Genomic DNA, 115,343 nt, shown 5'->3' with positions numbered 1-115,343 from the left:
TACGTTCATAAAGCGATTGATATGGTTGGAATGCCTGAGATAAAAAATCAGTTTTAATCGTTTTGCAATGCCATCGAGTGCCCGCTAATACGTTCTGTTCTGGCAAAAAACTTGCTGCAGCAATTACCACCAAAATAAGTAAACCAATTAGTCGCAAAAGTAACTCCTCTTCTTCATATACTGAGCAAAGGAATCAAAAGACGACTCTACATTGAAAACCGAAGCACTATAATTCAGAGCCTCACCATCTTTCCTTTGAATCAACATGTATAACGCGTCATCTTCGGGTTGGTCGACTGATGGGTAAATACGGACAAAGACATCAACGTTACAGTTGCTCGGTATCACCGCTGTAAGCTTTTGAGTGACCGCAGGCAACGAATAGGAGTCATTATGAGCAATATGGAAGAAGTAGTGGTTGGTATTGTCGGTGTAACGGTCACGATATTCCGCTTTATCAATAAAATAAGGTAGGGGCGTATAGTAGGTTTGGAAAAGGTTGAACGCCGTTACTGCGACACAAACCAAAGCGAGTAAATAACCGGCTTTAGCGAGGTGTCTATTAGACACAACATTTGCCTGTTCTTGCTTAACTGCACTCTGATCTAGGTGTGACTCACTAGGTAGCTCGGAAGAAACAACTTTCGCAGAATCTGCATCAATCAATGCTTCATTTATTGTTAACGGGTCTTGAGATATTTCTTGGGGCATTTCTTGGGACAAAGGTACGTTTTGCTTCAACGTAGATTCGGCAAGCGAGACACCGAGTTCGCAGACTTCTTTACTCGCTTGAGAAGGCACCTCTTCAGTTACTGTGGACCGGCTCAACTCGTCGATTTCAAGAGAATACCCTGTCTTACTAACGGTACGAATCGTCGCGCAACCACAAGTTACCCTAGACAGTGTTTTTCGAATCTTTGAGATAACGTTAGTCAGCGCTTGCTCTGAAACAATTACATTACCCCAACACCTATCAAATATCAGACCTCGCTCGATGCACTCACCAGCATTTTCAAGCAAGAATAGAAACACCTTACCTTCTAACGGCGCGATAGTTTCTACGTGGCCATCTTCACGCACAAACTGCCTAAGCAAGGGATCATAACGAGCATCACATATTTGGTAGATTTGTTGTTTCACTATCGTCTTCTAGGTTTGAATTCGGTCGCATATGATATTGAATAGTTTACAAATGACCAGTAAATTTTCCAATTTTCACGCAATTATTTCGCGACGAGAAATAACACTTTTATTTGTGTGGACAACCTTCTAAATGATCATTAACCATACCTGTCGCTTGCATGAACGCGTAACAGATTGTTTCTCCTACAAACTTAAAGCCTCTCTTCTTTAAAAACTTACTCATCGCTTTAGATTGCTCGGTAGAAGCGGGAACTTGAGACATCTCAGTCCATTGGTTCACGATCACTTCATTATCGACAAATTGCCATAAGGCATTAGAAAGAGAGCCGAACTCTTTCTGTAATTCAAGCGTTGCTCGCACATTGTTGTATACCGAAGCAATCTTGCCCTTGTGTTTAACCACATCGAAGTTTTCAATGATGTACGGCACGTTGTCTTCATTCAACTCAGCTAGCTTGTTTAGATCGTAATTATCAAATGCAGCACGATAGCCTTCACGCTTTTTAAGGATCGTAATCCAACTCAGGCCCGCCTGAGCGCCTTCTAAAGTAATGAACTCAAACAGAACTTGGTCATCATAAACAGGCACGCCCCACTCTGCGTCGTGGTACTCCCTTTCAAGCTCATGTTTAAGCGCCCATGCACACGTTCTATCCACTGTATTCGCTTCCATTTCGATAGTCTCTTTTAGTAATCGTACATAAAAATAATGCCCCAAATAGGGGCATTATTTCAAAGGTTAGTTGACGTTAAGCCACTTCAATTTTATGGAATAAACGATACAGCACAGGTACTACGATTAGCGTGAGTACAGTCGCAAAGCCTAAACCAAACATAATGGTTACTGCCATCGGCTTGAAGAAGATATCAGGTAGTAACGGGATCATACCTAGAATCGTTGTAATCGCTGCCATACATACTGGGCGAACACGACTCAATGCTGCATCAACTACCGCAACATAAGGGTCTTTACCTGATTTCATTTCAATCTCAATTTGATCAAGCAGTACGATACCATTCTTCAGAAGCATCCCAGATAGACTCAAGAAGCCCAACAGCGCCATAAAGCCGAATGGTGTATTCAAAGCTAACAAGCCTGTCGTAACCCCGATTAGCGCTAATGGAACCGTTAGCCAAACAATCAGCGGTTCTTTGACCGAGTTGAACAAGAACACGGTAATCAAGAACATGAACAGGTAACCCATCGGCATAGTGGTAAACAGTGACGCTTGTGCATCAGCAGATGACTCATATTCCCCCCCCCACTCCAACGAATAACCCGGTGGCATCTCAATCGCTTCGATTTGTGGCTGTAAGCGTTTCTGTAACGTCGAAGCCGTTTCTTCACCCAATAGGTCGTTGTCGGCCATTACCGTCAGCATACGCTTACGGTTCTTACGGATGATAAGTGGATCTTCCCATTCCAATTCGTAGCCAAGCGTCACTTGCTGCAACGGAATGTATTCGCTTAATGCCGGGCTCCAAATCTTCATACCTTCGATGTTGCGAATATCAATTCGCTCATCTTCAGGTAAACGAGCCACAATAGGCATCAACGTAGTACCATCACGATACACACCTATCGACTTACCAGAGAAAGACATCGCTAGGAAATCATCAACGTCAGACTTGGTAATACCATAACGACGCGCTTGGCTTTCATTGAACTGAGGCTCTAATACCTTAGTTCTTTCACGCCAATCATGACGAACGTTAAACGCTCCGTCATCGGCACGCATGATGTCCATAACTTGAGCTGCGATTGAACGTAGCACGGTTGGGTCTGAACCGACGATTCGAGCCTCAATTTTCGCACCGCCACCAGGGCCTAATTCAATTTGCTTAAGTTTGTAATCAATTTCAGGGAACTGGCTGTCAACGTGTTCACGGAAGCGACGCATCAGCCCCTCAAGGACCTGATAATCTTTCACACGAACCGTGATTTCGCCATACGCGCTATAACTCTTCTCGGGTGAGTAGGTCAACATGAAACGCTGCAGACCTTTACCGGCCGTGGTCGTGATATGTTCAACTTCACTTTGTTCCGACAACCAACTCTCAAGCACTCTCAACTTGGTATTAGTTGCTCGAATATCCGTACCTTCTGGCATCCAAACATCCACTTGGAACATCGGAGTAGTTGAAGATGGGAAGAATGCTTGTTTCACAAAGCCAAAACCGTACACACTAGCACCTAAACCAATCACCAGAACGATCATGGTTAGCCACGCGCGTTTCATACAGAACTCAAGGAAGTTTTTATAGATAACAAAAACCATCCCGTTGTATGGGTCTTTGCCTTCGTTATCGGGATCAACCTTCTGTCCTCTGAAGAAGATATCGGCAAAAAACGGCGTGATCGAGATGGCAGTAAACCAACTCAGCATCAATGAAATCAATAGCACCGTGAACAAAGTGCCACAGTATTCGCCCGTTGAATCTTCAGACAAACCAATTGGAGCAAACGCGGTGACCGCAATCACCGTTGCACCAAGCAGTGGCCATTTGGTTTGGGTCACGATATCAGTGGCGGCCTGCATCCGAGTTCGCCCCTTCTGCGTGCCGATCAATATCCCCTCCACCACCACAATGGCATTATCCACCAGCATCCCCAAGGCAATAACCAACGCGCCCAGTGAAATACGTTGAAGGTCGATTTTGAAGTACTGCATGAAAATAAAGGTGCCGAATACGGTCAATAGCAGTATCAAACCAATCAACAGACCCGATCGTACTCCCATGAAGAACAGTAACACCACGATTACGATCGCAACCGCCTGCCCTAAACTCACCACAAATCCGCTTACCGACTTGTTCACCTCTTTAGGTTGGTTATAAACCTCGGAGATGTCGATACCGACGGGTTGTTGATATTTAAGCTCGGCGAGTCTTCGATCAAAGTCTTCACCCACTGCGACCACGTTCACGCCTTGCGCAAAAGAGACACCCAGGTTAAGCGCGAGTTCGCCGTTATAACCAATGATGTTACTCGGTACCTCAACGTAACCACGAGTTACATTCGCCACATCTTTTAGATAGATAAGCCCTTGAGCGCCACCTTCCGTAAGAATCAAATCTCCAAGCTGTTCAACGTTTTGGAACTCACCCGTTGGATGGATTCGAATATATTCATCACCAATCCTTACCGCTCCTGCACTTGATACAATATTTTGAGTCGATAAAAGGTTAAATACCGTGCTTGGAGACAGACCCAGAGAGCTTATCCGTTTCATCGATATCTCAATAAACACTTGCTCTTGTTGTTGGCCGGAAACGGAGACTTTACTGACCCCATCAACCAACTCTAGCTCTCGCCTTAGGTAATCAATGTAATCCAGCAACTCTTTGTAGCTATAGCCATCCCCCGTCACCGCCAGCAAAATACCGTAAACATCACCGAAGTCATCGATGACTTGAGGATCATTGACGCCGGGTGGCAGTTCAACCTTGAGATCATTCACTTTTCGGCGAAGTTCATCCCATATTTGCGGAAGATCATCTGGTCCGTAGTTGTTCTTCATCGTCACCGTTACCTGTGATAGGCCGCGGCTAGAGATAGAGTTCACTTCGTCCACATAGGTAAGTTGTTGAATCGCTTTTTCTAATGGGTAAGTAACTTCTTCTTCAACTTGTTGAGGTGTGGCCCCTGGGTAAGAGGTCACAACCATCGCATCTTTGATAGTAAAGGCAGGATCTTCTAAACGACCCAAGCCGAAAAAGGCAGAGACACCACCAATAAGAAAGATCAGAGATAGCATCCAGCTAATGACTTTGTTACGTATAAAGTAAGAAGCAACACCTGTGATCTGATCATCACCCTGTTGATCGTCATTTTGGGGCTTGTTATTTACTTCACTCATTGTTCGTCTCCTGAGACAATACTTCCACTGTCATCCCATCTCGCAATCGCGATACGCCTGCAACAACGACATGCTGCCCCATTTCTAATCCTTTCATGATCTGCAATGTTTTCTGATTGGCTTTTCCTATTACGACTTGCTGTTTCGAGACGGTACTGTCGTCATTGAGCACCCATACATAAGAGTTTTGGCGCGTTAAATCATCGCCATCCGCATTAAACACAGCTTCGATTGGGATAAGTACCCCAGCTTTTAACTCCAAGCCGATATCTCGTCCATTTGACGTCACCTCAACGGCCATACCATCCAGAATTAAATCATCTTCCGGCATAGGTAGAGCAAGCGTCACCGTGAACGTGCCTGTGCTTGGGTCAGGTTCAGTGGTGAACTCCTTAATAGCCGCCGTGTATTCATTGCCACTGGGTACTCTTACCACAGCCTCAACATTCGATAACAGCTGTTCGCTAGGCTGATTCACGTAAATCTGGTCAGGCAGTTGGATAACAACCTCAACATCTTCGACACTGTGAATGTTCACCACCTGCTGGCCTACCTGAATATTTTCATATTGATCGACACTGACACGAGAAATGATCCCATCAACAGGGGCACGAAGCTTAGTGAACGACAAGCGCAGTTTTGCGAGTTCCAGCTCGGCATAAGCGATCTGGCGTTGAGCAGCAATTTCATCAAACTGTGACTTCGCCAATAAACCTTTCTTCACTAGCGGACTTGAACGTCTGTATTGACTGTTAATTACCGTGTAACGCGCCTGAGCATTGTCGACATCCAGTTGATAATCGGTAGGGTCAAGCTCTGCAATGATGTCTCCTTGTGAAACACGCTCACCTTCTTTCACATCAAGCTTATTGATTTCACCAGCGACTCGAAAGCTGAGATGAGCCTTCTCGGCAGCGTTTGCAACCGCAGGGAAATAGAGTTTGTCGCTAAAGTCGATGACTGAAATCTCGATAGCTTTAACCAAGGGCGTGTTATTCATTTCTACAACTTGTTTATCTTCACAAGCCGTAAGTAAAGCCAAACACGACAGTCCAGCGGCCACTTTAAGTGTTTTCATGTTATAGCCCCCTTTCCTTGATCCACTCTCGAACTTTAACGCCCGGTTCAAGACCATTAACACCAGAAGTTACGATGCGATCACCATCGTTCAACCCTGAAACAATATGGCGTTTTTCATCGATGATGATTGCGACATTTTCAACAATACCGTCGCTATTCACGCGCCACACAGAGACATCATCGCCATCAGTCATCATTGCTGATGTGGGAATTTTTGTGGCGGCCGCTAACGCTGAAACTAAATGAACTGTGCCTGACATACCCGGCAAAATACCAACATCGGTGGGTCTTTCCATTACCATGGTGACTTTGTACGACCCGGTTTTGGGATCCGCTTCAGTATCAACTTCTTGGAATGCTAAAGCGTAGGAGCTACCAGGGAAAGCATCAAAAACCATAGTTGCATCCGTCTCAAACCCTGAAGAAAAGCGCGTGATAAGTTGGTCGGGTAATAAGAATACGACTTTGAGGATTTGATTCGTTTGAATATTCATCACGCCTTGTTTGGCAGCGATATATTCATGGTTTTCAGCAGGAATGATGGAGATCGTACCATCGTAAGGCGCAACCAAAGTGGTATAACGTAGGTTGGCTTTTGCTTGGTTAAGCACCGCTTTAGCAGAATTATGATTAGCTTTCGCTTGGTCGAAGTCTTGCTCAGATACGACGCGATCTTTGCGCAACTTAATGGAACGTTGGTATTGAACATCGGCAAGCTTAAAGTTGGCTCTCGCTTGCTTCTCTAACAACTGATATTCGTCAGGATTAAGCGTTGCAAGCCCATCACCTTTGGTAACCTGTTGACCAGATGTGACATCGATAGTCTGAAGTAGCCCTGGAACACGAAATGCAAGTACTGCTTTGTCACCGGCTTCTGTAGTGGCAGGAAAGCTACGTTCAAAGGCATTACTACCGACGGAGACAGTGAAGAGTTTGGCGGGTCTAGAATCAGGTTCAGGTACGGGAGGAAGCTCCTTACCACACCCAGACAACCCAGCTAGGGCTGTCAATAGGACAACGGAGGCTCTATACATTAGTGATCATCCATAACTATAAATATTTTTATAACATAGATTAATCACATGTAACTTACCAGTTATCGTAAGATTTATTTAGACAAAATTATTAAAAAAAATAACGGCTTGGAATAAATTTTCCTAAACCGTTATCTAATGTTTTTCAGGTTTACCACTACATGTTCTTAAATGCGCGATCGACTTTGAAAGTATCCGAAGTCACATAAGCTTCCATATTGCGGACACTGGTCTCTAACTTCTGGAAATCACCCTCTAAAGTGCCCAGTAACGACTCTGCCGTTTGCCCTTTTTCCCAAGGTTTTTGCTTGAGCGTGTGCTCTTGTTTGGCCTTCATCTGATCGACATACTGAGGTGGTTGTTTTTCAAGCATAAATGTCAAAGCTACATACGCTAATAACACCAAAAAGCTACCACCAAGCAGTGCCGCCGAGATAACCAAGATGCGAACCAACCACATTTCAAGGCCAAAGTAGTTTGCTAACCCTGCGCACACTCCAGATAACTTACCGTTAATTGGGTCGCGATACAGTTCTCTACTCATAGTTTCGTCTCCAGCTTGGCGACTCCGCATCCAGTATTTTTTCCAGTGTTTTCACACGATCTTGCATGGATTCAGCTTGTGCAGAAAGCTTATGCAGACGATCAAGATCCGTTTCTGAAAGACCATTACTGGATTTCTTCTTGCTACGGTAATGTAAGAACAACCATAGCGGTGCCACAAAGATTAAAAAGACAATCAGTGGACCTGCAATTAGAAATGTTGACATAGACAACTCCTAAAATTATTTATCGCGGTTTTCAACTTGTTGCTTCAGTTTCGCCAGCTCTTTTTCAATTTCATCTTGAGCTTGTAGATCTGCAAATTCTTGGTCTAACGATTTTGCGTTACCTGTTTTGGCGTAAACATCTGCTTCAGCTTCTAATTCATCCACTTTACGCGAGAATTGCTCAAACTTCGCCATTGCTTCGTGGGTTTTGCTTGAATGCAGATGCTTTTGAACATCACGACGATTGCTTGCCGCATTATTACGAATCATTAATGCTTGCTGCTTCGCACGTGTTTCTGCGATTTTGGTTTCAAGCTTGCCAATCTCACTGGTCAGCTTTTCGATGGTTTCGTGAACCAAGGTTTGCTCTGTGTGAAGGCTTTTGATTATATCTTCAAGTTTTTGCTTTTCGATTAGCGCCGCTCTAGCTAAGTCTTCACGTTGTTTAGTCAGTGCTAGTGTCGCTTTGTTTTGCCAATCTAGAATCTGAGTTTCGATAGCTTCAACTTTACGTGCTAACTCTTTTTTATCTGCGATAGCTTTAGCGGAGTTAGTGCGAACCTCAACCAGCGTATCTTCCATTTCTTGGATAATCAGGCGAATCATCTTTTCAGGATCTTCAGCCTTGTCTAAAAGTGCACTGATGTTCGAATTTACAATGTCTGCAAAGCGAGAAAAAATACCCATGAGGAACTCCTTAATTACAATGATGGCAAATGTGCTTTAAAGCGTTATTCGATTTCTCAATCCACTTGCTCAAAAATTTACGTTTGTTGTTAAACCTACCATAAGTAATCCAAGTAGCGTGCCAACTTTTAAGCCATTTATTATCAGACACTTACAATAAAATGGTGATTAACCCGAACCATGCTATGATGAATTTAGCCAAGTATTGGTATTTTTCACCACTACGACTCTTATACTTAAGCTATTTACATGACGTGACTTAAATAAAGCTCTCTAAATCACATCCATCGGCGCTCAAATCGCACAAGGACCCGCTATGCAGCAGAACCTCATTGGTGAATCACCTAGCTTTCTCTCTGTTTTAGATAAAGTATCCCAACTCGCACCAATCGAAAGACCGATTCTGATCATTGGAGAGCGTGGAACGGGTAAAGAGCTCATAGCTCAAAGGCTGCATTACCTTTCAAGGCGATGGGATCAGCCGTTGATCTCACTTAATTGCTCAACGCTCAGTGAAGGTTTGATTGATTCAGAACTGTTTGGTCATGAATCGGGGTCCTTTACGGGTTCAAAAGGTCGTCATCAGGGTCGATTTGAAAGAGCGGAAGGTGGAACACTGTTTCTTGATGAGCTCGCGACCACGCCCCTAGCCGTTCAAGAGAAGCTATTGCGCGTTATTGAATACGGGCAGTATGAACGTGTCGGCGGACAAAAAGCTTTAAGTGCCAATGTAAGACTGGTTTGCGCGACCAACGCTGACTTGCCAGACATGGCATTAAGGGGCGAATTCAGAGCCGACTTATTGGACAGGCTCGCGTTTGACGTGATTACTATCCCCCCTCTTCGAGAGCGAAAAGAAGACATAACGCTGCTGGCAGAATACTACGCCATTAAGATGTGCCGTGAATTAGAATTGGAGTTGTTTGTTGGCTTTGCTCCGTCTGCCGTTGAGGCGCTGCTGGATTATTCATGGCCAGGGAATGTGCGAGAACTCAAGAACGTTATTGAGCGCGCAGTCTACCAGCATGGTAAAGACCCATATCCTATTGAATCTTTGGTGTTTAACCCATTCAAACCCGCATGGAAAATAGATCAAGATTCCACGCATGAAATTGGCAATGCGCCGTCCAACAGCCATACTTCATCAGAGAGCTCGTTTTCTTTGCCACTTGATTACAAAGCATGGCAAGAACAACAAGACATCAAGCTGCTCAATCAAGCCCTAAAACAGAGCAAGTACAACCAGAAACAAGCAGCAGAATTACTTGGATTAACCTACAACCAATTACGTGGAATGGTGAGGAAGTACGCGATTGTCGGACAAGCTAACGATAAATAGCTGTCAGCACTTGATTATTATTTGGAGCCGAATAAATAAAATGTTAAATTATCCGGATCTTGAGGCTCCTCTAACGCCTCGTTTCGAAAAGTATTTCTTTTTATGAAAGCACTAATAAGACTATCACTGAGCATCTGCACGCTGAGCTTTTTAGCTGGATGTGGTGAGAGTGTGAATCACGAGCAAATCCGTGAAAAAGGCTTTATTTATTGCGGCCAAGGTAATCCTAGTACTTTCAACCCACAACTGGTTGATAGTGGCATTACCTCAGAATCGCTGAGCCCTCAAATTTTCGATACACTGCTCACTCTTGATCCAATGACTTATCGACCAAAACAGAATTTGGCAACAAGCTGGTCTGTCGATAAATCGGGTACAGAGTACACTTTCAAACTGCGCCCTAATGTTGCGTTTCAAACCACAGATTGGTTTACCCCAACTCGCAGTATGAATGCACAAGATGTGGTCTTTAGTTTTGAGCGAATCATTGACAGTTCAAACCCATTTCATTATGTGGGCGGCGGCCTATACCCATGGTTTGCCGGTATCGACTTCCAAAACCTGATCATTAATATCACTGCGGTTGATGACCTGACGGTGAAATTCCAATTAAGTCGCCCAGACAATTCATTCCTCAACAATATCGCCACCAGCTATGCGGTCATTCATTCTAAAGAATATGCCAATAAACTCATTGCTACGGATGAAAAGAATGAAATAGACTCCAAGCCCGTTGGCACAGGTCCTTTCTACTTGGATGAATACCAAATCAATGATCTAGTTCGCTTGAAAAAGAACAAGCACTATTGGAAGGGTGACGTAGAAATGGACCAAGTTGTGTTTGATACTTCACAACGTGGGACAGGGACTCTTGCCAAGCTACTTCGTAGTGAGTGTGATGTATTGAACTCACCGATTTCTAGTCAGATTCCTATTATTCAAGCTCATGAAGAGTTGAAGATTTCCGCCACGCCTGCGGTTAATGTCTCTTTCATCGCCCTGAACACCGAGCACCCTGCACTGCGTGACTCACGAGTGCGCAAAGCGCTGAACTTGGCTATCAATCGTCAGAACATTCTTGATTCTGTTTATTACGGTACGGGCACGAAAGCCTACACTCTCTTGCCACCGACCTCTTGGGCTTACCAAAAAGACAGCGTTCAAGTTCGCTATGACCGCAACTACGCAGTTGCGCTTCTTAAAGAAGCCGGGGTAGAACCTGGGCTAGAACTTTCAATGTGGGTGCCATTAGAGCCAAGAGCCTACAACCCAAGCCCAAGGAAAACGGCAGAATTAATCCAAGCAAATCTAGCTGATATTGGTATCGAACTTAAGCTCTATACCGACGACCGATTTGATCGTACACAGCTATCATCCATTTCCTCAACAGACTTGTTGCTCACAGGTTGGATCGGCAATACGGGCGACCCAGACAACTTCTTGCGTCCGCTTCTTTCATGTAGCTCAGAGCGCGCAGGATTAAACGTCTCTATGTGGTGTAACTCTGACTTTGATTTCCTTCTCGACTTAGCATTAGAGATCAATCAACAAAGGCACCGAGTGAACTTGTATCGACAAGCCCAAAACATTCTCAATGAAGAAGTTCCTGTGATTCCTCTCGCTCATGGCGTGCAATTCCGCGTGCACGATCGTTCGCTAAGTGGCTTTAAGCAGAGCCCGTTCAATGCTCAACCTTTTGATCAAGTCAGAAGAGAGGTGCAGTGATGTTTTGGTATACATTAAGACGTGTAAACTTATTCATTATCACACTGGGGATCCTGACGTTAGTGGGGTTCGCTCTGCTTCGACTAGACCAAACCTCACCTTGGGCGATTCAAGACTTTTGGCCCGGTTGGCTTAGCTATATCACAGAATTATCGACACTGAACTTTGGCTTGAGCAAGCACGGAGCGCCTATCATCGATGAGCTTGTCGTGGTATTCCCTGCAACGTTAGAACTGTGTTTCTTTGCTTTTGTGCTTGCGCTGTTTATCGGCATCCCTTTCGGCACTATTGCTGGCATGAGACAGGGCAAGTTTGTCGATACCACCATATCGTTTACTTCAATGGCCGGTTACTCTGCACCTATATTTTGGGTCGCACTACTGATGATCATGGTGTTTTCGTTGCACTTTGAGATGTTCCCAGTTGGTGGGCGATACGACCTGCTTTACGAAATCGAACACGTCACTGGCTTCGCTATAATTGATGCCTTTTTTGCTGAGGGTCGTTATCGAGCACACGCACTGCAAAGTGTTATCGAACATATGGCGTTACCTTGTCTTGTATTGGCACTCGCCCCAACGACTCAGGTAATTCGACTGATGAGAGCGTCAGTGGCTGAAGTGATGACTCAAAACTACATCCGCGCCGCACGAATTAAAGGGCTTTCAACAAGAGAGATCGTCACGCAGCACGTGTTAAGAAATGCGATACCACCGATTATTCCTAAGGTCGGCGTTCAACTATCAAGTATGTTAACGCTCGCTATTATTACCGAGTCTATCTTTAACTGGCCGGGTATTGGCCGCTGGTTATTGGATGCTTTATCTAATCAAGATTACGTTTCAATTCAAGCTGGCGTAATAGTGGTAGCAACCTTGGTTTTGACCGCAAACATTCTGTCCGATCTATTGGGCGCGATGGTCAATCCACTGGTAAGGAAGGAATGGTATGCTAACAAATAACGTCTACCAAGAAGAGCAGATTCCAACCCAGTTCGAGCGTTTCTGGCGCAGCTTCCGTGGCAATAATCTCGCTATGTTTGGACTGTGGTGTTTGGCCTTGATCATTCTAATCACCGTCACTTCACCATGGCTAGCTCCGCATGATGCTCAAGAACAAACGGGACATCTGTTAACCCCACCCTCTTGGGATCCCTCAGGAACTGTTGAGTATTTCTTAGGTACCGATGACTTAGGCCGAGATATTCTTTCTCGTCTGATTATCGGCTCTCAGCTGACGTTTGGTGCCGCGGTTGTGATTACCTTTATCGCAGCAGTCATTGGTTGCCTGATTGGCGTACTTGCGGGGATGACTCGTGGATTACTATCAAGCACGCTAAACCACCTGCTTGATACCGTTATGTCGATTCCGTCTCTGTTACTAGCAATTATCTTCGTGGCATTTCTTGGTTTTGGCGAGTTTAATATATTGCTTGCCTTATGTTTAGCATTGATTCCACGCTTTATTCGTTCGGTATATATTGCCGTGCACGCTGAAGTAGAAAAAGACTATATTTTGGCTTCTCGCCTCGATGGTGCGAACGACTTCTACCTGTTATGGAATTCAATACTTCCTAATATTCTTACCGTGGTGGCACTTGAAATTACGCTGGCATTGTCAGTCGCCATTCTTGATATCACGGCTTTGGGTTTCTTAGGGCTTGGCGCTCAAGCACCAAGTACCGAATGGGGCTCAATCTTGGGTGACTCTGTAGAGCTGATTTACCTCGCACCATGGACAGTAACCCTACCCGGTTTAGCCATTATGTTTACAGTGATCGTGATTAATCTCGTCGGTGAAGGTGTTCGCCAAGCGCTAAATGCAGGAATCGAATAATGCCTTTACTTGATATTCGACATCTAACCATCGAGATTGAGACCCCTCAAGGGATGGTTAAAGCCGTTGATAGAATGAGTCTTACCCTCAATGAAGGGGAAATTCGCGGCTTAGTAGGTGAGTCAGGCTCAGGCAAGAGCTTAGTTGCAAAAGCGATCGTCGGAGTATGTAAAGAAAACTGGAAGGTTTCTGCAGACCGAATGCGCCTTGGCAACATCGACCTCCTGCAACTGACACCCAAAGAACGACGCCGAGTTATTGCTCGTGATATCGCGATGATCTTTCAAGAGCCATCCTCCTGCCTTGATCCATCGGAAAAAGTGGGCCATCAGCTGATTGAAGCGATTCCTTCCTATTCGTTTGAAGGTCGGTGGTGGCAGAGATTCAAATGGCGTAAGAAGCAGGCCATCGCTCTACTGCACAAAGTCGGTATTAAAGATCACTCTCGTCTTATGGACAGTTACTCTTATGAGTTGACTGATGGTGAGTGTCAAAAAGTTATGATCGCCATGGCGATCGCAGCCAAACCAAAAATCTTGATCGCTGATGAACCAACCAACGATCTAGATCCGATTACACAGTCTCAAATATTGCGTCTGTTGAGTCGTATGAATCAGATCAATAACACGACCATCGTGCTGATCGGCCATGACTTAACCACCATTACCCAATGGGCAACTCGCATTACCGTTATGTACTGTGGTCAGTCTGTGGAATCAGCGGATACGCAGAAGCTGTTAGATGCACCTAAACACCCATATACCGTCGCTCTACTGAAAGCGATGCCTGACTTTAACGACTGGATTCCTCATAAAGAGAAGCTACAGTCTTTGCCAGGTTCAATCCCTCCGTTGCAGCACCTTCCTATTGGTTGTCGACTAGGACCACGTTGCCCGTATGCGCAAAGGCAATGTGTTGAGATTCCTTATACCAAACGAATCAAAAACCATAAGTTCAATTGTCACTTCCCTCTTAATATGGAGAAGAAAAAGAAATCATGAGTGCATTATTAGAAGTCATTGATTTATCTAAAGACTTTACGACTCGCTCTGGTCTTTTCCGTAAAAAGATTCATCAGGCAGTGAAACCAGTAAGCTTTTCGCTTGAGGCAGGACAGACGATTGGTTTTATCGGTCAGAATGGTTCAGGAAAGTCGACATTAGCAAGAATGCTAGCGGGCATGGTAGAGCCAACTGCGGGCGAGATTCTTGTGAACGGTGAAAAGCTAGAGCACAAGGATTACTCGACTCGCTGTAAGCTGATTCGAATGATCTTCCAAGATCCGAACACCTCGCTTAACCCGCGTATTCAGATTGGTCGAATTCTTGAAGGTCCATTAAAGCGAAACACCAATATGCCACCAGAAGCCCGTATGCGTCGTGTGAAAGACACCCTGTTGCGTGTGGGCCTTCTACCGGAACATGCTTACTTCTACCCGCAGATGCTGGCTGCAGGCCAAAAACAAAGGGTTTGTTTGGCTCGTGCGTTAATCCTTCAACCATCAATCATTGTTGCAGACGAAGCGTTGAATGGTTTGGACATGGCAATGCGCTCGCAAATCATCAACCTGTTCTTAGAGTTACAAGAAGAGATGGGCGTATCGTTCGTTTATGTATCTCAACACCTCGGTATTGTTAAACACATTACCGACAAAATCATCGTCATGCACGAAGGCAATGTGGTTGAGAGTGGGGAAACAGATCAAGTGTTAACCAATCCAACTCACCAAATCACCCAAAGATTGGTTGAGAGCCATTTCTCCAAAGCGCCGAACCACTAATCTCGAATCACGCTACGTTCAACAAAGGGGAAAGGTATGTTTTTAAGAGCTTCAATGCTTCCCCTTTTGTTGGCGCTGTTTTCCTTTAACGCAGCAAGCACACCCCTCACCTGGCTAGATAGAAGCTTCGTCGAAACTGCCTTTTATAACGTCGCACTTCAACACGAATATTCCCAAGGCAACAAGCCACTCGCTAAATGGAAACAACCGATCAAGATATGGGTTGATCATCGAGTGGGCGATGAAGAATTGCATCAAGAGCTCACAGAGCTTCATATCCGACACTTATCCGAAGTCACTCAGCACCCGATAACAATCGTCAACAAAGAGTCTGAAGCGAACGTAAAATGGATATACACGAGGCAAAGTCAGTGGGTATCTGAGTCGAAATCAGTACTCAAACTCAAATCAACTGAGCATTTAAACAACGCTATTTGCACGGCGGGTTATCGAACAAATTCTAAAGGTGAGATTGTTTACGCTGGGATTGTTATTCCCATTGATCAAGCAAGATCGCGAGGTAAGCTCGTCGCCTGTATCGTGGAAGAAATCACACAGGTTTTAGGCCTGCCGAATGATTCAGATAAAGCCTACCCTTCTATTTTTAATGACCATACGCCAGAAGACTTATTGTCACCCTTAGATGTGGTGCTACTAAAGCTACTGTATGAGCCAGAATTGAAAGCTGGAATGACAAAATCTGAAGTAAAACCTATTGTTCGAAAGATACTAAAGCAATACAGCGAAACTGGCGTGCTCCAACAAGCTTCAAAAGCCGCGCAGCAAGCACCGTTGTATCAGTTAATTGGGTACTAATGGAATAACTGACTGCACACAGAAATATTGAATACTAACGGAATGATCGAGTACTAACGGAATAACTAACCACGAACAGGAATATTGAGGGCTAACGGAAGAATTGAGTACTAGCGGAAATAGGCAGGGACGTTACTTCGTTTTTCTGAACAGCTTAGATGGGAAAATAGAATGATAGCGCTGCCTAAGAAAAGACAACGCTGACTTACCATGTAACGATATAACACTGTTACGAAAGCACTAGCGCTTAGCAGCTTGCTTTTTCAATTCGAAGTCGAATTCATCCGGGAACAAGATAACACCTTCTTCCTGTTCGTTCGGGAACACAACCACTGCAAGCTCGTCGTCTTCTAGACCGTTAGTCCAACGGCTGTGCCATTTGTTCAACGAGATAGACTCAGCTTTACACTCAGACCAATCACCCGTAGCCCAAGATTCAGCAAACTCTTGATTTGGCCATACTGGAACACAGTCTTCATCTTCTGTGTTAAGCATTACACAACCGTGTTCATCGGTTAAGATCCATACTTCACGGTTCGCTACGATTTCTTTCACACAGTACTTTAGGCGTTGCTCGCCCGTATACTTATTGATTTCAGCGATTTTTTTATCGTCTAGCTGTGTAGTCATCTTAATTTCCTACTTTAGTCAGTAACTTTGCTCTTAAAGCTATTTTATGCCGAGAGCTTTTAACTTCAAACATTTTCGATGAAGAAGAAAATCTACTTCAAAGAAAAACGCCTGCTAAATTAGCAGGCGTTTATAATTAAGCGACTTGATTAAACAAGCTCACCCTGTAACCAAGGCCAGCCTTGCTTCTTACGGCTTAATGTATTTTCCATCATTAATACGCCGTCTTTCTCGTGCTTAACCAGTTTATCAGCCCACTCGCCTTTGTATAGAAGGTGAGTTTGCGCAGTAGTGATGTCTGTTAGCATTACCGCAGCAAATGCTAGACCGTCCTTCTCACAACGTTCTTCAAGATCCGCTTCTAGCGCTTCAATCATGCCATCTACTTGCTCAAGAGTCGCAAGCTCAACTTGACCAACAACAACATCACGACCGTTGAATGGGTAGCCTTTAAGGTCTTTTTCTACTAGTTGTGCAGCAGATAGGCCTTCGATGTTTGTCTTAGCGATTAGAAGCGCTTTGATGAATGCATCAATGTCAGTCACGCCAGCGATTTCAGCAAGCTCAGCAACCGCGTCTTTGTCTTTTTGAGTACATGTTGGAGAAGCAAAACCAACTGTGTCTGAAAGAATTGCAGACATCATCAGTTTAGCGATTTGTTGAGAGATAGAGTGACCTTCAATCTTGAACATGTTGAAAAGTACAGTATTTGTACAACCAACAGGCCAGATCCAAGCTTCCATAGGGTTAACTGTCATCGCGTCACCTAAACGGTGGTGATCGACAATACCTACGATCTCAGCTTCAGCAACATCGTCCGGTGCTTGTGCTAGATCTGAGTAATCTACTAGCCAGATTTTTTCACCAGCAACAGAAGTACGAAGTTCTGGTTTTTCAGCACCAGCAACTTCTAGAATGTGTTGAGTTTCGCGGTTGATCTCGCCTTGGCGAATTGGTGTCGCTTCCTCGCCACGAGCTTTAAGAAGCTCTGTTGCAACTAACGCACTACAAATACTGTCACTATCAGGGTTTTTGTGACCAACAACTAAAATCATGTTTCTTCCTATTACACTAACAATTATGACTCTACCTTTAGAGCCTCTCTTTATTAGCCATACTTTACCTCATTTTTTCAGGTTGGTCATGTTTCGTAGGTTTAGCCAATGGTAACAATAGATAAAAAAACAACAAATGCAATTGATAATTATTATCATTCGTATATATTTATCTTAAGCCACTAATTTTGAGTAACACCTATGGATCGACTAATCTCTTTTTTGCCAAGCAGTAGCGCTGCGAAAACAACTCAGTTTTCACTGTCATTTAAGCGCCTGCTTTTACCTATCTCACTTGCAGCTTTAGTTATGGCGCCTGCCACGCGAGAATTGACGGTCACTACCTTGTCAGACGCCTTTTGGGCCGTGTCTTGTTATGTTGCTTTAACCTTAGCGATTTACCACGGGTTAAGCCTGTATATCAACAAAGATAATGTCTTCAACAAGCTCGTCCATCAATCCCGTTCAAACCAAGTTGTATTCGCTGCACTTATGGGGGCGCTACCCGGCTGTGGCGGTGCGATCGTGGTGACCACACAATTTATCTCGGGCAAGCTCGGATTCGGCGCAGTTGTTGCTGTGCTCGTCTCAACCATGGGTGATGCGGCCTTCCTGCTCATTGCAAGCGAACCCAAGACTGGTTTAGCCATGATGGCGATGGGCGTGATTGTCGGAACTGCGTCAGGTCGAATCATTAACTTGTTTCACGCAGACGACTTCTTGCGCCCAAAAAAATCAGAGAAAAATGAAGCGGTGAGCAGCTGTGCTTCTCAATCTCTAGACAAAGAAGCAGTATCGAAAAAAGCGATCAACCTGCAAGGCTATCTATGGTCTGTACTCATTATTCCAGGTGCTGCGGTTGCCCTACTTGGTTCTTTTCAAGTGGATGTGAATGAGTTGCTCGCTTTGCCCGAAATGTCGATGGAATGGGCAGGCACTATTTTGCTGATTAGCTCGATGTTTCTATGGGGTCTCACCCGTGAAATTGAAGATTACAAATCAGCCGTAAGTGAAGACGAGAAATGTGTAGGCTCTCATCCACTACAAAAAACGGCTCAAGATACTAACTTCGTTACTGCATGGGTGGTGGTTGCTTTTCTTTTCTTCGAATTTGGCTCTGTAATAGCAAATGTCGATTTTGCGACGCTATTCTCAAGCTGGGGCATGATGCTCCCCCTGGCGGGAGTGTTGATGGGCTTGCTACCGGGGTGTGGTCCGCAATTGCTGGTCACTAGCCTATACCTTTCTGGTGCACTGCCACTGTCAGCTCAGGTAGGTAACGCAATTTCTAATGACGGTGATGCGCTATTCCCCGCGATTGCGATGGCACCGAAAGCGGCTCTTGTCGCGACCTTATATTCCAGTGTGCCCGCTTTGATTTGTGCCTACGGTTATTGGTTTATGTTCGAACTTTAGGCTTACGTTCGAAGCTTAGGTTTATAATTGAAGCTTAGGTTTACAATTGAAACTTAAGTTTATATCCGAGGCTTAAGCTTTTATTCAAGGTTTTAGCTTTACTCCATAGGTTTCTATTAGGTCGGTACTTTGTATCGGCCTTTTTGTTTCCGTCTGCCTAAGCCCTTACAACAGGTTCTTTGTACATTCCCTTTATGCACATGCACATGCTTCTACAGCCTACCTCAAACAGCACGTTACAGCTGGTCTCAAAAACGCCCCTCTTGGCGCTATTACAATGCTTAGTTAGAAATCCCAACACGTACAATAGAAAAACAAAAAGCCCCTGTAAGAGTACTTACAGGGGCTTTAATTCAAGCTTTAGTCTTGGTTCTTAAGTACAAGACTTAAGAAACTTCGATTGGGCCGCCGAATGAAGTTACTGGAGGCAGTTTGCCTTGGAACTTCTCGAAGTTAACCAAACATGTGTTTGCTGACGTTGCTTGAGCAAGTTCAGACGTACCGATGTCTTGAGTGAGTGTGTTTGGATCGCCGTATGTATCTAGCGCACCCACTTTCTCGTTGATCGGGCCGTACCAAGCACCTTCTTCGATACGAACAACACCAGGAGCGTAGCTATCCATTAGAACAGCACCTGCTAGTAGTTGACCACGGTCGTTGAACACACGTACTACATCGCCATCTTTGATGCCTTTCTTCTTAGCATCGACTGGGTTGATGTAGATAGGCTCACGGCCTTGTACCGCGTAAGTCGCACGCCACTCTTCAGATTCACACATCTGAGAGTGAAGACGCTTGTCTGGGTGACAAGATTGTAGCCAGTACGGGTGTTTGTCAGAGCCTGGACCACCATGTGAACGTTCAGATTTCTCGAACCACATTGGGTGTTCTTGACAGTGCTCGTAACCCATGTTGCCAACAGTACGGCTTGTGATTTCGATGAAACCAGAAGGAGTACCTAGTGCGTTGATCTCTGGATCTTCACGGAATGAAGCGTGACGAGTCCAAGGCTTACCTTTACCGAAGTCTAGGAAACCTTTTTCCCAGAACTCAGCAAACTCAGGCATTTCGAACTTGCCTTCGTTTTCCGCGCGACATTCGTCATACAGAGATTTAACCCACTGCATTTCATCCATACCACGCGTGTAATCGTCGTAACGGCCCCAACGCTTAGTTAGGCTAGACATGATCTCGAAGTCAGTTTTAGACTGGAACAGAGGATCCACTAGTTTGTGCATCGCGATCAAACCACGGCCAGAGTACGCGCCGTAACCATCAATATCGTTACGCTCCCACTGAGTACATGCTGGAAGCACGATATCAGAGTGACGACAAGTTGCAGTCCAAGCGAAATCAACAGCCACTACAGTTTGTAGACTCTTGAATGCTTTACGCATCTTGTTGCGATCTTGGTGGTGGTGCCACGGGTTGTTACCACTAAATACCATCATCTTAATGTCTGGTAGCGTTACAGTAGAACCGTTCGCTTTGATCTTCTTACCTGGTTCAAGCAAGCTATCAACCCAACGAGCTACTGGAATTACGCGGCTGTAACCGTTGTAATCTGTATTCGTGTGTTTAGGTGATTGACCTTGGTCGATGTTCAACGGGAAAGAACCCGGAGCAGCGAAACCAGTTGAAGATACACCGATACCTGAGTAGTGGTGACCGTAAGAGATACCACCGCCCGGAAGACCAATTTGGCCAACCATTGCTGCGATAACTGCACACATCCAGTAAGGCTGTTCACCGTGCTCTTGACGTTGGATACTCCAACCAACAAGAATCTGCGTACGCCCGTTAACCAGCATCTTAGCGAATTCACGGATAGAGTCCGCGCTTGCGCCACAGATAGCCGAAGCCCACTCTGGTGTCTTCTCAACTTTATCTTTCGTTTCACCTTGAACGTACTTGATGAAGTCTTCAAAACCTAGACAGTAAGTTTCGATGAACTTCTTGTCGTATAGGCCTTCGTTGTAAAGAACGTGAGCAACACCAAGCATGAACGCCACATCAGTTTGTGGGTTGATGTACATCTGCTCGTTTTCTAGGTAACGGCCTGTTTTGTTTTGAACAGGGTCAACAGAAACAACGTTGATCTCTTTCTTAGCAACTTTCTCTTTCAGCTGTTCTAGGTATGCGAACGACTCGTGAGTCTCACATGTCCAACCTACTTGAAGGTTTTTAACTGGATCGTTACCCCAAAGAACAATGTTGTCACTGTTTTCTAGGATAAGTTCCCAAGATGTACCTTGTGCGTAAACTTCAGTTGAACCTAGCACGTAAGGCATGATCGTTTGACCAGCACCTGTTGAGTAGTCACCGATTTTCTTCACAGAGTAACCGTGAAGTGCCATTGCACGTTGCATGTGGTTAGTACAGCTGTGGAACTGACCCGTTTGTCTCCAACCAGTTTGACCCGTGTGAAGTGCCCATGGACCGTAATCTTTCTGTACGCGCTCTAGTTCGCGGTAAACAAGGTCTAGTGCCTCATCCCAAGTCACACGAATAAAGCGGTTGTTACCACGCGTGTCTGCGCTGTATTTATGCTTCTTCAACCAATCTAGGCGAACCATAGGGTAACGCACACGTGATGGGCTGTAGATAATACCTTTAATACCTTTCAACATCTCAGTTGGGTGTTGATCGATTTCTAGAGGTTTAATTTCTTGCACTTTACCCGCGTAAACGCGAGCTCGGAATGCACCCCAGTGAGAACCAGAGACTTTCCACGCGCCGTCTGTTTCTGCAGCAGACGCTGATGCCGACGCCAATAAGCTTGGACCGATAACCGATGCCGCACTTGTAGTAGCGACACCTTTCAGAAAACTTCTTCTTGTAATTGCCATTGTGTTACTCCAATTGACGTCTTATTAGTGATGGCCTTCAGAAAAATCTGATGAGTGCTTCTGTAGATACTTAAGAACAAGTGCTTCTGTATCTGTATCGAAGTTAACGAACGCAATCATACCATCTAGCATGCCTACCCAACCGTTAGCGCTGAAGTGAGCTTCATCTGGCTGTGAGTGACACGTTGAACAGTTAGATTGGTACGCTTGACCTGCTGCGTTCCAGATTGGATCGAAGTTATCAACCATAGACTCTTTCTTCATCCAAAGTGCTAGGTTAACTTCTTCCCATGGAAGGCCAGTAAGCTCATCTTCTTTCTTCTCACCAACAGTGATAACGTCACTTTGAGATACTTCTTTCGTCAAGATTGCAGTCGAGATGTTCATACCGAAGTCTTCTTGGATTACACGTCCGAAGCCTTTCGCTTTACGCCAACCGTCGATTTGAATCTTGATCATGTCGCCTTTTTCGTCGATAACCGCAACTTTACTTGCAGGGCTTAGTAGACCCGCTTCAACTGTTGCTGTTTCATCTGTGTACATTGGTAGGTGACGAATAGAGATCACGTCTGAACCATTTGCGTAAGATGTGCTGCTTGCTACATTTTCTAGCTCGCCAACAATACCGCTCGCTGATGCCATATCTAATGGAAGGTTGTGAGCAATACCTTTATGACAGTCAACACAGCTTTGATCACGTTCTGCTGCATTCTTCATCTGGATACGCGCTGTTGGGCGCATGTTTTCGAAATCCATTGAATCGTAGTTGTGACAGTTTTTACACTCTAGAGATTTGTTCGAAGAGAAACGATCCCATTCGTGTTTAGCCAGTTCGATACGACGAGCTTCGAATTTCTCAGGTGTATCTAGGTCACCAAATACTTGAGCGAATACTTCTTTAGATGCTTGCATCTTACGAGCAATTTTTGCTGTCCATTCATGTGGAACGTGACAGTCAGGACAAGTAGCACGTACACCAGAAGTGTTTTTCCAGTGAACCGTTTCTTGTAGTTCTACGTATACGTTGTCACGCATGGTGTGACAGCTTACACAGAACTCTTCTGTATTTGTATGTTCTAGCGCTGTATTAAAACCGCCCCAGAAAATAACACCGGCGATAAAGCCACCCATGGTTAGTACACCAAGACTGATGTGTACTGCTGGGCGAGTCATTGTGCGCCATAATTTAACTAAAAATGATTTCATGTTTAGCTCTCTTAAAAATTAGTTCTAATAAAAATGTGATAGCAAGAGGGCATTACATGCCGCCGTGTGCACCTGGAGGACCTAATACAAACACTTGCAGTGCCCAAACTAGAAAGCCGTAGCCTCCTACAAAAGCCACACTTAATATTGGAAAGAGAACCACTGCAATGAAGAGGAATGACTTCCACTCCAACGAGCGTTTTTCGCCAGTTTCAATTTTATTAACATCACTCATACATTTTGCCTATTTTGTATTTAGTAATTTCGAGTAGCTCATTCTAAGGAGCTAAAGTTCTTGAGTATCTAACAACAAATTTTAGACCATACACAAAGTAGGGTTCAATCAAATCTCTTGTTATAACCCTTGCTAATCAATACTTTTTTGAGGTCATCCAAACTTGTTTTCAGTTAAACAAACTTATTAAAAAGTATTAACAAATGTGAAGAATTAAGTATATTTCACAAATGTTAAAAACCAACACTAGCGCAACTATTTGACAACCGATTTTAACTTTTTACCTACTAAGTAGTAGCCAAAAAAGCCTCAAACAACCACTATTTTGTGTTTTGTTTGTTAAATAATTGATCGTTTTTCGAATCAATGACTTTGCAGTTGAAATGCATCATTTGGCACTTTCATATATGATAGAAGCCTTATTAAAAGGAAGCATTATGCAAGACGTTATTGATATATCTTGGTGGCAATTATTGTTTTTCAGTTCACTTCTCTTGCTGCCAATTGTAATCAACCACAAGCTAAAACTTGGCCTTGGCAAAGAGGCTTCTATCAGCATCATTCGCATGACTGTTCAGCTATTTCTGGTTGGCCTCTACCTAGAATACCTGTTCACTTTGAATAGCTTGTGGGTCAATTTACTGTGGTTATTTACGATGATTATCGTTGGGGCAAGCTCGATTGTTGAAAAATCCAAGTTACCGCGAAACCTCTTGTTAGTCCCTGTCGCTGTGAGCCTAGCGGTAACCTGTGTACCCATTGTCTTGTTTATCTGCTTATTCATCATTAAACCAACACCGGTTTTTAACGCGCAGTACTTAATCCCTATTGCAGGGATGCTGTTAGGTAATAGCTTAAGCAGTAACATCGTGGCATTACAGAACTTGTTCGGTGCTTTTGAAACGCAGAAATCAGAGTACGAAGCGGCTATCGCTTTAGGTGCCTCTCCTTCCTATGCTGCTGCGCCTTTTGTGCGTAATGCGATACAGAAAGCGATGTCTCCTATTATGGCCTCAATGGCAACCACAGGCTTGGTAACGCTACCAGGAATGATGACAGGACAAATCTTAGGGGGTGCTTCACCAATGATCGCGATTAAGTATCAACTGATGATCATGTTGGCTATTTTCGTGATGATGAGCTGCTCCTTAGCGCTTGCACTTCACCTATCGTTAAAGACTTCCTTGACCAAAGAAGGGCGAGTTCTCGCTCAAATACAGCCTTCAAAATAACCTCCCGACTCCTCTTAGATCTGGTTACTCACTGAATTTGATACGGGTTATCCACAGAAATTGTGGATAACCAAATCAATATAGATCCTTTTTTGTCCATTTCGGCTCGAGCAAAGATCATTGCCATTGATCCTTGGGTGATTTCAAAGACATATACACACGTGCAGAACTGCGTTGTTAAGCGTTCAGATGATAATTTAAGAAATCAACGAGTAAGTTTTCCACAAATAAAAAACGGCCTGCAATGCAGGCCGTCTTGTAAATGTCATAAGTCAGTTCAATGTTTTTACTGAGCTTTAACTCATCTTGTCACTGAGCTAGTCACACAAGCTTTGTTGATCCGCCATCTTTATTAATCGCGTAAATAAATCAACCAATACCACATGCCAACAAAGATACCGCCGCCGATGATGTTACCGATAGTAACGGGCAGCAAGTTGTTCATCAGAAAGTCCATCATGTTTAGGTCAACATAGTCTGCAGGATTAGCCCCTGTCATTGTCCAGAATTCAGCTGGAGCAAATGTTTTGATACCGATAGCTAAAGGAACTTGGAACATATTCGCAATACAGTGCTCAAAGCCCGATGATACAAACATCGCGACAGGTAAAATCAGTACTGCAATTTTGTCAGTCAGTGTTCGTCCACTAAACGTCATCCATACCGCGATACAAACCAATACGTTACACATGATGCCAAGCGCGATAGCTTGGATAAAACCATGGTGCATTTTGTGCTGAGAGATGGCCATGGCATTCAAACCCACTTGCCCATGGTCGAACATGTACTGTTTAGTCAGAAGCATGCATGCCACTAGCAATAAAGCACCAATAAGGTTACCGATATAAACGGTCGCCCAGTTCTTTACTAGGGTTCCCCAGCTAATCTTGCCACTTGCACGAGCAACAAGAGTGAGCACCGAACTGGTAAACAGTTCACCGCCAGTAACAACAACGAGGATTAGGCCCAAGCTAAATGCAAGGCCACCTAGGACGCGAGTAATACCCCAAGGTAAATCACCAGCGCCAGTGGTTACAATTGTGTAGAACACAAACGCAATACCGATATGTATGCCAGCAGAAATCGCTAGGAGAAAAGATTTGGTTGGATCTTTGGTTGCTTTACCTACGCCAATATCTGCAGCGCGCTCAGCCATTTGTGGCGGTAATAATGAGTCAAATTGGTTCAGATTCATGATGATTTACATTTTGAAACATGTTGTCGGGAGCGAGATAATCCTCTCTTTCATTTCTGAATTCAAGAGCTATTTGGGACTCAAAATACCTCCCACAACCTTGTGGAAAGGAAATAGCCCAAGTTATTCAAAATTCATACAACTTTAGTAGTAAAAAGAAAACTATGCTGAATGAAAGGTTATCAACTTAAAAAATGGCACACTTATAAATATCAATAAGTTACGAAAGAAAGCAAAGGAATAACGTACACTATAATGACTCACAGATCGCTATTGCCTCTAGATTTTGATATAGATCAACAGAACGTAAAAAAGCGCCCTTAGGCGCATTTAACTGAATCACAAATACAGAAATTAGTGATGCTAAACCGAAGATTCAATCACTTCTTCTGATGATTGTTCTAAAGCAGAGCCCTCTATATTCGACTCTGGACTCAAAGGGATTACATCAGAATCACTTTCATTGGCAACTTTACCACCTAGGTTTCTCAAGCTGTCCACTAGCTCTTCTAAACTCTTAATATGCGCATCACTCTTGGTAATCTGCTCATCTAGAAGATTGCTATGCTTAGTCGCCTCAGACAATTGTTGCGCCTGCTTCTGATTATCACTCTCTAGCTTAGCGAGTTGTTCAGTCAAAGTTTCAATTTCTGACTTTAATGACGCTGTCATATCTAAGCTTTTTAACGCTTTCACACTCGCTATAATCTTCTGAGATTGCTGACGCAACCCAACATCTCGGTAATCTTCATCATTAACCACTTGTGAAATGCTCAGCAACTGATTCTCTGCATTCAAAACCGATTGTTCGAACTTGTCGCCTTTTACACTCGCGAGCACTTTTACTTCATGAGCGACACTGCGCACGTGGTTCAACTCAAACTCCGCAGCGTGCACCGCATCTTCAATGATCGACTTTTCACGGGGACTGGCTTTGACTTGGCTTTCTGCCAAAGCAATTTGAGATGCTGCTTTAGCAAACGTCAGTGGAGCAACGTCATCAAAATCTTCATCTTCCAAGAACTCTAACTCGTCCTTCAATGGTTCGATGTATTTCTTATGTGCCACTTTAACTTCTAATAAGCGAGCATTATTAAGAAACTCCACCTGTGCTTCTTGAGCGTCTTCAAGCTCATCGACCAGCACATACTCAAACAACTCGCTGTATTCTGAATACAAGCGTTTGTAGCTAGAGGTAAACATGGTATCTGCGCCAAGGAACTTTAGGTAATCCATTTGCACAATCGAATCCGCTAGTACTCGGTCAGCCTTCGTCTTTAGTACTAATATCGAGTCATAGTTTGATTTGATCAACGCAACTTTTTCGTCAAAAGCTTCAGCGTAAGTCAGGCTAGAAAAAACTGAATAACTCTTGGTTAGCCGAGTTTCGTCTTTCAGCAAGTCCGCATAAATGCTTTCAGCGTCATCCCATGCGTCTAAGAGTTCATTGTAATTCTCTGGTGCATAGAGAGACAATTGGCCGTGGTCTTCAAGCTTAGCCTCCCATTCGGAGTAGACGCTTTGGACAGACTGGAAAGAACGGACCTCGATTGTAGATTCGTTATTGTTGTTTGTAATTTGGTTCGCGTCTGTCTGCTCTGAGGGTGTACTCTGACACCCTGCGATAGCAAATAGCATACTGATCATTAATGCTACTTTGTTCGCTCTCACTTATGCATATCCTTTTTATACAATATTCGCTCAATGCAAATTATTTCTAGTCACAATATATTACAACCACTTAGTAATAAACATCACTGATGATTTAAGTGGGCGCAAATCACCCAATATAACCAAAATAAACCCATCACTCGATGATTAATCAATCAATTTGGTATCACTTATCAATTCTCTTTATTTGCTATTGCCTGAGCCGTGAATGCGCACTAAGGTGAAGGTAGAGAACGTTATGAATATATAGGTTAATTATGAAGTACAACGCTGAAAACATTGCTGATTTAAACCTCCTTCTTCAATTTGATGTAAGTAGCGCCGCTACTGGAATTAAAGTTCATCAAGAGGCAGCTCAAGAAACTCAAGACGCTGTTAAGCGCCTATTCGAAAAGAACCTTTGTACTCAGCCAGACGGCGGTTACCTAACTGATGAAGGTATACAGATGGCAGAGCGCGCAGACAAACTACTTCGCGTACTAAACTAAAGCTCCATTGTTCTAGTAAAAACTCCACTCGCTTCGGCCGTGGAGTTTTTTCATTTTTGGGTAAAGGTTTGTTAGGCTTACTATAAATCCATAACTTGCAGTTGTGAGGAACACATGGCTTCTATATTTATTGTTGGTGCAGGCTGGGTTGGTGTGCCCTTATCTGAACATCTCGTCAAACATGGTAACCAGGTCGTCGTTACGAAGACCACCCAAGCGGGTGCAGACACCATTGGTAACACGCGTATCCCATGTGAAGTTTTCAGCTTTGACTCATCAGAGCCTGAACATACTATCGGCCAACTCTATTCGCTGTTACTCGAAAATAATGCAGAGATCGTCATTGGTAGCTTCCCTCCCGGCTTTAGAAAAGGTGCGGGACAAGAATATGCTGAATACTGGCAACAGCTAACCAATGCTTGTCAGAAAGCCAATGTCAAAAAGCTGATCATGGTTAGCTCGACTACGGTCTACCCGACCAAGCCAGGGATCTTATACGAGCAAGATGCCTCATTAGCGATTTCTACGTTAAGTGATGAACAGGCCAACTCATTTTCAGACAATGCACGAGTCATGCTACAAGCAGAACAGTGCATCATTGATTCCGGTATCGACTACACCATCCTTCGCTTCAGTGGGTTAATCGGCCCTAGCCGCCACCCCTCTAGGTTTGCAAGCAAATTGAAACAGGTCAGCACTCAAGCTCCTGCCAACATGCTTCATCTTGACGACGCGATTGGCGCGGTCAACTTCGCTATCAACCAACTGCACAACGAAGTGGTTAATGTTACGACCCCAAACACGGTGAGTAAGGCGGAATTTTATGCCGCTGCACTGAAAAGCGCCAACAGCAGTGAGCCGCTGCCCCTCGTGGTCGATACACCAGACAAGCTGATCTCTTCGAAAAAGATTCTCGACTTAGGTTACTCGTTTAAATTTGAATCCACGCTGGACGCTCTTTATGACTAAGCAATCCATAGCTAACCAACCCATAGCTAAGCAATCTATAACAAATAACTCAAGAATTAAGCTACATCGTTCGATCGACACCCTTTGGAACTTCATGTCTATGGGCCACAAGGTTACGCCTTCAGATTGCATCTTTGTGTTATGCAGTAACGACACTCGCGTTGCTGAATACGCAGCTGAGCTCTATCACCAAGGTGTGGCGCCTTATATCGTATTTTCTGGAGGTGTGGGACGCTTTACAGAAGGGAGCTTCGAACGTTCAGAAGCCGAAACATTCGCGGCTATTGCACGAGATGCTGGCGTGCCAGACTCTGACATTATCATAGAGAAACACGCAACAAACACTGGAGAAAATGTACGATTCACCCACGAATTGCTGACTGAGCGAGGGTTGTCACCGAAACGACTGACCTTAGTACAGAAACCCTTTATGGAGAAACGTACTTACGCCACGTTTAGTAAACAATGGCCTGAAGAGAGTGTAGAAATAACCGTGACTTCGCAATGGAAAAATTGGGATGATTACTTTAATGAAGAGTTACCGTTAGACATGGTGTTGAGCGCATTAATTGCTGATTATGAACGAATCAAATTCTACCCAGCCCAAGGATTTCAAATTGAGATGCCAATCCCCGATGACGTTGATCATGCCTATCAAGCATTGAAGCAGCTCGGCTTCGAATAAATCAAAAGCTTCATTTCGAATAAAGCAAAGGCGCGACTTGGAATAAAGCAAAAACACAGGCTCAATAAACAAAAACGGTGACACTTGGTCACCGTTTTTCGTTTTAGCAAGCTGAACTATGAGATCGGTTTATTTACCTAACGCTTCTTTATAGTGCAGACGGCAAGCAGAAACATACTGATCATTACCGCCAATAGCCACTTGGTCACCTTCAGCAATCGCCACACCGTGCTCGTCGGTACGGATTACCATATTAGCTTTACGGCCACAGTGACAAATGGTTTTAAGCTCAACCAGTTTATCTGCCCAAGATAATAAGTAACGGCTACCTTCAAACAGTTCACCCAAGAAATCGGTACGTAAACCGTAGCAAAGTACAGGGATATGCAGTTTATCGACCACTTCTGTTAACTGGTACACCTGCTCTTTCGACAAGAACTGACACTCATCAATCAAAACACAATGACGCTTTTCTTCTTCATTGAGTTTTTGGATTGCGTCAAACATATTGGTGTCATTTTTAAAAAGTTGAGCTTCAGATTGCAAACCAATTCGAGAGCTAACTTTACCGATACCATAACGATCATCCAATGCTGCCGTAAAGATCACTGGCGTCATGCCACGCTCTTGGTAGTTGAATGAAGACTGAAGAAGTGTTGTTGATTTACCCGCATTCATTGCCGAGTAATAAAAATACATCTGAGCCACAGAAATATTCCTGTTAATTAAAAGTTGAAGATAAAAAGGTGAAATTAGAGAATTTTTGCTAGAAAAAAGGGCTGAAAATCAGCCCTTTTTATAATATTTACTTACGACGCCAAGTCGTACCTTCTGGACCATCTTCCAGAACAATACCCAACTCGTTTAGCTTGTCACGTGCAAGATCGGCATTCGCCCAATCTTTCGAAGCACGAGAGTCGTTACGCAGTTTGATCAACGCTTCGATTTCAGCCACTTCGTCATCGTTGCCTGCCGCATCACCTTGCAAGAAAGCCTCGGGATCTTGATGAAGAATACCGATGATGTCTGCCAGTTCGCGCATCAATGCACCTAGTGCACTTGCTTTTTCGACGCTTTCAGTTTTGATGCGGTTGATTTCACGAGCCATTTCAAACAGTACTGAATAAGCTTCTGGAGTGTTGAAATCATCGTTCATCGCTGTAGAAAAACGAGTCACGTACTCTTCACCACCAGCCGGAGCTGCTGTAACGTCTAGGCCACGAAGTGATGTGTAGAGACGCTCAAGTGATGCACGAGCTTGGGTTAGGTTATCTTCGCTGTAGTTCAGTTGGCTACGGTAGTGACCAGACATTAGGAAGTAACGTACTGTTTCTGCATCGTAATGCTGAAGTACGTCACGGATAGTGAAGAAGTTACCCAGTGACTTAGACATTTTTTCTCTGTCTACCATCACCATGCCGCTGTGCATCCAAGTATTCACATACTGGGTGCCGTGTGCGCAGCAAGATTGTGCGATTTCGTTCTCGTGGTGCGGGAACTGTAGATCTGAACCGCCACCGTGGATATCGAAGTGATTGCCAAGAATAGAAGAGTTCATTGCTGAACACTCGATGTGCCAACCCGGACGACCTGGACCCCATGGTGATTCCCACGTAGGTTCACCTGGCTTAGACATCTTCCAAAGAACGAAATCTAACGGGCTGCGTTTTGCAGAATCAACATCAACACGAGCACCCGCTTGAAGCTGATCAAGGTCTTGCTTGGAAAGCTTGCCGTATTCGTCAAATTTCTTAACTTCGAACATCACGTCGCCATTGCTTGCAACATAAGCAAAACCACGCTCAATTAACTTTTCAACAAGCTCAACGATTTCAGTGATGAATTCAGTCGCACGAGGCTCAACATCAGGGCGCTTCATGTTCAATGCATCGAAGTCCGCGTGCATTTCCCCGATCAGGCGCTCAGTCAGAGAATCACAAGACTCACCGTTTTCATTAGCGCGCTTGATGATTTTATCATCGATATCAGTGATGTTACGAACGAAGTTCAAATCGTAACCAAGGTAACGAAGGTAACGAGTTACTACATCGAAAGAAACAAACGTGCGGCCATGACCAATGTGACAGAGATCGTATATGGTTACCCCACAGACATACATGCCGACTTTGCCAGCTGTAATTGGTTTGAATTCCTCTTTCTGTCTTGTGAGTGTGTTATAAATTTTCAGCATGATCTCTATCTATATTTGTGTATTAATCAAAATAAGAGGTCAAGTATATCAATTCATGCGTTATTAGGTAATCCCCCAAAGCAGTAATTACCTCAAACAACCAAGTTAAGTTAATGATTTGGTGATTTGAAAGTCCGCCAACATGCGCTAGAATTCGAACTTCATATTAAAAAGACAGTAAGGTAACAATCATGATCATCCTTCACACAAATTTTGGTGACATCAAAGTTCAACTTAACGAAGAAAAAGCACCAGAAACAAGCGCAAACTTCCTACAGTATTGCCGTGACGGTTTTTACGACAACACGCTATTCCACCGTGTTATCGATGGTTTCATGGTTCAAGGCGGCGGTATGACTTCTGGCCTTAAAGAAAAAACAACTCGTGCAACTATCAAGAACGAAGCAAACAACGGCCTAGCGAACAAAGTTGGTACGCTAGCAATGGCTCGTACTATGGAACCGCATTCAGCGAGCTCTCAGTTCTTCATCAACGTTAACGACAACTCTTTCCTAAACTTCCGTAGCGAAAGCCTAGACGGCTGGGGCTACTGTGTATTCGCAGAAGTTGTTGAAGGCATGGACATCGTAAACAAGATCAAAGGTGTTAGCACTGGTTCTATGGGTATGCACCAAGATGTACCTCTAGAAGAAGTGATCATCACTGGTACTACAATCGAAGCTTAATTCATCGCTTTCGGTTAGGGCGTATTGACCTTTTGAGCTGATTTTTGCAGCGAATTGCTGGGGATTTATACAAGGCAGAGGCTTTGATGTGTAGCTAGCCTACATGAGAAGCCGATAACGCAGTAAAAATGACCAGCAAACGCTGCCCAAAGGGTTCGGCTAAAAGCGTTTTACTCTTTGTTGAGGGAAATTTGCTTAGAGTGACTAGGCTGCTTATCCCTCGCCTCGATTAAAACGCTTTTATCTCGAACAAAATTTAACCGCCAAAGGTCAACACGCCCTAGTATTAATAATTGATGAGCCGATAAAATCAGGATATAGGGAGCGAATCGCTCCCTTTTTTTAGACCTATGAAAACATATTTTATATCAGACCTGCACCTTACTCCGTCACGACAAGATATCACTGACTGCTTCTTAACCTTTATGAAGAAAGAAGCCGTAGAAGCGGATGCACTTTACGTGTTAGGCGACCTTTTCGAGTTCTGGATTGGTGACGACGATAAGAGTGAGTTCGCGACTTCTATCCGCCAAGCGTTTATCGACTTAGTGAAAACGGGCGTACCTTGCTACTTCACACAAGGTAACCGCGACTTTTTAGTTGGTAAAAAATTTGCCAAGCAAACGGGCGTGCAACTTCTAGATGAAGTATCAACGATCGATATCTACGGACAAAAAGCGGTGGTGTTGCATGGTGATACCCTGTGTACCGAAGATGTAAAATATCTCGCCTTCCGCGAAAAAGTGCATCAACCATGGCTGCAATGGGTCTTCAACAGAATTCCATTTTTCATCAAGAAGAAAATTGTCTCGAAGGTTCAATCTGACATCAAAGATGACAAGCAGACCAAATCTCTCGACATCATGGATGTGACACAACAAGAAGTGGAAGATGTGATGGAACGAAACAGCGTCGAACTTATGATCCACGGCCATACTCATCGCCCTGACATCCACACTTTTAACGTCAATGATTGCACTAAAACTCGTATCGTATTGGGTGATTGGTATACGCAAGGTTCAGTGCTGGTGTTCACTCCGCAAAGTTTTGAACTACAGAATCGAGAGTTTAGCAACCGCTTTTAACATCACTATTAAACTTTCACTTTGATTATTATTATCGGTCAGACTTTCATAGAAAGTGTATGGTAATTTCTACTGAATTAGCTATTATCTCTCTACCAGAAATAAACAGAACACAGTACCAAGTTGAAATATTCATACGTAGCGCGTCAACCAATACTCGATACAGACAAGAAAACCATAGGTTACGAGTTGCTATTCAGGGATGGTCCTAAGAACACTTTCCCTGAAGTAGAGCCGGAGCTCGCTACTAGCCGTTTGCTTTCCGATCACTTTTTATCAACTCACTATAATACGTTGGGTGATAAATTGGGGTTCGTGAACTTCCCTTATGCAAGCCTAATCAACTTAGTCCCGACTCTGTTCCCCAAAGAAAGCCTCGTTGTTGAGGTTCTTGAAGACTGCGAACCAACAGACGAACTACTTGAAGCAATAAAAGCTATCTATGACGCGGGTTACACTATCGCGTTAGACGACTTTGTACCAAGCAAAGCATGGAAGCGCTTTTTACCGTACGTTTCAATTATCAAGTTTGATATCCGTTTGATCTCAATCGCGAAAGCTTCGATGTTCATGAACTCTCTCAAAGGGTTGGATATTAAGTTCCTCGCAGAAAAGGTCGAGACTTACGATGAATATCAAGAAGCAAATCGAGCAGGCTTCACCTACTTCCAAGGTTATTTCTTCAGCAAGCCGGAAATGATTCAAACTCGCGCTCTCAACCCTGCGTTTTTGACGATTGTTCAGCTGTTAAAAGAGATTGCGCACGACCCTATCGACTTTAGCGAAGTAGAACGTTTAATTACGCTAGATGTCACGCTGTCTTACAAGTTACTTGCCTACGTGAACTCCGCAGGCGGCTCAGCAACGACCATTCGTTCATTCCGCCAAGCACTTATTTTCCTTGGCGAACAAAAGCTGCGTAAGTTCGTTTCACTGGTAGCGATTGCCTCAGCGAAAGAAGATAAGCCGGACTCACTCTATGGTTTAGCCGTGTTACGAGCACGTGAGTGTGAACTCTTAGTAGAAAAAATGAATGTAAAGGTAGAGCCCGGACAAGCCTTTTTGACCGGTATGTTCTCTCTACTTGATTCACTCTTTGACCAACCGTTACAGCAAGTCTTGGACTCAGTACCAATCGATGAAGAGATCAAGCAAGCTCTGATTCAACGAAAAGGTGTGCTGGGTGCAATTTTGGCGATGGTTATCGCTTATGAGCAAGCTCGCTGGGACGAAGCAACGCGCATTCGTAAACTTCTCAAGCTAAGTGAAGCGGAACTCGGTCAAGCTTATGATGAAGCGACTACTTGGGCTCAAGAGCTGTTATCACCTTCGTTGAAATAGTTCACTTCACATTGCTGCTTCAATAGAAACTAAGCTTTGGTGAGCGATCGTTTCTTGGTAAACTCCAACGCATTCATATATGGCCTCTTAATAGAGGCCATTTTTACAGGATCTGACTATGTCTTTATGCCCATGCGGTAGCAAAAATACTTACCAACAATGTTGCGAATCAGCACACCTTAACCACAGTACAGTTGAAACACCCGAGCAATTAATGCGCTCACGTTATTCTGCACATGTACTTGGTTTGGTTGATTATGTGGTTGCTACTTATCATTCAAGCTGTAACGCAGAAGCGCAGAGAGAAGGTATTGCTGAATCCATAGATAGTGATTGGGCGGGTTTAGAAGTCATCGATACTGCCGCAGGTTCACATGAGAACGAAGGCTTTGTTGAGTTTAAAGCTTACTTCAACGACGCGACTGAGCAGTTCTGTATGCAAGAACGTTCGCGCTTTGTTCGTGAAGACGGTTTTTGGTATTACATTGATGGCACCTTCCCTGAGCAAGAAGATGAACAAGAAAAACGATCAGAGCCTGAGATTGACCCCCGTCTAAACCAAACGGTTGAAAGTTTTAAAATCGGCCGCAATGACCCATGTATCTGTGGTAGCGGAAAGAAATATAAGAAGTGCTGCGGGTAAGTCAAAAAATTAGAATGTTTGATTAAGTAAAGAGATTCCTGATGTCGCTTAGGCTCCTCGGAATGACGTAAAGTCAGAGTTTAGAAAAGTGACGTAGGGCTTAGAAATCTTGAAATCTTGAAAATTAAAAAGCTAAAAAGCCCCGTAAACATAATTGTTTACGGGGCTTTTATCTATCTGTTACGTGGTTTTATTCATCCAAAAAGAGCTTACTTATGGCGCTCTTTTAGTTTGTTCACCACATCGTTCATCGATAAGCCTTGGTCTTGTAAAAGAACCATCAAGTGATAAATCAAGTCTGCTGATTCACACACTAATTCCGCCTTATCGCCCGACGTCGCCGCAAGCGCGACTTCAACGCCTTCTTCGCCCACTTTTTGCGAAATACGCTTGGTGCCACGGGCATATAAACTGGCAGTATAAGAAGACTCAGGGTCTGCGTCCTTGCGGGCAGCCAGTAGCTGCTCAAGCTGATGAAGCCACACCATCTGTGTTTCTTCTTGCTTATCGCCATCCCAACACGTTGTTGTACCTGTGTGGCACGTTGGGCCAATGGGGTTAACCTTAACCAGCAAGGTGTCGTTGTCACAATCCAATGACATGTTTTGCAGTTGCAATACGTTACCCGACGTTTCACCTTTGGTCCAAAGGCGCTCTTTAGTGCGAGAGAAAAACGTCACTTGGCCAGTTTCACCTGTTTTCTCGAGCGCTGCTGGGTTCATGTATCCCATCATCAGCACTTGGCTCGATTGGTAATCTTGAACAATAGCCGGCACTAAACCATCTACTTTTTCCCAATCAATACGCTCTGACAATGCGCCTACTTCTGTTTTTGATAAGCTTACGGGTTCAAAACTCATAGTCGCACCTCTACATCTTGTTGTTTCAAATACTGTTTAAGTTCACCAATATTGATGACTTGCTTGTGGAATACCGAAGCCGCAAGTGCTCCGTCCACGTTGGTTTTTTTATAGGCTTCAGCAAAGTGCTCCATCGCACCTGCGCCACCTGATGCAATCAGGGGTACATTACACACTGAACGTACCATGTTTAATTGGTCGATATCATAGCCATTGCGAACGCCATCTTGGTTCATCATGTTCAACACAATCTCACCTGCACCACGTTTCTGTACTTCCTGCACCCAATCTTTGGTTTCCCACTTGGTTGCTTTGGTACGCGCTTCATCGCCTGTGAATTGGTAAACCTGATATTTACCCGTCTCTTTATCGAAGTATGAATCGATACCGACAACGATACACTGTACGCCGAACTTATCAGCTAGGTCAGTGATTAGCTGTGGGTTAGCCAATGCAGGCGAGTTGATGGATACTTTATCTGCACCAAACTCAAGAATGCGTGCTGCATCTTCCGCAGACTTAATACCACCAGCCACACAGAAAGGAATATCAATCACTTCTGCTACGCGTTTCACCCAGCTTTTATCGACCACACGGCCATCACTTGATGCGGTAATATCGTAAAATACTAATTCATCAGCGCCCTCTTCTGCGTAGCGTTGTGCTAGCGGAACGATGTCACCAATAATTTCGTGATTACGGAATTGAACGCCCTTAACCACTTGCCCATCACGGACATCCAAACAAGGGATTATTCGCTTTGCCAACATGCAAATGCCTCCTCTGCGGTGAACTTGCCATCAAGCAGTGCACGACCAACAATCACACCCGCAACGCCGCTGTCTTTCAGTGCTTCGATATCAGCTAGGCTGCCAATGCCACCCGATGATTGGAATTGCACCTGTGGGTACTGTTTACAGAGATCAACATAGAGCTCTACGTTTGACCCTTCTAGCGTGCCATCACGTGAAATATCTGTACACAGAACGTGTTTAAGGCCAACCGTGAGGTAATCTTCAATTAGCGCTTCAATGGTCACGCCTGAATCTTCTTGCCAACCTGAAATCGCCACTTTACGTGTGCCGCTTTCGTCAATGTTGATGTCCAGAGCCAGCACGATTTTTTCCGCGCCGCACTTCTCCATCCAACCTTTAACTAACTCTGGTTGCTTAACTGCTGTAGAACCAACCACAACGCGCTGTGCGCCAGCTTCTAGCAGGTCAACGACATCTTGTTCATTACGAACGCCACCACCAATCTGGATGTTCGCAGGCGTGCTAGCCAGTAGCTTAGCAATCAAGTCTAACTGACGAGCCGTTGTGTCTTTTGCGCCCGTTAAGTCAACAAGGTGCAGCCAACCAGCGCCAGCTTGGTGATACAGGTTGAACTGCTCTGCTGGATCGACTTTGTATTCTGTTACTTGCCCGTAGTCCCCTTGAAATAAGCGAACAACTTGGCCTTTAATTAAATCTAACGCGGGAATAATCATTTACATTCCTTATCTGGCAACGGTAGCCGCTGCCTAATCCTTATTACAATTCCAAGAAGTTCTGAATCAGCTTAGAGCCAGCTTTTGACGAACGTTCTGGGTGGAACTGAACACCATAATAGTTGCCACTTTGCACTGCCGCTGTAAACGGATTACCGTAATCACATTGTGCGATTGTGTAGTCACCCACTGGCATTGCGAAGCTGTGTACAAAGTAGAAGTACTCGCCCTCTTCAATATCTTTGAATAGAGGGTGGTTAGGTGTCGCGGTTACTGTGTTCCAACCCATGTGTGGTAATGGCAAATCACCCGTTTCAAGTAAACGAACTTCGCCATCACACAATCCTAGGCATTCAACTAACTCGTCAGCTTTTTGGCCTTTCTCTTGAGACAGTTTGCCTAACAGTTGCATACCTAAACAGATACCCAGCAGAGGCTTCTCTACTTGTTTCACAAGGCTAACAAGGTCACGCTCTTGCAAGTTCTTCATTGCCTCACTTGCTGTACCTACTCCTGGTAGGAACAGCTTGTCCGCAGCTAGAACAACTTTTGGTTCTTTCGAAATTTCAACTGCGTAGCCCAGACGTTCAATCGCAAACTTCACTGAGGAAACGTTGGCACAACCAGTATCAATAATAACGACTTTTTGATCTTTCATTGTTTTTCCTTGCTAACGTTAGCCTTACAGAACGCCTTTGCTGCTTGGTAACTCATTACCTTCAACTTTGATTGCTTGACGAAGAGTACGACCAAACGCTTTGAACAGGCTCTCAATAATGTGGTGATCATTATTACCAGCTGAAGAAAGGTGCAATGTACAAGCCAGTGTATCGGTTAAAGAACGGAAGAAGTGAACCACCATCTCCGTCGAAAGGTCACCCACTTGCTCGCGGCTAAACTTAGCATCAAATTTTAGGTACGGACGACCAGATAGGTCTAGAGCACACTGAGCTAAGCACTCATCCATAGGCAGGCTGAAACCGAAACGGCCGATACCACGTTTATCGCCTAATGCATCTTTAAGCGCTTGGCCTAAAGCGAGAGCGGTGTCTTCGATTGTGTGGTGATCATCAATGTGTAGGTCGCCCTTCACAGTCAGGTTCATTTGGAAACCGCCGTGTGTCGCGATTTGATCAAGCATGTGATCGAAGAAACCCATGCCAGTATCGATCTTGTTACCACCGGTTTCATCAAGGTTTACGGCTACCTTAATGTCAGTTTCTTTCGTTGTACGAACCACTTCAGCGACACGAGCATTAACCGTTAAATCTTTAACGATCTGTGGCCAGTTGAGTGTGCCTTCCGTTTCTGCATCCGGGCCATATTGAATGCCGCGGATTGCCATGTTTTCTGCAAGTTGAAGATCCGTCATTCGATCGCCAATGACAACAGAATGTTGGAAGTCGACTTTGCCGCCTTGTAGGTATTCTTTAACCATACCCAGTTTTGGTTTACGGCAAGAACAGTTGTCTTCATCAAAGTGAGGGCAAATAAGCACATCGTCAAACTTAACGCCTTGAGACTCAAAGAACTCCATCATCATATTGTGCGGAGCATCGAACTCTTCTTGTGGGTAGCTATCTGTGCCTAGACCATCTTGGTTAGTCACCATCACTAAACAGTAACCCGCATCTTGCAATGCCAGTAGGCTAGGGATCACTAGCGGTTCGAATTTTAGTTTGTCTAAACGGTCTACTTGAAAGTCGACTGGCGGCTCAACAATTAAGGTGCCATCACGGTCTATAAAAAGTATTTTCTGTTGTTTACTCACTTGAACTTCCTTTTAATTTTAAATCTGCTGGCCTAGCTAAAATCAAACGCTAACCCAAAATATTGGTTTCATTTACCAGTCTGTTTTTAATCAACTCAGACTGACAAATGTTATTAATGGTAAGCCTTTCGTTACTGAAAAAAGTTACGAATGAATCCAAGTGTCTTTTCGCACTCTTCGCGGTTACCAATACTAATACGAACACAGTCTTCAATTGGCGAATTACGCAAGATGATGCCAGTGTCCCATGCCGCTTTGAACAACTCATCGCCGTTCGGGAATTTAACCAGCAAGTAGTTACCCCAACCATCAAATACCGTCACTTGAGGCATACCCAACAAGCCAGCTTGCAAATACGCTCGGTTAGCACTTAAATCCAAAACTTGGAACTTCGCTCGCGCAAGCCCTTGTTCAGAAAGCGCTTGAACGGCAATGTCAGCAACTGGAATTGGAACTGGGTAAGGCGCAATCACTTTCAACAGTACATCGATAAGCGCTTTGTTCGCCAGCGTAAAGCCACAACGTAAACCCGCCAGAGCAAAAGCTTTCGACAAGGTACGCAGAATCGCAAGGTTCGGGTATTGCTCAAGCAAGTCGACCGTTGACGCTTCTGGACAGAAATCGATATACGCTTCATCCATCACCACAATCGCTTTGTCTTGCGTCATTTCAAGCAGTTTGATGATGTCTTTGCGATCAACCAAGTTACCCGTTGGGTTGTTTGGGCTACAAACAAACACTACTTTTACGTTGTCTAGTTGAGCTTCAATCGCGGGAAGATCCAATTGCCATTCAGCAGTTAAAGGCACAACCTTGCGCTCAACACCAATCGTCTCGGCACTGATGGCGTACATACCGTAAGTCGGAGGGCAGTACAGAATCGAATCTTCGTTCGGCTCACAGAAAGCTCGAATCAAAAGTTCGATACCTTCGTCAGCGCCACGAGTGGTCAGCGTTTGCTCTGATTTTACGCCTGCATATTGAGCGTAAGCATCGATCAGCTCTTTAGGCTGGCACTCGCTGTAGCGATTAAGACGAGACAAGTTTAGGTTGTACTCGTTATCAAACGGAGACTCGTTAGCGTTTAGCCACACATCTCCGCTGCCACCAATGCGTCTTGCAGACAAGTAAGGTGTAAGAGCCTGAACTTGTTTTCTTGCTAACTTTTCCATGCCCTACCCTTATTTCGCTTTATTTAGCTGTTCAAATCGATTTAATTTTTCAACTCGTATGGTCACAGCACGTTTGTGCGCATCCAAACCTTCGGCTTCCGCCATTGTGACTACCGTTGGCGCTAGGCCTTTCAAGCCATCAGCCGTTAACTCTTGTACCGTCATACGCTTAGAGAAATCAGCCAAACCTAAACTTGAATAGGTTTTGGTATAACCGTAAGTAGGAAGAACGTGATTTGTACCTGATGCGTAGTCACCTGCAGACTCTGGAGACCAGTCACCAAGGAAGATTGAACCTGCATTGTCTAGTAACGGCAGCAATTCACGTGGATTCTTGGTCTGAACAATCAAGTGCTCTGGGCCGTAGAAATTAGAAATCGCGATCGCTTGAGTGATCGATTCAGCAATGATGATTAGGCTTGAAGCCAATGCTTGCTGAGCGATGTTCGCACGAGACAGTTCTTTCAGTTGCTTCTGAACCGCATCGGTTACTTGGTCGGCAATAACTGGCGATGGTGTTACTAATACAACCTGTGAATCTGGGCCATGTTCAGCTTGGCTCAGTAGATCAGCAGCAATGAAGTCAGCATCTGCAGTTTCGTCTGCAATTACCATCACCTCCGATGGGCCTGCTGGCATATCAATAGCAGAGCCACGGAAGTCGTTACTCACTTGGCGCTTAGCTTCCGTTACGTACGCATTACCAGGACCGAAAATTTTATCTACTTTAGAGACACTCTCCGTACCATACGCCATGGCAGCAACGGCTTGACCACCACCTACATTGTAAACCTCATCGATTTTACAAAGATTAGCGACATACAAGATTTCATCCGCGATTGGCGGAGGTGAACAAAGCACAACCTTGCGGCAACCCGCGATTTGAGCGGGTACACCTAACATAAGAACCGTTGACGGAAGTGGCGCGCTGCCACCCGGAATATAAAGGCCAACAGTATTAATAGCGCGTGTCACTTGCTCACACACAACGCCTGGCTGTGTTTCAACCTTAATTGGCTGCGGCTTCTGAGCTTCGTGAAACTTAGCAATATTGCTATAAGCTTGCTCTAACGCTTGCTTCATTTCTGGTGTTAAACGAGCACATGCCTCTTCAATCTCAGTCGAGCTGACTCGAATGGATTCTGGAGTCACACGATCGAACTTTTCAGTCAGTTCTTTAAGTGCGGCATCGCCTTCATTTCGTACTTTTGCAATAACATCAGAAACAGTCGCTGTGATGTTTGCACCTTCAGTAATAGCTGGACGCTCTAGTACCGAGTCTTGCTGTGATTCACTTAAAGATTGCCAAACAACGGTTCTCATCGTCACTACCCCATCATTTTTTCGATTGGTAATACTAGAATCGAGCTTGCACCCAACTCTTTCAGCTGTTCCATAGTTTCCCAGAACAAGTTCTCGGTACTTACAAGGTGAACGGCAACTTTGTCTTTGTCTGTTGATAGTGGAAGAACAGTAGGATCTTCAGCGCCAGGCAATAATGCTTTGATTTGCTCTAGCTGAGATGTTGGCGCGTGAAGCATGATGTACTTCGACTCTTTCGCTTGTTGAACACCCTGCATACGAGTCAGTAGTTTTTCAATTAATGCTTCTTTGTCTGCATCAAATTCGCCAGTGCGTTGAATTAACGTTGCTTTAGATTGGAAGATAGCCTCTGCTTCTTTTAGGCCATTTGCTTCTAGCGTCGCACCTGTAGAAACTAAATCGGCGATAGCGTCTGCTAGGCCTGCGCGAGGCGCAACTTCAACCGAACCCGTTAGCATACAAGCGCTGAATTCAACACCCTGCTCGTCCATGTAGGCTTTCAGTAGTTGTGGGTAAGTTGTCGCAATACGTTTACCCGCTAGATCTTGTGGGCCGTTGTATTCTTCGTCTTTGTTAATCGCGATAGAAAGACGGCAACCACCGAAGTCTAAACGACGTAGTGTGCGAAACTCTGATGGCTCTTTTAAAGCAACACGGTCTAGGCGAACTTCTTCTAGTTCATTTTCACCGATGAAACCAAGGTCAACCACACCATCCATGATAAGACCTGGGATGTCGTCATCACGAACTAATAACAAGTCGATTGGCATATTTAGTGAATGAACAACTAAACGCTCACCCATGATGTTAAATTTAACACCACATTTTTTAAGTAGATCTTGGCACTCTTTACTTAAGCGACCTTTCTTTTGAATTGCGATTCTTAGGCGTTGTGTCTGCATTGCTGTATCCCTGTGCAAATATTTGAATTTATTGATTATTTAAAAGTGCTAAAACTAAAAAACCCTCGGAAGACTTTGTCGTCCCGAGGGTTTAAATCTAAATTCTTTGACTTAACCTCCGGGAGAATTCTTGCTCCCGGGTATACGTAAATCTCCCCGAAAGACTAGATAGGGTGATGATGGTGATGAATGTTCATTACTAATTTACGCATACTTATCAGCTCTTAGGTTGTTTGCTGTCTTGTCTCCACACTAACTAAGCTGACACCCTTTTTCAACCATTTATTCGAACTTTTTTCACGAAATTTAAAATTAAATTAACGAGCACAAAAAAAGGGAGGCAAACGCCTCCCTTTTCATTATTCAATCAAGTGATGATTAGCTTTTGCACGTCGACATTTTACAACGTGAGAAATAAGCCAATGCAAAACATACTGCCACAAACGTTAGAGACGCTGCGCCGAACGCGATGCCAGTTGATGATGTCATACCTAGAGTGATGAAGCCGATACACGATACGAACGCCACAGACAGCGCATAAGGAAGCTGAGTCGATACGTGGTCAATGTGGTTACAACGAGCACCGGTAGAAGACAGAATCGTTGTGTCAGAGATTGGAGAACAGTGGTCACCAAATACAGAACCAGCAAGAACCGCACTTAACATCGGTAGAATCAGCGCGATGTCAGAGGCTGCAGCCATGTCACCCGCGATAGGTAGCATGATACCGAACGTACCCCATGATGTACCTGTCGAGAACGCCATTAGGCCAGCAAGAAGGAACAAAATAACGGGTAGCCAGTGGTAATCAATATTGCCAGTTGCTAGAGATGATAGGTACGAACCTGTTTTCATGTCACCGATGACAGAACCGATAGTCCATGCAAACACAAGAATCAGGATCGCGCCAAACATAGAGCTAGCACCGATCCACATTGTTCTTGCGATATCAGACATTGGTAGCTTTTGCTTAAACACTGTCGCTAGCGCAACAAGCAGACCTAAAACACCACCGTAAACAAGAGACTTGCCTACATCTGTATTTTCGAACGCACCAAGCAGGTTGAATGCTTGACCGTCAGCAGCCAGCGCTTGGCCACCCGTGTAAAGCATAGCGGCAACTGTTGCTACGATTAACGATACGATTGGCATAACGAGATCAGAAACAGAACCGTTTTCGCTCTCTTGAATGTCTAGCTCTTCGTTTAGATCGTGAGCTTGCTTTTGATCGTTGTCGCCTTCAAAGCCACGGCCTTGAGATGCTTCGATCTCATGTTCACGCATCTTACCAACGTCTAGACCGAACCACGCAACGGCAAATACCATTAATAGTGCGAACACCGCGTAGAAGTTCATTGGGATAAGACGAACGTAAGCACCCAGTGCAGAATACTCTGTCACACCGTGTGTCACTAGGATGCCACCAATAATAGTGATGATGTAAGCACCCCAACTAGAAGCCGGCATAATCACACACATTGGAGCAGCGGTAGAATCTAGAATATAAGCTAACTTAGCGCGAGATACGTAGAAGCGGTCTGTTACAGGACGAGAGATAGCACCTACCGCTAAGCTGTTGAAGTAATCATCGACAAAGATGAATACGCCTAAGAAGGCAGCAAGTAGTTTTGAACCACGTTTGCTCTTCACACGAGACTGTGCCCACTCAGCGAATGCGCGAGTACCACCAGATAGTGTGAGTAATGCAGTTGTCATTCCGAGAATAATTAGGAATGCGATGATGCTCATGTTCCAAGTGTTAATGCCACCATCTTCGATGAAAACACCAGATGCTTTAGTGAACACGTAACTAGCTGCGTTACCTACTGAGTAGTCAGCAAGTAGAATCGCACCCATAAAGATACCAACACCTAAGGAAACCAATACACGGCGGGTAACAATTGCTAAAGTCAATGCAACCAAAGGAGGAAGCAGCGATAAAGGCGATGTTGCAAAATCTATTAAATTCATGATCTTCAAAAACCAGTTTTTTATTTGGCTAGAGATCTACTGCAGACAAACTTGATACGACTTATCAAGCTCATGTTGAACTAAGCGAAAGGGAAGTGAACACTTCACCCAACCCTACAGTAGCGCTCCATAGTTTAAAATTAAGACTATGGCAGTGTTGTACCTATTGAGCACAACCCCAGCAAATTGCTTAGATATACAATTTACTTCGGCAATTAGACCTTTCATTCCCGCTCATTGGCATCACCCCAACGAAAACTACTTTTTATAATTGCACCTCTACGTGCGATAACATTATTAACTGTGTAAACCAGAGTTTAACAACAAATTAACCAAAGCATCGCATCAGGTAGCCGCAATTGTACCCATCAAGAGCAACAATGCAACATATCATTCCGACAAAAATGTCTTTTTGTTAATGAACTAATCAATAAAAAATAGTCTACATATAACAATTACTCCACCAGTCACATATCGATTTTTAAGATAATCTTAATAATTATTATAAATTCATCAAAAGTGAGTCGTTTCTTTTTCAACTATTCATCTCACTTTTATATTTAAATAACCAATACAAGAAATACTATTTGTTTTATTCCTAGGCTCTGTTTATTATTAGGAGGATTATTTAGTTTACCTTGATGGGAAATATCATGTCTGAATTAACAAAAACACTATTAAATATCCGCAGCCTTCGTGCGTTCTCACGTGAATTAACTCTTGAGCAACTTGAAGAAGCGCTAGACAAGCTGACTATTGTTGTACAAGAGCGTCAAGAGTCTGAAGCTGAAGAACGTGCTGCTAAAGCAGAGCAAGAAGCTAAGCTTTCTGCTATTGCTGAACAAATTGCAAAAGACGGAATTGATGTTGCAGATCTTATTGCTGCACTTTCTGGTGAAGCAAAATCTAAAACAACTAAAGCTAAACGTGCTCCTCGCCCAGCGAAATACAAATACGTAGACGCAAACGGCGACGAGAAAACTTGGACAGGTCAAGGCCGTACGCCTTCAGCTATCCAAGAACAACTAGATGCTGGTAAATCTCTAGAAGAGTTTGCTCTTTAAGGCATCGTGTTTGCTAAGTGAATAATCAATAAAACACTAAGCAATAGAATTAATATTAAGTCGACTAAAGTATTATTTACGGCTTCAATATATTCAGAAACAAAAAAGGCTCCTTTCGGAGCCTTTTTTATATTTCACTATTAGAAATATAAATGAAAAAGATAAAAATATCTTATCTTTCCCAGTATGCTTCTTCTAGACTGTCTTCTCTTTCAGGAAGGCCACGAGACAAGCGAGGAGAGTGCTGAACCAACACTTCATAACTTGCACGGTTTGAATATTTACAAACTTGTGAAAAAGATGAATACGTTAAAAATGCATGTTGATGCTTGCTAGAGTTCGGCACATTTTCTTTATGATATTTATTTGCTGCCATATCATGTAATAAAGCCGACAACGCCGCATCCCCTGCACCATTGGTATTTTTGATCTTTTCTGGACCACCCATGTAAGGGGCAATATGCGAATAGATCTTCGTTGGGTTGTCACACAAGTCTTTATGCGCAGGACGGCTAAACTCATAGCGGTTAAATTCTGCAATCGAGCCTGGTAACAACGGCAATGAAGTTTCACGCTTCACCGCGTCTTCAGTATAACCCGCCATGAATAAGCCAACAGGGCCTGCCGTACATAGAACTAAGTCTACCCACTCTAGTGCTTTGTCTGAAGCAGCAAGCGGATCGCTTTCTCCTGTTAAGGCTTCAGCTTCGTCTTCATTCATCGCAACAACGGTGACGTGCTGTTCAAGGAAATCTTTCCAGAACTCGGGATCATCTTGAATAACGAACTTAGTACCAAGAGTTAAAACAACAGGCACATCGTATTTCTTCGCGTATTCGATAGCTTTCATTGTTGCTTCAGGCATAGGGTCACCTGGTTTACAACGAACTAAATACGCCGTTAACACTAAAGCAGAAGCACTTTTGAAAATTTTCTCAGGGATGCTTTCTGGTTTTAATTGGTTCATTTGTCCTTCGCTAATTGCGAAAGTACGTTCACCATCTTCTGTAATTAATGCAAAGCAGCGACCAATTGCGCCATCTACCCCTTGTAAATGGTTCAGATCCATTCTGCTTGATGTATTACATAAATAGCGGTAACCGTAGCTACCAATCTTAATATCTTGGCTCATTACACCCAATAGCGTTGAACGGTCATCCGCAAGTACTGAATAGTTGTGTAATGTATTACCAATTGTGCCACCAGCGTATTCATTGGTGATCAGGCACTGTTCTTTTAATTCTTGATACAAGGATTCAGCAGCTTCATCACCAATAACCAGTGAGTGTCCCTTACTTAGGCCATATTTTTCGATTAGCTCAGAACTCACTTTCGCTTCAATATCCACCAAAGTTTGGTCAATACCGATAATATGAGTACGTGACATTCTTTTGCTAGTTTGAGCTTGGCTTACTAAAGGATCACGAGCGTGAACCGGAAAATAGTGCTTTGATTTACGTTGTCCAGGGAATTTCATAAGGCTAGTCTAAGTCAAGGGGAAATAGGTGGCGGATTCTACCGCGCTATATTTAACGCGGCAATCTTTCAAACTATAGCAAACGTTTGCGAGGCTATTTTTTTATTCGCCTTCCATAAAGCTTAAGTCAGGTAGCATACCCAAATGCTCGGCGTAACGTTTTTGATTAAACTCAGCGCCGTTTTTCATTACATCAAATACTTCAATAGCCAGTGCACATGCCATAGCCGCAATCGCCTCTTCACGAGGAGTTCCTGTCATCATTAAACGCATCAGCGTCTCTTTCACTTTCACAGGTTGGCCATCTTCAAGTTGGTTTTCGATAATCTCGATCAACTGTTCTTCTTGCATAAACTCATTTTGTTCAGACATTTTTTATCTCAGGTCTTGGATTTCGAGCGACTATGCCACATATAGATCTGACATCCTAGCGAGTCTCCTCGCGTTCATGCGATTCTCTAACGAATTCAGCGCAATATTTGTGCAAATGAAACTGTGATTCCGGTCTCGGATCTGTCGCGGTGTTTCTCTTTCTGTTAGAATCTGCGACCAAGTAATAGTAACGGTGTTTAGACATGTCAGATATCAGCTCTGGAAACAGCGAAAAGAAAGTAATTGTCGGTATGTCCGGCGGTGTAGATTCGTCAGTATCGGCGTATCTTCTTCAGCAACAAGGCTATCAGGTAGAAGGCCTTTTCATGAAAAACTGGGAAGAAGACGATAACGAAGAATACTGCACGGCAGCTGAAGACCTTGCTGATGCTCAAGCGGTATGTGACAAACTAGGTATCCACCTTCACACTATCAACTTTGCAGCAGAGTACTGGGATAATGTATTCGAGTACTTTCTTGAAGAATACAAAGCGGGTCGTACACCGAACCCAGATATCCTTTGTAACAAAGAAATCAAATTCAAAGCATTCTTAGAGTTTGCGGATGAAGTATTAGACGCAGACTACATCGCGATGGGTCACTATGTTCGTCGTACTTTCCCAACACAAGAAGAGCTCGATGCTGGCGTAAAACCAGAAATGCTGCGTGGCTTAGACGGCAACAAAGACCAAAGCTATTTCCTATATACGCTAAGTTCAGATCAAGTGGCACGCAGCCTATTCCCAGTTGGTGAATTAGAGAAGCCTGAAGTGCGACGCATTGCTGAAGAGCAAGACTTGATCACTGCGAAGAAAAAAGACTCAACAGGTATCTGCTTTATTGGTGAGCGAAAGTTCACAGAATTCCTTGGCAAATATCTACCGGCTCAACCAGGTAACATCGAGACACCTGAAGGCCAAGTTATTGGTCAACACCAAGGTTTGATGTACCACACGCTAGGTCAACGTAAAGGCCTGCATATCGGTGGCACCAAAGGCGGCGGCGGTAATGAAGACCCATGGTTTGTTGGTGAAAAAGACCTTAAACGTAATGTTCTGATCGCGGTACAAGGTAAAGACCACCCTCTTTTAAAATCAGAAGGTTTGATCGCTTCTCAGCTTCATTGGGTAAATCGCACACCAATTACTGAAGTTATGACATGCACGGTAAAAACACGTTACCGTCAGACTGATATTCCTTGTACAATCATCCCAATTGACGATGATAACATTAAGGTTATCTTCGATGAACCGCAAATCGCTGTAACGCCAGGCCAGTCGGCTGTGTTCTACCAAGATGAAGTATGTCTTGGTGGTGGTATCATCGAAAAACGCATCTAATCTAATCGAACGAACAACAAACGATAGAAAACAACTAGGAGTTACTACGTGGCTAATACACTTTATGACCGTACTATTGCTTTCGCTGGAATTTGCCAAGCTGTGGCTTTGGTTCAACAAGTAGCGAAAGACGGCCGTTGTGATAAAGATGCCTTCGAAGCTTCACTCAATGCCATTTTAAATACTAACCCAGCGAACACTGTGGGTGTATTTGGCCGTGAGGCGAACCTAAAGCTAGGCCTTGAATGCTTAGTAAAAGGTATCGACAGTACTCCCGCTGGTAGCGACATTACTCGCTACATCATCAGCTTGATGGCGCTTGAACGCAAACTATCTGCTCGCAATGACTCTATGTCACAGCTTGGCGATCGTATTCAAACTGCAGAGCGTCAAACTGAGCACTTCGATCTGTTTGACGAGCAAATGATCAGCAACCTTGCGAGCATCTACTTAGATGTAGTGAGCCCTATTGGCCCTCGTATTCAGGTTTCTGGTACGCCAGCAGTACTTCAACAGACATCGAGCCAGCATAAGGTTCGTGCTCTGCTGCTATCAGGAATTCGAAGCGCTGTGTTATGGCGTCAAGTTGGCGGTAAACGTCGCCACCTTATCTTCGGTCGCAAGAAGATGATCGAGCAGGCTCAAATCCTGCTAGCTCGCATGTAATTTATTAGCTCGCGCCTCGTCGCGAGCTTGTTTTTTGTACCAACACAATTCTCACGCAAACGATTGCGCAATATGCGTGACAATTGAGATTGTTACTGGTATAAACCTCTCAAAATTTAGAAAACTCAATTCAGGAGAACACCATGGAACTGTCAGCATTGACTGCTGTTTCACCAGTAGACGGCCGTTACGGAAGCAAGACTGTTGCATTACGCAGCATCTTTAGTGAGTTTGGCCTACTAAAGTACCGCTCTATCGTTGAAGTTCGTTGGTTACAAAAGCTTGCAGCTACAGATGCAATCAAAGAAGTGCCAGCGTTTAGTGCAGAAGCTAACCAGTTTCTTGATGAACTAGCTGCTAACTTCAGTGAAGAAGATGCTCTACGTATCAAAGAGATCGAGCGCACGACTAACCACGACGTTAAAGCGGTTGAGTACTTCTTGAAAGAGAAAGTTGCTGGCGTTCCTGAACTTCACGCTGTAAACGAATTTATTCACTTTGCATGTACTTCTGAAGACATCAACAACACCTCTCACGCGCTTATGCTTAAAGAAGCTCGTGATACCGTGATTCTTCCAGAAATCCGCAACGTAATTGATGCTATCAAAGCACTTGCGAACGAGTACCGTGATATTCCATTACTGTCTCGCACACACGGTCAGCCAGCTTCTCCTTCTACTATGGGTAAAGAGATGGCTAACGTTGCGTACCGTATGGAACGTCAATACAAGCAAATCGAAAACGTTGAGATCCTAGCGAAAATCAACGGTGCTGTAGGTAACTACAACGCACACCTTTCTGCATACCCAGAAGTTGAATGGCACCAGTTCAGCGAAGAGTTCATCACTGAATCTCTTGGCGTAACTTGGAACCCGTACACAACTCAAATCGAACCTCACGATTACATCGCTGAGCTGTTTGATGCTGTTGCTCGTTTCAACACAATCCTTCTGGACTTCGACCGTGACGTTTGGGGCTACATCGCTCTTGGTCACTTCAAGCAGAAGACTATTGCTGGCGAAATCGGCTCTTCTACAATGCCGCATAAAGTTAACCCAATTGACTTCGAAAACTCTGAAGGCAACCTTGGTCTAGCGAACGCAGTATTTAGCCACCTAGCACAAAAACTTCCAGTTTCTCGCTGGCAGCGTGACCTTACTGACTCTACGGTTCTTCGTAACCTAGGTGTTGGTGTTGGCTACGCAATCATTGCATACACTTCGACTCTGAAAGGTATTAGCAAGCTTGAAGTTAACCGTGCTGCGCTACTTGCTGAACTAGACAAAAACTGGGAAGTATTGGCTGAACCAGTACAAACAGTAATGCGTCGTTACGGCATCGAGAAGCCATACGAAAAGCTAAAAGAGCTAACTCGTGGTAAACGTGTAGATGGCGAAGGCATGCGTGCATTCATCGATGGTCTTGAAATCCCTGCAGACGAGAAAGTACGTCTAAAAGAGATGACGCCAGCGAACTACATCGGTCAAGCAATCGAGCTAACTGACAAGCTGTAAGATTCGAAGTTCGAATCACAGAATAGACTAAGGCTTCCCATGTGGAAGCCTTTTTGTTGCGTAGAACAAATGTCTCGAACAGTAGTCCCTAAGTAAACAACAGTCGTCAATCAAACCTGACTTGTCCTACTCACCTCCCCCATTCAAATACTGCAAGCCACATTAGACAAACATCCTTAAATGCCAAGATCAAAAAAGGCCTCCCGAAGGAAGCCTTTAGAATACCTATTGCCGCTTAACGACAACTGCTTGTATTAGAAATTATATGTTACGTAGAGACGCAATACGCTTGTCTAGCGGTGGGTGGCTCATTAGAAGCTCTGTTAGAGACTTCTTACCGTTGATACCAAATGCCATCATAGAACCTTCTAGTTGTGGCTCATGGCTCACCTTTAGGCGCTCTAGCGCTGCAATCATCTTCTCTTTACCTACTAGGTTCGCTGCACCTGCATCGGCATGGAATTCACGATGACGGCTATACCACATCGTAATGAAGCTTGCTAAGAAACCAAATACCAATTCCAACACCATAGACACACCGAAGTACACCATCATGTTGCTGCCGCCCTCTTCTTCGTTATCGTTCGACGCAACAATGTTGGCGATGAAACGAGATAAGAAGATAACAAACGTGTTCACAACACCCTGCATTAACGTCATGGTCACCATGTCGCCGTTTGCGATGTGGCTCACTTCATGCGCTAATACAGCTTCAGCTTCATCACGCGTCATGTTGTGCAGCAGACCTGTTGATACTGCTACCAATGAATCGTCACGCTTAGCACCCGTCGCGAATGCGTTGATGTCTGGCGAGTCGTAGATCGCCACTGTTGGCATACCAATACCAACTTGTTGAGATTGACGGCTTACCGTCTCCATCAACCAATGTTCTGTTTCGTTACGTGGGCTTTCAATTACCATGCCGCCTACTGAGCGTAGCGCCATTTTCTTTGACATCATTAATGAGATGAATGAACCGCCAAAACCAAACACCGCAGCCATTAACAACAAGCCTGAAAGGCTTCCTGGTTGCATACCTGTGACTGCATATACAATATTAAGAACAACACTTAGTACCAATACAACCGCAAGGTTGGTTGCAAGGAACAACATTACTCGCTTCATTACTTATCTCCGCATGAAAGCTGTTTTTATAAAACTTATTGTTATAGACAAGGCAGACAGCAATAGATTCCAACCTTGAAGACTTATACTTACTTATACATATAGTCTTAGATTAAGAAAACAAGGTTAAGCATTAAATTGCAACATTTGATTACGAGATTGTAGATGAGTTAATCACGGTCTATTAGACCTAAGTCGTATGGTGTCGATATAACAATCCGTTTACAGTGACCTCAGATGATTTATTGGCTAGTCCATGTACAAAAAGGGAAGGATCATGGTTGAAGGTACTAACACTCAAATGGCTATCGATTTACTGTGCTGTCACCTAGGGATTACTGAAGAAGAAGCAAAAAAGCAGATTGGGATCCTAACTCCACAAACGGCACAGACAAAAATCACAGAAACGCAACAAGCATTAATGGGACTGACAAAAGAACATTAATCCCAAACTTGTTCAAAAGACCCGTTTTTACAAACGTATGGTCTAAAGGCTTAACATAGCAAAAGGGCTGCAATCGCAGCCCTTTTCTTATTTAGTACACAAGGTGAGAATCAAAGCGCAAGTAAAGGCTGCACATCAATGTACTTACCAATGTTCTTAGACTTTGCTCTTGGTACGTAAGGGATTTCACCTAACTTCGGCGCACCTAGCTTGTCTTCAAGCATCGCAATAATATCAGCATAATGTTCAGTGCCTGGATTAATGCGGTTCGCTACCCAACCTACTAGGTTTAGACCATCTGCACGAATCGCTTCAGCAGTTAACAGAGCGTGGCTCAAACAGCCAAGCTTAATACCAACAGTTAGGACAACTGGAAGCTGCTCTTTCTTAACCCAACTAGATAAGTATTCGTCATCTGAAACGGGTACACGCCAACCACCAGCACCTTCAACTAAAACGATGTCAGAGTTTTGCTTATGCTCTTCTAGCTTCGCTGATAATACCGCTTCATCAACCACGACACCGTCATGCTTAGCTGCGATATGAGGTGATGATGGTAGCAACAATGCATACGGGTTAACGTCTTCGTAAGCAACATCTTGCGTCGCAGCTTCTTGAAGGTGCAATGCATCACTGTTACGTAACCCTTCAGGGTATTGTTCACACCCTGCAGCAACTGGTTTATAACCAATTGTTGATAAATCCTGTGCGGCCAAAGCTTGAAGAATCGCTTTTGAAACCACAGTTTTTCCCACTTCGGTATCCGTACCTGCAATGAATAATGCATCAATCATAATTGAATAACCCCTAAACAAACTTGATATGTTGCTGGTAAGAAACCTTGATGGTTTTTAAACTCTCGATATTCCCGTTCAACAAGCTGCAACATGCGGCGACTTGTTAAACCTTGTGAGCGACCACTTACGTGATTCGCGCCGATACCTTTAAGGTCGCGCATCAGTTCAAACGCAGTGTCGTACCAAACGGTGATGGTGGGCAAGTCTAGTTGATGAGCAGTACAGCTAGATTGCGCTAACGCAATTTTTACCTGATTGATTGTAATAAAATGGTTAACGTGTTGATGTGCGTCAATTTTGGACCATGATTTTTCCAGTTCAAACAGTGACCCATCAAGCAAAGTTGAGAAAATCACACGTCCGCCAACCGCTACAACGCGCTTCATCTCTTTTAAAGGTGAGGATAAATCATCACACCATTGCAACGCTAAGCTTGAAAAAACGATGTCAAAACACCCATCTTCAAACGGCAATTGTTCAGCATCGGCTTGTTGATATAAAGAAACCGATGCACCACAGCGCTGCTCTGCCCTTTCTAACATTCCAACAGAAAGATCAGCACACACCACTTCAGCACCACGCTTTACCATCTGCTCAGAGAAGTAGCCAGTACCACAACCTAAATCGAGCACCTTTAAGCCAGAGAGGTCTCTCGGTAGCTTATCCAGTAGTCGGTGGCCGACATCGCGCTGAAATTCAGCGTGTTTGTCATATGTTGTCGCTGCTTTACCGAAGGCTTCGGCAATCGCACTCTTATCTTGGCCTACGTAATTATGCACTACTGCTTCTTGTGACATTTACTGAGCCTCTTTCTTTAATTCAAAGCTTGATTCTATGCTTGGTTGGCTTTCAAAGTCGTTGCTTCGCTCTATTGCTTGAAGCAACGAGTCAGTTAACTGAAGAATCTGTTCCTGACTGTGATTGGCCGTTAACGTAATTCGTAAACGAGCAGTCCCAATAGGCACCGTTGGTGGCCTTATTGCCGTTACCCAAACTTGATTGCGCTTTAACTCTTCAGCAATAGATAGTGCAGCTTGGGCTTCGCCGATTAAAAATGGCTTGATCGGCGTCTGAGTATCAATAAAGCCTTTCACGCCACTCATCTGCTCAGCATAAAGGGCGCCAAGTTCTGTCAACTTCTCACGACGCCACTCTTGCGTCTGAATCATCTTACAAGCATGAGACAAAGCCACCGCTTGTGAAGGGGGCATCGCTGTCGAATACACATGATGACGAGCAAACTGAGTTAAGTAGTCACCCACCTCTGACGAACAAAGAATCGCAGCACCAGAAAGGCCAAATGCTTTACCAAAAGTCACCACCAAGATATCAGGTGAGATTTGTGCCGCACTGCAGCTCCCAGCCCCTTTATCACCTAATACGCCAATACCGTGGGCATCATCAACCGCCAACCAACTGTCGTATCGATTAGTCAGGTTAAATATCTGGCTAAGAGGCGCTTTGTCGCCATCCATGCTGAACACACCTTCAGTCACAACTAACGATTGTGGAGAGCGACTTAGTAAAGACTCGAGGTGCTGCGTATCGTTGTGCTTGAAACGTTTCATTGTCGCAGGAGAAAGCATCCCCGCTTCCATCAAAGAGGCGTGGTTAAGCTTATCTTGCAGTAGAGAATCGTCTTTCTCGAGCAGAGAAAACAACAAGGCTTGATTAGCACTGAAACCAGAACTAAAGAGAATGGCACGTTCAAAGCCAAGCCATTCACACAGCTGAGCCTCTAAATTTCGATGAGCAGGACTAAAGCCCGTGACCAATGGCGATGCTGCACTGCCAGCACCATATTGGGAAAGTCCGGTTTGCCATGCATCGACCAGTTCAGGATCGTTTGCCAAACCTAAATAGTCATTACTCGAAAAATTAATGAAGCTAGAACCTTCGCTCGTAAGCAAAGGACCATTACTGTTTTCTAACACTTTAAGTTGACGAGTTAACCCTTGCTCACGGCGATGAGCAAGGGCATCTTTAATACGAGATTTAAACAGTGGCATCGTAGAACATGTCATCTTTCGTTGGACGAGCAGCAACGCGCTCCACCACTTGATCTAACAGTTCGTTTTCTTGAATTTCATCAGGCTTCTGAGCCACTTGTTGGCTGTTGATACCTAACTTCTTAAACAGCTGCATATCCGTGTCTTCATCTGGGTTTGGTGTAGTCAGTAGCTTACAACCGTAGAAGATAGAGTTCGCGCCAGCCATGAAACACATCGCTTGCATCTGTTCATTCATATTCTCACGACCCGCTGATAGACGAACCGCAGACATTGGCATCATGATACGAGCAATGGCAATCAGTTTGATAAAATCGAAAGACTCAACATCGTCGACGTTTTCCATCGGTGTGCCTTTCACTTTTACGAGCATGTTGATTGGCACACTTTCAGGGTGTACAGGAAGGTTAGCAAGTTCAACAAGTAAGCCGGCACGGTCATTGGTGCTTTCACCCATACCAATAATACCACCAGAGCAGATCTTCATACCGGCATCACGCACGTGAGATAAGGTATCTAAACGATCTTGGTAAGTACGAGTAGTAATGATGCTGCCGTAAAACTCAGGAGACGTATCAAGGTTATGGTTGTAGTAATCCAAACCCGCATCCGCTAACTCACCCGCTTGATCGGGCGTTAACATGCCCAGTGTCATACAGGTTTCCAAACCCATCCCTTTCACACCTTTGATCATGTCGGTAAGGTGAGGCATATCGCGCTCTTTCGGGTTTTTCCATGCAGCGCCCATACAAAAGCGAGTTGAGCCCGCATTCTTAGCTTTTAGCGCAGCATCCAAAACACGCTCGACTTCCATTAAGCGTTCTTTGTCGACATCCGTTCGGTAGTGAGCACTTTGAGGGCAGTACTTACAATCTTCAGGACAAGCACCCGTCTTTATCGATAGAAGCGTACTCACTTGCACGTGGTTGTGCTCTTGGTACCGTCTATGAACGACTTGAGCTTCAAACATTAAATCCATAAACGGTTTTTCAAGCAGTGCTGTTACTTCAGCAACTGTCCAGTCATGACGAACTTCCACGTGTCGATCCTTTTTTATTATTTGATGTTGCATCTCTATTAATAGAGATTGCATTTATGCTTGGCTAGTCTACCGACAAGCTTTAGACTGTCAACACATTGATAATATCAAAAGTTTACATCTGGTTATTTTTTAACCATATCAAGAATGGAAGTTACTATGGATCTCGCCTTTGACCGCCAGCATATCTGGCATCCTTACACATCAACGTTAACACCTCTGACCTGCTACCCAGTCACCAACGCAGACGGTGTTTACCTAGAATTAGAAGGCGGAAAACGAATTATTGATGGTATGTCATCTTGGTGGTCAACCATCCACGGCTACAATCATCCAAAGCTCAATGCTGCGGCTCACAGCCAAATCGATAAGGTTTCACACGTTATGTTTGGCGGTATCACCCACCAGCCCGCTATCGATTTATGTAAGAAACTGCTGAATTTAGCGCCAAGTAATCTAGAGCACGTATTCTTGGCCGATTCAGGTTCAGTGGCCGTGGAAGTTAGCCTTAAAATGGCACTGCAGTACTGGCATGCTAAAGGGCAACCGCGTTCAAAGTTCCTAACGCTAAGAGATGGTTACCACGGTGATACCTTCGCAGCTATGTCAGTGACCGATCCGGATAACTCGATGCATAGCCTTTACAAAGGCTTTTTGCCTGAGCACATTTTCGCTGATTCGCCAAAAACCGGCTTTTGGGATGATTGGAATTCAAGTGACATCAATAGCTTTCGAGAGAAACTCACAGCCCATCATGAAGAGGTTGCCGCCGTAATCTTAGAGCCTATCGTTCAAGGCGCTGGCGGCATGCGCATCTACCACCCTGAGTTCCTAAAACAAGTTCGCTTACTGTGTGATGAATTCAACGTATTACTTATTTTGGATGAGATTGCGACCGGATTTGGCCGAACAGGCAAACTGTTCGCCTGTGAGCATGCCGATGTTCAACCCGATATCTTATGCGTAGGCAAGGCTTTAACTGGCGGCTATATGACGCTGTCAGCGACGCTTGCGAGCAAAGAAGTCGCAGACACCGTATGTGGCGGTGAAGCGGGTTGTTTTATGCACGGGCCTACCTTTATGGGCAACCCTTTAGCTTGTGCTGTGGGTGCAGCAAGTTTATCCATCATCGAGCAAGGCCATTGGAAAAATCAGACTCAACAGATTGAACAACTCTTTTCTGAGTTGCTACCACCGTTGCGAGAGCATGACCTTGTCAAAGACGTTCGTTGGTTAGGCGCTATTGGCGTTGTTGAAACACATACACCTGTCGATATGGAAACCATTCAAGCGCACTTTGTAGAGCAAGGTGTTTGGATCCGTCCTTTTGGTAAGTTAATTTATATGATGCCCCCTTTCATTAGCAAGCCTGAGCACATCGAGAAACTTGTTTCCGCTATTAATTGCGCATTAAAAGATCGCCACTGCTTTAAATAGAAGACAAAGATATTACCTCTCCTTACTGGTTCATTTGCTATCTGCAATATTGAAGTTAAGGAGAGGTGAGTTCATTATTATCGACAATAGAGAACGACCACCTTCTAACGAAGTTGGCTGTCTTTACTTGCTCTGCGATTGAACAATGAGTGACGATGCGCAACGTGTTCAAACATGGACTGGCATCCAATACAGAAACGCACGCCTTTAATCGCTAGCCGTCTCTTTTCTGATATTTCATCACCGCACTCGTCACAATAATGCAAGCTTTCCCCACTTTGAATGCTCCCTCTTACACGAGAGATTTCATCATCAATGGTATTTTGAATTTGCTGACTGACGCTATCGTCACCTGCCCATCCTACGGCCATAAGTCCTCCTCTGTATTTGCATGAGAAAATTTGTACCTACCGCGGTAAGAGCGCATTATAACCATTTCTGAGTGATGTAATAATAACCAAAATTAGAGAAACACTATTACAAATGAGTAATGAAACTGGCCCTCGACTTACTGCTTTCCGGTGTAACAGATAATAAAAAACCCAGCCGATTGACTGGGTTTTCGTATAACAGTTTTACTGATTAACCAATTAACCAATTAACCAATTAACCAATGTGCGTTACGCCGCCCATGTATGGTTGAAGTACTGTTGGGATAGCAATACGGCCATCTGCTTCTTGGTTGTTCTCAAGAATAGCAACCATAGTACGACCAACAGCAAGACCAGAACCGTTTAGTGTGTGTACAAGTTCAGGTTTCTTCTCGCCTTTACGACGGAAACGAGCTTGCATACGACGCGCTTGGAAATCCCACATGTTTGAACAAGAAGAGATTTCACGGTAAGTCTCTTGTGCTGGAACCCATACTTCTAAGTCGTAAGTTTTCGCAGAACCGAAGCCCATGTCACCTGTACATAGAATCACTTTACGGTAAGGAAGCTCTAGAAGTTGAAGTACTTTCTCAGCATGACCTGTTAGCTCTTCAAGCGCTGCCATTGAGTCTTCTGGCTTAGTGATTTGTACTAGCTCAACTTTGTCGAATTGGTGCATACGGATAAGACCACGAGTGTCACGACCGTAAGAACCCGCTTCAGAGCGGAAACATGGCGTGTGAGCTGTCATCTTAAGTGGCAGTTCAGCTTCATCAGTAATCGTGTCACGAACCATGTTCGTTACCGGTACTTCTGCCGTAGGGATAAGCGATAGAGTCTTAAGAGGTACGTCACTTACTTGTTCAGTTAGCGGGCTTGTGTGGAACAAGTCTTCGCCGAACTTAGGAAGTTGACCAGTACCGTATAGGCTATCGTGGTTCACTAGGTACGGCACGTACATTTCTGTGTAGCCGTGCTCATCAGTGTGAAGATCCAGCATGAACTGAGCAATAGCACGGTGTAGACGTGCAAATTTGCCTTTCATCACGATGAAACGAGAACCTGAGATTTTAACTGCGCTAGCAAAATCAAGACCGCCAGACATTTCGCCAAGATCTACGTGATCTTTCACTTCGAAGTCGTAAGTCTTAGGTTGACCCCAACGAGAAACTTCTACGTTGTCGTCTTCATCTTTACCGTCTGGCACTTCTGCATCAGGTAGGTTAGGAATTGACATGGTGATCGTTTCTAGCTCAGATTGAAGCTCAGCCAATGTTACTTTAGCTTGGTCTAGTTCTGCGCCTAAGTTGCCTACTTCAGCAAGGATACGCTCAGCTTCTTCATGGTCGCCTTTTGCTTTCGCTTGACCAATGGACTTCGATCGAGAGTTACGTAACGCTTGCAGCTCTTCAGTTTTCATCTGAAGGGACTTACGTTTTTCTTCAAGTTCACGAATTGTCTCTACATCAAGGGTGAAGCCTCGACGTGCTAATTTTGCCGCTGTTTCATCCAGCTCAGCTCGAAGTAATTTAGAATCCAGCATTGCTAATCCTATGCTTTAGTTATTTGAATATTCAGTAGATTGCTACTGAATCACTGCTAAACCCCTAAAACTGGTGCTATTTCGACCAATTCCAAACGATTTAATTGAATTTTTATGACTAGGTAACGATATCCAAAAAAGACTACTTTTCATAGCGTTTTTGTGGGCTTTTTGCGTCCAAATCCGCCAGATAATCTAGCTTCTCGCCAATTTTAGTCTCTAAGCCTCGTTTTGTTGGGAAATAGTATTGCTTCTCTCCCATTTCAGGGGGCAAATACTTTTCGCCAGCTGCGTAGGCACCAGGTTCGTCATGAGCATAACGGTATTCTTGCCCGTAGCCCATGTCCTTCATCAAAGTTGTAGGTGCATTTCGTAAATGATGAGGAACTTCATACTCAGGCAGATTGTGTGCATCCGTTAACGCTTGCTTCCAAGCGGTGTAAACGGCGTTACTCTTTGGTGCACACGCGAGATAAACAACCGCCTGTGCAATAGCACGCTCACCTTCGGCAGGACCAATTCGAGTGAAGCAGTCCCAAGCGGACATTGCGACCTGCATTGCTCTTGGGTCAGCATTACCGATATCTTCAGAAGCTATCGCTAGCAAGCGTCTTACGATATACAAAGGGTCACAACCCGCAGCAATCATTCTTGCTGACCAATACAACGCCGCATCAGGGTTTGAACCGCGAATCGATTTGTGAACAGCGGAGATCAAGTCGTACCAAATATCGCCCTTATTATCAAAGCGAGCGACTTTCTCCCCTGCTACCTCAGCCAGCAACTGTAACGTTATCGCTTTCTCGCCTTTGTCGTTGTCTTCCGCCATGTCATACAGCAGCTCAAGATAGTTGAGCGACATACGTGCATCACCGTTGACCAGTTCAGCGAGGCGATCTAAGACGTTATCAGCAAAATCAGCCGTCACATCACCCAGACCGCGCTGTTTATCTTCAATAGCTTGGCGAATAACGAGAGAAATATCATCGGTATGAAGCGAAGTCAGCTTGTAAACACGCGCACGTGACAACAAAGCGTTGTTCAGTTCAAAGGATGGGTTTTCTGTGGTCGCGCCAATAAAAGTCACGGTGCCATCTTCAATGTGTGGCAAAAAGGCATCTTGCTGACTTTTGTTAAAGCGATGGACTTCGTCCACAAACAGGATCGTTCTGCGCCCTGCTTGTTTGTTTTCACGCGCTTTTTCAATCGCGATACGAATGTCTTTAACACCCGAGGTTACCGCTGATACGCGCTCAACTTCAGCATTCGCATAATTTGCTGCCACTTCCGCCAACGTGGTTTTACCGGTGCCAGGAGGCCCCCATAGAATCATCGAGTGAATATGGCCCGCTTCCAACGCTCTGCGAAGGGGTTTACCTGGGCCTAATATATGCTGCTGACCGATGTACTGTTCGACAGTTTCAGGTCTCATACGAGCAGCAAGGGGACGAAAATCTTCGTCCCCTGCAAAATCTAAGCTGTAATTACTCAATTGCAATCTCTTGATTCGTTGATGGCATCTGTGCCTATCGACGTACTACCAAATGATCTGCTTCATTAGATCAGTTTCTTTGGTCGTCGACCTCGACACCTTCCGGTGCCACAAAAGTAAAGCGGTCTGCTGCAGGTTTCCCTAAGTCAACATTGCTAAAAGTAAACTCACCTTTCTGACCGTCTTGTTCAATCACGTTAAAGCCCTGAACAATACCCTTTTTAGTGATCTTAATCTGGAAGTCGCCCTGATTAGAATCCACGGCTGTCGGCGTTAGCGTAAATTGGTTACCCGTTTGTGCGACATTGTAGTTGTCCCAATCGCTTTCTTGGTTACGAGTCAGCAAGACAAAAGGTGTTTGTGATGTTGCTTGCTCTTGCCAGTAAATACTAACCTGCTCAATGAACGGGCTGTAGTACCACAAGCTTTGACCATCAGATACCAACACGTTTTCATCAGGGAAAGTCGTTTCCCAACGGAATAAGCTTGGGCGTGCAATCTCAACCGTGCCCTCGCCTTCCATAACAACATCACCATCAGGGCTAGTCACGACTTGTTTAAAGTCGGCGCTAAAACCTGCATTCAATGACAAGCGGCTACTCAGTTCTTCTTTCGGAGAAGCCAATACTGAAAAGCTCATAAATAAAAGTGCGAATACTTTTTTCATCAATAATCCTGTTAGAACATAAGTCGGTCATATTTTCGATTTGACCGACTGAATAGTTATGAGTTCCGATCGGAACTAATCTTTTGGTGGCGCTGGCGCTAAGACTTCACGGTTACCGTTATGGCCCGGAGCACTCACAATGCCTTGAGCTTCAAGCTGCTCAACAATTCGTGCCGCGCGGTTGTAGCCAATTTTGAATCGACGTTGCACGCCAGAAACTGAACCACGACGTGAATGGACAACGTGCTCTACCACTTGATCAAACAGAGGATCGACTTCTTCATCGCCTTCCATCTTCTCACCCGGTAACAGTGTTTCTGGGGTTTGGTCGCCGTTCGTAATCTCTTCAATATAGTTTGGCTTACCGCGTGCTTTCCAGTTGTTCACTACCGCGTGTACATCATCATCAGATGCAAACGCACCGTGTACACGAGTTGTGTGGCTTGAACCCGGTGGTAAGTACAACATATCACCCATACCCAATAATGATTCTGCACCACCTTGGTCAAGAATAGTTCTTGAATCCGTTTTGGTTGATACCGTAAAGGCAACACGTGTTGGGATGTTTGCTTTAATAAGACCAGTAATAACATCCACCGAAGGACGTTGAGTGGCTAAGATCAAGTGAACACCAGCCGCACGCGCTTTCTGCGCCAAACGTGCAATCAGTTCTTCCACTTTCTTACCGACTACCATGATTAAATCAGCGAATTCATCGACGACAACCACAATATAAGGCAGTTTTTCCAACAATGGTGCTTCAGGATCCATGCTGTCGCCCGGCTTCCACAGTGGGTCATGAATTGGGTGACCCGCTTCCGCGGCCATCTTCAATTTGTCGTTGTAGCCTTTGATGTTACGAACACCGAGAGCCGACATCAATTTGTAACGACGCTCCATTTCACCTACACACCAACGAAGGGCGTTAGACGCATCTTTCATGTCAGTCACAACTTCAGACAATAGATGTGGAATACCTTCATAGATAGACAATTCCAACATTTTCGGGTCGATCATGATGAAACGAACTTCTTCAGGCGATGCCTTGTAAAGCATACTCAAGATCATCACGTTCACACCCACAGATTTACCAGAACCGGTTGTACCTGCAACCAGAACATGTGGCATCTTCGATAGGTCAGCAATAACTGCTTCACCAGCAATATCTTGCCCTAGAACAACGGTCGTTGGTGACTTCGCTTCTTGGAACTGAGGGCTGCCCACCACATCGGAGAAGAATACGGTTTGACGGCTCATGTTCGGCAATTCCAAACCAACATAAGGTTTACCTGGTATTACCTCGACGACACGTACTGCCAATGCAGAAAGCGAACGAGCTAAGTCCATAGAAAGGCCAGAAATACGGCTTACTTTGACGCCCGGAGCCAGATCGAGTTCAAATCGAGTGATGACAGGACCTGGGAAAATATCAACCACATCAGCTTTGATCTTGTAGTCCGCTAGCTTCGATTCAACAAGACGAGCGATCGCCTCTAGTGCATCGCGGTCAATAAAGGTTTCACGTTTTTCAGGGTGGAACAACAACTCAAGCGTTGGCAATGGTTCGGCCGGTTTCGGTAAGTTAACATCTTGCTGAACGAGGAATGGGTTTTGTGTCGCCGCCATGTTCGCCTGTGCCTCAGAGACAAGGCTTTGGAAGGCTGCTACATCTTGGTCTGGGTGAAGAGGCTCTTCTTCTGTTACCTGTTCCCAAGGAAGATCAACCGTTGGCTCTTGAGTTTGTTCGTTTGATTGCTCAAATTCTGAATTATTTTGTTGGTTAACTAAAGACTCAGATTGCTCTGCATTATCTTCTTCAGTCGATACAGACTCGAACTCTGTAGACTGTTCATAACTTTGTTCTTCAGCCACATCAAACGGTGATGCTTGTACTAAGAAATCGTCTTCGCTTGGTTCTTCTGGTTCACCCATTGGCGAAGCGTATAACGATTCAGGTTGAACATCTTCCGTATCGAATTCACTCTCAACTTCTGGAGTGCGATCAACTTCTGAAGTGCTATCGACTGCTGACTCAGCACTTTCAAGGCCAATGTCAGTAGGGACAACTTCTGGTTGGTCGTTCTGCATGTATTGTTGGTACGCAGCCTGAGATTCGTGAGCATCCGTCTGATCTTGCTCAGCGAGATCATCTTCATACATAGCGGCATTTTCTAGCTGCTCTATCGTCGCATTCAACTGCTTCGAGCGCTCAATACCTTCTTCGAAAGGTTCTTCTGGCGCGTGGTAAACAGGAGCGACAGAGATAGGTTGCTCTGGTTGAATTTCAGGTTGAACTTGCGGTGCCTCATAAGTAGAAACCTCTGGCTTAGCTGGAGCCTCTACTGGCATATGAATATTGTAATGACGCTTCGACGTTGCACTGTTGTCCAACGCATTTACGCCAGTGTCTGAAGAGTCGTTGGTCGCAGAGAAGCTCATCGCAGGGTCGAGCTGATCTTGTTCTGCTTCTTTATACCCTTCTATAGCCTTACCTTCGATAAGATTGTCTTCTAACGCAGGGACATCACGGAAAGTCGGCTCTTGATGACGTTCTGTTAGAGAATCTCTGTCTGTCGATTCTTTCAATTCAGGCTCAAGTAGCTCTTGATCTTGGCCACGCGCCTTATTAAAAGCAGATGTAAAAAATTTAATGGCACATTCGCCTAGCCATTCCACAATACTTAACCAAGAAATTCCAGTTAATAGCGTCAAGCCAGCTCCCCATAAGAAAAGAAGAACTAGCGTACTACCGAGAACATTTAACGTGGGAAGCGCAAGGCTTGTTAGTACATCACCCACGACGCCACCTGACGAAAAGTACCAAATGTCGTCAAAGTTGATATCGGCTAGACCGCAACTAGTAAGAATAAGGACAGTAAGGCCAAGTAAGCGAGTACCCCACAGCATGAAATCGATCTGCTCGTCTTCATTACGTTTACGGAATAATACCCACGCAGCAACCGTTACCAAGATAGGTAAAGGGTAAGCCAGAGAACCAAACACAAAGAAAAGCGTATCCGCCAACCATGCACCTAAGTAGCCACCCGCATTTTGAATGTCACCACCCCACGCCGTTTGCGACCATGATGGGTCTGCAGGACTAAAAGTTAATAACGCAACGGCAAGTAGAATAGAGAAGAGAACACCCATAATCAGGCTGCACTCTTTTAGACGTTGAGAACCATTCAAACGAGGAGACTGAGGCTCTTCACTCGTTTTAATGATTGTTTCTACTTTATTACTGCTCTGCTTGAACATAAACCAACTTAATAATTAAACGGAATAAAACATCTCGAGCGACCAAAGCCGCCCGTTTCAATGAAACTACTGTTGATTTAACCATATCAAACAGAAAAACCCAATTCCAGAAAGCAAGAAAGCGGAACAAATGTCCGCTTTCTTTCATTTCACCAATTGTGACTAACGAGTTTTAATCACAAGTTGATTGGTTTGTTTCACTTCTTCCATTACAACGTAAGTTCGAGTGTCGTTTACGCCCGGTAGACGAAGTAACGTATCACCCAGTAGCTTACGGTAAGCACCCATATCCGATACACGTGTTTTTAGAAGATAGTCAAAATCACCCGACACTAAATGACACTCTTGGATGTCATCCAGTTTCTGCACAGCGGTGTTGAATTGTTCGAACACATCTGGAGCACCACGGTTCAACGTAATTTCAACAAACACTAAAAGTGAAGCATCAAGATACTGTGGGTTCAGCAACGCTGTGTACCCAGTAATGTAACCTTGACGTTCTAAACGACGAACACGCTCAAGACATGGAGTTGGAGAAAGTCCTACTCGTTTTGAGAGTTCAACGTTTGAGATACGACCGTCTTTTTGCAACTCATTAAGAATGTTGCGGTCAATACGATCTAGTTCCTTGGACGGCTTCTTATAATTGTCTGCCATTTTTTATTCCACCTTATTACTTCCTTGCAAAAAAATATACTACAACTTTTTAATATTCGGTATCAAATTCTATCTGAACCTATCTATACTAGATATTAATTCGACAGAATTACCCTACACATAGATAAAACAACCATAATATAATGAGGAGTCAGGATGATCATTGGCGTACCGAAGGAAATCAAGAACCACGAATACCGCGTTGGTATGACCCCAGCTAGCGTGAGAGAACTAATCTCACATAGCCACCAAGTTTTTGTTGAAACCAATGCCGGTACTGGTATCGGTTTTTCAGACGATGATTACATCGCTGTAGGCGCATCCATTCTTCCTACTGCTGCTGACGTTTTCGCGAAAGCAGAGATGATTGTAAAGGTTAAAGAACCTCAAGCTGTCGAGCGAGCTATGCTTCGTGAAGGGCAAATATTATTTACCTATTTACACCTTGCACCAGATTTTCCACAAACGGAAGAGCTAATCAAGAGCAAAGCTGTCTGCGTAGCCTATGAGACTGTAACAGATAATATGGGTCGCTTGCCACTATTAGCACCAATGTCTGAAGTCGCTGGTCGCATGTCTATTCAAGCAGGTGCACAAACACTAGAAAAATCTAACGGTGGTTGTGGTCTTCTTCTTGGCGGCGTTCCTGGTGTTGAACCAGCGAAAGTTGTTGTTGTTGGCGGCGGTGTTGTGGGTGCTAACGCAGCACGTATGGCTGTTGGCCTTCGCGCAGACGTAACCATTCTTGATCGCAACGTAGATACGCTTCGTCGTCTTGATGAAGAATTCCAAGGTCGCGCAAAAGTGGTTTATTCTACTGAAGACGCTATCGAGAAGCATGTTCTAGAAGCAGACCTAGTGATTGGTGCAGTACTGATCCCAGGTGCAGCAGCGCCTAAATTGGTTACAAAAGATCACATCGCTAAAATGAAGCCAGGTTCAGCTGTTGTTGACGTTGCAATCGACCAAGGTGGTTGTTTCGAAACTTCACACGCAACCACTCACGCCGATCCAACTTACATTGTTGATGACGTAGTTCACTACTGTGTTGCTAACATGCCAGGTGCCGTTGCTCGTACTTCTACTTACGCGCTAAACAACGCAACACTTCCTTACATTGTTAAGCTAGCGAACAAAGGCTACCGCGAAGCACTTCTATCTGATGAAGGTTTCCTAGAAGGTCTAAACGTAATCCACGGTAAAGTGACTTGTAAAGAAGTTGCAGAGAGCTTTGACCTAGAATATGTAGACCCAGCTGAAGCAATCGCAATGTTTAACTAATGCTGTAATAGCTAACTGAGCGCAATAACCTTCTCGTTGAAGCGTTCAGTTAACTCATACACATTAAACAAAAAGCCAGTACGACATTATGTCGCGCTGGCTTTTTTTGCATTTATAGCTTTGTCTTGTATTTATAGCTTCATTTTTCATTTATGACTTTGTTTTGCGTTTATGAGTTTATGAGTTTATGAGTTTATGAGTTTAGATCGTAAAACACGCAACAGTTCTGTTTACTGATAACGCTCAACTTTAACCCCATGAATCAATAGGTTTCTTGGCGTAATACTGCGTTCACAGAACTCTTCAATCGAAGCTTCATAGCCTTGTTCTTTCAGATAGATGGCACGATCAAAGGCCAACCATATCTCCAATGGGCGTCTAAAGACTTGTTGTACTAAGCTCAACTTCTCCATTTCCCAGAAAAGCGTCTCACCTTGGGCTAAATAGAAATCAAAATCGACGTCTGAGCCAAGCGATATTTTTTTCACTTCAGATGCCCAGCGGCAGAATGATTCAAAACCCTTAGATAGCTCTGATTTTTTAATGCTTGGCACCGGAATGTATTCGTCGATATGACGTTCAGCTTTGAGCAGTTTGCTCAAGCCCAAACGATAACTCATCTCTAGTTGGCGATGTCTCTTTACTCTTTCACCACCAGTGACGGTTTCTTGAAGCGGGATTCTTAAGTCGCTTTTGCTCAACGTTAATGCTGAACCTTTGGCCATGGTAGACATAGCTTGATACACATCGCCTCGAATAAGGTGATAGCAACAAGGGGAAATTGTTACCGCCGATAGCCCGTGTGAAACAGACTTTTTCACCAGTTCAACATGCAGATCACCACAAGCATGGAGCGCAACAGCGTGTTGATCAGAGTTAAATACGCCATCTGCTTCCTCTGAAAACGCGTCACCTTGGACAAAGTGCATTTCTAATTTCTGGTCGTCTGCTACCTTTTGTCCGCTTTCACATAACAATTGTTGCCATTCAAAGCTAGTGACCTTTTGACCTGATTGTTGAGATAAAATTCGGCCCAGAAAACCTTTGCCAGAACACCACTCCAGCCACTCTTTACCATGATGGTGTTCAAGTGCAGCCTCTCCCATCGCCACGATTTGTTGCAGCTTTCTGCCGGGAATACCATCAGCAGTACCACGTGGGAGGTCTAGTCCAACCAAAGCCGTGTTATCAAACTGGATATTTTGGTTAGCAGCATCTAATCGAGGGAGGAAGCGAGTCAGTTCCTCGACCAAAAGCTGAGGCTGCTCTTTTAACGTTTGAATGCGCTCAATACTCAAACCTTCTAGCCAATCGACAAGTGGACGATTCACATCTTTCCATGGTTGATGGTGAGTTTGGCATAGATGAAAAGGTTCCGAACGCCAATAGACTTGGTGCTCTAACAAGAATGAGTCGAGTATTGTAAATCGTGAATGCATGCTTCCCCCTATGATGCGAGGATTGTAGGGGTAAGAGGCCAAAATGGAAAGGAAGGATACAAATCGAGGCTATAGGGGCAGGCTATCAGTAAGTCATACCAATCACGGAAAGTCAGTGAACAGAAGTAGCGCAGTAAAAGGCTTGAGAACAAGGCAGCTCTGTTCGGCAAGTCGTTTCGATAAGTACTTATTCTGCAATCAAAAGTTCTAACAACGTTATCGAGCATTTTAACAAGCTAGGGTGACCCGTTATTTACTACGATTGGTAGAAACCAAAACCGAGTTCAAATGAAAACGGCCTGTAAACAGGCCGAATAGGAATCGAGTTAAAGACTGAGCCCCTTAGCGAACGGGCAGGTCGATGTCTTTAAACATCTCTTCGATTTCTTCATTCGATTTCAAAGAAATAGCTTGTTCAACCACAGGACGAGTTAAGTGTGGTGCAAAACGCTCCATAAAATCAAACATGTAAGAACGCAGGAAAGTGCCTTTTCTAAAGCCAATGCTTGTGGTGCTAGCACCAAATAGGTGGCTCGCATCAATAGCAACCAAATCTGTATCTTGTTCGTGGTCAATCGCCATACTTGCGATTACACCAACTCCGATCCCCATACGAACATAAGTTTTAATTACGTCTGCATCCGTTGCGGTAAACACAACTCGCGGTGTTAATCCTACTTTGTTGAATGCAGTATCAAGCTCAGAACGGCCAGTAAAACCAAATACATAAGTCACGAGAGAATAAGCAGCAAGATCTTCAATCGAGATAGTTCGTTTTTGCGCAAGAGGATGATCTTTAGTTACGACTATTGAACGGTTCCAGTGATAACAAGGCAGCATAATTGCATCTTGATAAAGGTGCAGCGCTTCCGTTGCAATCGCAAAGTTCGCAGTCCCTTTAGCGACCGCTTCTGACATCTGGCTTGGTGTACCTTGGTGCATGTGAAGCGACACTTTTGGATAACGTGCCGTGAAACCTTTAATCACATCAGGGAGCGCATAACGAGCTTGAGTATGAGTGGTTGAAATATTCAATGTGCCCATCTCGGGATGAGTGTGCTCACCCGCGACTGCTTTAATACTCTCTACACGTGCCAAAATCTCTTGAGAGATACGAATAATATCCTCACCGGCTTGTGTAACCTGAGTTAAATGCTTACCGCTACGTTCAAAAATCTGAATGCCTAGCTCGTCTTCAAGTAACCTAACTTGTTTACTAATGCCGGGCTGAGATGTATACAAACTCTCTGCTGTCGCTGAAACATTTAGGTTATGGTTTAGAACCTCAACAATGTACTTCAGTTGCTGTAACTTCATATCTAACCTCGTAATCCTTTACTCATTTCTGCGCTAACTTATTTGCAAATAGAGCTTTATAGTCTCGTGTAATATAATTAATAGTTATAACGCTTCGAGAACCAAAATGACAGAAATAATGAGTTTTTCTAGCTTAACAAACAAAAACATCACTAACGCTTTGCAACCCACACCTCATTCTCATACATTAGTTGGTAAGTTTTGATTGCCGATTGTGCTCAACAAGAGATAATCAGAAATTGCAATTTACGAGTGCCGATACACAATGGAATCGTGTATCCTCTCAAGTTAGCTATAGAAAACAACAAGCAGACACAAATATATGAATATTGGTTTAATAATCGCCTTAGTCGCCGTTCTTTTGGTGTTGGTTTTAGGCTACAACATCATGCTTCAATACAAAGTTAAGGTAGAAACAGCGAAGAAACAGGAAGCTTCTCGTTATCTAACCATTATTGACGGAACAGAAGAGTTGATTGGCAATGCTCATCACATGCCGTTTAGCCAAGATCTTCTTATATGCTTAAACAATCGAATTCTTGATGCGTTAGAAAACATGTATCAGCTCGATCCCAAAAACAAGCAGCTTGCCCAACGCATTGAAAGCGTAAAACAACAAATCACTCAGCTTAAAGAGAACTACCAAGGTGGTGAAAGTACTACCTTCCGCGTTCCAAGCAGTGACAAACAAGCGATCATGATGCTGAAGCTAGTTAAGCGCCTACGTGATACGGTCCGTAACGAGCACAATAAAGGCCGCTTCGAGACTCAAGCTTATGTGGTTGAAAACGCTCGTTTAGAGACGATTCAAATTCGCATCAATATCGAAAATGTTATCAAGCGTGCAAACGACTCGATTTCTCGCGGACAGCCAGGCACAGCAATTCAGTTACTGCGTAAAGGTATCGACGCATTAGCAACTAAGAACGATTCATACTCTACTCAAGCGAAAGAAAAGCTTCAGCAGATGCTTAACGATCTTGATCAGAAGCGCCAAGATAAAAACGCGCAAGATTTACAACAGATCGAATCTAAAGAGCGTGACGAAGACATGGACGCCCTCTTCGGTCAGAAGAAGAAATGGTAACTGTCTAACGCAATACTTAAAGGCCGCTTATTTACATTAAATTAGCGGCCTTTTTTGTAGCTGTTGAATTTCCTTTCTCTGTATAGGGAGATCTCTTGAGCTGTGATAAAATCCCGCATTATCAACAAACTTGCCCTGACCATGTATCAAGAATTATTAGCTCCAATCCACTCTTTTCTTAAAGCTGAAACGCCAGATTCATGGATCGATGAAGCCAAAAAGCCTGAAAACCTTCACATCATTCTACGCGATCACATGCTTTGTGAGCTTAAGGCGGCACAGAGTGCTTTGTTCCTTATCCGCAAGTACGCAGTTGATAAAGAAAGCGCAAAGCAACTGAATGAATGGATTTTGCCCTACGAGCAATTTGCTTACCGTCGTATCGGAGACTTAGAGTCTCTGCGTGGTAAAAGCAACGTATCAAAGCAAATTACAGCGAAAGAAGGCTGCAATTACGGCGCTGACCTGATCGATAAAATGGTATTGCTGATCAAAGAAGAGCTGCATCATTTCTACCAAGTCATGGAATTGATGGTAAAGAAAGGCGTCACTTACCAACCGATTGAAGCGGGTCGCTACGCTAAGGGTTTAATCAAGCAAGTCAAAACTTACGAACCCGATGCTCTAGTTGATAAGCTCATCATCGGTGCGTTTATCGAAGCTCGCTCTTGTGAGCGTTTCGCTAAATTAGCTCCATTCTTGGAAGAAGATATGGAGAAGTTTTACGTGTCTCTGCTTCGCTCAGAGGCTCGACATTACCAAGATTACCTTGAGTTAGCAGAGCAGATCGCAGGGAAAGATATCTCAGAGCGTATTGCTCATTTCGCGCAAGTAGAAGCGGATCTTATCACTTCAGAAGACAGCGATTTTAAATTCCATAGTGGCGCTCCGCTTTAGACTAGGCAAGATAACTCAAGTCCAGACCAATTAAATGCCTCGTACACAAATGAAAAGGCCTCGTACACAAATAAGAAGGCCAGCTATTTGCTGGCCTTCTTATTCGAATAGCTTTCTGATGCAAACCTAAGCTAGCGTACCGTTGATCTCTGCAAGTACAGCGGCAGGATCTATCGCTTGAGTGATAGGGCGACCGATAACAAGGTAGTCAGAACCTGACTCAATCGCTTTAGAAGGCGTCATGATTCTCTTCTGGTCACCAACATCAGCACCTACAGGACGAATACCAGGAGTTACTAGCTTGAATTCTTGACCAAGTGCACCTTTCAGTAAAGACGCCTCTTGTGCCGAACATACAACGCCGTCTAAGCCTGAGTTTTTAGTCAGAGATGCCAAGCGCATCACCTGCTGCTGTGGCTCAAGATCCAAACCAATACCCGCCAAGTCAGATTGCTCCATACTCGTCAGTACTGTCACGCCAATCAGCAACGGACGATCTTTACCATACGGTTCCAAAATTTCGCGAGACGCCGTCATCATGCGCTCACCGCCACTTGCATGTACGTTTACCATCCAAACGCCTAGTTCCGCGGCAGCTCGCACAGCTTTTGAACATGTGTTCGGGATGTCGTGGAATTTAAGATCCAAAAATACTGAGAAACCACGTTTATGCAATTCACGAACAAATTCAGGACCAAACAAGGTAAACATCTCTTTGCCCACTTTTAGACGGCAAGATGCTGGGTCAATACGATCAACAAAGGCTAACGCATCCGCTTGGTTATCATAATCCAATGCTACAATGATTTTTTGGTCGTTCATTTCATCTCCTAACGCAGTTAACTTTCTACAAAATATTTATACCAATCAGGCCATAAATAACAGTCATAAAAATGCAGCCCGAAAGCTGCAATTAATAATTTGGTCTTAAAATGACCACGAATCTATTCACCATCAAGCCCACGAATAGGCTTGATCGTTCCCCACCCCTTACATGAAGGGCAGTGCCAATACATTGAGTGTGTTGAGAAACCACACTGACGACAACGATAATGAGGCTTAACCTTAAGTTGTTCACCAACCATAGATTGAAGTGTGGTTAAGCTGTCTTTCGCACGACCTTCTTCTGCTTCCGCTAGGTGATAATCGATTAATCGATAAAAACCCTTCATGGTTGGATTTTTGACAAGCTGCTTTGTTAGTAGCTCTTGAGCAGAACCAACATCTTCATGATGAGCAACCAATTGAGCGAGCATCAGTTCAGCGGAAACACCAGCTTTATTCTGAATACAAGCTTTAAGGAACTCGACCAATTGAGCCTCTTGCCCAAGCTTGTGGTAACACTCAGCAAGGGTTGGCAACACCTCACTAATAAAGTCGATATCTTGCTCGAGTACCGATTCCAAACAATCGATTGTCTTTTGGTAGTCTTCGTTCGCTAAGTGGAACTTGCCTAGAGCAATGCTAGCACGGACACATTTAGGGTCTTCAGAAAGTGCCTTTTTGAAATGCTGAAGCGCTTTAGAACGATTACCATCGGCTTGCTCTTGCATCGCAAGTTCACACCAGAAATGTGCAACTGTCGCACGCATCTTCATTTTCTTCTTACCGAGCTTAACTAGGATATTTCCGTAATGAATAGCCTTGTTCCACTCTCGAGTTTGTTGATAAATAGCAACCAACTGCTGTAGAGCACCCTCTTTGTGATCGGGTTCTTCTACAAGCTGTTCAAAGATTTTTTCGGCGCGATCAAGAAAGCCAGAGACCATATAATCTTTAGCTAATTGTTGTAGTGCGAGGTTTTTCTGATCGAGAGTAAGCCCCGAACGAGAGATAAGATTTTGGTGAATACGAATAGCACGGTCGACTTCGCCTCTTGAGCGGAACAAGTTGCCCAAAGCTAAGTGAGTATCGATGGTTTCATTGTCGACTTGAAGGAGTTCAATGAAGTGATCAACCGCTTTGTCAGACTGATCTGACAGTAATAGGTTCAAACCCGTCACGTATTGACGGGAAATCTGGTGTGATTGTTTCTGTTTTTCTTGCTGAGCATTACGATTACCCATATACCAACCGTAGGCAGCGGCAATAGGTAAGAGCAAGAACAGTAACTCTAACATCAAATAAGACCTTTAAGCTTTGGTATCAGCAGCTACCTGCTTTGATTGCTTATTGAGTTGTTTCTTCAAACGATGAATTCTCAGTTGAGATCGCATGTGCATATTGCCGAAGACTAACCAAGCAAGACCAAAACCTGAAACGAAGACAACACCTAATAAGCTTGATAGGTGGAAGTCACCTTGCGCTAGCAGATAGTTGAAATTCACACTTGTTTGGTTTTGAGAGCCTAAAGCCAGTGCAATTAGGAAAAGTGCGATAACGGCGACTATTTTTATAATTTTCATAGTTCATCACTCATTGGTTAGTTAGCTGTACGATTATGCAGGAAAATTACTAATCAGACCACCATATTATGGTCATAAAAAAGCGGCATACATTATAGTATGCCGCTTTTCTTAATTCCGATAAGTAGTCTACAGTCCTGAGTTTACTCGTTCGCGTAGCTCTTTACCTGGTTTAAAGTGAGGAACGTATTTGCCTTCCAACTCAACCTTGTCACCAGTTTTAGGATTACGTCCAACACGAGGTTCACGGTAATGCAGAGAAAAACTGCCAAATCCGCGAATTTCGATTCGATCACCACTTTCTAGTGTTGAAGCCATGTGCTCTAAAATGTCTTTTACAGCGTCTTCAATTTCTTTTGCAGAAAGGTGCGTTTGCTCAGCGCACAGTCTTTCAATCAATTCAGACTTAGTCATAGTTACCCTCGTTGGTTTTCTTTTTAGAAATTATAGACCTATCGGAAAAATAAGCAAAAAAAAAGGAGCCTTACGGCTCCTTTCTTGGCTATATAGCTATAATTCTCTTAACGAGAAGCTATTATTCGCCTTTAGCAGCTTTGAATGCGTCTGCCATTGCGTTACCGAACGCGCCTTCATCAGACTTGTTCAGTGAAGCCATTGCTTCTTGCTCATCAGCTTCATCTTTAGCTTTGATAGATAGGTTGATTACGCGGTTCTTACGGTCTACACCAGTGAACTTCGCTTCAACGCTGTCGCCAACGCTTAGGATTAGAGATGCATCTTCGATACGGTCACGAGATACTTCAGAAGCGCGTAGGTAACCCTCAACGCCTTCGATTAGCTCGATAGTAGCGCCTTTCGCGTCAACTGCAGTTACAGTACCGTTTACAAGAACACCTTTCTTGTTGTCAGCAACGTATGCGTTGAACGGGTCGTTTTCCATTTGCTTAACGCCAAGAGAAATACGCTCACGCTCTGCATCTACTGCTAGAACAACAGCAGAGATTTCGTCGCCTTTCTTGTATTCACGTACAGCTTCTTCGCCGGCAGCGTTCCAAGAAATGTCAGATAGGTGTACAAGACCGTCGATACCGCCTTCTAGACCGATGAAGATACCAAAGTCAGTGATAGACTTGATCTTACCAGTAACTTTGTCGCCCTTAGCTTGCATTTCTGCAAATGACTGCCATGGGTTAGCTTTACACTGTTTCAGACCTAGAGAGATACGACGACGTTCTTCGTCGATATCAAGAACCATAACCTCAACTTCGTCGCCAACATTAACAACTTTAGAAGGGTGGATGTTCTTGTTAGTCCAATCCATTTCAGAAACGTGTACTAGACCTTCAACGCCTTCTTCGATTTCAACGAAGCAGCCGTAGTCAGTTAGGTTTGTAACACGACCAGAAAGCTTGTGACCTTCAGGGTAACGCTTAGCGATTGCTACCCATGGATCTTCGCCTAGTTGCTTAAGACCTAGTGAAACACGAGTGCGCTCACGATCGAACTTAAGAACTTTAACTAGGATTTCGTCACCAACGTTAACGATCTCTGATGGGTGCTTAACGCGCTTCCAAGCCATATCTGTGATATGTAGAAGACCGTCAACACCGCCAAGATCAACGAATGCACCGTAGTCAGTAAGGTTCTTAACGATACCTTTAACTTCAGTACCTTCTTGTAGAGTTTCAAGAAGTTCGTCACGCTCAACACTGTTTTCAGATTCGATAACAGCACGACGAGAAACAACAACGTTGTTACGCTTCTGATCTAGCTTGATTACTTTGAACTCTAGCTCTTTGTTTTCTAGGTGAGCAGTGTCACGGATAGGACGTACGTCTACTAGAGAACCTGGAAGGAAAGCACGGATACCGTTAAGTTCAACAGTGAAACCGCCTTTAACTTTACCGTTGATGATACCAACAACAGTTTCAGCTTCTTCACAAGCTTTCTCAAGTACGATCCAAGCTTCGTGACGCTTAGCTTTCTCACGAGAAAGTTGAGTTTCACCGAAACCATCTTCAACAGCGTCTAGAGCTACGTCTACTTCAGCACCAACTTCAACTTCAAGTTCGCCAGCAGCGTTCTTGAATTGTTCAGCAGGGATAGCAGATTCAGACTTAAGACCAGCATCTACAAGAACGAAACCGTTCTCGATAGCTACTACAGTACCTTTAACGATGCTGCCTTGTTGGAATTCAGTTTCAGATAGAAACTCTTCAAAGAGTTGAGCAAAAGATTCAGTCATTATTTAATCTTCAATAATTAAACGTCCATGGGTATCCTACCGCATGGGGTTGATAAATTCGCCGGTCATCATCCTTGCGACCAACGTTCGTACTAGCTCGGCGAAATTACCCAGCCAGTTTCGATTCAATATAGTGTAGTGCTTTTTCTACTACCTGCTCAATATTCATTGAGGTGGAATCAAGCACTAGAGCATCCTCTGCAGGGCGAAGTGGCGCCACTGGGCGATTACGATCTCGGTCGTCTCGCTCTTGGATCTCGCTCAAAAGGTCGTCAAATTTAACATCTAACCCCTTCTGTTGCAACTGTTTAAGGCGGCGACTCGCACGCTCTTCAGCACTTGCATCTAAAAATATTTTCGCTTCAGCTTCAGGGAACACAACCGTTCCCATATCACGGCCATCAGCAACCAAACCAGGTGCCGCGCTGAATGCGCGTTGACGACGAAGCAGAGCTTCACGAACGCGAGGTAAAGCGGCCACTTTTGAAGCTGCCATGCCGGTTTCTTCTTTGCGAAGTTCACCAGACACATCTTCACCCTCTAGGATAACCTTAACTAAGTCGCCTTCAGCAATAAACTGCACGTCTAAGTGTGTCGCAAGCGGCACTAAAGCATCTTCTGATTCAGTATCCACACCATGGTGAATTGCCGCTAAAGCCAATACGCGATAGATCGCGCCTGAGTCTAGAAGATGAAAGCCTAGCTTATCTGCTAGCAACATACACAGGGTACCTTTACCTGCACCACTTGGTCCATCAACCGTAATCACTGGGCTTTGAGAAGGCATCTTTTACTCCACGTTTTGTCGTAAGTTTTATTCTGTACTAGCGATTCGCCACTACTTTATAGGCGGCATATTATAGAGAAAAATTGGAAGTCGAGCGAGGTAAATCTCAGATAATTCCGAGTTGCTGATGCATAAACCAATGCAACCAGCCCAGTATCCGTTTGTTTAGGTCAATAAGACACGCACGTGCTTTTCGATAGCGCACTTTTCGATAGATAGAAAAAAGCCTCGCAACAAGCAAGGCTCATGAATTTGCATTTGTAGAGCAAAGAAGAAGTAGTAGCTCAAAGAAGCTTAGCCAATAATAGCTCGAACCGCTTCTAGGTCTTCAGGCGTATCAACACCAGCAGCAGGCGCCTCTTCTGCAACTGCCACATGGATTTTTTCACCATACCAAAGTACACGTAACTGCTCTAGGCACTCAATACGCTCAAGAGTACTTGGTTCCCAATTAATGTAGGTATTGATAAAACCCGCTCGGTAAGCATAGATACCAATATGACGAAGCAAAGGAGATTCCGCTGCAGTACCGTTGTTCGCGTAAGCATTGCGATCCCAAGGAATGGTTGCTCGACTGAAATACAAGGCGTAACCGTCTTTATCGGTTACAACTTTAACGGCATTAGGGTTAAACACTTCATCAGCATGAGTGATTTCCACACCGAGTGTTGCCATCGGAGCTGTACTGTTCGCAAGATTGTTAGCAACCTGATTAATGATCGCTGGTGGGATAAGTGGCTCATCACCTTGAACATTCACGATAATATGATCATCAGGAATCTTCATAACTTCAATCACTTCAGCTAGGCGTTCAGTACCTGACTCATGATTCGGTGATGTCATACAAACGGTCGCGCCAAATGCTTTAGCCGCTTTTTCAACTCGAGCGTCGTCGGTAGCGATAATAACGTTATCGGCACCCGCTTTCATTGACTGTTCGTATACCCATTGAATCATCGGCTTTCCACCAATGTCAGCAAGCGGCTTCCCAGGTAAACGGCTCGATTGGTATCTCGCAGGTATAACAACCGTATAGGACATTACTTACCCTCATCCATTGAAACGGTGCGAGCTTCAGGTTCTAAAAGAACAGGAATACCCTCTTTAATTGGGTAAGCAAGGCGATCAATTTTACAAACAAGCTCTTGCTTATCCTTGTCAAAAGTTAGTTTACCTTTACATACAGGGCAAGCAACGATCTCAAGTAGACGGTGATCCATAGTATTCCATAACCTCTTTTATTCTTTTTAAAATTTGCTGTTGCGAATCTTCATCAAACTGCGCAGAAACTGGAAGATACCACCAGTTATCTTGAGCATATTCTTCGCATTTTACAGCGTCTTTTTCTGTCATAATCAGATTCATACCTTTCTTAGCTAAGGCATGAAGTTCATCTTTATCAAAATCTTGATGGTCGGCGAAGCCCTGTGTGAAAACCACATCACCATCAAGATCTTCCAATGTTTTAAAAAAGCGTGGTGGGTGACCAATACCAGCAAAAGCCACCAACTTCTGTAGTTCTGCTACCGATATTTTCTCACCAGTCTTTAGGTTAACGGCTTGGCTTGGTAGCAAAGACATAGAGAACTCTCGTCCTTGCACTTTACCGCCATTGTTAACCAAAAAGTCTACGTCATCTAAACGAGATATAGGCTCTCTTAGCGGGCCTAAAGGAATTAGGCATTCGCTACCAAAGCGTCTAGCACCGTCGATAACCGCAAATTCAATATCACGTTCAAGTGCATAGTGCTGAAGGCCATCATCCGTGATGATGACATCAACCCCTTCGCTCAACAAAGCCTTTACCGCGTTTGCACGCACAGGATCGACTGCGACAGGTGCACCAGTTCGCTTTCGAATTAAACGAGGTTCATCGCCAGAGTGTTCAGCAGGCGTGTTTTCATCCAATACTAACGGGTAGCTTGGCGCTTTTGCCCCATAACCTCGAGAAACCACTCCAGGCTTAAAGCCGTTAGCTTGAAGCACCTCAACTAACCAAATCACAACCGGAGTTTTACCATTGCCACCAGCGGTAATATTACCAACAACAATTACTGGTAAGGGCGGACGGTAGGTCTCTTTTTTACCGGATAGATAGGCGTCACGTCTTTGACCGCTGATCATTTTGAAAAGCAGACTCAATGGCCACAGTAGCGGCCAAAGAAGGTATTTTAACGGATGATTGTTAAACCAAATCTTTTCGATCACAACAAGACCTAATCTTATCCGCTGAACTGAATTCGGTGGAGTTGTGCATAAGCGCCATCATGCGCGATTAGCTCCGCGTGTGCACCTCTTTCTACAATACGACCATCATCAACCACTAAGATCTCATCGGCTTGTTCGATAGTAGAGAGTCGGTGTGCGATAACCAATACTGTCTTGTCCTTTTGCAGCTCTTCTAACGCAGATTGGATCGCTCTCTCTGATTCAGTATCCAAAGCCGATGTGGCTTCATCAAGAATCAATACTGGAGCCTCTCTTAACAACGCTCTTGCAATAGCGATACGTTGTCTTTGCCCGCCAGATAGACTTGCCCCATTCTCACCAACAATCGTATCAATGCCGTTTTCCATGCCTTCGATAAATTCAGTAGCATGAGCAAGCTTAGCCGCGTGTTCGATTTGTTCGCGAGAATATTTAGCTTCTGCTGCGTAAGCAATGTTGTTGGCTACCGTATCGTTAAACAGGTGTACATTTTGAGAAACAAGCGCAAAGTGCTCACGTAGGTTTCTCAATTCGTAATCACGAATGTCGTGGCCATCAAGTTCGATAGAGCCTGAGTCTACATCATAAAAACGAGTAAACAGGTTCGCAATGGTACTCTTGCCCGAACCTGATCGGCCGACAAGTGCAACGGTCTTGCCTTTCGGTATATTAAAGCTGATCTTATCAAGCGCTGGTTTCTCAGCACCTTGGTAAGTAAATGTCACATCTTTTACTTCGACTTCACCCGCTACGGTTTCAGGCTTCAACGTACCTTTATTTTGTTCCGTATCTAGATCCATCAAACCAAATAGGGTCGTACTCGCTGCCATACCGCGTTGAAATTCAGACGTTACATTGGTTAAAGCTTTAAGGGGGCGCAGTAAGCCAAACATCGCGGAGAAAACAACTGTAAACGTACCTGCTGTTAGCTCAGCTTTAATTGAATCAACACTCGCGAGATAAAGAACAACAACAATCGCAATTGAGGCAATCATCTGAATAATTGGGTTAGCGGCAGCTTGAGCCGTTACCAGCTTCATGCTTTGTTGGCGCATCTGGTTGCTAACGGTATCAAAACGGCCTCTTTCTAGCTCTTGACCACCGTAAGTTAGAACCACTTTATGACCTTTCAGCATTTGTTCTGCTGAAGAAGCAACATGTCCCATGCTGGTTTGCATGTTCTTAGAAATTTTTCTGAATCGCTTTGATACAATACTAATTGCCCAAGCAACAAAAGGAGCGACAGCAAATAGAACTAAAGACAACTGCCAGCTATTCCAGAACATCAGCGTCAGCAAGCCAATGATGCTGGCACCTTCACGTACGATACTCACCAAAGCTTTACTGGTCGCAGCAGATACTTGTTCTGAATCGTAAGTAATTCGAGATAGCAGTGCGCCCGTCTGCTCTTTATCAAAGAAAGAAACAGGCATGTGCATAAAGTGGCTAAAGATCTTACGACGAATTTCCATGACCACATTGCCAGAAACCCAACTGAGGCAATAGGTTGAAACAAAACCACTGACGCCACGCACAAACATCATAACAAATATGATAATTGGAAGTGTACGTAGGAAGTCTGACTCAGCGTTACCAAAACCTTCATCAAGCAGAGGCTTCAGTAAAGAAATCATATAGGTATCAGAAACGGCATTTATAATAAGCGCAATAACCGCAACACCAAGGCCGGCCTTATACAGTCGAATATAAGTCCAAAGTCTTTTAAATGTGACCCAGGTAGTTTCATCTGTTTGTGTTGACATAGAATCGCTTAATTTTCTCACAATAATCTATCTATTCTACTCCCTTACGAAGCATCTGCCTATACCACTGCCTGCCTTGTTGTTCTCTAATCGTATGATATTTCCAACCTTCCTTACTGATAGTGATGGTTATTTGTCCGCTTTCTCCGGTATCAAGCCAAGCACTACCCGTTTCATGATAACGTTCAATCACAGATTTGCTGGGCATTCCCCACTGATTACCTTTAGCCAAAGAAGCGATTGCTAACTGAGGTGAAACTGCCTCAATAAACAGCTTAATCGACGACGAATTACTGCCATGATGCGGGACAAGCATCACGTCGCTCTTGAGCCGCTGACCTTCACGAGCAAGTAGCCACTCACTTACCCGTTCAATATCACCAGTTAGCAACATCGAGAACTCAGAATTGGGCTCAAAAATCCTGACCACACACGAATGTGGGTTGTACGCCCTCTTTACTCTTTGAGGTGGCCATAAAACCTCAAACTCTAGACCCTGCCAATTCCACGCCTCGCCAAAAGTACATGTTTGGATATTCGACTGAACTTGAACAGTCGATTGTGTTTGTTGATTGATGTTCTGACTGGCTCTTATCCACTTAGGATTGTAGTTTTCAAGTAACGCCGGATAGCCACCAGCATGGTCAGAATCGAAATGACTCACTATCACACCTTCCACCTCATGAACTCCTCTCTGATTCAAGGTGGGAATCAGCAAGGATTCAACAATCGAACCTCCCTGCCACGCGTTGCCGAGATCGTAAACAACGACCCGATTGTTCTTTTCCAAAACTAAAGACAACCCATGCCCAACATCCAAGATATCGATTGTTAATTTGTTTTGCTGCTTACCGAACTCCCACCACAGTACAAACACTGCAATGACCAATATTGATAGTGTTCGTTTGAGATATCGACTGACGAACCCGAAAAATAAGATGAGGAATACAGACAACGCCATACTGTGATTATCAACTTGAATCCAAAATCGTTCAGAGAAAGGAAGGCTAAATACGAGAGGATCAAGCGACAAGTCGACCAACATCCATAGCTGTTCAGAAAAACCATTGCTTAACGCTGTCAAACTCATCACCTCAGACACTGACTCCAATATTAAGCTAAGTAACATCGCAAGAAACAGCAGCGGGATCGTCACTACTGATACCCAAGGCAAAAGGAGCAAGTTGTAGAGAACAGAGACTAGACTCACCCCTTTGAAAAACAGTATCGAAAAGGGAGCAATAAGAAATGTCAGCATCAGTTGAATCTTGATGAGCTGCAGCACTCGATCGATCAGAGTGGCGTTTGAAGATGATGGCCGACTATTCAAGGCGATATAAATAACGGCACCCAACGCACCAAAGGATAGCCAAAAGCTGCTCGACAATGCTGAAAACGGCCAAATCAGCAGAACCACGCACAGGCTTAAGACGACATACCGAAGCACACTGATATTTTGCCCACGCCACAAGAAATAGCTCGCAATAATACACATCACTAAAGCTCTCAAGGTTGGCAGCGTGAATCCAGCAAACCAACTGTAGAAATAGGCTAAGCCGAGACCGAATATTGTGGGAAACCAAAGAAATGAAGGTGAGAGTAACCTGAATATCTTTCCTACCTGATAGCCGATACCAAAGGCAATTCCAATATGTAGCCCCGAGATAGCCATCAAGTGAATCAAACCACTGCTTTTGAGCAAATCCCAACGCTGAGGATGGATAAGTTCTCGATAACCAAAACTCAAAGCCATAATAAGGTCTTGATTTGCTAACTCACTTAACCTTTCAAGACGGTTTTCAAACCAATGAGACCGCATATTGGTATTGGTGTGAATTCGATATTTGGTATCGGCTCTGTAAGTTGCATTGGCAACCACACCGGTGCTAAACAAATACTTTTCTAGATCAAAGCCTGCTTCATTGAGTTTACCCCACACTGGTTTTATTGAGACTGATAAATAGACATCATCTCCAAGCGTCAACTTAAAAGGAGTAAACAAACGCAATTTTATCAATTGGGGAAAGATTAATTTTTCGCCGCCAATTGATCTGGCTACTATTACGCTTTCAAAACCGTGGCTATTTTCACTAAAAAGGCTAACAACCGAAGCATTTATGGTAGTATTCTGCCCTGATTGGAATAAGCGACTCGTTTGTATTTCAATCGCATTCCCTAGGCAGAGAACTAGTATCAATGCTGTTGCTAGACCTCTTGCACTCCGGAAAACGCTATACTTTGTTGATGCTAGCAGTAACAACAGCATCAATGGTGCCCAAACCCAATGTGGCATCACAGGCCAGAAGCTGGCAGACACAACTGTCGCAGCAAATGAAATCAAGAACCAAGTGTTAAACAAGAGAGTAGCTTCCTCCTATGCCAAGAAAGTTTATCAAACGATTTATGCCTGACCATGAGCTAATCAAACGTCAGAAAGCATTGAAAGTTTTTGGCAATGTTTTGTACAACCCCAACTTATGGTGCCTTAATCGTCGCTCTGCGGCTGGTGCGTTCGCTGTTGGGTTATTCATGGCGTTTGTCCCTTTACCAAGTCAAATGATTATGTCTGCAGGTCTTGCGGTCGCATGTGGTGTTAACCTACCACTGTCTGTCGCACTGGTTTGGATCAGTAATCCTGTGACTATGCCGGTGCTGTTCTACTTTGCTTATAAAGTAGGCGCGTTTGTGATGCATGTGCCGCCTCAAGCCTTTCATTTCGAACTGTCTTGGGATTTCATCTTGGCGCAAATGAGCACCATAGGACCTCCGTTCTTGCTGGGTTGTCTGATTTGTGGTGTGGTTTCTGCAATGGTTGGCTACTTTGGTATTCGCGGGTTATGGCGTTACTCAGTAGTAAGAAGCTGGAAGAAGCGACAAGCAAGATACTGAACGACCGTTCCTTGTTATTCAATCTATCCTTGTATGCGCTTCACTTAAAACGTACACAAGTTAAAATCAGATGAGCCACTGAACTCTGCAAGATTGACATGTAACGAAAGTCGTAAAGAACACGAATTGAATTCAATAAAAAAGGATCCCATCAGGGATCCTTTTTTTGTTTATGCCGTTAGTCTATCGCGCAACGTGACGTTTACTTGGCGTATTACTTCGAGCTAAGCACCGAGGCTGGGTTTAACTTAGCCGCTCGTGAGGCTGGATACCATGTCGCCAATAAGCTCAACACAATCGCGGTACCGGAAACCACAACAACATCCGTCATATCAAGTTGTGATGGCAAGAAGTCGACAAAATAGATATCACCGGACAAGAATTGGTGATTGACCAACTTTTCGAGCCCTTTGATAAGCGTAGTGAGATTAAGCGCCACCAAGACACCTATCGCACTCCCGACTAAGCTGCCTAACACACCCGAGAATACGCCCTGCCAAACAAAGATACGTTTAACAAGGCCGTCTGATGCGCCCATGGTTCTTAAGATCGCGATCTCCGATGCTCTGTCTTTGACTGCCATCATTAAGGTCGAGACAATATTGAAACAAGCGACACCAATAACCAGTACCATCACCAGATACATAATGGTGCGAACCAACTGAATATCTCGATACAAGAAGCCAAACTTCTGTTGCCAACTTCGTAGATACACATACACATCAAGCTGGTTACCCACTTCACGCACAATAGAGTTCGCGTTCAGCACATCGGTCACTTTTAAAGAAACTCCGGTTACTGCCTCGCCTAGGTTTGCATAAGCTTGAGCATCGCCAATCGGGATTAGTGCCAAGCTGTGGTCTATCTGGCCATTAAGCGTCAGCAAGCCAACCACTTTCACTCGAACTCGTTTTGGCGCCTGAACTTTCACAGAACCGTTAACCGTTGGAATCATCAAAGTCAGATAGTCACCCACTTTCGCCCCCAACACGTTAGCCACACCAGAACCTAAGATGATTTGTTGTTGCCCTGCTTTAAACTCACTCCAAGCTTGTTTATCGATAAATTTCGATAGGCTTGATACCTGTTGTTCAAGTTGTGGATCAACACCGCGAACTTCAATTGCTTTGAGTTCTTTGCCCTTTTCAGCAAGCGCAGTAATTTTTACATAGGGTGCTGCAGCTACAACTTTATCATTTTTCACCGACTGCTCAATCACGTGCTCCCAGCGAGTCACTGGTTCATTGACACCCTCGAATTCACCATGTGGAATAACGGAAAGTACACGCGATTCAAGCTCTCGCTCAAAGCCATTCATTGCAGACAAACCGATAATGATCACGGCCACACCAACGGCAATACCAATCGTCGAAGACAAAGAGATGAACGACACCATTTTGTCTCGTTGTTTCGCTCGGCTAAATCGGCCACCTATCAATAGAGATAAAGAAGAAAACACTTAGCTCTCCTCTTTTTCTACGTTGACCAATAAACCATCTTGCATGTGAAGCTGGCGATCCATCTTACCTGCAAGTTCACCATCATGAGTTACTACCAAAAAGGCAGTGTCGTACTCGCGGTTTAGTTCACGCATTAAGTCGTAAATAGAAAGTGCGGTGTTGTGGTCAAGGTTGCCGGTAGGCTCATCCGCCAACACCAAAGCAGGTTTATTCACTAAAGCTCGAGCAATCGCCACACGTTGCCTCTCACCACCAGAAAGCTCTGAAGGTCGGTGGTCAACACGATGACTCAATCCAACTTTATCCAACAGACGTTGCGCCTCTTCTTTTGCTTTAGCTGGCTTTTCACCACCAATCAGCAGCGGCATTGCCACATTTTCTAACGCTGAAAAGTCCGAAAGAAGATGATGGAATTGATAAACAAAGCCAAGATGCTGGTTGCGAAGCTTCGCCTGCTTATTTGAGCTCAAAGATGCTAAGTCTTGTCCGAGAAAGCTCACGCTGCCATCAGACGCATCATCCAATGCCCCTAAAATATGCAATAACGTACTCTTACCGGAACCAGAGGTACCAATGATAGCGACTAGCTCACCCTTATCGATTTCAAAGCTGACTCCCTTGAGAACCTCAGTATCTAACGAGCCTTCACGGTACGTTTTACGGATATCATTACATTGAAGAAAATTACTCATAACGAAGGGCCTCAGCAGGTTTCACAGACGATGCACGATAAGATGGGAATACAGTGGCAATCAAGCTAAGTGCAATAGCCAGAACCACAACAACAGCGATTTGAATTGGGTTAATTAAAATTGGCAACTGTCCACCAAATGAAAACAGAGCAACACCCATCGCCTCTAAAATAGTATTGAGGTTCATCGCTAGAGCAACGCCTAACACGCCACCAGAGAGCGCACCAATCACGCCACTACTTGCGCCTTGAACCATGAATATCCCCATAACTTGACCATCAGTCATGCCTTGGGTTTTAAGAATAGCCACTTCAGACTGCTTCTCCATCACCACCATGATAAGTGCCGAAATAATATTGAAAGCAGCAACACCGATGATCAGACCAAGCATTAAGCCCATCATATTTTTTTCCATTCGAACGGCCTGGAATAACTCACCACGTTGGTCTCGCCAATCACTCCACAACCAACCTTCAGGTAGCTTTTGATTTGATAGTTTCGCCACTTCGAACGGGTCTTCAAAGAACAAGCGCCAGCCTGAAATGGTATCTGATTTATAGCGCATCAAACGCCCAGCATCTTTAATATCTGTCACCATCAGTTGAGCATCAATATCAGAACCTGTATTGAAGATGCCGGCTACAGTGAAATTTCGTTGGCTAGGAATACGTCCGAGCGGTGTGTATTGGCTGGCACTGGTGACCATCAGGCGAACTTTATCGCCCATAGACACTTTCAAATTTCTTGCCAAGGTATGACCAAGGAAAAGCTGATACTGACCAGCCTTGAGTGAAGACAGTCTGCCAGCAATTAAATGATTCTGAAGAGGGTCATCTGAATTTGGTTCAATACCGATTAACAAGCCCGCAGATAACTGAGCAGGACTTTGGATCACCGCTTCACTGCGAACAATGGGTTCTACGTGATCATTGAGCGACATTTGCTCCGCAAAGCTAGGCGCTTGAGCAGAAAGTGACGTTGTGCCTCCTTGCTCGTATACAACGGCTTGAGGAAGTACACCAAGAATTCGGTCTTTTAACTGCGCTTCGAATCCATTCATTACCGACAAAACAGTAACCAGAGACAGCACACCAATGGTGATACCTGCCGTCGACATATAAGAAACAAAACGGCTAAAGCGATCACCTGAACGACCTTTCAAATAGCGCAGGCCAACAAACAACGAAATAGGATGAAACATACTTTGAACCATCTAAAGGGGATGCGGGTTAATGTAACGGGTATTGCTGTTACTGTGTAGGGGTTAATTGAAAATATAGAGTGAATTAACTCAATTAGTTAGGCTTGAAAAACAGAACCTTGTCAAATAGCCAACTTTCAAACAACTATTTGAGACTTTCAATTAACTGACCTTGATTACTGCGGCCACATAGCGATAATCAATAGATCACTTCAAGGAACTAACGCATGACAGAACAAGAGTTTTTCACCGTTCACCACAGCCTCACCGCGAATATTGAACCAATGGACAGTGGCTTCACTTTACCTTCTCAGATTCAATTCGAATCTGAGATCCCTGCCCCGTTTGTCGTGGCAAGTGAATTTAGCCAATTGGATCTATTAGCTGACAGTGCTCGCAACGAACTGAAAAACAGCGACTTGAAGAATGTCATCAGTTTATTGGATGCACAGAACTCTAAATTAAACCTCTTGTTGAGCTTTATGTTATCGCAACAAGATGATGAACAATTTCGTACCCACACGTATTCATTTGGCGCGAGTCAGTTCTCTTGTTTTTCCAAAACATATATCGAAGCGGGTCGCTTGGTTAAAGCTAAGCTCTTTATCGAGCACCCAGCCGCCGCTATTTATTGCTACGCGGAAGTCTTCGCTAGCGAACCAAAAGATTCAGGCTTCGAAATCAAATTCAAATACGCTCATCTTCGTGATACTGACCAAGACTTGTTGATCAAGGCTGCACTTCATCAACAACAAAAGCTCTTACGTCAACGCTCTCTAGAACGAGATAACAAGTAAATAGACATGACAAAACAATCCATTTTTACACTACCTAAGCTCAAAGGTGCCGGTGATAAAAAACACATCGGTAACCTAGTTGGTTCATCTCTCGCGCTTGCTATCGCTAGACTTGCGGAGCAGCATAACAGCCATACTTTACTTGCAGTGCCCGATCCTCAAATCGCACTCAAGCTTCAATCAGAAATTGAACAGTTTACGTCACATGAAGTGGCACTATTCCCTGATTGGGAGACACTGCCATACGACAGCTTCTCACCGCACCAAGAGATCATTTCAGACCGTATCGCTCGCCTTTATGCATTGCCAACGTTAAAAGATGGCATCACGATCGTTCCGATCAGCACGCTACTACAACGTCAGTCGCCACGTGACTTCTTGTTGCAGCACACCTTAATGGTGAAAACGGGTGATCTGTACTCGCTTGAGAAGCTGCGTCTTCAACTTGAAAAGTCTGGCTATCGTTACGTAGACCAAGTGTTTGGCCCGGGTGAGTATGCGAGCCGAGGTTCAATTCTCGACTTGTTCCCAATGGGCAGCAAAGACCCGTATCGTATCGACTTCTTCGATGACGAGATCGACACCATCCGTACTTTCGATCCTGAAAATCAGCGCTCTATCGAAGACATCTCTGAGATCCGTTTGCTGCCAGCTCACGAGTTCCCAACCTCTGAAAGTGCTATTGAAGATTTCCGCATTCGCTGGCGCCAACAGTTTGATGCGCGCCGTGAACCAGAATCGGTTTATATGCAGGTTTCAAAAGGCACTTGGCCCGCAGGTATTGAATACTGGCAGCCGCTGTTCTTCGACCATACTGAAACCTTGTTTGATTATGTTGCCGATGAAGCGCAAATCCTCGTTCTAGGTGATGTCGAGACCGCGGTAGATTCATTCCTAACAGACGTTTCTCATCGATACGAACAACGCGGTGTTGACCCGTTACGACCACTGCTGAAACCAGAACAACTTTGGCTACAAAAAGACGAACTGTTCGCACATTTCAAACAAAAGCCACAGGTCAATCTGAGCTTAGATTCAATTGAAGAAAAAGCCGGACGTACCAACCTTCCGGTTGTGTCTCTGCCTGATCTCAGCGTTCAACATCAGAATAAAGAACCTTTGTCTAACCTAAGAAAGTTCACTGAAGCCTTCGACGGCAAAGTAGTCTTTTCGGTTGAATCTGAAGGCCGCCGTGAAGCACTGAGTGAATTGCTTCGAGGCATCAAAGTACGACCAAGTGAAGTTGAAAACCTCGACGCGGCGATTAAAGGTAAAGATAAGTTCACCCTGATCCTAGGTTCTGCTGAGCACGGCTTTATCCACGAAGAGCAAAACATCGCCCTTGTCTGTGAAAGCGACCTGTTAGGTGATCGTGTTGTACAACGTCGTAAGAAAGACAAGAAAAGCGTTAACAGCGACACTGTAATTCGTCACTTAGCCGAACTTAAACCGGGTCAACCTGTGGTTCACATTGACCACGGTATTGGTCGCTACATCGGCCTGCAAACACTTGAAGCAGGTGGCATGAAAACCGAATACGTAACGCTTGAGTATCAAAATGACGCCAAGCTCTACGTGCCTGTTGCTTCTTTAAACTTAATCGGCCGCTACTCTGGCGGCGCTGAAGACTCTGCACCACTGCATAAGTTAGGTGGTGAAGCATGGCAAAAAGCTCGTAAGCGCGCCGCAGAGAAAGTTCGTGACGTTGCAGCCGAACTGCTTGATGTTTACGCTAAACGTGAACTAAAACCTGGCTACAAGTTTGTACTCGACCGTGGCCAATACGCGACCTTCAAGTCTGGCTTCCCGTTTGAAGAAACGGATGACCAAGCAATGGCCATCAATGCTGTTATGTCGGATATGTGCCAAGCCAAAGCCATGGACCGTTTAGTGTGTGGTGATGTTGGCTTTGGTAAAACCGAAGTCGCGATGCGCGCAGCATTCGTTTGTACCGACAACAGCAAACAAGTAGCCGTGTTAGTTCCAACGACGCTACTTGCTCAGCAACACTTTGAAAACTTCCGAGACCGTTTCGCGAACCAACCGATACGTGTCGAAGTTCTGTCGCGATTTAAATCAGCTAAAGAACAGAAATTGATCATGCAAGATGTTGCCGACGGTAAGGTCGACATCTTAGTGGGCACTCACAAGCTGCTTTCCAGTGACCTTAAGTTTAAAGACCTTGGCTTGTTAGTCGTCGATGAAGAACACCGCTTCGGTGTGCGCCAAAAAGAGAAAGTGAAGGCGATGCGCGCGGATGTCGATATCCTCACGCTAACCGCAACACCGATTCCAAGAACGTTGAATATGGCAATGAGCGGTATGCGTGACTTGTCGATCATCGCCACACCACCCGCACGGCGCTTAGCAATAAAGACTTTTGTCCGTGAGAGTGATGACGCGATAGTCAGAGAAGCGGTACTGCGTGAAATCATGCGTGGTGGTCAAGTTTACTTCCTGCACAACCAAGTCGACACGATTGAAAAGACGGCTGAGTCACTACAAAAACTGATTCCAGAAGCGCGTGTCACCGTTGCCCATGGTCAGATGCGAGAGCGAGAGCTAGAACGCATCATGAATGACTTTTATCACCAGCGTTTTAACTTGCTAGTGTGTACCACCATCATCGAAACGGGCATCGACGTACCAACGGCAAATACCATCTTAATGGACAGAGCCGATAACCTTGGTTTAGCGCAACTGCACCAATTGCGTGGGCGTGTGGGTCGATCTCACCACCAAGCTTATGCCTACTTGCTAACACCTCCCCCGAAAGCAATGACCAAAGATGCCGTCAAGCGATTAGACGCCATTGCTTCACTTGAAGACTTAGGTGCAGGCTTTACGCTAGCAACCCATGACTTAGAGATTCGTGGTGCAGGTGAACTACTCGGTGATGAACAGAGTGGTCAAATCCAGTCGGTTGGCTTTACGCTTTACATGGAGATGCTTGAACAAGCGGTTGAAGCATTGAAAGAAGGTAGAGAGCCATCGCTTGATGACCTACTGCGTGAACAAACTGAAATTGAGATGCGCCTGCCAGCACTGTTGCCTGATGACTACATCCCAGACATCAATACACGTTTGTCTACCTATAAGCGTATTGCGAGTGTGAGTGACACGGACGAATTGGCCGAGTTGAAAGTCGAGCTTATTGATCGCTTCGGCCTTCTACCTGATGCTACCAAAAACTTGTTGTCAGTTTCTGAGCTAAAATTAGCCGCGGCGTCAATCAAAGCGAAGAAAATTGAAGCTCACGATAAAGGTGGATTCTTAGAATTCTACCCAGATGCTGACATAAACCCGGCCTACCTTGTTAAACTGTTGCAATCTCAACCGCAAAAGTTTTCAATGGAAGGACCAACAAAGTTCAAGTTTACGATACCATTGGTCGACAGACGGAAACGAATTCAATTTGTTAGTGATTTATTGGGCGAATTCAGACAGAACTTGCTGCCTTCAGCATAAGACCCAATCCACTTGCACATATAAATTATCCAGCCGATAGATCGGCTGGAAGACGGAGTAAAAATGAAAAGACTGATCCCACTGCTACTATTGTTCGTCTCACTGCCAAGTTTGGCGCAGAGACAATTTGATATAGAAGTGATCATTTTTAAGCGTGCTGTTGATGCAGAAAAAGTGAATGAATCTTGGCCGAACACACAGCCTAAGATTTCACTTGAGCGCGTTGGTTCATTTCAAGACACCCAATACCGAGCAAAGAAAGGCGTACAAATGCTGCCTTACTCGGAATACAAGTTAACGCCTCAGAAAGACAAGCTACGTAAACACGCTGGTTTTGAAGTGCTAATGCATACCGCTTGGCGTCAGGGCGACCAAGGTAAGAGCTCGGCACCTGTATTCCACATTCAAGCAGGTAAAGATTTTTCTAAAGACTTCAACGCTGACGGTTCAGAGAAAGGTGCAGTAACTGCAGCAAATACTGATGGCTTCAAAGAAGAGACCATTGATAAGCCACTATACGAATTAGACGGCAAGCTACAAATCTACGTTCAGCATTACCTCTACGCTGAAACAACATTGGATTTAAAAGCGCCGAGCGTTCGTGAAGTGACTCTTCAAGAGCAACAAATCGAGCTAGATTCACCAGTAAGTGGCGCCGAAAGCAATGTTCAAGTGGGCAACCTCACTGAAATCTCTCCGACGGTTGAAGTGGAAGAGTTCCTTAAGAGCTACCGCATGGACCAAAAACGTCGTATGCGCAGTACTGAGACTCACTACCTTGATCACCCGCTTCTTGGTATGGTGATTCAAGTTCGACGTGTGGCGCAGTAAGTTACTTGCCGATTCGGCTATAATTATATAAATAATTCAATACGCCCTCCATTGTGAGGGCGTTTTATTACGCGGTACTTACTATCCTTATCTACACGTTACTTGGTACGTCCTATGAGCCCTGACTTTCAGATCAATACACAAAATCTCAGCCTCAAAATTATTGAAGCCTCAGGCGCTCAAGAATTTTCGCAGCTGGTTAAGTCCTCCCCGAGTTTATTGCCATGGCTCGACTGGTGTCATAGCGAGTTTTCTATCATCGAGGCCGAGAAATTCATTCTGGCAACTCGCTTAAACTGGGTTAAAGCCGAAGCGTTTGGCTTTGGTATCTTCGAGCGAAAAAGCGATAAGTTAGTCGGTATGGTGGCCATTAATGAGCTTTACCACACCTTTAACATGGCAAGTTTAGGTTATTGGGTAGGTGATGAATTTCAAAGAAAAGGGATAGCCAAGGAAGCGATGATTGCCTTATTTGAATTTTGCTTCGCGCTGCTCAAATTAACGCGTTTGGAGGTTGTCTGCGATACAGAGAACCTACCCAGCCAAAAGCTGATCGAGAAATGTGGCGCTGAACGTGAAACCATTGCTAAGAATCGCTTTATCTTTAACGGTAAGCCGAAAGATGGCGTGGTTTATTCCGTGCTACCTCCAACCTCTTAATAGCTTAATAGCTTAATAGCTTAATAGCTTAATAGAGTAACAATCCGTCACAACACGCAGTCGACACGATCAAAAAAAGAGCTCCGAAGAGCTCTTTTTTATTATCAGCGTAATGACCTTAGAAGGCTTACCTGATTAGTGAAGCTTTAGGTTTGGACGAAGTACACGGTTAATACGACCAACTAACATCATCAGCGATGTTTTAATTAGTCCGTGAAGTGCCATCTGGTGCATACGGTACAAAGAGATGTAAACGATACGAGCAATACGACCCTCAACCATCATCGAACCTTTTGTTAGGTTACCCATTAAACTACCTACCGTAGAAAATCGGCTTAGCGAAACAAGTGAGCCTTTATCTTTGTAGATGTAATCTTTCAGGTCGCGGCCGTTTAACTTAGCAATGATATTGCTAAACGCACAACTTGCCATCTGGTGAGCCGCTTGTGCACGTGGTGGAACGAATGAACCGTCTGCTTGCGTACATTGCGCTAAGTCACCAATAGCAAAGATGTTGTCATCAAGCGTAGTTTGTAGCGTGTTTTTCACAACCAACTGGTTGATACGGTTCGTCTCAAGACCACCGATATCTTTCATGAAATCTGGCGCTTTAATGCCTGCAGCCCAAACCATGATTTGTGCTGGGATCTTCTCACCATCTTTAGTCGTTAGGCCGTCAGCATCAGCTTGTGTAACCATTGTAGTCGTACGCACAGTTACACCAAGCTTCGTAAGCTCAGAGTGTGCTGCACTCGAAATACGAGGAGGTAAGGCTGGAAGAATACGCTCACCCGCTTCAACAAGGTTAACGTTCAGCTTGCTTGAATCTAGATCGCCAAAGCCATAAGTACGAAGCTCTTTAACCGCGTTGTGCAGTTCTGCAGAAAGCTCAACACCTGTCGCGCCAGCACCAACAATAGCAATATCTACTGTGCCTTGGCCGTTCTTAGCGTGAAGCTTTAAGAACTGGTTGTTCATTTCTGTACGGAAACGGTGCGCTTGTTCTGGACTATCAAGGAAAATACAGTTGTCGCGAACGCCTGGTGTGTTGAAGTCGTTTGACGTTGAGCCTAGCGCCATCACAAGAATATCGTATTCAAGTTCACGGCTTGGCATAAGCAGTTCACCGTGATCATCTTTCAGTTCGCTCAGGGCGATCACTTTACGTTCACGATCGATGTCGTTCAGGCTGCCCATTTGGAAATCGAAGTAATGGTTTTTTGCGTGTGCGCGGTAGCTTAACGCATCAACACCCTCGTCCAATGAACCCGTTGCTACTTCATGAAGTAATGGTTTCCATAGGTGGCTTGCTTTACGATCTACCAGAGTAATCTGGGCACGCTTTTTACGACCTAAAGTGCGGCCTAGCTTAGTTGCTAGTTCTAAACCACCAGCTCCACCGCCTACTACGATAATTTTTGTCACAATGACAATCCTCTACAAAATGAATAAATGGGGTTCGGCTCGATTACTCCAACCGATAAATTCTATGTATCTACTCGGCCTTGAATGCGAAGGCTGTTACAAATTGGATTACCGCGAAAAAGAATAACGACAGCTCACCGAGTAGTTAGAGGGGTTACAAGCAACAAACATTGGCTTGCCGCTTTGCTCACTTGGATAAAAAAGGTGACTACCTGAGAGGTAGAGCACAAATAATGGGCAAGTTTTATCACTCGCTCTCAATTTTTCTTGATATTTATCAAAATATTTTGCTTGGGAACATTATATATAGCAAAAAGATGACCGCAACAAAAATCCTTACCCACAATGAGGATTCGCGGCGAATTAGTTAACGTTTGCGCAAACTTATCTTTAAATGCTCAAACTCTTCAAAAAATAACTACAACCATTTGATTAATGTTCGGCTCTTGGGTTCAGATGTAAAAAAAGCAGCACTCAACTGAGTGCTGCTTTTATAAAATAACTGGAATAATTAAGCGTTTTTAAACGCTTTCATTGTCTTCAAGTGCTGAGAGATTTTTTTGAACTTATGACTCTCTTTTTCGTCCCAGATGACATCATAATAATCTTCTAACGCGGCAGCTGTTTTGGTATTGTCGTGAATCTCATCTTCACGAGAAAGCACCACTAAACAGCGACCTTTGTTCTTCATACGATATTGAGCAACACACTTAGTCGCGATGTCTTCGTATTCTTCTGGACGGTCAATTCGACCTACCATGTTGTTCTCAGGGTGCAGATTCGGATTGAACACCACCTGCTTAATACCACATAAGAAACCAATACGTTCAGACCAAAAACCACCTAAGCCTACACCACAAATGATCGGATGCGGGTCATCGGATTGCTCTATCACTTTATGCACTTCTTTTAGCAAATGTTGCATATCGTGTTTTGGATGCAAAGTACTGTAGTTGATGAAACGAACGTCATCATCAATGAATTGCAACTGCAGTATTTTTTCGTGATTGCCCGGGCTAGTTGAGTCGAAGCCATGTAGATAAATAATCATTAGTACCTCCTTGTTGAATATTGGTACGTTTTAATTAATCTAACATGAAAAATAAGGTTTTAAAGGGAACACGAACGAAATTATATTTTTCACTTCCTAAACGTGATCCTAGCTACATAAAGTGTGACTCAGCGCCTCTGCTTCACGCAGATAACTTTCATCTCCCCAGAGCTGATGAGCAAGTAAATACCATAGCATCGCCATCATCTGGCTTCTTGGTAACCATGCTTCTACCCCATCGAGCCAAGGCTGAACATCATGGATACCTCGCAGCTGACAGTACTTATCAACGGCTTGAGCAACTGGTAACCCTGCAACAGCAATGGTCAGCGTAAGATCAAGTCTAGGGTCTGCTAACGCGGCATATTCCCAATCAATAATCTTAATCCCATCGCTGTTTCTCACTAAGTTATAACCACCTAAATCAAAATGGCACAAAGACAGGTCAACATTTGGGATACTTGGAGCCACGCGCCACTCTTGATAAATCTTGGTGCAGATTTCGGTCTTATGAATCGAATCAAGTTGCAGCCAATAGTGGTCAACTCGCGTCGTGAAACTGAACGGTTGCAGTGGTAATCGCGCGGTATTCACCAGATGCACCGAGATCAGAGTCTTCAACAAATCATCAAGCTCTAAGCCTTCGTAAAGCGTCTCACCCGTAATCCATTCAACCAATAAGCCTTGCTCATTGACCACTATTGGACTTGGTCCAATACCTAGACGCTCAATTGCGGAAAGCACTTGATACTCTTCATGACGAGAGATAAAGAAGGCTTTGGTGATGGGAGTGATTGGACGCCAAACATACGCAGTGCCATCGGCTAACACCAACTTCCAACATCGATTAGTCAACCCGCCGGTCAGCGTTTGAGCTCTAACAGGTGGCTCAGAAAAGTAACCATCAAGCGAACTCAAACTGGTATCAAGAAGCTTAGCCTCAGACCAAGAAAAAATTGCCATATTTACTCCCTATAAACGTCTTCATTTCCGTACAAAAAAGACACTGACCAAAAGCCAGTGTCTCTTCATAAACAGCACATCATGCACTGCATTGGCGTGTGACCAAGCTATGTGTGGCCAAGCTATGCGCTGCCAAGACTAGACGCGGTCAAAACTGGCTGCGTTTAGTTGGCAAGTAAGCGAAATTAAAGGCCTAGTAGGCTCTTAGATTGTTGCTTACGGATTTCAGTCTCGTCAGCCCATTCAATCAAGCCAGACTCAAGATCCATTAGACGCATCGTCATTTTGTAGTAAACGTCTTCGTCGCTACCGTCTTTCTTAACGATGCTTGATAGGTTGCCGTACAGCATGTATTGAGCACCGACCATTTTACCGAATTGAATTGCTGAGCTTTGGTTTACAAGCTCATCATTATTTTGGAAGTTCAATTGGTCACGAACAGACTCTACACGGTCCATATCAACGAAACGGAACTTACCAGAATTCAGCATTTTAGTACTGATAGTGTCAGTGATTGACTCAGTATCGATGTGCTCACTTGTCTTGTTCTTGATTCGCTCTACGAACACGATTGGACGTTGCTCACGAGTAATGTAAGACACTGAACCAGACGCCATCATGCTATCGACCATTTCACCCGCAATCGTTTGAAGGTCAGTTGAACCGAAATCGATTGTCGTGGTTTCTACTGCTTGTGCATCACCGTAGCTTACCTTGTTTGAACAACCGCCTAAAATAACCGCTAAACCTAGTAGCGCAACGACACTCTTTTTCATTTTGTTTCCTCAACTTATCACTGAGCGGGGTTACCCACACTCTTAAATTCTTGTATTTACGAATCATTAGACCCGTTTTATCAGACTTACTGCTCTCGGAACTGGACTCTGAACTGAGTTGCTTTCGGGTTTACCGACACTTCCGACAACGAAATACTTTCAAAACCACGAACAATCGCTTGCTTCCAAGGGCCTTGCTTTAGGTTGACCTCAAGCCCGGCATCGTCGTACCAGTAAAAACGATAAAGGATATGTTGATCGCCTTTATAGTTACTGTTTAAACGAACAATTCCTCGAGTGTGACCGTCAACTTGGTCGGTACGGATATCTTCAACCAACAAACGGCTGCCCAATACCTTGTCACCAAAGAAAACGTTCTGGGTCAGACTATCAACCCTTACGCCAGCTGTATTATCAGCACAACCAGCCAGAGCCATAACCGCTGCTAAACTCACTAACCACTTTTTCATTACAGCCTCCCTAGCTGTTTATGCCACATTGTTGCATTGTTACCTTGTCGAGAAATCCACACCAAAGTGGTCTGCCCTTCTCGGATATCAAAGTCGTACGTTTTAGCGCCCGCTTCTAGCGTATATTGACCGCTGTTTGCTACGAACGTGCTGCTCTTAATTTCAGCCGGTAGAGATTGCCAACTGCGTGTGTCTGGTTGTTCGGTGAATGTATTCCACACATTGAACAAGATATTGCCGACATCGTTGCCTTTGGTCGCTTCTTTACGGATACGGTCTTTAGCTACCACACGTAAAGCCTGACGGATAACAATGCTCGTCATACGTTCAGACAAATCATTCTGAGCCATCGCGTTTACATCCGTGATCAAATGTTCTTGTAACGGTTGTCCACTGATTCGCAAGGCAGAAAAACGCTCCACGTTTTGACTCGGGTAATAGGGCAGCGCAAGAGAGTATATTGCCCCCTGATCGCGACTGTCATAAACAGGTAAATCTAATCGCCAACTGTCCATTGCTTGTACAGCGCTTTGTTCTTGAAGCACAATCACTCGCCCTTCACCTGCACCAAGCTTAGATGATTGCTTGTAACGCTTTTCCAATGTCGCTAAATCTTGTCGCATCCCTAAACGGGCGGCGGTTGCCATCGTTCTGTCGATAATTTCTTGGTTGTCTGGCATCACAGCCAAAGCACGACGATAGTCAACGTATGCGCTGTTTAAGTCATTCGATGCTTCATAAAGCAGTCCAGACAAAAACATCAAATACGCATTCTGTACCGACTGCAGCTTTTTACCCGCATCAGGGTAATTGGCAAGGATGCTACCCACATTGGCAGACAGGCCTTGCTTCTTCGCATCGCTGGCTGCTTTGTCTAACTCAGCCTCGCGTTGCTTCTTTGCTTGTTCTTGAACTTGGTTGGCGCGACGCATTTCGATCACCGCACCTTCTAAATCGTTTTTCTTGAGATAGTTTAAACCGAGATACAAATGAAGAAACCCTAGCTCATAATCGGCTGGCACATACTCGGTAATATTATCATTCACCGCCAACGCACCCACGCTGGTTGCACTGTCTGAAATCGAGATCACGGCTTTTCTTTGCTGCTCAGTTACCGCCTGATCCGCCACTTCAAACGAAGACTTACTCTCTGGGTATTGCTGATCCAGAAGGTTAATTCTGCCTCTTTCAAAGTTATCAAGGATGTCACCCGCAGCGTAATCTGGTAGCTCTTGTTGAGCCTCTGAATAATCTCCAGATTTAACGGCTTGGTAGATCTCTTTGTTTTGCGCGCTGTAATGACTGAACAGGTTTCCTGCTGACATACTTGCACAGCCCACAGTCAACGCCGATAACAGGGCAATGGAAGCGAATCTAAACTGTTGCTTCACTTATCGTCTCCGTGCATGTTTAAAATGCCAACTTTGTTAGGGTCTGTTGACCTTTCGTGGTTAAATTTTGTTCGAGATAGAATCGTTTTAGGCGCGGCAAGGAGTATGTAGCCTAGTCATTCTAAGTTAATACTTCTTAACAAAGCATAAAACGATTCTAGCCGAACCCTTCGGGCAGTCTTTGTGGTTCATTTCTACTGCGTTATCAGCTTCTCATGTAGGCTAGCTACACTTCAAAGCCTCTGCCTTGTAGAAATTTCCCACAAAGTGCTGCAAAAATCAGCTCGAAAGATCAACAGACCCTAGTCTCATTATCAAAACGAAACGTGTTGTAAAAAGGATCTCAAGCAAGTTGATGCCCTACTGATTTAGCCTCTGCCTAGGCGATGCCGACATTCAGACAACAGATAGAACTTAAAGTTGGCATACAAACTACAAATTTTCCAACTAACTACTTGTGTTAACCCACTAATGAGCGCGTTTAAACTAGCTTTCATTAACTTGTTAGCTTTGCATTAGCTCATTAACTTTTTATTAGCTCATTAAGAGGGGACCAAGTGGACGGCCACCAACCAAGTGCATGTGAATATGGTAAACCTCTTGGCCGCCATGAGAATTGCAGTTCACAATAAGACGGTAGCCATCTTCTGCGATGCCTTCTTCTTTTGCTAACTTGCGAGCCACGGTAAACATGCGCCCCATCATGGCTTCATCTTCTACTTCAACATCATTCGTTGTTGGAATCAGCTTGTTTGGGATGATTAAGATATGGCTTGGCGCGCGAGGGTTGATATCGCGAAATGCCGTTACTAAATCGTCTTGGTATAGTAGATCTGCTGGGATTTCTTTATTGATGATCTTACTAAAAATGGTTTCTTCAGCCATGTTTCTCTCCGATAAAACATTTATTTTTTAATGCTTTGAGTATGCGCTATGCCGCATCAAACCACAATAAATCTGCTTTAAAGCATAATAAAAAACACCGTTCAAATCAAAGAAAACGAGCCTTAGCTCTCAAGAATGGCATGTTGGTTATAACTGAGGGCTATTTTTGACGTGTGCGTCATAAAATGCGTAAACGGAGCTCAATAGAATGCTGATAATTTTGTTAGTTTTACTTTGACCTGACATTAGGTCTGCATTTTTATTTAGGGAGAAAGCCATGAAGGGATCTGTGATCAAGCGTATGTACGCTGGTTTCGCACTGATCATCATCATGTTCGCAGTCACGATAACCATCATGATGAACAGCATGAATCAGATACACAGCAATTTTGAGAGTGTCTCAGAAACCTCACTACCACTTGTCGCGCTTTCAAATCAAACAAGTGTTCAATTGCTTTCTGCTGATAAATCATTCAAAGATTACTTAACCACACAAAACGCTGAACGCATGTCTGCAATGCGTACTGAGTTTGCTGCGTCACAAAACTCGTTTTCAGAAGTTCTCGGAAGTTTAGAAGCGGCAAGCCAAAACAATGTTTCGCTCACTGAACGCATTGCCCAATTAAGAGCAATGGAAGAACGCTACTTCGCCGAAGCTGACGAAGCGATGAACAACTACGTCGCGATGTTTGAAGCTCAAGAGCAAGTACAAAAAGCATCTCGCGATTTCCAACGCTTACATTCAGAGTTAACTGTCGGCATGAAAGAGTACGTTGCCGACCAAAAAAGCATCTCTGTAAAAGTGATGGCAAAAAGCTACTTCATTAAACTTCAAGATGCTGAAGTGATTACCTCTGATGCGCTAGCGAGTTCTGATGTTGCCTTCGTTCAGAAAGCCGTTAACCAAAACAAAAAGGCCGTTACTCACCTTAACTACGCTTATCGCGGCCTATCAACACAACTGCCAGCACTTAAAAATGTCTTTGATGAATCGGTTCAGAAATTCACCAAAGACGTTGGTCAAAAAGGCGGAGTGTTGGACAAGCACAACAACTACTTGAAAGCGAAACAAGCTCTGTACATCAACATTGCTAACTTAGCCGTAGAAATAGACCAAGCCATGGCTGTTTTAGACTCATTCAACGTGACTGCGGAAGAGCAACTGAACGCTTCACTGGAAGACGCAAGCAGCATCTACGACAAAGGCCTGTTCAATGCGATTGCAATTGGTATTGTTGTCACCGTATTCGCTGCAGCAATTGGTTACCATATTGCACATAGCGTAAGAGAGCCATTAACTCGCATTCTAGGTACATTAGAAGGCCTAACTGAAGGCGATATGACTCAGCGTATCGATATTCGTTATGACAACGAATTCAGCCGTGTGAGTCGGCACATCAACACCTTAGCCGACAACCTACGCAATATTCTGGTGAAACTAAATGACGCTTCAGACGACTTAACGAAGACCGCAAGCGTAAACCAGAAAACCTCTACAGAGACGCAAGCTCAACTGAACAGCCAACGTGAGCAAACGGCAACTGTCGCGACCGCAATGACAGAAATGTCTCATTCTGTACAAGAAGTGGCGAACAGCGCGCAAAGCTCACTTACCATGGTTCAACAAGTCGAATCGGCTTCTGAGTCTGGTCGTCAGATAATGAACACCAACATCAGTACCATTAACCAGCTCGAGGTTCGCCTTACTGAATCTGTTGGTGCTGTTGGTGAGTTGCAACAGATGAGTAGCCAAATTGGCTCAATCCTCGATGTTATCCGTGGTATTGCTGAACAAACCAACCTACTTGCACTTAACGCGGCAATCGAAGCGGCGCGTGCAGGTGAACAAGGTCGTGGTTTTGCAGTGGTTGCCGATGAAGTACGCGTACTAGCACAGAAGACCACTCAATCAACGTCTGAAATCGAGACCATGATCAGCAACCTGCAATCAAGCTCGAAAACAGCAAGCAACGTGATCGAAAGTTGTATGAGCGATATGGACATGTCGGTTCAACAAGCTTCAAGTGCCAACAGTGCGATGGAAGAGATCCAAGCCTTGATTCTAGAGATCAGCCACATGAGTACACACATCTCTCAAGCAGCCGCAGAGCAGAGTGAAACTTCTGGTGATATTGCGCGGAATATAGAAGACATCAACCACATCGCAGATAAGAGTTACCAAGCGATGTCTTCAATTGCTGAGGCAAGCCAAAACCTAACAATTCTCGCAAACCAGCAAGGTGATTTGGTTCATCAGTTCAAGCTATAGGTAGCTGAGAAATTGATAGATATTTAGTGAGAATATTGGGACTTCTTACCCAATAGTGATAACTATTTGAACAAGGGCAACTTTTATCAAGGGTTGCCCTTGTTTTTTATGATCTTTGTCATTATATGATTATTAAGGCTTGCTGCTTCCCGTTTTTTCTTTCACCTTTATGAGCGAGCCGCTATTAAGGAATTTATATGGCTGTTCATGTTGGCATTATCGATCAAGATCCCATTCGCTTGATCACCCCACTACTCGATAACCGAACGATCAGCACTCACATCGTGTTCATCGGTGACAAGAATCAAGTCAGTATTTACCAACGCTTAGACAGCGTTTTGCAGAAGCGCGACATTACGAGTGAATTTTTCGAGATTCCAACCCTCGTAAATACATCCGCGATTAAAGAGTCTATCCAAAACCTTGCCGAAGACCTCAAAGCTCGTGGTGAAGAAGTGAAACTCAACGCAAGTTGTGGCCTTCGTCACCGCCTACTTTCTGTCTACGAAGTATTTCGTACTTACCACTGGCCAATCTTTGTTGTTGAACCAAACAGTGACAAGCTGTGCTGGCTTTACCCGAATGGTAAAGAAGACGCACAAGTTCAAGATCGCATCACTATCGACGACTACCTGACTGTGTTCGGCGCTCGTGGTGAATTCAGCGATGTACAGCTGTCTCCGCAACTTGATCAAAAGCTTTATGAGCTGGGTGAACGCTGGGCAAGTAATGCACTAGAACTCGGCCCAGGCCTCGCTACATTGAACTATCTTGCAACGACCTGCCGCAAAGAACAGAGACTTGATGTAGGGTTGTCAGAGAAACAACAAGGTTATCGAGAGCTAAACATGCTGTTGAGCGATTTGGTTGAAGCTAAGATCGCCACTTATGACAATGGTATTTTGACGTTTGCCAATGAAGACGCACGACGCTTCTCAAACGGCGAATGGCTTGAAACATTGGTTCATAGCACAGTTAAGCAGATCCAAGATGACATGCCGACCATTCAAGACCGCTCTTTGAATGTTCAAGTTTATCGTCAACTCGGTGAGCGCGAGGTTCGTAACGAGCTTGATGTTGCCTCTGTAGTGAACAATAAGCTGCACATCATCGAGTGTAAGACCAAAGGTATGCGTGATGATGGCGATGATACCTTGTACAAGCTGGAATCGCTTAGAGACCTTCTGGGTGGCCTACAAGCACGTGCAATGTTAGTGAGTTTCCGCCCTCTTCGTCATAACGACATCACACGAGCAGAAGATCTTGGCCTTGCATTGATTGGCCCTGACGAATTAAAAGATCTTAAAACACACCTAGCGGCATGGTTTACCGCCGCCGGTGGTGATGAAGATTTAGAATGCTAAAAGCCAATAGGCTCTTGAGAGCTCAACGCTCTTAAGTAAATCTAAAAAGGCGAATGACGATTAAGTCACTCGCCTTTTTTGTTCTCCAGCCATTTATCTGTTCCGCTCTATTTCCACCTTTCAACTCTCTATATCTTTAATTTATTTGCCCCATAAAAAATGGCCGCATCATTTGATGCGGCCATTTTTAAATCTTGGAAACAGACTTAAAGCATTTTTACAACTTAAAGCATTTTACGAGCAGCTTCTACAACCACTTTGATTGAACGCGCTTCTGTTACTTTTAGTGTTTCGTGATCAGGCGTCTCTTTTTGAGTACGGTTGATGATTACACCAGCAACACAACCCGCTTTAAGACCAGAACTTGCACACATAGTTAGAAGCGTTGCAGATTCCATTTCGAAGTTTAGAACGCCCATGTCTTGCCATTCTTGCATAGAGCCTTGGAAGCGCTTAACAACGCGACCAGAGAACGTGTCGTAACGCTCTTGACCTGGGTAGAACGTATCGCTTGATGCCGTTACGCCCATGTGAACTGTTGCACCTGATTCATCAACTGCCGCTTTCATTGCTGTTGCAACTTCAAAGTCAGCCACTGCTGGGAACTCCATAGGAGCAAAGTGCAGGCTAGCACCGTCTAGACGAACAGAACCTGTAGAAACAATCATGTCACCCACGTTTACGTGTGGTTGGATAGCACCAGTAGTACCAACACGTAGGAAAGTGCGAACACCAAGTTGAGCAAGCTCTTCAACTGCGATAGAAGTAGATGGACCACCGATACCTGTTGAACATACAACAACTGGCTTGCCGTCTAGCTCTGCGCGGTAAAGCGTGTATTCACGGTGACTAGCAAGAAATACAGGATTATCCATCTCTTCGGCAATTTTTTGCACACGAGCAGGATCACCAGGAATGATCGCAAGAGTAGCACCGTTAAGATCTGCTTCAGTAACACCTAAATGGAAAACAGCTTGAGACATAGTTCGCTCCTTTTGGCTTATTGGGCTTTTTACCCTTATTTAAGCTCATAGTAAATTCGTGGGGTACGAACACACTCTAACCAAGCTCATTACAAAATGAAGTGACGAGCGTCACACCAATGATCGCAACAAGATTTCAAGTTTCACGAAAAACCGATTGGCATCACAAAAATAAGCAATCTACACGCATGTGTTGCATACGAATGAGACAAAAAACGCCTTTAACGTATTACCGCTAAAGGCGCTTTTAAATTGAGAGCGTCCTACATCAGGAAGCTGAAACTAATCCGCTTTTGATTTGAATCGAAGTAAACGAAGAGCGTTGAGTGTCACCAAAGCTGTCGCACCACTATCCGCTAAAACTGCCACCCACAAACCAGTAATACCTAACAAGCTTGTCACCAAGAATACGCCCTTCAAACCAAGTGCAAGAGCTACGTTTTGGCGAATGTTATTCATGGTCGCTTGCGACAGTTCAATCATCGCTGGTAACTCAGTTAAACGGTTGTGAGTCAGTGCTGAATCCGCAGTTTCAAGGGCAACATCCGTACCACCGCCCATTGCGATACCTACATTTGCTGTTTTCATAGCCGGCGCATCGTTGATGCCATCGCCCACCATGGCCACGTGTGACTGCTGAGATAACTGTTCAACGTAAGACACCTTATCGCTTGGCAATAGGCTTGCTTTATACTGCATACCAATCTTGCTGCTGATCGCTGCCGCGCTTCGCGGGTTATCCCCGGTAAGCATGATAGATTGAATACCCAAGTCATTGAGTCGTTCAATCGCAAGCTTGGCGTCACTACGTAACGTGTCTTGCCAAGCAATCAGACCAATCACGGTCACAGCTTGCTCGGTTGATTCTTTTTGATCTTTAAGCTCAAGAGCAACCACAACCGTCTTGCCCTCGCCTTCTAATGCCTCAACCTGAGAAACAACATCGGCACCAAGGTCGAACGTCACCTTAGAAGGCGATAGAACCTGATACTTAATTCCGTCGACATCGCCTTCAACACCACTACCGATCAGCGCGGTCTTGTTGTGTGATTCAGGAATCTCAATATTCAGTTCTTTCACTTTAGCAACTAGCGACTGCGCTAATGGGTGAGTAGAACCCACTTCAATTGCTCCAACCACACGAAGCATCGCATCTTGTTGCCAACCCAATAGAGGCTGAATATCCGTAACCTGAGGCTTACCTTCAGTCAATGTGCCCGTCTTATCGAAGGCAATAGTTTGAATTTTACCAAGCTGCTCCAGTGCTGCGCCGCCTTTAATTAGCGCACCACGTTTCGCGGCTGCTGCTAAACCAGACGTAATCGCGGCTGGAGTTGAGATAACCAACGCACACGGACAAGCAATCAACAATAGCGCTAAACCACGATAGACCCATGTTTCCCATGGCTGTGCGAACAGCAATGGTGGTGTGATGATGACTAAAAGAGCCACCAACATCATTAACGGTGTATACCAGCGACTGAACTTATCGAGGAATCGCTCGAGCGGTGCTTTACGAGATTCTGCTTCTTCAATCAGGTGAAGAATACGGTCGATCGCGTTCTCACCCTGTTTTGAAGTGATGGTAATACGCACCACTTTATCGACCACCACAGCGCCAGCCATGATGCTATTTCCTTCGATATGTTCAACAGGAACAGATTCACCCGTTAATGCACTTTCATCGAAGCTTGCTGCGTCGGTAATCAGTTTGCCATCAGCAGGTAAACGAGAGCCCGCCGCCACTTCAATCACATCACCGGGAACCAGTTCACTGACTGCGACTTCGACACGCTCGCCGTTGATGATCTTGGTTGCGTTTTCTGGTACCAACGCCATTAGCGCTTGAACGCCACTTCTTGCTCTTGATGAAGCAAACGCTTCTAAGCGCTCACCAATCAAAAACAACAGTAAAACCATCGCCGCTTCCGCGGTTTCGCCCAGATACAAGGCACCCAGCGCGGCAACACTCATTAGAGTTTCTATTGCGAAAGGTGTACCTGAGCGTGCCAACTGAACCGCTTTCTTAGCCACCGGATATAATCCGAGTAGACAGGTTGCGGTGAATAAGCCTTCACTTAATTGAGGATATGTACTTTTCAGAAGCGCAGCGAACAGCATTGCCGCTGCAATCGCGATAATCTGAAAATTAGGTTGGATGTACGCTTGCCAAAAAGTCTCAGGTTGTTGTTTTTCTTTCTTAGAACCGACTTCCGAAAGAGGGAAGCCCGTTTTGATAGAGACCTGTTCAATGGTGTCGGCAAGACTTTCATTATCGAATTTAACAACCAGTTTTTCGGTAGCAAAGAGAACCTTCGCTTGAATAACACCGTCAATATTACTGATCGCGTTTTCTATTTTTCTTGCACAAGCTGGGCAGTCCATTCCGGCAACCAGCCAACTTTTGGAGAATTGGGCGTTAAGAGGCTCAGTTAAGGGCAGCCGGTCTTCTTCTCCACTGTCTGAACCACAACAATCATCTGCTGCTGCAGAAGCCGTCGTAGAACTACAGCATGATGAAGTACCCGCTGCCGTGATGCTGGAAATTTTAGGGCTGGAACAGCTTGCTCCTGCCGCTTGAGGTTGAACGTCCACTTTTGTTGAGCGGCACGCTGCATGTTTTGCGCACATAATGTATCTCCTTAATACTCAAAAGCCTTGAGGTTGTTGCTGGCTAATCACAGCAACCAAACCTTAAGTTCATCAAAAGTATAAACCTTGGAGGCTACTCCAAGGTCAAGAAGAAATTGTCCAAGGCCAAGAAGAAATTTGCAAACCGACCAATCTCGTATTGGAATGCCGGTGTTATTGCGACTTGAACTCTTTACACTCTTCTCTGTTCGCAGATACATCATCAATAAGAACCGCATCGTGCGAACAAAACGGTTGTGTATTCAAGCTCACTATCGATACATCGTCTTCTACAGGATCAACTTGGGAACCTTGCATAAGCTCGGCAATATGATAGCGAAGCACCAAGGTACCAAGTATTCCGAACAAAACATTACCCAAGGCTTGCCCATACAACACACCCAATGCGCCATACCATTGCGAGCCTAAGTAGACGAACGGCAACGTACCAAGAGTGGCTTTACCCAGATTCAGTGCTGTCGAGTAAAGCGGTTTACCGAGGTTATTGAAAGACGTATTGGCAACAAACAACGCGCCATTAAAAGTAAAGGTTAAGGCGACATAAGTACAAAATGCCGCAACAATAATTGCTGCATCACCTTGCAGGCTAAAGCCTTGGATCACATAGTCTTGGACAAAGTACAACAGAATACAGACGGCGATAGTGTATGCCGTAGTAACCAACAATGAGTTGTTGAGCGTTTCTTTTACTCTGTCCATTCGTTCTGCACCAAAGTTTTGCCCAATGATTGGGCCTACAGCGCCGGACAAGGCAAAAATAACCGCAAAACAAACCGGCGTTAGACGACCAATCACGGCAAAGCCCGCGACAAAATCCTCACCGTATTGTGCGATACCCGTTGTCACAATCGCATTGCCGATAGGTGTTGCGGTATTGGTGATAATTGCGGGAAGCGCTATGGCCAATATAGGGCGAATATTAATGCGCCACTGCACCATTGAAGGAGGTGCAACCAAGTGATGACTACGAATCAGAGGATACAGCGAGAAAAGAAGCACCGAAAAACGGGCAAAAACAGAAGCAATAGCCGCCCCTTCTATATTCCAGCCAAAACCAAAAATAAACAGAGGGTCCAAAATCGCATTAACGATACCGCCCGACAAAGTCGCCCACATCGAACGTTTGGCATCTCCTGCCGCCCTCAAACCCGCACCAGCCGCCATCGCCAACGCCAAAAATGGACCACTTGGCAATAAAATCTGTAGGTAAGCTTGGGCACGCTCTGCGGCAACCCCTTTTGCCCCTATAGCGGCTAACAGTTCTGGGATATAAGCAAACATCACCGCGGTAATCGTCAAACTGATGACAAAAGCAGTCAGCATAATACTGGTGGCGAGGTTTCGAGCGTGTTCCTGATTCTTTGAACCGATCGCTTTGGAAACTAACGCGCCCATAGCAATGGAAGTACCGATCGAAACGGAGGTAGAGAAAAAAGTCAGCGTGCCTGCAAAACCCACCGCAGCGGCCAATTCGACTTGTCCCAACATACTGATGAACAACATATCGAGTAAATCGACCACGAATAACGCCATCAAACCGACTGAGCCAGCCCCCGACATCACCAAGATGTGGCGCATCGTTGAACCTTCTACAAACTTTGCCGTTTGATTTGACATGAAACCTCCAAAAGCTGAGACACCCACAAGCAAGCTCTCTAAACTAGTGACCCAAAACTAGCGTTCCACAAGCTAGGGAGCGACAAAGAAAGGATCGACCAAGAAAAGCTCTATACAGAAAAAAGGCGCTAGTGCGCCTTTTTCAATTGAGGGTATTGAGAAAAATAATCGTTCTTAACACGCTACTATACCTGATGTTTGAAGCATTCTTCCAAGTTCTTGCCGATTGCTCTCAAAACATCGGTTCTGGTGATAATACCCACTAGCTTTTTATTATCGAGCACTGGATAAGCTTTGGGTTTACCCACTTGCATCATATCTGCCAACTCAATGATGGATAAGTCTGGTGATACCGATAGCACCTCTTGGTACATACAATCACCCACAATGTGTGTGTCTTGGCAGAAATAGCTCACCTTCACCAATTTTTCTAATAAATCTTGCTCAGAAAGGAAACCAATAACTTGCTCATTATCATCAATTACTGGACCGCCCATGTGATGGCTGCTCATTACTCTATCTAACGCGAGACTTAACGGCATGTCAGGAGTGAATGTCACAACCTGCGGCGTCATGTAATCTTTCACTTTTATTGAATGCATTGCGTTCTCCCTAAATACTTTTCGTCATGTCTTTTTCTATCTTGTTAACCTAATTGTTGTCTAAAATCTTGATTTTACTAAATGGATTTCAACAATTTTATTGATAGGTAAAACCTACCAAGGCGAGAAAACAAGGTCACAAAAGGCTTGTGAGCATTTTTACGCGAGCAAAAAAATAAAAAATAGAGTCCTTACAAAGCCTTACTTTATGACACTAGCTTGAATGAATAAACCTTGTACTCTTCACGCCATAAATAATTATATCGTTACAATTAGGCCGTTTATGCAACACAACAACAGTATGTACGCGTACATTTATTCCGGTGTCGATGGTACAGAAAACACCCTCATCGCCACTGTCGATAACCAAGAAAAGCCCCTTATCTCTAGCTGCGTCGATGAGATAAAACACATGTCTAGCTTAGCGATTGATCTGGCGGCAAAACACAATTTGAAAGTAAAGTTGGTCAAATACCAAAGAGCACAAGAGATCGACTTCGGCTTGTTCGTTAAATAGCAGACTCATCACACATGTCTTGACCGGCAAGCTCAACAAGCATTGTCAACGACACATGAATACCGTATTTTGTGGCAAGTTCTTGAGTAGGTAATCACATTGACGATGATTACCTGCTTTAACCGATAAGCGCTCGAATTGGAGACATCCGTCGCACCGCTTTTCATTGTCCAAACGGTTCACTATGACTTCGCTTCGTTCTCCTAAAACTGTTCTATCTCACTTTATCCCTAAGCTAAAAAGCTACTTTAGCGAATTATTGGATTTCCAATCGCGGATTTGGGTGGTTCATATTTTTGAAGACTCCATCACCGATCAGTCCTTTGTGATAAATGAAGATGGCTTTAAAGAGTCGTTAGAGTGGATGAAGAAACGAGCCTATCAAACAGCAATGCTTGAACGAGTTGAGAAGATGAAAATTTCACAAGTGATTGAGATTCAATTCGAAGACAAGATGCATCGATTGATGCGAGTGAAGTAGCTCTATTGTTTGGACATTCACGAAAGGCCCTTGTTAGAAATTAAGCATAAAAAAGGCCAGCGCTCGCTGACCTTCTCTCATTGGTTAAACCATCATCTAACGCGCACAATACTCATGCCACAGACGCACCGCTTTCTGGTATGCCTCAGTTTTATCGTGCGTTTCTGCGAATAAAATCGCAGTCATACTGTCCACAACACTGTTCGCCATCAGCTCCATCTCATCTTCCGGTGTACCCAGTACACATTCAGAAGGCAGAGACAGTTCAACATTCATCGTGCCTTCCCAGTAGAAAGATTCCACCTTCTCAGGAGAACTCATCCAGACCGTTTGACTCACTTTAGGGTTGTATTCCGACTCGCCATTCATGCCTTTGAATGAAATCACCGAGTGCGATTTATTGCCAATAACATGCTCAACTTCAGCGTGTAACTGAGGAAAGCCCGGGTGAAAACTACCACGCAAGCCCAAACGACCACCACCGGGGTTCAATGCTCGAACTACAGTATTAATCGGCGTTCTCAGCCCGTAACGGTGTTTCCAACCAATCATAGTTTGAGCTTCAGGTGCGAAGTTCGCCAAAGGCAAATAGGCGATACCATCCGCTTCAAGGATCTGCTTGGCGTCTTGTGGGTCTTGAGCTCGGCGAACACCAACACACTCTAGGTGAGTCTCAACGTGCGTGCGGCCACTTGGTTTGTCCATGTAGCCATGCATTAAGACTTTATAGCCATTATCAGCTAAGATTTTTGCCGCCAACAAATTCCAAGGCTTACCACTAGCGGTATCGTTACGCTTACCTGCGTAGCACGGCCAGTCAATATCGGCACCTAAATCTGGTACTCGAGATTGAAATGCTTTTACAAAGCCTGCGATCTCTTCATTGGTTTCATTCTGCACACGAATCAACATCAGTAGCATAGCCATTTGGTCGTCGCCGACCTCTCCGCTTAAATACTCATCCATGATGCGGTAGGCTTGTTCGAACGATAAAGGCTTACGCCCTCTTTCTCCTCGTCCAACTGTACGAATACACTCTAAAATACTACTCATTGATTGTTTATTCTCTTCCGTTGATATCAATAAAATTCGAATACGCTTTCGATTCTATGATACCCACAGTGCATTGCAAAGCGATTCAGTGGCTATCGACCTAATTACCAATACGCGGATTAGTGTTCTAAAAGTAAACTTACTGGTGTAAAATTAGCGTGTGCAATGCTAACCGCGACCTATTGAGTAGTATCCCGATGACTGTAAAAAAAACACTAAGCCAAAGAAAACGTGAATCGATCGTTGCCGCTGCTATCGCAGAGTTTACTGAGCACGGTTACAAGGCCACCAGCATGGATAAAATATCGAGCCGCGCGGAAGTATCAAAGCGCACGGTATACAACCACTTTGCCAGCAAAGAACTGCTTTTAGATGAGATTTTGGACAGCATTTGGAGCAAGACTCTCGCCGCTACCCATTTCCCTTATCAAACAGAACTACCTCTTAATGAACAACTCGCTTCGATTGCTAATCAAGAACTAGAGCTTTTAGAATCAGAAGGCTTTATCGACTTATCTCGCGTGCTGTTCTCAGAGTATTTCCATAACGCCGAACTGGCGCATCAAGCTATGGAGAAATATTCCCAAGCAGAAAGTGGACTCACAACCTGGATTAAAGCAGCACTGGCAGATGACCGCTTGATTGAACTAGACCCTCTATTTGCATCTACCCAGTTTATTGCACTGTTAAAGTCTTTTGCATTTTGGCCACAAATCATTGGTCATACGCCGTCACCGGATGCTGCACACAAACAGGTGATCATCCAATCCAGTGTCGAGATGTTCCTGAAACAGTATCAAGCGTAATAAAAGTTGAGCTCGGCTAAGTTTTATTGGGTTTGATTAGAGATGCGCAAACGAGTGAGGTATGATTCGCCTGCTTCACTCGTTGACCAAGACTAAGAATTCATGCCAAAGTTGATTAACAAAATTTGGGTACACGCTTTCATGCTCTTCGCTATGCTAATGGCCACCATTAGTGTGGACAGCATCGCGAGCAGCAATGCTCTGCAAGCTCAATCAACTTCTGCCAATAGCTTCTCTTTCTCTGCTTCTAACATCAGTTCTGTAGAGAGCACCCCAACACCTTTTTCCAGCGCACAACCCACCGTTGAGCACCACTGCTGTGGATCGGTCTGTCTACTGAAAATGCCACCACTGATCGTTTCTGAATCTTTCGAACCACAGATTGAATCACTGGCACTGATAGAAAAAGAGCCTTCGCACAAAGCGATTGTTGCACCACAAGCGCCATACCGCCCCCCTATTTCCTAATCGTTTGTCCCTGTTTGGCAATATCTGCCACCAAGTTATAACAGCATTTTTGCTGTATCAAATGACATCCGAATTTAGGAAATGAACACATGAAAAAACTGTTTAGCCTCTTTGCCGCTCTACTCTTGAGCGCTTCAGTAAACGCCGCACAATTTGAAGAAGGCACGCACTACAAAATCCTTGATGTAGTAAAGGCCGACAAGCCTGTCGTTACCGAATTTTTCTCTTTCTACTGCCCACATTGTTACAAGTTTGAAGGGGTCATTAAGTACCTAAAAGCAGACTTGCCAAAGTCAGCAAGCTTCCAAAAAGTGCACGTCGCTTTTATGGGTAACAACATGGCAGTACCAATGGCGAAGGCTTACGCGACCATGATTGCGCTAGACGCTGAAGAAAGCATGGTTCCTGCCATGTTTACTCAGATCCATGAGAAGCAACAAACACCAAAAAATGAAGCAGAACTGCGTGAAGTTTTCATTGATAACGGTATCGATGCGAAGAAGTTTGATGCGGCATACAACAGCTTTGCAGTGAACTCGATGCAAAAACGTTTCGATAAAGAGTTTGATCAAAGCACACTAACAGGTGTTCCTGGAGTTCTGGTTAACAACAAATACATCGTGAAACCGGATCAAATCAAGAGCTACGAAGAGTACAACCAACTAGTTAACTACCTGCTAACGCTCTAAGTCCGTTTTTCACCTCAAAGCCAGTGACTTCATTGCTGGCTTTCTTATATATGAAGTATCCCTAGCCACTCACCATTCCCGTAAATCCGCTTGGGAAGCATTGTTAACTGGCATCCTCCACAATTTTTCATATACTGCACTCAAATAAGCTAACCACTGTGCTGTTGCACTCAAAATATTAGCACTCAAATATTGGGACCTTTATGATCATTCTGACCACAAACTTTGGCGACATTGAAATTGAACTGAACCTTGAAAAAGCGCCAGTAACGTCGAAAAACTTCCTTAAATACTGCCAAGATGGCTTCTACGAAGGCACAACATTTCACCGTGTTATTGAAGGTTTCATGATTCAAGGTGGTGGACACACTATCGACATGACAGAAAAACCAACTCGTGCACCTATTGTGAATGAAGCTAACCGCGGCTTAAAGAACGTGATTGGATCTCTCGCAATGGCTCGCACTGACGCACCTCATTCAGCAACGGCGCAGTTCTTTATCAACCTTGACGACAATGATTTCCTTGATCATACAGCAACCAGCAACTCAGGTTGGGGCTACGCTGTGTTTGGCAAGGTATCAGCAGGTATGGATGTGGTAAACAAGATTGCGCTTGCACCAACCACCACTCGCTGGGGACATGAAGATGTGCCGTGTGAAGACATCGTGATTACTAAAGTCACTGTTCGCGACTAATTCACTCACGTGCTTTCCTGCCCCTAGTGCATTCGAATTGATTGCACAAAGCAAAGAAGGCAGCGCGCTAGGACTATGGTGGTAAGGATTCGACTTTACCACCTGTATCCAAAGCTCGTTATTAGAATCGTTACCAACGAGAGCGGTAAGTGCGGTGACATCCTTTACAAGTATTGTTCACAGAATCTAACCCTTGTTCTGCGCTCGGCAAATCTTGCTCAACACTCGCTTGATAAAGCTCAGAAAAGCCTTGGTTCATCTGCAACATCAGTTGGTTAAATCTCTCAGGCTTGCTCCAAATCTCCTTTTTTGCCTTACCTCCAGTATCACCTTCAGCAAAACTCGCGTTCAATACAGTTCCATGTTCCACCAACATGTCACTTAGCT

The 115,343-nt window shown here is 44.4% G+C and carries 107 protein-coding genes, 1 riboswitch and 1 other annotated feature (2 of these 109 cut by a window edge); of the genes, 38 read left to right on the top strand and 69 right to left on the bottom strand.

All coding sequences use genetic code 11. The annotated features are described in order from the left end of the window. From L3V36_RS00780 to pspA, 9 genes are all read right to left on the bottom strand, one after another. A protein-coding gene (locus L3V36_RS00780) for a hypothetical protein (protein ID WP_017079009.1) crosses the window boundary here: on the bottom strand, positions 1-157 show its beginning. It extends 314 nt beyond the left edge of the window; only the first 157 of its 471 coding nucleotides appear in the window; its start codon is at positions 155-157; its stop codon lies beyond the left edge, outside the window. Next, positions 148-1,140, bottom strand: coding sequence for a winged helix-turn-helix domain-containing protein (locus L3V36_RS00775; RefSeq protein WP_208774034.1), 993 nt, complete (start codon positions 1,138-1,140; stop codon positions 148-150). The genes L3V36_RS00780 and L3V36_RS00775 overlap by 10 nt, the downstream gene beginning before the upstream one ends. A 109-nt stretch (positions 1,141-1,249) precedes the next feature. After that, positions 1,250-1,816 carry a DNA-3-methyladenine glycosylase I gene (locus L3V36_RS00770; protein ID WP_208774032.1) on the bottom strand — a complete coding sequence of 189 codons (567 nt, stop codon included), beginning with the start codon at positions 1,814-1,816 and terminating at the stop codon, positions 1,250-1,252. A gap of 76 nt (positions 1,817-1,892) precedes the next feature. After that, positions 1,893-5,003, bottom strand: coding sequence for an efflux RND transporter permease subunit (locus L3V36_RS00765; protein ID WP_017083278.1), 3,111 nt, complete (start codon positions 5,001-5,003; stop codon positions 1,893-1,895). Beyond that, on the bottom strand, positions 4,996-6,081 hold the full coding sequence (locus L3V36_RS00760) for an efflux RND transporter periplasmic adaptor subunit (protein WP_054541036.1): 1,086 nt from the start codon (positions 6,079-6,081) through the stop codon (positions 4,996-4,998). The genes L3V36_RS00765 and L3V36_RS00760 overlap by 8 nt, the downstream gene beginning before the upstream one ends. Position 6,082: 1 nt before the next feature. Next, positions 6,083-7,117, bottom strand: coding sequence for an efflux RND transporter periplasmic adaptor subunit (locus L3V36_RS00755; RefSeq protein WP_017086192.1), 1,035 nt, complete (start codon positions 7,115-7,117; stop codon positions 6,083-6,085). Positions 7,118-7,274: 157 nt separating this feature from the next. Beyond that, the gene (gene pspC, locus L3V36_RS00750) at positions 7,275-7,661 is read right to left on the bottom strand and encodes an envelope stress response membrane protein PspC (RefSeq protein ID WP_029405870.1); all 387 of its coding nucleotides are present in this window, start codon (positions 7,659-7,661) and stop codon (positions 7,275-7,277) included. Further along, positions 7,654-7,887, bottom strand: coding sequence for an envelope stress response membrane protein PspB (gene pspB, locus L3V36_RS00745; protein WP_029224500.1), 234 nt, complete (start codon positions 7,885-7,887; stop codon positions 7,654-7,656). The genes pspC and pspB overlap by 8 nt, the downstream gene beginning before the upstream one ends. A 15-nt stretch (positions 7,888-7,902) precedes the next feature. Next, on the bottom strand, positions 7,903-8,574 hold the full coding sequence (gene pspA, locus L3V36_RS00740; RefSeq protein WP_004734604.1) for a phage shock protein PspA: 672 nt from the start codon (positions 8,572-8,574) through the stop codon (positions 7,903-7,905). A gap of 316 nt (positions 8,575-8,890) precedes the next feature. On the opposite strand from pspA, the gene pspF reads away from it, so the two are divergent. From pspF to L3V36_RS00705, 7 genes are all read left to right on the top strand, one after another. Continuing rightward, the gene (pspF, locus tag L3V36_RS00735) at positions 8,891-9,913 is read left to right on the top strand and encodes a phage shock protein operon transcriptional activator (protein WP_004734603.1); all 1,023 of its coding nucleotides are present in this window, start codon (positions 8,891-8,893) and stop codon (positions 9,911-9,913) included. 102 nt (positions 9,914-10,015) lie between these two features. Continuing rightward, complete coding sequence (gene sapA, locus L3V36_RS00730; protein ID WP_208774030.1) at positions 10,016-11,638, top strand: ABC transporter substrate-binding protein SapA; 1,623 nt, start codon at positions 10,016-10,018, stop codon at positions 11,636-11,638. Next, a complete protein-coding gene (locus L3V36_RS00725) occupies positions 11,638-12,600 on the top strand; it encodes an ABC transporter permease subunit (protein ID WP_004734601.1) in 963 nt (320 codons plus the stop codon). Before sapA ends, L3V36_RS00725 begins: the two co-directional genes overlap by 1 nt. Further along, complete coding sequence (gene sapC / locus L3V36_RS00720; RefSeq protein ID WP_017078998.1) at positions 12,587-13,474, top strand: putrescine export ABC transporter permease SapC; 888 nt, start codon at positions 12,587-12,589, stop codon at positions 13,472-13,474. Before L3V36_RS00725 ends, sapC begins: the two co-directional genes overlap by 14 nt. After that, positions 13,474-14,475, top strand: coding sequence for an oligopeptide/dipeptide ABC transporter ATP-binding protein (locus tag L3V36_RS00715; protein WP_102447029.1), 1,002 nt, complete (start codon positions 13,474-13,476; stop codon positions 14,473-14,475). Before sapC ends, L3V36_RS00715 begins: the two co-directional genes overlap by 1 nt. After that, entirely contained in the window at positions 14,472-15,254 is a 783-nt protein-coding gene (locus L3V36_RS00710; RefSeq protein WP_017078996.1) for an ATP-binding cassette domain-containing protein, read from the top strand. The genes L3V36_RS00715 and L3V36_RS00710 overlap by 4 nt, the downstream gene beginning before the upstream one ends. A 36-nt stretch (positions 15,255-15,290) precedes the next feature. Then, on the top strand, positions 15,291-16,070 hold the full coding sequence (locus tag L3V36_RS00705) for a DUF2927 domain-containing protein (RefSeq protein WP_208774028.1): 780 nt from the start codon (positions 15,291-15,293) through the stop codon (positions 16,068-16,070). Between the two features lie 240 nt (positions 16,071-16,310). On the opposite strand, the gene L3V36_RS00700 is transcribed toward L3V36_RS00705, so the two are convergent. Then, complete coding sequence (locus L3V36_RS00700) at positions 16,311-16,700, bottom strand: DUF2750 domain-containing protein (RefSeq protein ID WP_004734596.1); 390 nt, start codon at positions 16,698-16,700, stop codon at positions 16,311-16,313. A 149-nt stretch (positions 16,701-16,849) separates the two neighbouring features. After that, the gene (locus L3V36_RS00695; RefSeq protein ID WP_017086200.1) at positions 16,850-17,755 is read right to left on the bottom strand and encodes a manganese-dependent inorganic pyrophosphatase; all 906 of its coding nucleotides are present in this window, start codon (positions 17,753-17,755) and stop codon (positions 16,850-16,852) included. 201 nt (positions 17,756-17,956) lie between these two features. Between L3V36_RS00695 and L3V36_RS00690 the strand changes: the two genes are divergently transcribed. After that, positions 17,957-19,171 (top strand): putative manganese transporter, encoded by a 1,215-nt coding sequence (locus tag L3V36_RS00690; RefSeq protein WP_208774026.1) that lies wholly within the window; start codon positions 17,957-17,959, stop codon positions 19,169-19,171. 386 nt (positions 19,172-19,557) lie between these two features. On the opposite strand, the gene torA is transcribed toward L3V36_RS00690, so the two are convergent. The 3 genes from torA to torE are packed head-to-tail and all read right to left on the bottom strand — an operon-like array spanning position 19,558 to position 23,461. Beyond that, positions 19,558-22,020 carry a trimethylamine-N-oxide reductase TorA gene (gene torA, locus L3V36_RS00685; protein WP_004734593.1) on the bottom strand — a complete coding sequence of 821 codons (2,463 nt, stop codon included), beginning with the start codon at positions 22,018-22,020 and terminating at the stop codon, positions 19,558-19,560. Positions 22,021-22,044: 24 nt separating this feature from the next. Beyond that, positions 22,045-23,226: a pentaheme c-type cytochrome TorC gene (gene torC, locus L3V36_RS00680; protein ID WP_004734592.1), complete on the bottom strand. Its 1,182-nt coding sequence runs from the start codon at positions 23,224-23,226 to the stop codon at positions 22,045-22,047. A gap of 52 nt (positions 23,227-23,278) precedes the next feature. After that, positions 23,279-23,461, bottom strand: a complete 183-nt coding sequence (gene torE, locus L3V36_RS00675) for a trimethylamine N-oxide reductase system protein TorE (protein WP_004734591.1) — start codon at positions 23,459-23,461, stop codon at positions 23,279-23,281. Positions 23,462-23,898: 437 nt separating this feature from the next. On the opposite strand from torE, the gene L3V36_RS00670 reads away from it, so the two are divergent. Further along, positions 23,899-24,693, top strand: coding sequence for an ABC transporter permease (locus tag L3V36_RS00670; protein ID WP_004734590.1), 795 nt, complete (start codon positions 23,899-23,901; stop codon positions 24,691-24,693). Positions 24,694-25,045: 352 nt separating this feature from the next. Here the strand turns inward: L3V36_RS00670 and focA are convergent, their stop codons facing one another. Both focA and L3V36_RS00660 read right to left on the bottom strand, forming a co-directional pair. Beyond that, complete coding sequence (gene focA, locus L3V36_RS00665) at positions 25,046-25,888, bottom strand: formate transporter FocA (protein WP_004734589.1); 843 nt, start codon at positions 25,886-25,888, stop codon at positions 25,046-25,048. A 363-nt stretch (positions 25,889-26,251) separates the two neighbouring features. Then, positions 26,252-27,559, bottom strand: a complete 1,308-nt coding sequence (locus L3V36_RS00660) for an ATPase (RefSeq protein WP_208774024.1) — start codon at positions 27,557-27,559, stop codon at positions 26,252-26,254. 257 nt (positions 27,560-27,816) lie between these two features. On the opposite strand from L3V36_RS00660, the gene L3V36_RS00655 reads away from it, so the two are divergent. The 3 genes from L3V36_RS00655 (at position 27,817) to L3V36_RS00645 (ending at position 29,701) form a co-directional block, all read left to right on the top strand. After that, the gene (locus L3V36_RS00655) at positions 27,817-28,047 is read left to right on the top strand and encodes a TIGR02647 family protein (RefSeq protein ID WP_004734587.1); all 231 of its coding nucleotides are present in this window, start codon (positions 27,817-27,819) and stop codon (positions 28,045-28,047) included. Between the two features lie 114 nt (positions 28,048-28,161). Further along, a complete protein-coding gene (locus L3V36_RS00650) occupies positions 28,162-29,016 on the top strand; it encodes an NAD(P)H-binding protein (RefSeq protein WP_208774017.1) in 855 nt (284 codons plus the stop codon). Continuing rightward, the gene (locus L3V36_RS00645; protein ID WP_208774009.1) at positions 29,009-29,701 is read left to right on the top strand and encodes a YdcF family protein; all 693 of its coding nucleotides are present in this window, start codon (positions 29,009-29,011) and stop codon (positions 29,699-29,701) included. Before L3V36_RS00650 ends, L3V36_RS00645 begins: the two co-directional genes overlap by 8 nt. Before the next feature lie 129 nt (positions 29,702-29,830). Here L3V36_RS00645 and L3V36_RS00640 read toward each other — a convergent pair whose 3' ends face one another. Further along, positions 29,831-30,409 (bottom strand): thymidine kinase, encoded by a 579-nt coding sequence (locus tag L3V36_RS00640; protein WP_004734584.1) that lies wholly within the window; start codon positions 30,407-30,409, stop codon positions 29,831-29,833. A 97-nt stretch (positions 30,410-30,506) separates the two neighbouring features. Then, positions 30,507-31,892, bottom strand: coding sequence for a cysteine--tRNA ligase (cysS, locus tag L3V36_RS00635; RefSeq protein ID WP_017078988.1), 1,386 nt, complete (start codon positions 31,890-31,892; stop codon positions 30,507-30,509). Between the two features lie 191 nt (positions 31,893-32,083). Between cysS and L3V36_RS00630 the strand changes: the two genes are divergently transcribed. From L3V36_RS00630 to L3V36_RS00615, 4 genes are all read left to right on the top strand, one after another. Further along, positions 32,084-32,578, top strand: a complete 495-nt coding sequence (locus L3V36_RS00630; protein ID WP_004734582.1) for a peptidylprolyl isomerase — start codon at positions 32,084-32,086, stop codon at positions 32,576-32,578. Positions 32,579-32,928: 350 nt separating this feature from the next. Beyond that, positions 32,929-33,663, top strand: a complete 735-nt coding sequence (gene lpxH / locus L3V36_RS00625) for a UDP-2,3-diacylglucosamine diphosphatase (protein ID WP_208774007.1) — start codon at positions 32,929-32,931, stop codon at positions 33,661-33,663. 123 nt (positions 33,664-33,786) lie between these two features. Further along, on the top strand, positions 33,787-35,004 hold the full coding sequence (locus tag L3V36_RS00620) for an EAL domain-containing protein (RefSeq protein ID WP_054541044.1): 1,218 nt from the start codon (positions 33,787-33,789) through the stop codon (positions 35,002-35,004). Between the two features lie 118 nt (positions 35,005-35,122). Continuing rightward, complete coding sequence (locus L3V36_RS00615; RefSeq protein ID WP_076645490.1) at positions 35,123-35,647, top strand: YchJ family protein; 525 nt, start codon at positions 35,123-35,125, stop codon at positions 35,645-35,647. A gap of 209 nt (positions 35,648-35,856) precedes the next feature. Here L3V36_RS00615 and hisIE read toward each other — a convergent pair whose 3' ends face one another. From hisIE to L3V36_RS00570, 9 genes are all read right to left on the bottom strand, one after another. After that, complete coding sequence (hisIE, locus tag L3V36_RS00610; protein ID WP_004734578.1) at positions 35,857-36,507, bottom strand: bifunctional phosphoribosyl-AMP cyclohydrolase/phosphoribosyl-ATP diphosphatase HisIE; 651 nt, start codon at positions 36,505-36,507, stop codon at positions 35,857-35,859. Next, positions 36,504-37,277, bottom strand: a complete 774-nt coding sequence (gene hisF / locus L3V36_RS00605) for an imidazole glycerol phosphate synthase subunit HisF (protein WP_004734577.1) — start codon at positions 37,275-37,277, stop codon at positions 36,504-36,506. Before hisF ends, hisIE begins: the two co-directional genes overlap by 4 nt. After that, complete coding sequence (hisA, locus tag L3V36_RS00600) at positions 37,259-37,996, bottom strand: 1-(5-phosphoribosyl)-5-[(5-phosphoribosylamino)methylideneamino]imidazole-4-carboxamide isomerase (RefSeq protein WP_208774006.1); 738 nt, start codon at positions 37,994-37,996, stop codon at positions 37,259-37,261. Before hisA ends, hisF begins: the two co-directional genes overlap by 19 nt. 43 nt (positions 37,997-38,039) lie before the next feature. Further along, a complete protein-coding gene (gene hisH / locus L3V36_RS00595) occupies positions 38,040-38,654 on the bottom strand; it encodes an imidazole glycerol phosphate synthase subunit HisH (protein ID WP_004734575.1) in 615 nt (204 codons plus the stop codon). Positions 38,655-38,678: 24 nt separating this feature from the next. Beyond that, positions 38,679-39,767: a bifunctional histidinol-phosphatase/imidazoleglycerol-phosphate dehydratase HisB gene (hisB, locus tag L3V36_RS00590; RefSeq protein ID WP_208774004.1), complete on the bottom strand. Its 1,089-nt coding sequence runs from the start codon at positions 39,765-39,767 to the stop codon at positions 38,679-38,681. Positions 39,768-39,898: 131 nt separating this feature from the next. Beyond that, on the bottom strand, positions 39,899-40,939 hold the full coding sequence (hisC, locus tag L3V36_RS00585) for a histidinol-phosphate transaminase (protein WP_017086080.1): 1,041 nt from the start codon (positions 40,937-40,939) through the stop codon (positions 39,899-39,901). A gap of 9 nt (positions 40,940-40,948) precedes the next feature. Next, positions 40,949-42,268, bottom strand: a complete 1,320-nt coding sequence (gene hisD / locus L3V36_RS00580; RefSeq protein WP_017094422.1) for a histidinol dehydrogenase — start codon at positions 42,266-42,268, stop codon at positions 40,949-40,951. Beyond that, complete coding sequence (gene hisG / locus L3V36_RS00575) at positions 42,268-43,164, bottom strand: ATP phosphoribosyltransferase (protein WP_029222074.1); 897 nt, start codon at positions 43,162-43,164, stop codon at positions 42,268-42,270. Before hisG ends, hisD begins: the two co-directional genes overlap by 1 nt. Before the next feature lie 53 nt (positions 43,165-43,217). Beyond that, positions 43,218-43,353, bottom strand: a sequence feature (His leader region). 189 nt (positions 43,354-43,542) lie between these two features. Then, the gene (locus L3V36_RS00570; protein ID WP_026012259.1) at positions 43,543-45,135 is read right to left on the bottom strand and encodes a Na+/H+ antiporter NhaC family protein; all 1,593 of its coding nucleotides are present in this window, start codon (positions 45,133-45,135) and stop codon (positions 43,543-43,545) included. A gap of 112 nt (positions 45,136-45,247) precedes the next feature. Further along, a riboswitch (Lysine riboswitch) is annotated at positions 45,248-45,425 on the bottom strand. Positions 45,426-45,788: 363 nt separating this feature from the next. Between L3V36_RS00570 and L3V36_RS00565 the strand changes: the two genes are divergently transcribed. Continuing rightward, positions 45,789-46,199 carry an H-NS family nucleoid-associated regulatory protein gene (locus L3V36_RS00565; RefSeq protein ID WP_004734569.1) on the top strand — a complete coding sequence of 137 codons (411 nt, stop codon included), beginning with the start codon at positions 45,789-45,791 and terminating at the stop codon, positions 46,197-46,199. 172 nt (positions 46,200-46,371) lie between these two features. On the opposite strand, the gene L3V36_RS00560 is transcribed toward L3V36_RS00565, so the two are convergent. After that, positions 46,372-47,676 (bottom strand): inosine/guanosine kinase, encoded by a 1,305-nt coding sequence (locus L3V36_RS00560; protein WP_208774002.1) that lies wholly within the window; start codon positions 47,674-47,676, stop codon positions 46,372-46,374. A 102-nt stretch (positions 47,677-47,778) separates the two neighbouring features. Further along, positions 47,779-48,048 (bottom strand): hypothetical protein, encoded by a 270-nt coding sequence (locus L3V36_RS00555; RefSeq protein WP_004734567.1) that lies wholly within the window; start codon positions 48,046-48,048, stop codon positions 47,779-47,781. Positions 48,049-48,251: 203 nt separating this feature from the next. Between L3V36_RS00555 and mnmA the strand changes: the two genes are divergently transcribed. From mnmA to purB, 3 genes are all read left to right on the top strand, one after another. After that, positions 48,252-49,388, top strand: coding sequence for a tRNA 2-thiouridine(34) synthase MnmA (gene mnmA, locus L3V36_RS00550; RefSeq protein WP_004734566.1), 1,137 nt, complete (start codon positions 48,252-48,254; stop codon positions 49,386-49,388). Between the two features lie 48 nt (positions 49,389-49,436). After that, positions 49,437-50,054, top strand: coding sequence for a high frequency lysogenization protein HflD (gene hflD / locus L3V36_RS00545; protein ID WP_004734565.1), 618 nt, complete (start codon positions 49,437-49,439; stop codon positions 50,052-50,054). A 143-nt stretch (positions 50,055-50,197) separates the two neighbouring features. After that, positions 50,198-51,568 carry an adenylosuccinate lyase gene (gene purB, locus L3V36_RS00540; RefSeq protein WP_017083261.1) on the top strand — a complete coding sequence of 457 codons (1,371 nt, stop codon included), beginning with the start codon at positions 50,198-50,200 and terminating at the stop codon, positions 51,566-51,568. 261 nt (positions 51,569-51,829) lie between these two features. Here the strand turns inward: purB and htpX are convergent, their stop codons facing one another. After that, positions 51,830-52,693, bottom strand: a complete 864-nt coding sequence (gene htpX / locus L3V36_RS00535; RefSeq protein ID WP_017094423.1) for a protease HtpX — start codon at positions 52,691-52,693, stop codon at positions 51,830-51,832. A gap of 277 nt (positions 52,694-52,970) precedes the next feature. On the opposite strand from htpX, the gene L3V36_RS00530 reads away from it, so the two are divergent. Next, positions 52,971-53,138, top strand: coding sequence for a hypothetical protein (locus L3V36_RS00530; protein WP_017078977.1), 168 nt, complete (start codon positions 52,971-52,973; stop codon positions 53,136-53,138). A 110-nt stretch (positions 53,139-53,248) separates the two neighbouring features. Here L3V36_RS00530 and bioD read toward each other — a convergent pair whose 3' ends face one another. The 4 genes from bioD to bioB are packed head-to-tail and all read right to left on the bottom strand — an operon-like array spanning position 53,249 to position 56,983. After that, positions 53,249-53,932, bottom strand: coding sequence for a dethiobiotin synthase (bioD, locus tag L3V36_RS00525; protein ID WP_004734548.1), 684 nt, complete (start codon positions 53,930-53,932; stop codon positions 53,249-53,251). Beyond that, a complete protein-coding gene (gene bioC, locus L3V36_RS00520; RefSeq protein ID WP_054541048.1) occupies positions 53,929-54,732 on the bottom strand; it encodes a malonyl-ACP O-methyltransferase BioC in 804 nt (267 codons plus the stop codon). Before bioC ends, bioD begins: the two co-directional genes overlap by 4 nt. Next, positions 54,733-55,944 carry an 8-amino-7-oxononanoate synthase gene (gene bioF, locus L3V36_RS00515; protein ID WP_208773996.1) on the bottom strand — a complete coding sequence of 404 codons (1,212 nt, stop codon included), beginning with the start codon at positions 55,942-55,944 and terminating at the stop codon, positions 54,733-54,735. After that, entirely contained in the window at positions 55,931-56,983 is a 1,053-nt protein-coding gene (gene bioB, locus L3V36_RS00510) for a biotin synthase BioB (RefSeq protein WP_004734551.1), read from the bottom strand. The genes bioF and bioB overlap by 14 nt, the downstream gene beginning before the upstream one ends. 159 nt (positions 56,984-57,142) lie before the next feature. Between bioB and bioA the strand changes: the two genes are divergently transcribed. After that, the gene (gene bioA / locus L3V36_RS00505) at positions 57,143-58,420 is read left to right on the top strand and encodes an adenosylmethionine--8-amino-7-oxononanoate transaminase (RefSeq protein ID WP_208773994.1); all 1,278 of its coding nucleotides are present in this window, start codon (positions 57,143-57,145) and stop codon (positions 58,418-58,420) included. Positions 58,421-58,524: 104 nt separating this feature from the next. On the opposite strand, the gene L3V36_RS00500 is transcribed toward bioA, so the two are convergent. The 6 genes from L3V36_RS00500 to lrp form a co-directional block, all read right to left on the bottom strand. Further along, positions 58,525-58,791 carry a DksA/TraR family C4-type zinc finger protein gene (locus L3V36_RS00500; protein WP_017083256.1) on the bottom strand — a complete coding sequence of 89 codons (267 nt, stop codon included), beginning with the start codon at positions 58,789-58,791 and terminating at the stop codon, positions 58,525-58,527. Between the two features lie 235 nt (positions 58,792-59,026). Then, positions 59,027-60,334, bottom strand: a complete 1,308-nt coding sequence (gene serS, locus L3V36_RS00495; RefSeq protein WP_004734554.1) for a serine--tRNA ligase — start codon at positions 60,332-60,334, stop codon at positions 59,027-59,029. 142 nt (positions 60,335-60,476) lie between these two features. Continuing rightward, the gene (locus tag L3V36_RS00490) at positions 60,477-61,832 is read right to left on the bottom strand and encodes a replication-associated recombination protein A (protein ID WP_017089177.1); all 1,356 of its coding nucleotides are present in this window, start codon (positions 61,830-61,832) and stop codon (positions 60,477-60,479) included. Between the two features lie 64 nt (positions 61,833-61,896). Then, a complete protein-coding gene (lolA, locus tag L3V36_RS00485) occupies positions 61,897-62,493 on the bottom strand; it encodes an outer membrane lipoprotein chaperone LolA (RefSeq protein ID WP_108116984.1) in 597 nt (198 codons plus the stop codon). A gap of 75 nt (positions 62,494-62,568) precedes the next feature. Next, the gene (locus L3V36_RS00480; RefSeq protein ID WP_208773993.1) at positions 62,569-65,751 is read right to left on the bottom strand and encodes a DNA translocase FtsK 4TM domain-containing protein; all 3,183 of its coding nucleotides are present in this window, start codon (positions 65,749-65,751) and stop codon (positions 62,569-62,571) included. Positions 65,752-65,913: 162 nt separating this feature from the next. Beyond that, complete coding sequence (lrp, locus tag L3V36_RS00475; RefSeq protein ID WP_004734558.1) at positions 65,914-66,408, bottom strand: leucine-responsive transcriptional regulator Lrp; 495 nt, start codon at positions 66,406-66,408, stop codon at positions 65,914-65,916. A 156-nt stretch (positions 66,409-66,564) separates the two neighbouring features. On the opposite strand from lrp, the gene ald reads away from it, so the two are divergent. Next, the gene (gene ald / locus L3V36_RS00470) at positions 66,565-67,689 is read left to right on the top strand and encodes an alanine dehydrogenase (protein WP_004734559.1); all 1,125 of its coding nucleotides are present in this window, start codon (positions 66,565-66,567) and stop codon (positions 67,687-67,689) included. A 230-nt stretch (positions 67,690-67,919) separates the two neighbouring features. Here the strand turns inward: ald and L3V36_RS00465 are convergent, their stop codons facing one another. Together L3V36_RS00465 and cysB are read right to left on the bottom strand one after the other, a co-directional pair. Beyond that, positions 67,920-69,128: a methyltransferase gene (locus L3V36_RS00465; RefSeq protein WP_208773991.1), complete on the bottom strand. Its 1,209-nt coding sequence runs from the start codon at positions 69,126-69,128 to the stop codon at positions 67,920-67,922. A 342-nt stretch (positions 69,129-69,470) separates the two neighbouring features. After that, the gene (cysB, locus tag L3V36_RS00460; protein ID WP_004734561.1) at positions 69,471-70,445 is read right to left on the bottom strand and encodes an HTH-type transcriptional regulator CysB; all 975 of its coding nucleotides are present in this window, start codon (positions 70,443-70,445) and stop codon (positions 69,471-69,473) included. 322 nt (positions 70,446-70,767) lie between these two features. Between cysB and L3V36_RS00455 the strand changes: the two genes are divergently transcribed. Continuing rightward, positions 70,768-71,532, top strand: a complete 765-nt coding sequence (locus L3V36_RS00455) for a hypothetical protein (RefSeq protein WP_004734562.1) — start codon at positions 70,768-70,770, stop codon at positions 71,530-71,532. 102 nt (positions 71,533-71,634) lie between these two features. Further along, on the top strand, positions 71,635-72,429 hold the full coding sequence (gene miaE / locus L3V36_RS00450; protein WP_017093534.1) for a tRNA isopentenyl-2-thiomethyl-A-37 hydroxylase MiaE: 795 nt from the start codon (positions 71,635-71,637) through the stop codon (positions 72,427-72,429). Between the two features lie 126 nt (positions 72,430-72,555). Here the strand turns inward: miaE and pyrF are convergent, their stop codons facing one another. The 11 genes from pyrF to L3V36_RS00395 form a co-directional block, all read right to left on the bottom strand. Then, positions 72,556-73,251, bottom strand: coding sequence for an orotidine-5'-phosphate decarboxylase (gene pyrF / locus L3V36_RS00445; protein ID WP_017078954.1), 696 nt, complete (start codon positions 73,249-73,251; stop codon positions 72,556-72,558). Between the two features lie 122 nt (positions 73,252-73,373). After that, a complete protein-coding gene (gene lapB, locus L3V36_RS00440) occupies positions 73,374-74,549 on the bottom strand; it encodes a lipopolysaccharide assembly protein LapB (protein WP_004734543.1) in 1,176 nt (391 codons plus the stop codon). A gap of 12 nt (positions 74,550-74,561) precedes the next feature. Then, positions 74,562-74,834, bottom strand: a complete 273-nt coding sequence (locus tag L3V36_RS00435; RefSeq protein WP_004734544.1) for a lipopolysaccharide assembly protein LapA domain-containing protein — start codon at positions 74,832-74,834, stop codon at positions 74,562-74,564. 129 nt (positions 74,835-74,963) lie between these two features. Further along, a complete protein-coding gene (gene ihfB / locus L3V36_RS00430; RefSeq protein WP_010439923.1) occupies positions 74,964-75,248 on the bottom strand; it encodes an integration host factor subunit beta in 285 nt (94 codons plus the stop codon). Positions 75,249-75,369: 121 nt separating this feature from the next. Then, complete coding sequence (rpsA, locus tag L3V36_RS00425; RefSeq protein WP_017057038.1) at positions 75,370-77,040, bottom strand: 30S ribosomal protein S1; 1,671 nt, start codon at positions 77,038-77,040, stop codon at positions 75,370-75,372. Between the two features lie 106 nt (positions 77,041-77,146). Beyond that, positions 77,147-77,827: a (d)CMP kinase gene (gene cmk, locus L3V36_RS00420; RefSeq protein WP_017060237.1), complete on the bottom strand. Its 681-nt coding sequence runs from the start codon at positions 77,825-77,827 to the stop codon at positions 77,147-77,149. A gap of 294 nt (positions 77,828-78,121) precedes the next feature. Continuing rightward, positions 78,122-78,868: a 3-deoxy-manno-octulosonate cytidylyltransferase gene (gene kdsB, locus L3V36_RS00415; RefSeq protein ID WP_017095644.1), complete on the bottom strand. Its 747-nt coding sequence runs from the start codon at positions 78,866-78,868 to the stop codon at positions 78,122-78,124. After that, positions 78,868-79,047 carry a Trm112 family protein gene (locus tag L3V36_RS00410; RefSeq protein WP_004736429.1) on the bottom strand — a complete coding sequence of 60 codons (180 nt, stop codon included), beginning with the start codon at positions 79,045-79,047 and terminating at the stop codon, positions 78,868-78,870. Before L3V36_RS00410 ends, kdsB begins: the two co-directional genes overlap by 1 nt. Next, complete coding sequence (gene lpxK, locus L3V36_RS00405; RefSeq protein ID WP_017095643.1) at positions 79,028-80,035, bottom strand: tetraacyldisaccharide 4'-kinase; 1,008 nt, start codon at positions 80,033-80,035, stop codon at positions 79,028-79,030. Before lpxK ends, L3V36_RS00410 begins: the two co-directional genes overlap by 20 nt. A gap of 14 nt (positions 80,036-80,049) precedes the next feature. Continuing rightward, positions 80,050-81,798 carry a lipid A ABC transporter ATP-binding protein/permease MsbA gene (gene msbA, locus L3V36_RS00400; protein WP_102488188.1) on the bottom strand — a complete coding sequence of 583 codons (1,749 nt, stop codon included), beginning with the start codon at positions 81,796-81,798 and terminating at the stop codon, positions 80,050-80,052. Positions 81,799-81,829: 31 nt separating this feature from the next. Continuing rightward, a complete protein-coding gene (locus L3V36_RS00395; protein ID WP_017095642.1) occupies positions 81,830-84,157 on the bottom strand; it encodes a DNA internalization-related competence protein ComEC/Rec2 in 2,328 nt (775 codons plus the stop codon). 17 nt (positions 84,158-84,174) lie between these two features. Here L3V36_RS00395 and L3V36_RS00390 point away from each other — a divergent pair, with 17 nt between their 5' ends. Then, complete coding sequence (locus L3V36_RS00390) at positions 84,175-84,687, top strand: DUF2062 domain-containing protein (protein WP_017078948.1); 513 nt, start codon at positions 84,175-84,177, stop codon at positions 84,685-84,687. 214 nt (positions 84,688-84,901) lie between these two features. On the opposite strand, the gene lolE is transcribed toward L3V36_RS00390, so the two are convergent. From lolE to lolC, 3 genes are read right to left on the bottom strand one after another with little or no spacing between them, the layout of a single operon-like run. Beyond that, a complete protein-coding gene (lolE, locus tag L3V36_RS00385; protein ID WP_102447013.1) occupies positions 84,902-86,146 on the bottom strand; it encodes a lipoprotein-releasing ABC transporter permease subunit LolE in 1,245 nt (414 codons plus the stop codon). Beyond that, a complete protein-coding gene (lolD, locus tag L3V36_RS00380; RefSeq protein WP_017095640.1) occupies positions 86,147-86,839 on the bottom strand; it encodes a lipoprotein-releasing ABC transporter ATP-binding protein LolD in 693 nt (230 codons plus the stop codon). Next, positions 86,832-88,040 (bottom strand): lipoprotein-releasing ABC transporter permease subunit LolC, encoded by a 1,209-nt coding sequence (lolC, locus tag L3V36_RS00375; protein WP_061022668.1) that lies wholly within the window; start codon positions 88,038-88,040, stop codon positions 86,832-86,834. Before lolC ends, lolD begins: the two co-directional genes overlap by 8 nt. A 227-nt stretch (positions 88,041-88,267) precedes the next feature. On the opposite strand from lolC, the gene L3V36_RS00370 reads away from it, so the two are divergent. The 4 genes from L3V36_RS00370 to L3V36_RS00355 all read left to right on the top strand — a co-directional run bounded on the left by L3V36_RS00370 (position 88,268) and on the right by L3V36_RS00355 (position 93,796). Continuing rightward, complete coding sequence (locus tag L3V36_RS00370; RefSeq protein WP_102447012.1) at positions 88,268-88,837, top strand: PilZ domain-containing protein; 570 nt, start codon at positions 88,268-88,270, stop codon at positions 88,835-88,837. A 6-nt stretch (positions 88,838-88,843) separates the two neighbouring features. Further along, a complete protein-coding gene (gene mfd, locus L3V36_RS00365) occupies positions 88,844-92,305 on the top strand; it encodes a transcription-repair coupling factor (protein ID WP_017078944.1) in 3,462 nt (1,153 codons plus the stop codon). Positions 92,306-92,368: 63 nt separating this feature from the next. Beyond that, on the top strand, positions 92,369-93,136 hold the full coding sequence (locus tag L3V36_RS00360; RefSeq protein ID WP_017086100.1) for a peptidoglycan binding protein CsiV: 768 nt from the start codon (positions 92,369-92,371) through the stop codon (positions 93,134-93,136). 114 nt (positions 93,137-93,250) lie between these two features. After that, positions 93,251-93,796, top strand: a complete 546-nt coding sequence (locus tag L3V36_RS00355; protein WP_017095638.1) for a GNAT family protein — start codon at positions 93,251-93,253, stop codon at positions 93,794-93,796. 135 nt (positions 93,797-93,931) lie between these two features. Here L3V36_RS00355 and L3V36_RS00350 read toward each other — a convergent pair whose 3' ends face one another. The 7 genes from L3V36_RS00350 to hinT all read right to left on the bottom strand — a co-directional run bounded on the left by L3V36_RS00350 (position 93,932) and on the right by hinT (position 100,757). After that, positions 93,932-95,221 carry an NAD(P)/FAD-dependent oxidoreductase gene (locus L3V36_RS00350; protein WP_004736261.1) on the bottom strand — a complete coding sequence of 430 codons (1,290 nt, stop codon included), beginning with the start codon at positions 95,219-95,221 and terminating at the stop codon, positions 93,932-93,934. Between the two features lie 511 nt (positions 95,222-95,732). Beyond that, entirely contained in the window at positions 95,733-96,272 is a 540-nt protein-coding gene (ycfP, locus tag L3V36_RS00345) for an alpha/beta hydrolase YcfP (RefSeq protein ID WP_004736262.1), read from the bottom strand. Between the two features lie 108 nt (positions 96,273-96,380). After that, positions 96,381-97,235 (bottom strand): phosphotransferase, encoded by an 855-nt coding sequence (locus tag L3V36_RS00340; RefSeq protein WP_208773990.1) that lies wholly within the window; start codon positions 97,233-97,235, stop codon positions 96,381-96,383. Between the two features lie 185 nt (positions 97,236-97,420). Then, positions 97,421-98,011, bottom strand: a complete 591-nt coding sequence (gene lpoB, locus L3V36_RS00335) for a penicillin-binding protein activator LpoB (protein ID WP_004736264.1) — start codon at positions 98,009-98,011, stop codon at positions 97,421-97,423. A gap of 86 nt (positions 98,012-98,097) precedes the next feature. Next, positions 98,098-98,481 (bottom strand): YcfL family protein, encoded by a 384-nt coding sequence (locus L3V36_RS00330; protein ID WP_004736265.1) that lies wholly within the window; start codon positions 98,479-98,481, stop codon positions 98,098-98,100. Further along, positions 98,481-99,872 (bottom strand): hypothetical protein, encoded by a 1,392-nt coding sequence (locus L3V36_RS00325; RefSeq protein WP_102500363.1) that lies wholly within the window; start codon positions 99,870-99,872, stop codon positions 98,481-98,483. Before L3V36_RS00325 ends, L3V36_RS00330 begins: the two co-directional genes overlap by 1 nt. Positions 99,873-100,406: 534 nt before the next feature. Next, positions 100,407-100,757, bottom strand: a complete 351-nt coding sequence (gene hinT / locus L3V36_RS00320) for a purine nucleoside phosphoramidase (RefSeq protein WP_004736268.1) — start codon at positions 100,755-100,757, stop codon at positions 100,407-100,409. 277 nt (positions 100,758-101,034) lie between these two features. Between hinT and L3V36_RS00315 the strand changes: the two genes are divergently transcribed. Together L3V36_RS00315 and L3V36_RS00310 are read left to right on the top strand one after the other, a co-directional pair. Then, the gene (locus L3V36_RS00315; protein WP_004736269.1) at positions 101,035-103,026 is read left to right on the top strand and encodes a methyl-accepting chemotaxis protein; all 1,992 of its coding nucleotides are present in this window, start codon (positions 101,035-101,037) and stop codon (positions 103,024-103,026) included. 197 nt (positions 103,027-103,223) lie between these two features. Continuing rightward, on the top strand, positions 103,224-104,390 hold the full coding sequence (locus L3V36_RS00310; protein ID WP_004736271.1) for a DUF1887 family protein: 1,167 nt from the start codon (positions 103,224-103,226) through the stop codon (positions 104,388-104,390). Between the two features lie 224 nt (positions 104,391-104,614). Here the strand turns inward: L3V36_RS00310 and udp are convergent, their stop codons facing one another. The 4 genes from udp to L3V36_RS00290 all read right to left on the bottom strand — a co-directional run bounded on the left by udp (position 104,615) and on the right by L3V36_RS00290 (position 110,244). After that, positions 104,615-105,373, bottom strand: a complete 759-nt coding sequence (gene udp / locus L3V36_RS00305) for a uridine phosphorylase (RefSeq protein ID WP_102456022.1) — start codon at positions 105,371-105,373, stop codon at positions 104,615-104,617. Positions 105,374-105,655: 282 nt separating this feature from the next. Further along, positions 105,656-108,004 carry a zinc/cadmium/mercury/lead-transporting ATPase gene (locus L3V36_RS00300; RefSeq protein ID WP_208773988.1) on the bottom strand — a complete coding sequence of 783 codons (2,349 nt, stop codon included), beginning with the start codon at positions 108,002-108,004 and terminating at the stop codon, positions 105,656-105,658. A 174-nt stretch (positions 108,005-108,178) separates the two neighbouring features. Continuing rightward, complete coding sequence (locus L3V36_RS00295; protein ID WP_017095222.1) at positions 108,179-109,642, bottom strand: MATE family efflux transporter; 1,464 nt, start codon at positions 109,640-109,642, stop codon at positions 108,179-108,181. Positions 109,643-109,827: 185 nt separating this feature from the next. Continuing rightward, entirely contained in the window at positions 109,828-110,244 is a 417-nt protein-coding gene (locus L3V36_RS00290; RefSeq protein WP_017078938.1) for a CBS domain-containing protein, read from the bottom strand. 283 nt (positions 110,245-110,527) lie between these two features. Here L3V36_RS00290 and L3V36_RS00285 point away from each other — a divergent pair, with 283 nt between their 5' ends. Both L3V36_RS00285 and L3V36_RS00280 read left to right on the top strand, forming a co-directional pair. Next, positions 110,528-110,761: a hypothetical protein gene (locus tag L3V36_RS00285; RefSeq protein WP_017078937.1), complete on the top strand. Its 234-nt coding sequence runs from the start codon at positions 110,528-110,530 to the stop codon at positions 110,759-110,761. Positions 110,762-110,945: 184 nt separating this feature from the next. Then, positions 110,946-111,242, top strand: coding sequence for a hypothetical protein (locus L3V36_RS00280; protein WP_208773986.1), 297 nt, complete (start codon positions 110,946-110,948; stop codon positions 111,240-111,242). Positions 111,243-111,338: 96 nt separating this feature from the next. On the opposite strand, the gene L3V36_RS00275 is transcribed toward L3V36_RS00280, so the two are convergent. Further along, entirely contained in the window at positions 111,339-112,325 is a 987-nt protein-coding gene (locus L3V36_RS00275) for a glycosyl transferase family protein (RefSeq protein WP_208773983.1), read from the bottom strand. 167 nt (positions 112,326-112,492) lie between these two features. On the opposite strand from L3V36_RS00275, the gene L3V36_RS00270 reads away from it, so the two are divergent. The 4 genes from L3V36_RS00270 to L3V36_RS00255 all read left to right on the top strand — a co-directional run bounded on the left by L3V36_RS00270 (position 112,493) and on the right by L3V36_RS00255 (position 114,956). Then, complete coding sequence (locus tag L3V36_RS00270; protein ID WP_208773981.1) at positions 112,493-113,101, top strand: TetR/AcrR family transcriptional regulator; 609 nt, start codon at positions 112,493-112,495, stop codon at positions 113,099-113,101. Between the two features lie 102 nt (positions 113,102-113,203). Beyond that, positions 113,204-113,569: a hypothetical protein gene (locus tag L3V36_RS00265; RefSeq protein WP_108161604.1), complete on the top strand. Its 366-nt coding sequence runs from the start codon at positions 113,204-113,206 to the stop codon at positions 113,567-113,569. An 89-nt stretch (positions 113,570-113,658) separates the two neighbouring features. Beyond that, positions 113,659-114,258 (top strand): thiol:disulfide interchange protein DsbA/DsbL, encoded by a 600-nt coding sequence (locus tag L3V36_RS00260; RefSeq protein ID WP_208773979.1) that lies wholly within the window; start codon positions 113,659-113,661, stop codon positions 114,256-114,258. A gap of 203 nt (positions 114,259-114,461) precedes the next feature. Further along, entirely contained in the window at positions 114,462-114,956 is a 495-nt protein-coding gene (locus tag L3V36_RS00255; protein WP_004736286.1) for a peptidylprolyl isomerase, read from the top strand. Positions 114,957-115,086: 130 nt separating this feature from the next. Here the strand turns inward: L3V36_RS00255 and L3V36_RS00250 are convergent, their stop codons facing one another. Next, a protein-coding gene (locus tag L3V36_RS00250; protein ID WP_208773978.1) for a cytochrome c crosses the window boundary here: on the bottom strand, positions 115,087-115,343 show its 3' portion. The gene runs 181 nt beyond the window's last position; the window shows 257 of its 438 coding nt (coding positions 182-438); the start codon falls outside the window, past its right edge — the gene reads right to left on this strand; the stop codon is at positions 115,087-115,089.

The sequence above is a fragment of the Vibrio sp. G-C-1 genome, assembly GCF_021728015.1.
GTDB classification, from domain to species: Bacteria; Pseudomonadota; Gammaproteobacteria; order Enterobacterales; family Vibrionaceae; genus Vibrio; species Vibrio splendidus.
Note: the sequence above shows the minus strand (reverse complement) of the source record. Positions and strands in the feature narration are given on the sequence as shown.

Coding starts and splice junctions, on each gene's coding strand:
- L3V36_RS00690 (WP_208774026.1), top strand. CDS start 17,957: ATGGATCGACTAATCTCTTTTTTGCCAAGCAGTAGCGCTGCGAAAACA.
- msbA (WP_102488188.1), bottom strand. CDS start 81,798: ATGTCAACACAAACAGATGAAACTACCTGGGTCACATTTAAAAGACTT.
- lolC (WP_061022668.1), bottom strand. CDS start 88,040: ATGTTTCATCCTATTTCGTTGTTTGTTGGCCTGCGCTATTTGAAAGGT.
- cysB (WP_004734561.1), bottom strand. CDS start 70,445: ATGAAGTTACAGCAACTGAAGTACATTGTTGAGGTTCTAAACCATAAC.
- cysS (WP_017078988.1), bottom strand. CDS start 31,892: ATGCTGAAAATTTATAACACACTCACAAGACAGAAAGAGGAATTCAAA.
- hisC (WP_017086080.1), bottom strand. CDS start 40,939: ATGGAAAAGTTAGCAAGAAAACAAGTTCAGGCTCTTACACCTTACTTG.
- L3V36_RS00650 (WP_208774017.1), top strand. CDS start 28,162: ATGGCTTCTATATTTATTGTTGGTGCAGGCTGGGTTGGTGTGCCCTTA.
- kdsB (WP_017095644.1), bottom strand. CDS start 78,868: ATGTCCTATACGGTTGTTATACCTGCGAGATACCAATCGAGCCGTTTA.
- L3V36_RS00280 (WP_208773986.1), top strand. CDS start 110,946: ATGACTTCGCTTCGTTCTCCTAAAACTGTTCTATCTCACTTTATCCCT.
- sapA (WP_208774030.1), top strand. CDS start 10,016: ATGAAAGCACTAATAAGACTATCACTGAGCATCTGCACGCTGAGCTTT.
- ycfP (WP_004736262.1), bottom strand. CDS start 96,272: ATGATTATTTATCTACATGGCTTCGACTCAACTAGCCCGGGCAATCAC.
- L3V36_RS00630 (WP_004734582.1), top strand. CDS start 32,084: ATGATCATCCTTCACACAAATTTTGGTGACATCAAAGTTCAACTTAAC.
- L3V36_RS00300 (WP_208773988.1), bottom strand. CDS start 108,004: ATGTGCGCAAAACATGCAGCGTGCCGCTCAACAAAAGTGGACGTTCAA.
- L3V36_RS00330 (WP_004736265.1), bottom strand. CDS start 98,481: ATGAAAAAGTGGTTAGTGAGTTTAGCAGCGGTTATGGCTCTGGCTGGT.
- pspA (WP_004734604.1), bottom strand. CDS start 8,574: ATGGGTATTTTTTCTCGCTTTGCAGACATTGTAAATTCGAACATCAGT.
- hisH (WP_004734575.1), bottom strand. CDS start 38,654: ATGAAAGATCAAAAAGTCGTTATTATTGATACTGGTTGTGCCAACGTT.
- mfd (WP_017078944.1), top strand. CDS start 88,844: ATGACAAAACAATCCATTTTTACACTACCTAAGCTCAAAGGTGCCGGT.
- torA (WP_004734593.1), bottom strand. CDS start 22,020: ATGGCAATTACAAGAAGAAGTTTTCTGAAAGGTGTCGCTACTACAAGT.
- L3V36_RS00285 (WP_017078937.1), top strand. CDS start 110,528: ATGCAACACAACAACAGTATGTACGCGTACATTTATTCCGGTGTCGAT.
- L3V36_RS00760 (WP_054541036.1), bottom strand. CDS start 6,081: ATGAAAACACTTAAAGTGGCCGCTGGACTGTCGTGTTTGGCTTTACTT.
- L3V36_RS00530 (WP_017078977.1), top strand. CDS start 52,971: ATGGTTGAAGGTACTAACACTCAAATGGCTATCGATTTACTGTGCTGT.
- lapB (WP_004734543.1), bottom strand. CDS start 74,549: ATGTTAGAGTTACTGTTCTTGCTCTTACCTATTGCCGCTGCCTACGGT.
- L3V36_RS00615 (WP_076645490.1), top strand. CDS start 35,123: ATGTCTTTATGCCCATGCGGTAGCAAAAATACTTACCAACAATGTTGC.
- mnmA (WP_004734566.1), top strand. CDS start 48,252: ATGTCAGATATCAGCTCTGGAAACAGCGAAAAGAAAGTAATTGTCGGT.
- L3V36_RS00765 (WP_017083278.1), bottom strand. CDS start 5,003: ATGAGTGAAGTAAATAACAAGCCCCAAAATGACGATCAACAGGGTGAT.
- L3V36_RS00340 (WP_208773990.1), bottom strand. CDS start 97,235: ATGGCAATTTTTTCTTGGTCTGAGGCTAAGCTTCTTGATACCAGTTTG.
- L3V36_RS00355 (WP_017095638.1), top strand. CDS start 93,251: ATGAGCCCTGACTTTCAGATCAATACACAAAATCTCAGCCTCAAAATT.
- L3V36_RS00255 (WP_004736286.1), top strand. CDS start 114,462: ATGATCATTCTGACCACAAACTTTGGCGACATTGAAATTGAACTGAAC.
- pspB (WP_029224500.1), bottom strand. CDS start 7,887: ATGTCAACATTTCTAATTGCAGGTCCACTGATTGTCTTTTTAATCTTT.
- L3V36_RS00555 (WP_004734567.1), bottom strand. CDS start 48,048: ATGTCTGAACAAAATGAGTTTATGCAAGAAGAACAGTTGATCGAGATT.
- L3V36_RS00310 (WP_004736271.1), top strand. CDS start 103,224: ATGGCTGTTCATGTTGGCATTATCGATCAAGATCCCATTCGCTTGATC.
- hisG (WP_029222074.1), bottom strand. CDS start 43,164: ATGCAGACACAACGCCTAAGAATCGCAATTCAAAAGAAAGGTCGCTTA.
- L3V36_RS00260 (WP_208773979.1), top strand. CDS start 113,659: ATGAAAAAACTGTTTAGCCTCTTTGCCGCTCTACTCTTGAGCGCTTCA.
- L3V36_RS00655 (WP_004734587.1), top strand. CDS start 27,817: ATGAAGTACAACGCTGAAAACATTGCTGATTTAAACCTCCTTCTTCAA.
- hisA (WP_208774006.1), bottom strand. CDS start 37,996: ATGATTATTCCCGCGTTAGATTTAATTAAAGGCCAAGTTGTTCGCTTA.
- L3V36_RS00565 (WP_004734569.1), top strand. CDS start 45,789: ATGTCTGAATTAACAAAAACACTATTAAATATCCGCAGCCTTCGTGCG.
- L3V36_RS00315 (WP_004736269.1), top strand. CDS start 101,035: ATGAAGGGATCTGTGATCAAGCGTATGTACGCTGGTTTCGCACTGATC.
- L3V36_RS00645 (WP_208774009.1), top strand. CDS start 29,009: ATGACTAAGCAATCCATAGCTAACCAACCCATAGCTAAGCAATCTATA.
- L3V36_RS00725 (WP_004734601.1), top strand. CDS start 11,638: ATGTTTTGGTATACATTAAGACGTGTAAACTTATTCATTATCACACTG.
- torE (WP_004734591.1), bottom strand. CDS start 23,461: ATGAGTGATGTTAATAAAATTGAAACTGGCGAAAAACGCTCGTTGGAG.
- sapC (WP_017078998.1), top strand. CDS start 12,587: ATGCTAACAAATAACGTCTACCAAGAAGAGCAGATTCCAACCCAGTTC.
- hinT (WP_004736268.1), bottom strand. CDS start 100,757: ATGGCTGAAGAAACCATTTTTAGTAAGATCATCAATAAAGAAATCCCA.
- L3V36_RS00295 (WP_017095222.1), bottom strand. CDS start 109,642: ATGTCAAATCAAACGGCAAAGTTTGTAGAAGGTTCAACGATGCGCCAC.
- L3V36_RS00465 (WP_208773991.1), bottom strand. CDS start 69,128: ATGCATTCACGATTTACAATACTCGACTCATTCTTGTTAGAGCACCAA.
- ihfB (WP_010439923.1), bottom strand. CDS start 75,248: ATGACTAAGTCTGAATTGATTGAAAGACTGTGCGCTGAGCAAACGCAC.
- lrp (WP_004734558.1), bottom strand. CDS start 66,408: ATGGCAGACAATTATAAGAAGCCGTCCAAGGAACTAGATCGTATTGAC.
- L3V36_RS00705 (WP_208774028.1), top strand. CDS start 15,291: ATGTTTTTAAGAGCTTCAATGCTTCCCCTTTTGTTGGCGCTGTTTTCC.
- L3V36_RS00560 (WP_208774002.1), bottom strand. CDS start 47,676: ATGAAATTCCCTGGACAACGTAAATCAAAGCACTATTTTCCGGTTCAC.
- L3V36_RS00670 (WP_004734590.1), top strand. CDS start 23,899: ATGCAAGACGTTATTGATATATCTTGGTGGCAATTATTGTTTTTCAGT.
- pyrF (WP_017078954.1), bottom strand. CDS start 73,251: ATGAACGACCAAAAAATCATTGTAGCATTGGATTATGATAACCAAGCG.
- rpsA (WP_017057038.1), bottom strand. CDS start 77,040: ATGACTGAATCTTTTGCTCAACTCTTTGAAGAGTTTCTATCTGAAACT.
- L3V36_RS00695 (WP_017086200.1), bottom strand. CDS start 17,755: ATGATTTTAGTTGTTGGTCACAAAAACCCTGATAGTGACAGTATTTGT.
- L3V36_RS00455 (WP_004734562.1), top strand. CDS start 70,768: ATGAATATTGGTTTAATAATCGCCTTAGTCGCCGTTCTTTTGGTGTTG.
- udp (WP_102456022.1), bottom strand. CDS start 105,373: ATGTCTCAAGCTGTTTTCCATTTAGGTGTTACTGAAGCAGATCTTAAC.
- lpxH (WP_208774007.1), top strand. CDS start 32,929: ATGAAAACATATTTTATATCAGACCTGCACCTTACTCCGTCACGACAA.
- htpX (WP_017094423.1), bottom strand. CDS start 52,693: ATGAAGCGAGTAATGTTGTTCCTTGCAACCAACCTTGCGGTTGTATTG.
- purB (WP_017083261.1), top strand. CDS start 50,198: ATGGAACTGTCAGCATTGACTGCTGTTTCACCAGTAGACGGCCGTTAC.
- hisF (WP_004734577.1), bottom strand. CDS start 37,277: ATGTTGGCAAAGCGAATAATCCCTTGTTTGGATGTCCGTGATGGGCAA.
- L3V36_RS00570 (WP_026012259.1), bottom strand. CDS start 45,135: ATGAATTTAATAGATTTTGCAACATCGCCTTTATCGCTGCTTCCTCCT.
- serS (WP_004734554.1), bottom strand. CDS start 60,334: ATGCTGGATTCTAAATTACTTCGAGCTGAGCTGGATGAAACAGCGGCA.
- L3V36_RS00755 (WP_017086192.1), bottom strand. CDS start 7,117: ATGTATAGAGCCTCCGTTGTCCTATTGACAGCCCTAGCTGGGTTGTCT.
- L3V36_RS00270 (WP_208773981.1), top strand. CDS start 112,493: ATGACTGTAAAAAAAACACTAAGCCAAAGAAAACGTGAATCGATCGTT.
- bioA (WP_208773994.1), top strand. CDS start 57,143: ATGGATCTCGCCTTTGACCGCCAGCATATCTGGCATCCTTACACATCA.
- L3V36_RS00410 (WP_004736429.1), bottom strand. CDS start 79,047: ATGGATCACCGTCTACTTGAGATCGTTGCTTGCCCTGTATGTAAAGGT.
- L3V36_RS00360 (WP_017086100.1), top strand. CDS start 92,369: ATGAAAAGACTGATCCCACTGCTACTATTGTTCGTCTCACTGCCAAGT.
- L3V36_RS00480 (WP_208773993.1), bottom strand. CDS start 65,751: ATGTTCAAGCAGAGCAGTAATAAAGTAGAAACAATCATTAAAACGAGT.
- bioC (WP_054541048.1), bottom strand. CDS start 54,732: ATGTCACAAGAAGCAGTAGTGCATAATTACGTAGGCCAAGATAAGAGT.
- cmk (WP_017060237.1), bottom strand. CDS start 77,827: ATGCCTTCTCAAAGCCCAGTGATTACGGTTGATGGACCAAGTGGTGCA.
- L3V36_RS00435 (WP_004734544.1), bottom strand. CDS start 74,834: ATGAAAATTATAAAAATAGTCGCCGTTATCGCACTTTTCCTAATTGCA.
- L3V36_RS00715 (WP_102447029.1), top strand. CDS start 13,474: ATGCCTTTACTTGATATTCGACATCTAACCATCGAGATTGAGACCCCT.
- L3V36_RS00290 (WP_017078938.1), bottom strand. CDS start 110,244: ATGCATTCAATAAAAGTGAAAGATTACATGACGCCGCAGGTTGTGACA.
- L3V36_RS00710 (WP_017078996.1), top strand. CDS start 14,472: ATGAGTGCATTATTAGAAGTCATTGATTTATCTAAAGACTTTACGACT.
- L3V36_RS00265 (WP_108161604.1), top strand. CDS start 113,204: ATGCCAAAGTTGATTAACAAAATTTGGGTACACGCTTTCATGCTCTTC.
- lolD (WP_017095640.1), bottom strand. CDS start 86,839: ATGAGTAATTTTCTTCAATGTAATGATATCCGTAAAACGTACCGTGAA.
- L3V36_RS00770 (WP_208774032.1), bottom strand. CDS start 1,816: ATGGAAGCGAATACAGTGGATAGAACGTGTGCATGGGCGCTTAAACAT.
- L3V36_RS00390 (WP_017078948.1), top strand. CDS start 84,175: ATGCCAAGAAAGTTTATCAAACGATTTATGCCTGACCATGAGCTAATC.
- L3V36_RS00370 (WP_102447012.1), top strand. CDS start 88,268: ATGACAGAACAAGAGTTTTTCACCGTTCACCACAGCCTCACCGCGAAT.
- lolA (WP_108116984.1), bottom strand. CDS start 62,493: ATGAAAAAAGTATTCGCACTTTTATTTATGAGCTTTTCAGTATTGGCT.
- hisIE (WP_004734578.1), bottom strand. CDS start 36,507: ATGAGTTTTGAACCCGTAAGCTTATCAAAAACAGAAGTAGGCGCATTG.
- L3V36_RS00700 (WP_004734596.1), bottom strand. CDS start 16,700: ATGACTACACAGCTAGACGATAAAAAAATCGCTGAAATCAATAAGTAT.
- pspC (WP_029405870.1), bottom strand. CDS start 7,661: ATGAGTAGAGAACTGTATCGCGACCCAATTAACGGTAAGTTATCTGGA.
- torC (WP_004734592.1), bottom strand. CDS start 23,226: ATGAAATCATTTTTAGTTAAATTATGGCGCACAATGACTCGCCCAGCA.
- bioD (WP_004734548.1), bottom strand. CDS start 53,932: ATGATTGATGCATTATTCATTGCAGGTACGGATACCGAAGTGGGAAAA.
- lpoB (WP_004736264.1), bottom strand. CDS start 98,011: ATGAAAAAGAGTGTCGTTGCGCTACTAGGTTTAGCGGTTATTTTAGGC.
- bioF (WP_208773996.1), bottom strand. CDS start 55,944: ATGCCACTGTTTAAATCTCGTATTAAAGATGCCCTTGCTCATCGCCGT.
- L3V36_RS00500 (WP_017083256.1), bottom strand. CDS start 58,791: ATGGCCGTAGGATGGGCAGGTGACGATAGCGTCAGTCAGCAAATTCAA.
- ald (WP_004734559.1), top strand. CDS start 66,565: ATGATCATTGGCGTACCGAAGGAAATCAAGAACCACGAATACCGCGTT.
- focA (WP_004734589.1), bottom strand. CDS start 25,888: ATGAATCTGAACCAATTTGACTCATTATTACCGCCACAAATGGCTGAG.
- pspF (WP_004734603.1), top strand. CDS start 8,891: ATGCAGCAGAACCTCATTGGTGAATCACCTAGCTTTCTCTCTGTTTTA.